Raw genomic sequence first — 114,173 nt, forward strand, 5'->3', positions numbered from 1 at the left:
CTTGAACCTTCGACACCCTGATTAAAAGTCAGGTGCTCTACCAACTGAGCTAATGGCTCATGTTCACCATCATGCGAAGCGTCTTTCAGTTCGTCGTTCGCGTGTCTCTCGCGGCGACAGGTATTAATATATCATGCTCCAGAGACTCTCTCAATCACGAAAACCACCCAAATTAACTCATTCCCCTAAACCAACTCTCTCAATCTACAACTCTCTCTCGATTTCTAGAAATTCCAACTCGCCACTCTCCCGCAAAAACGCAACAAAAAAGGACCCCCGCACGGGGAGTCCTCACAGATTAGCGGTTGTTACGGCGCAGGAACGCCGGGATATCGAGGTTGTCGGAGGACGCAGAGTTGCCCCCGAACGGCTTGATATCCATCTTATTGAGCGGTTTCTGTTGCGGCGGGCGTTCCTTGTGCTCAAAGCCCGTCGCGATGACAGTTACAATGATCTCGTCCTTGAGATCCGGGTTGATAACCGCACCAAAGATCATGTTCACTTCCGGATCGGCCGCCGAAGAGACGATATCCGCCGCTTCGTTGACTTCAAACAGCGACAGGTTGTTGCCGCCCGCGATGTGCATCAGCACGCCGCGTGCGCCGTCGATCGAAGTCTCCAGCAACGGCGAGCAGATCGCTTTCTTCGCCGCTTCTGCAGCTCGGTTCTCGCCGGAGTGTACACCGATCCCCATCAAAGCCGAACCGCGTTCGGTCATAATCGTCTTGACGTCTGCAAAGTCGACGTTGATCAGACCCGGTACCGCGATCAGGTCGGAAATGCCTTGGACACCTTGGCGAAGCACGTTGTCCGCTTCACGGAACGCTTCGAGCATCGGGGTGTTTTTATCGACGATTTCCAAGAGTCGGTCATTCGGGATGACGATCAGGGTATCGACTTTCTCCTTGAGGGAAGCGATGCCTTGCTCCGCTTGGTTCATGCGACGGCGTCCTTCGAACGTGAACGGCTTGGTCACAACGCCAACCGTCAGCGCACCGAGTTCCTTCGCAATTTCCGCAACGACCGGAGCCGCACCGGTGCCGGTGCCGCCTCCCATGCCTGCGGTAACAAATACCATGTCCGCGCCGCGCAGCGCGTTCATGATCTGCTCTTTGCTCTCTTCCGCCGCTTTCTTGCCGATTTCCGGGTTTGCACCGGCACCGAGACCGCGGGTCAGCTTCTCCCCGATTTGGAGGCGGTGTTCCGCCTTGGAGAGGTGAAGCGCTTGTGCGTCGGTGTTGACGGTGATGAATTCTACACCCTTGATGCCCGCTTCAATCATTCGGTTTACCGCGTTGCAACCGCCGCCGCCGCATCCGATGACCTTAATCTGAGCAAAGGCCTCTATATCAAAATCAAACTCCAACATAAACCTTGATCCTCCTTAAACATACCCTGTCTCTTAGACGAATTCGCTGAACCAGCTCTTGATGCGGTCGACGAGGCCACCGCCGCCCGAATTGTTGCTGCTCCCGCTGGATTGCTTGCGCCGCGGTGCAGATTGGGCGTCCGGCTTCCGGGTGAAGTTGCGGCCTACGTATTTGATAATGCCCACCCCGTTGACGAAGGACGTGTCCTTCACGCCGAGGTAGTCGGGAATGGCAACTCGAACATTTGCATCCAACTCGAATTCAGCCAACTTGTCCACACTGGGCATCGAGGCGACACCGCCGGTCAGGACATAGCCGCCCGGCATGTCTTTAAAGCCCATGCGCTCCACTTCTTGACGCACCATCTGGAAAATTTCCTGCATGCGCGGCTCGACAATGTTCGAAAGGTCAACTTGATTGAATTCTTTGTCGACATTGCTGCCAACGCGGGAGACTTTGAACGTATCGTCTTGCTGAGCCGCCGCAACCAACGCGCAACCGTGACGCACTTTCACGCGCTCCGCCACGTCCGTCTGCGTGCGCAAACCGATGGCGATGTCGTTGGTGACATGGTCGCCGCCGACAGGAAGCACGCCGGTCGCTTCCATGATTCCGTTCTTGAAGACCGACACGGTCGTCTGACCGGCGCCGATGTCGACGAGTCCGACGCCGAGCTTGCGCTCGTCGCTGGTAAGGGCGATGGTGCTGGCCGCCAGCGGCGACAACACGAGCCCCGCAATCTGCACACCCGCTCGCTCCACACAGCGCATCAGATTGTGAATCACTGTGCGGGAACCGGTGATGATGTATGTTTCCACTTCCAAACGAACCCCGATCATGCCGCGCGGGTCCGCGATCTCATCCAAACCGTCAACGATGTACATCTTCGGCACAACGTCGATAATCTCACGCTCCGGCGGCAATGCGATCACGCGCGAAGCTTGCAGAACGCGATCTATATCCTCCTCGCCGATCTCTCGATTCGGCGAATTGACAGCTACGACGCCTCGGCTGGACTGAAGCGTGATATGGTTGCCAGAGATGCCAACGTACGCAGACCCGATCTCGATGCCGACCATGCGCTCCGCATGGTCGATCGCAGAGCGAATCGATTGCACAGTCTTATCAATGTCAACGATAGCACCTTTGCGGATTCCATCGCCTTCAGCAGAACCGACGCCTATAATTTGGATGCCCGTGCCACTCATTTCACCAATGATGGCTCGCACTTTGGATGTTCCTATGTCTAAGCTGACGATGATGTCGCCGTTTGTCAAGCCGTGGCACCTCCCTGTTTCATTGCAAAAGCCAGATGTTGATCAGTTCTTAAATTCAACATGGTGCGCGAATTCCCTCTTTTTCAAGACAAGTTTTTCAACTATTTTTCTCATGAGGGCGGGATCGGTTGACAATCAGACGGCGGATCGATGCGAGGTTGTTGAAGAGGCGCACGCCAAACGCAAACACTGCCGCCAAGTACAGATCCACCCCGAGCTGCACCCCGATAAACGCCAGCAACGCCGCCAACAGCGTGTTAAAGAAGAAACCGCTGATAAAAACCGACGAGTCAAAATGTTTCTCCAAGCTCGCCCGAATCCCGCCAAACACGGTATCCAGCGCGGCCAAGATCGCGATCGAGAGGTAGCTTGAGTATTGAAGCGGAATGTAGAGATTGAACGAGAACCCGAGCAACACGCCGAGCACAAGTCCGATAACCGGAATCCAGATCATAGTTTATTATCTCCTTCAGGTTGGGCATACTTGAATTCGACGGGTGTATCGTACGCCGGGATGGTCAGGTTGCCGTTGGTGACATCGGTGATTTTGAAGTCCTTGCCCATCTCGCGGAAGAACTGTGGAAACAAGTTCATCCCGATCTTCATCTGCTCAATGTTCCCGACCGCTTTGATCGTGATCGATTTCGGATCGATCATCACCGCATTGACCTGCAAGTTGTTCTGCGAAATCATGCGAATCGACGACAGCGAGACGATTCGGTGGTTGTCCACCGCCACGGCCTGTGCTTCGTTGCCGTTGAGGTAGTTGATCAGTTGATACAGGTAGTAATCCAGAGAAGCCGCTTTGCTCGGGTCGCCCCCGGCGGCAATCGCGTCAAACGAATCCTCGATCGTGATGACGATCCCGTTGCCCTTGACCGGTTTGACGCCGGCGAGGGTTTTGACTTTGTCGAGGTCGTCGGCCATCGCTTTGACCAGTTCATCGCGGTTGCCTTGCTTGTTCTCATACGACTTCACTTGATCTTCCAAGCGGTTGATCTCGCTGTAGTAAAACTTCTGACGGTCCTTCTCCGTCGCCAGTTCGGCGTTGAGCTGCACGTTGTCCACGACATTGGTGTCCGTGCGCGGACGATGCACGGTGGAAAACTGGACGGTCAGCATGCTGCCAAGCAGTAAACTGACCATGAACAAACTGACCTTGTGCTTGGTTTCCATGTGTCCCCTCCTATTTCTTCAGACCGTTGAAGTCGCCCGCGTAGCCCGGAATCGTGATCGAAGGACTTTGCTTGGGCGGCGTGATCGTCAAGTAGCGGCCGTTCTCCGGACGGGTCAGCACTTCAATGACGCCGCCGCGGGTTTCCAGCGCGTTGATCATGTTCTTCGGATCGCCGATGGCGTTGAACACAAACGGTGTGGTGATGCGTTGGTTGTTGACTTTGACCATCGTCCCGATGCAGACGATGCCGGTCGTCGTCGTGATCCGTTGTCCGTTGATCGAGACCGCCTCCGCTCCGGCGATGAGCAGTTCGTTGACGATCATGCGCAGGTCGGAGTCGTGCGTGATGTAGAGCAAGACGTCCTTGTCAGCGGGGATGTCTTTTTTGTTGTCATCGACGGTGAACGTGATCCCCGGCCCCTTGACGGCGAGCAGACCCGCCATGATCTTGTACTTGGTCAGATCGTCGCGAATCTCCGGCGCGAGGTTTTTGTCGACGTCGCCCGCCTGCTTCTCCAAACCGTGGAGCTGCTTGTTCAGCTTCTCGATGTCCTCTTCCAAACCTTTGTTCTCGTCCTTGATCCGGTCAAGTTGTTCGGCTGTGTACTGTGCCTTGGGGTCGGTTTGCGGCAATTTGGCTTGGGCGTCGGCGGTGACGCGCATGTTTTTGTACTGCATGGAAAGCATCAGCCCGAGAATGACGGAGATCATCGTCAGAGACACGGTCAAGCGCATCCGTTTGTCGGTTTTGAACGGCATCTCTACTCCCCTTCCTTCTTCGCGGTGTTTTTGTACTCTTGCATATAGTTCGATTCCAGCAGGTTGAGTATGCCCGGCGGCGTGTCGGCCGGGAGCGAGTTGCGGAACTTCTGGTATTCGTTCATCTTATCGGCGAACACCTTCTCCGGCACCCGCACTTCGAACTTGTCCCTCATGAAGACTTGCCACGGCCCCTTCGCGGGAATCCGCACTTCGGAGATCTGATCGAGCGTGCTCCGCTCCACCTCCGGAATCTGCTTGGCCAGCGCTTGCAAGTTGGCGTCCTGCACCACAACGCCCGGCTTGAGAGCCGGCAGGGTCTCCATGGTGATCAGCGGCATCGAGTCGTCCGGCTTGGCAGCCTTCTCCAAAACGGTGCCGTCCTGCAAGATGCTGTAAAACCCGTCCTTGGCAACCAGCGTGCCGGAAACGGCCTTCTCTGCAACCGCGATCACGACGTTGCCCGTCCACGACACCTGGATATCGGCGGTCTTGATCACCGGGTAGGCTTTGAGGATCGCGTCGGCCGACTTCTTGGAAGAAATCCGCCAGAAGCTCATGCCCTTTGTGATGCCGGACGCACGGACGATCTCGTCATAGCGGATCTCATGGTTGCCCTTGACGTCAATCGTATTGACGGCGGACAACGGAGATTGCAGGAATCCCGCCACTACTATCAGCAGGAAAAAAACGACAATAAAAAGCAACGCCTTCCAATTCGGGCGGCGCTTCTGGGTCGGCTTTGGGGTCTTGGACGTGTAGGTCTCTGCGATGGTGGAGGGCGTTTCGTGCATGAGTAAGACCTGCTCCTTTGCGTAAAAAAAATCGAACGGCATATACTTGTCATATATGCCGCCGTTGTAAGTCTAGGGGTTTGCCCCCATTATAACATGTTCAAATGTCTTTTCAAGAGATGCCGCCCGGCCTTTCGCGCCAGATTTTGGCACCTAAACTTCCAAATACTTCCTCTACCTTCTCATACCCCCGGTCGATGTGGTGCACGTTGCCAATCGACGTTCGACCGTTCGCGGCCAGTCCCGCCAATATCAACGCGGCTCCCGCACGCAAATCGGTCGCCTCCACGTGCGCTCCCGTCAATTCCGGCACCCCTTCAATAAAAGCGGTCCTCATATCGACTTTGATCTTCGCCCCCATGCGCGCCAATTCACTCACATGTTGGAATCGTCCTTCAAAAATCGATTCGGTGACCACCGAAGTGCCGTTTGCCAAACTCAAGTACGCCATAAACGGCGACTGCAAGTCGGTCGGGAATCCCGGATAGTACGCCGTGTTGATGCGCTCGATGCGCTGCGGCCGGCCGTCCGCACGAAGATAGATCGTGTTTTGTCCTGCCCGCACATCGACGCCGCTCTCTTGCAATTTCGAAATCACGGCACCCAAGTGATCCGGTTGCACGTTGGTCAACTCCACTTCGCCGCGCGTCGCCGCCGCGGCCAACAACAGCGTCCCGGTCACGATGCGGTCGGGAATGACGGTGTAGTTCGTGCCGCGCAACCGGTGCACGCCTTCGATGACGACTTTCGCTTCTCCCGCTCCGTGGACTTTCGCCCCCATCGCGTTCAAGTAGTTCGCCAAATCGACAATCTCCGGTTCGCGCGCCGCGTTGTGCAGCGTCGTCACGCCGTCGGCAAACACCGCCGCCATGATTAAGTTCTCCGTCGCGCCGACACTCGGCAAGTCGAGATAGATGTTGGTGCCTCGCAAACGGTTGGCGGTGCAGAGAATGTAGCCGTGCTTCTCCTCGATGCGGGCGCCGAGCGCCTGCAAGCCTCTTAAGTGCAGGTCGATCGGACGCGAGCCGATCGTGCAGCCGCCCGGAAGCGAGATGCGCACTTGGCCGCTGCGCGCCAGAATCGGCCCCATCAAAAAAATCGAAGAACGCATCTGGCGCATCAAGTATTCCGGCACTTCGGTGCCGCTCAAGCCGGACGCATCCACGCGAAGCCGGGAGCCGTCGTGGTGCACGTTGCAACCCAAGTGGCGAAGAATCGCCACCATCACGCGAATGTCTTGCAAATCCGGCACGTCTTCGATGATGCTTTCTCCATGCGCCATGACGCTGGCCGCCAAGATCGGCAGGGCGGCATTCTTCGCCCCGTGCACGCGCACGGAACCTTGAAGTCTGTGCCCACCTTCAATGGCTATGCGTTCCACGCATGTCACCCCCCGATAGAATCGTCTCCTACGATCCGAACTTCCGGGTGGAGTTCATGTCCGGTTCTCTCAAAAATAGTCCGTTGCACGAGGTCGATCAATGCCAGTACATCTGCTGCGGTTGCTCCCCCGATGTTCACGATAAAGTTGCCGTGGAGTTCCGAGATCTGCGCCCCGCCAATCCGCGTGCCCTTGAGCCCCGCTTCTTGGATCAAAAATCCCGCATGCGTGCCTTCCGGGTTGCGAAACACACTGCCGCAGCTCGGAAGGGACAGCGGCTGCGTGCTCTGACGGCGCTTCGCCCAGTTGCGAACTTTCTCGCTCATCTCTTCGGCGTCGCCCGTACCTAATTGAAAGGAAGCGTCCAACACGATCATCGGACGGTCCTTGAGCACACTGTAGCGGTAGTCGAATTTCAGGTCGGCATGCGTCAGGCGGAGGACGTCGCCCTCAGGGCTTAGCACGTGACACTCGATCAACACGTCTTTCACCTCACCGCCGTGCGCCCCGGCGTTCATCATCACCGCGCCGCCGACAGTTCCCGGAATTCCCGTGGCAAACTCCAATCCGCTGTATCCTTGTCGAATCGCATGGTGGGCGGCAGAAACAAAAGAGCGACCTCCCTGTGCAGTCAGCGTGTTGCCTTGAATGCTCAGATCAGAGAAATTGTCAGCCAGTTTGATGACGACCCCCCGCCATCCGCCGTCGCGCACCAGCAAGTTCGAGCCTTTGCCGATCACGTACCAGGGAATGTCGTGCTGATGCGTCAGCTGCATGATTCGCACGAGGTGCTCCTGTTCTGTAGGGAGGAGGAACACGTCGGCCGGGCCGCCGATGCGCCACGATGTATGTTTAGACATCGGTTCGTCAAACAGCACCTCGCCGACTGCTTCGCCTGTGAACAGTTTCTGAATCTCTTCTCGTTTCATCGTCGTACCTCCAACTTCACTGACAATTTGATATCGCTCCTCGATGTTCCGCGCCTCGTACCCCCATGATATGGAGGAGGGGAGAAAGTGGTGACACCAGCCCAGAGAAGCGAAAAAATCCGAGCGATTCCGCGTTTTTTCGCGGCGTCGCTCGGTATTTTCCCTCCAGACAGACGTTGGGCGTCACCTCGTATGCCTGGAGATGTTTAGCAAGATTCCAATCCCGGTCAACATCAGCGTCAAGGACGATCCCCCGTAGGAGATCAGCGGGAGCGTAATCCCCGTGACCGGCATGGAGCCGGTGACGACGCCAATGTTGATGATCACTTGCACCGCGATCATCCCGGTGATGCCGACCGCAAGCAGCGAGCCGAACGTATCCGGCGCTGTAATCGCGGTGCGCAGTCCCCGCCAGATCATCAGCAGGAACAAAAGCAGCACCGTGGCCCCGCCGATGAAGCCCAGCTCCTCGGCGAGAATGGAGAAGACAAAGTCGGTCTGCGGCTCCGGCAAGTAGAGGAACTTTTGACGGCTCCGTCCCAAGCCCAAGCCCATCAGTCCGCCCGGCCCCAGCGCATAGAGCGATTGGATGATGTGATACCCTGCATCCAGTTCGTACGCCCAAGGGTCCATAAAAGCAAAGATCCGTTTCAAGCGGTAAGGCGCCACCACGACCAACCCGACAAACGCCGGAATCGCCAAGCTCGCGAGACCGAGGAGATGCGCGATCCGTGCGCCGGCGGCAAAGATGATGATGATCGCCGTGCCCATCAGGACAACAGATTGTCCAAGGTCAGGCTCCAACATGATCAATCCGACGGCCGAGACGACGATGGCGAGCGGCGGGAGCAGCCCCCGCTTGAATTCGGCGATGCGGTCTTGCGTCCGCTCCAACATGTACGCGAAGAAGATGATGATCCCGAGCTTGGCGAATTCGGACGGCTGGATGCCGAACGATCCGATCCCAAGCCAAGCCCGCGATCCCCCGCGCACCGACCCGATGCCCGGAATGGCGACGGCGATCAGAAAGAGGAAGCAGATCAGAAGCAGGGGTTTGGCGACCTTTCTAAGCTTGTGGTACTCATAGTTCATCATCACGAACATCGAGATGATCCCAAGCACCGCCCACATCAATTGACGTTTGGCGTAGAAAAACTGATCGTCAAACTTTTGCGCAGAGAGCACCGCACTGGCACTATACACGATGACGACGCCGATCCCCAGAAGCAAAAGCGTGGATAAAATGATCAGCGTATCGGGATACGATTTGATCTTGCCGTTCATGCGGCAACAGTCACCCCCGGATACTCGGTCTCGTCCAATCGCTATAATGTATGCACAGCTTTTTTAAACATGCTCCCTCTCTCTTCGAATGACCCGAACATGTCCCAAGACGCGCACGCGGGGCTCAGCAAGACGGTGTCGCCTACTTCGGCCCGCTCGGCTGCCAGCCGCACAGCCGCTTCGAGCGAGTCGGTTTTTTCCGCCGTTTTGCCCGCGAGGTTCGCCACATGGAGGAAGCGGTCTGCCGCTTGCCCGATGGCGACGACGTGCTTGACATGCTTCTCAAACACCGGAACCAGCTCGTGGAAGTCCATCCCGCGGTCGAGTCCGCCCGCGATCAGCACGACGCTTGGAAACGCGGTGATCGCCTGCGTTGCCGCCGCTGCGTTCGTGGCTTTGGAGTCGTTGTAGAAGTCCACTCCGCTCTTGGTCGCCACGTACTCGGTGCGGTGTTCAACGCCGCGAAACGTCCGCGCCACTTCGACGACCGCTTCGGCAGGTGCTCCTGCCGCCAAACAGATCGCCGCCGCCGCGAGGACGTTTTGCAAGTTGTGAACACCTGCGAGCCCGACTTCGGACACCGGGAGAAGAGGAAGATTTTTGCCGTTCAAGATAGCGTGGATATGACCATCTTGGACAAAAACGCCCTCTTCTAAAACTTCGGACGTCGAGAACCACACAAGGCGCGCTTGGGTGGTCTGTGCCGCCAAGCGCACTTCTTCCTGATCCCAGTTCAAAACCGCCGTGTCGCCCTCCGTCTGGTTGGCAAACAAGCGGAACTTGGCGTCGCGGTACTCCTCCATCGTGCCGTGGTAATCGAGATGCGCCGAATAGAGGTTGAGCAGCGCCCCGATCTTCGGGCGAAACGCCTGGGTGCCCATCAGTTGGAACGAGGACAGCTCCGCGACCAGCCATTGATCGGCCGTCACCGTCTCCGCCACTTCGGAGAGCGCGAGGCCGATGTTGCCGGCGACGACCGGGTGCAGGTCCGCCGCTTCCAGCATCTTGCCGACCAGCGTGGTCGTCGTGGTCTTGCCGTTGCTGCCGGTGATGCCGATCACCGGCGCTTTGGCCACTTCATACGCCAGTTCCACTTCCGTCACGACCGGGATGCCGAGCGTAAGCGCTTGGCGCACCGGAGCGGCTTTGTACGGAATGCCGGGGTTTTTCACGACGAGGGCGAGCCCCGGATGCACGATGCCCTCCGGATGCCCGCCGCCGATCACGTTGATGCCCAATGCTTGCAACTCCGCTGCCAGCGGATCTTCGCGGAGGTCTTTTTGGTCGTTGACGGTGACCTCCGCGCCGAGTTTTTGCAAAAGTCGTGCGGCCGCCGCGCCGGAGCGGGCAAGGCCGAGCACGAGAACTTTTTTTCCTGTGTACTCCACGTTGTGCATCTCCCTACGGTTTCAAATACAGTGCCAAAGACCCGACGGCGAGCAGCAGCCCGACGGTCCAGAACGTGCCGACGACGCGCCACTCCGACCATCCGATCAACTCAAAGTGATGGTGTAACGGCGACATCTTGAAGATGCGGCGTCCAAAGGTCTGGAACGAGATGACTTGCAGGATGACGGACAGCACTTCCGCCACGAACACGCCGCCGATCAAGAACACGTAGATTTCCGTCTTGGTCAAGATCGCGACCGTGGCGAGCGCGCCGCCGAGTGCGAGCGATCCGGTGTCGCCCATGAAGACTTTCGCCGGGTTGACGTTGAACACGAGGAAGCCGAGCAACGCCCCGACCATCGCCGCGCAGAAGATCGCCACTTCCATGTTCGACGTCCACCACGCGAGAATCGCGTAGGAACCGAACGCGATGGCGGTCGTGCCCGCTGCGAGGCCGTCCAGACCGTCGGTCAAGTTAACCGCGTTGGACATGCCGATGACCATCAACACGAGGAACGGCAGATAGAAAAATCCGAGGTTCAGCGGCGTGTCGATCAACGGGATGTTGATCTTCATATCGATGAGTCCGGCGTAGTTCATCACGATGTAGAGCGCAACGCCCAAGATGATCTGCCCGAGCAATTTCTGACGGGCTTTCAGACCCAGATTGCGCTTGAGCGCGACTTTGATGTAGTCGTCGAGGAAGCCGACGAGACCGTATCCCAGCGTCACGAACAACAGCAAGTACGTCGAAAACGAAAGATCGGAGAATTTCAGCGTCGTAATCGTCAGCGCGGCGAGAAAAATCATGCCGCCCATCGTCGGGGTCCCGGATTTCTTCTGATGGCTTTGCGGGCCCTCTTGGCGGATCGCCTGCCCGAATTTCAGGCGGCGCAAAAACGGAATGAACAGCGGACCCAGGATCACCGCGATAAGAAACGCGACCCCGGTCGTCCACAACATGACCTTGATATCCATGACTTCTGGTCCTCCCCTTGTGTCTTCGCAACTCAGGTCAGCGCCCGCACAACATCGGCGAGACCGATTCCCAGCGAAGATTTGACGAGGACGATCGCCCCGCCCGTTTCGTCTTGTGCATGGCGTTGCAGTTGTGTTCCAAGATACTCGATGGCTTGCGGTTTGTCTCCCGCCTCATACAAAACTCCGGAAAAACCGCCCTGACGCGCCCCTTCCGCGATGTCGCGCGCCAGGTCGCCGATGCAGACCAGTTCGTCGACGGCAAGACCCGCGAGGAACGCGCCCGTCGCCCGGTGCATCTCCACAGAATCCGGCCCGAGCTCCAGCATGCCGCCGAGCGCCGCGATCTTGTAGCCCCCCGGCATGTCGGAGAGCATCTGGAGCGCGGCTTTCATCGAAGTCGGCGAAGCGTTGTACGCGTCGTCGATGACAGTGCCGTTCACGCCCTTGGCTTGGTGCACTTCAAACCGGCGGGCGGTCAGTTTGGCTTGCGAAAGCCCCTTGCGAATCTCGTCGCGGGTCATGCCGAGCTCTTCGCCGACGGCGACGGCAGCCAGCGCGTTGCCGAGTTGGTGGAGGCCCGGTACGGAGAGCGAGTACGTTCCCTCTTCCCCTTCAAGCGAGAAGCGGGATCCTGCAATGCCGAGATTCTCCACGTTGACGGCACGTACGTCGTTGCCCTCCCCAAATCCAAACCATACGACGGGAGCTTGTGTTTTCGACGCGCGCTCGCGAAGGAGCGGTTCGTCGCCAAACAGAATCGCTTTGCCGCTTGCCGGAAGCGCTTCGATCAACTCGCACTTCGCGTCGGCGATGCCGCTTTGCGACCCGAGGTACTCGATGTGCGCTTCCCCGATGTTCGTGATCACACCGATTTGCGGCGACGCCAAGCGCGCCAACAACTCGATCTCGTGGAAATGGTTCATCCCCATCTCGAGCACCGCCACTTCGGTGCTCTCTTCCAACTGCAACAGCATCAGCGGCACGCCGATGTGGTTGTTGAGGTTGCCGAGCGTCTTCTGCACGCGGAAACGCTCGGAAAGCACGGACGCCAGCAAGTCTTTGGTCGACGTTTTGCCGTTGGAGCCCGTCACGCCGACGACGCGCAGGTTTTTCAACTCGTTGCGGTAGCCTGCCGCCAAGCGTTGCAGGCCGAGCAGCGTGTCTTCCACTTCGATCAGCGCGAGACGTTGCGCTTTTTCCGGAATCGGTTTGCCCGCTTGCCAGAGCGCGGCGACGGCGCCTTGCTCCACCGCCGCTTCGATGAAGTCGTGCGCGTCAAACCTCTCCCCGACGATCGGGACGAACAGGCGTCCCGTCATTTCCTTGCGCGTGTCGGTCGCGACACCGCGAACGGAAAGCGACGCAACGCCTGCAATCAGTCGACCGCCCGCGAGGACGGCAATCTCTCCTGCTGTGCGCTCCATCATGACTGTTCACCTCGAATCGCAGCCGCCGCCACTTCACGGTCGTCAAAGTGGTGTTTGGTCTTGCCGATGATCTGGTACGTTTCATGGCCTTTGCCCGCGATCAAGATCACGTCGTCATCCTCTGCTTGCGCCACCGCAAACCGAATCGCTTCGGCGCGGTCGGTGATGCGGACATAACGGCCCTGCTCCACGTCGCGCACGCCCGCTTCCATGTCGTCGAGGATGAGCTCCGGGTCTTCCGTGCGCGGGTTGTCGGACGTCAACACCGCCAAGTCCGCGTAGTCGGTTGCGATCTTCGCCATGATCGGGCGCTTCGTGCGGTCGCGGTCTCCACCGCAACCGACGAGGCACATCACGCGGCCTTTCGCAAATTCGCGCACCGTCTTCAGCGCGTTTTCCAGCGAGTCCGGCGTGTGCGAATAATCGACGATCACCGCAAATTTCTGACCGGCGTTGACACGCTCAAACCGACCGTCCACACCCGGCACCGCTTCAAGCGACGCCTTGATCTGATCCAGACTCAAACCTTCCAATAAGCAAGCAGCCGCGGCCGCCAACGTGTTGTACACGTTGAACTTGCCTGTGAGCTGAAGTTTCAGCTCCGTCTCGCCCGCAAAAGTAACCAACTTGTAAGAGACGCCGTGCGACTGAATCTTCACGTCGAGCGCCCGCACATCCGCTTCGTTGTCGATCCCGTACGTGATCACTTGCGCCGTTGTCGCCCCTCGGAAGAAACCCGCTTCCGGGTCGTCGGCGTTGATCACAGCAAAGCTTCCCTCTGCCGGGTCGTCGCTGTACGTGTTGCCAAGCCGCGAGAAAAACTTCGCCTTCGCGTGGCGGTACTCTTCCATCGAGCCGTGATAGTCCAGATGGTCTTGCGTCAAGTTGGTAAAAACAGCGGTGCGGTACTGCGTGCCCGCGACGCGTCCCAACTCCAGCGCATGCGACGAAACTTCCATCACCGGATACTCCACGCCCGCGTCGAGCATTTCCCGGAAAATACGCTGGAGCACCAAAGCTTCCGGCGTGGTGTTCGACGTCTCATACTCCACGTCGGCATACTTGACTTTCAGCGTCCCGATCAGGCCGGTCGCATGCCCGTTGTCGCGCAGAATGCGCTCGATCAGCGACGTGGTCGTGGTTTTGCCGTTGGTGCCCGTGACGCCGATGACTTTCATCTGTTTCGACGGATGACGATAAAAAACGGACGCAAGCACCGCAGCCATCGTCCCCGTGTTCGGGACGATGACCTGCGGTGCTGCAAGTCCTTCGAATTCTTGTTCGACGACGACAGCCGACGCTCCGGCCGCCACCGCTTTTTGAACATAGTCATGCCCATCCACCGTATAGCCGCGCAGGGCCACAAAGAGGCTCCCCGGCTTCACGTCTCGCGAATCCGGGGTGATGCTCGTAATCTCAACGTCGTCAGAGCCGACGACGCGTTTGAGGATGATGGGGGCAATCAACTCGCGCAACCGCAACTGCGTTTCCTCCTCGCTGCTTCCGAATCCTTCATCTACCCACCAGTATGGACCATTCCACCCGTTCCAGACAATACGCTATTGCTTCTTCTGCTCCGCCGGAGCCTGTTGGTCGGACAGATACAGACGGACGGTGGAACCGGGCGGAACTTTCGTACCGGCGGCAGGTGATTGATCGACGATATACTTGCCCGTGCCTGTGGTCTCGGTTTTCAACTGCAGACCGGCACCGAGCATTTCCTTTTGCGCATCTTGAACCGACATGCCGGCAATCAGCGGCACTTCGACCGGTTTGACGTCGAAGTAGCTATACTCCTTGGCCAAGCCTTGCTTGGAAGTCGGAACGTTCAAGTAATGCAGGCTGTCTCCGAGAATGTTCCCGACGACCGGCGCCGCGATAACGCCCCCGAAGATGAGCGGCGCTTTCGGGTTGTCAATCGCGATGTACGCGACCAGACGCGGGTTGTCGACAGGAGCCATGCCAATAAAAGATACGATGTAGTGGCCGCTTTTATAAGCGCCGTTTTCGGCAACTTGCGCCGTACCGGTTTTACCGCCGACGCGATAGCCGTCGAGAAACGCGTTTTTACCGGAACCGCGCGCCACGACCGATTCCAGCGTTTCGCGCACTTGGCGGGCGGTATTCTCCGACACGACGCGGCGGACCGCTTCCGGCTTGACCTCTTCGATCACCTGGTTGGTGTCGGGGTCGCGCCACTCCTTGGCAAGATGCGGTTTCATCAGCGTCCCGCCGTTGGCGATGGCGGAGACGGCCATCACCTGTTGGATCGGCGTGACGGAGACCCCTTGGCCGAACGACGTGGTCGCCAGGTCGACCGGGGTGACTTTGTTCACGTTAAAGAGAATCCCCTTGCCCTCGCCCGGCAGGTCGATGCCGGTCTTCTGACCGAAACCGAACTTGTTGATGTAGTCGAACAGTTTTTCCTTGCCGAGCTTCTGACCCATCAGCATAAAACCGGGGTTGCACGAGTTTTCGACGACGTCGAGCATCGTCTCTTGCCCGTGCCCGCCCGCTTTCCAGCAGCGGATGTTGCGCCCGCCGACCGTGTAGTAGCCGGGGTCGTAGAACGGGTCTTGAAGCGTGATTTTCTTCTCTTCCAGCGCCGCCGCCAGCGTGACGATCTTGAACGTCGAACCCGGTTCGAAGTTTTTCCAGATCGCGAGGTCCCGGTTGTACGTTTCTTGCGGGTAGCTGCGGTAGGAGCCGTTTTTGAACGTGGGGTAGTTGGCGAGCGCCAGAATCTCGCCGGTTTTCGGGTCGGCGACGATCGACATGACCCCGTCGGGGTTGTACTGCGCGACGACGTTCTCGATTTCGCGCTCGACAAACGTCTGAATCTCTTTGTCGATCGTCAAGCTCAAATTCTGCCCGTTTTGCGGCGCGACGTACTCGTCGTCTTCCTTGGGCATCTCTTCCCCGCGCGCGTTTGCAAAAAACGAAATGCGCCCGGGCTTGCCCTGCAAGCGGTCATTGTACCACGATTCCACGCCGGTCAACCCTTGGTTGTCGACCCCGGCGAACCCGAGGATGTGCGCCGCCAGCCCGTCGTCCGGGTAGTAGCGCTTGCCCTCTTCGGTGACGTAGATGCCGGTGAGGTTCAGATCGCGGACCTGCTTGGCTTTTTCGTCGGTGACTTTGCGCCCGCCGGGGGCCAGATAGACCATCAGCGCGCGCTTGGAGATTTGTTGCTGGACTTTTTCCTTGGGCATTTCGAGCACGGGGGCGAGCTTGGCCGCTGTGCCCTCTTTGTCCTTGACTTGCGCCGGAATGACCACCACCGTCGGGGCGCTGCCGTTGTAAGCGAGCACCTCGCCATTGCGGTCGGTGATCTGCCCGCGTTTGGGCTCGACCGGGATGTTGCGCCGCCACAGGTCTTCAGCCTGTTCGGTCAGCCAGGGCGCTTGAACCATCTGTATGTATCCCAGTCGCAAGATCAGGCAGAGGAACACGGCGGCCAGCAAGGCAAGGACGATCATCAGACGTTTGCGCAGCGTGACACTAGACAGCATTTGCACAGCCAGACCTCCTTTTCCATACTACGCTAAAATTATGCAGGAAAAAGAGGTACAAGAACCCGGCTTGACCATGCCCGTCCGCCGTCCATTAAACACAAGAAAACCCGCAGCGTCAAGACTGCGGGGCAAAATCCAACTTGACCGAGCTGCCAAACGGGACCATCGTGCCAGGCGCAACTCCCTGTTTGATCACGTAGCCGGAGCCGTTCGGCTCCATCTGCAACTGCAAGAGCGAGAGAGTTTCCATCGCTTCCCGCATCGAGAGTCCGCGCAGATCGGGCATTTTTACTTTTCCGTCCTTCGTGCCTTCGGGGCCGAAATACACTTTGACCTCCGTACCGGCCGGCACTTGACCGTACGTGACGTCCGGCCATTGACCCGTCGCTTTGGGGCCGTCGCCGACCTCTTGAATCTTCAAACCGTTTTGCTTGGTCAACTCCACGGCTTGGTCTTTCGTCGTGCCGATGAGGTCCGGCACGTTGACGAACGTCTTCGGTTCCGCCGGTTTGGCGACTTTCGGCGACTCGCCCGTTTTGCTGTCCGTTTGCGGGACGGTGTTGTCATTCGGGTCGATCGGCACCTGCAAGTAGTGCAGGGCTTCTTCGAGCACGACTTTCCCGGACGGGGCCGCTTCGATGGAGCCGAATTGCAGCGGCGCGTTGCGCGACGGTTGGTCGACGTCAACATAGATCAGCAAACGCGGGTTGTTCGCCGGGGCAAACCCGGTGAACGAGAGGCGGTAATGGTCGTCGTCATAGCCGACGCCGTTTTCCTTCGGAACTTGCGCCGTGCCGGTCTTGCCCGCCACGTGGTAGCCTCGGATGTAGTCGGTTTTGTTCGCGTCTGCGAGCACCGTTTCTTCCAACACTTGGCGCACGGTTTGGAACACTTCCGGGTTGGCGACTTCGTGCGTGACTTTCGGTTTGATCTCTTCGACGGTCGCGCCGGTCTTCTGATCGCGCAGTTCCTTGACGACGTGCGGCTGGTAGACTTTCCCTCCGTTGCAGACGGCCATCATCGCGGCGATCTGCTGCATCGGCGTGACGGAGACCCCTTGTCCAAACGAAGTGGAAGCCAAGTCGATGTCGCTCATCTTTTTCGGATCAAAAAGCGACGCGTTCTCTTCGCCCGGCAAGTCGATGCCGGTCGGTTTGTTAAACCCGAAATCGTAGAGGTACTTGAAGAGATCGTCCTTGCCGAGCTTCTGCCCGATCTTGACAAACCCTACGTTTGAGGAGTTGTACACCGCCTCGCGGTAGGAAATGTCCCCGAAGCCGACGCCGTTCCAGTCCCGCACGGTCATGCCGTCGACGGTGATGGAGCCGGATTGGAACTTTTCGGAGAGATCGAGTTTGTTTTCGGCAAGCGCCCCCGTCAACACGAACGTCTTGAACGTGGAGCCCGGCTCAAACGATCGCAGCGCGAAGTCGTTCCAAAGCGCTTCTTTGTCCGCGGAGGCGTACTCCGCCGGTTTGAACGTCGGCCGGTTGCCCAGCGCCAAAATTTCGCCGTTGTTCGGATCGGCGACGATGATCGTCGCGTGCTTGGGCGCGTACTTGTTGACGATGTTGTCCAACTCGTCCTCGACGAAGTGCTGGATCGTCTCGTCGATCGTCAGCACGACGTCCTTGCCGTCGGTCGGCTGTTTGGTGACTTTCGGTTCGTAGTTCGGCAGCGGATAACCGTCCCGGTCGGTGAAATACTCCATATGACCTGGATCGCCCGTCAGCTCTTTGTCATAGACCGACTCCACGCCTGCGAGACCGGTATCTTTGCCGTCAGCAGGGTTCATCCCGTAAAACCCGAGCACGTGCGCCGCAAGCGACCCGCTCGGATAACGGCGGATGTCGGTGCGGTTGGCGGTAATGCCGAGGAATTTTTTGTCCTTGTGCGCGGCTTCGATCTTATCGGCGATGGAGGAGTCGACTTTCTTGCCCTTGGGGCCAAGACCTACGCCTTGGATTTTCGGATCGGTGAGGTTGATGTAGCCCAGCACGTCGCTTTCCGTCATGCCAAGCAGCGGCGCGAGGAATTTCGCGTACTCCTCGGGCGTATCGCCTTTCTCCTTGGCTTTGTCTTTGCGGAAAAAACTCACATCGACGTTGATGTCGTACGCCACGCCGGTGAACGCGAGCTTCTGCCCGTTGCGGTCGAAGATGGCACCGCGCGTGCCGACGATGTCCTTCTCGGTCTTGATCCAATCTTGGGCTTTCTCCGAGAGGGAGTTCGCTTCGGCGACTTGCACGTAAAACAGACGCAGAACCAGGGACGACATGCCGACCAGAAGACCGAAGCGCAACAGCTTCGAGCGTTTGCGGAAGGTCCGTTCCTGTTCTTTCATTATTGTTTGCTCCCTTGCTGCTGTTGCACGATAACCATCTTGTTGTCTTGGACCGGCTTCATGCCCAGTTGGTTCGCAGCGACGCTTTTGATGCGGTCAGCCGATTCCATCTGCAACACTTGCTGTTCCAATTTGAGCTGCTGGTCTTTCATCGCTTGCAATTGACTGCGCTGTTGCTCCAGTTGATAGTTCAATCCGACCATGTGCGCGTAGCGTCCGGCGAGCGAGATGATGATGCCCAGACAGAAGACCACGGTGAACAGCCATTTCAATTTGTCCTTCGCTTCCGCTTTCTGCTGCGGCGAGCGAACAGGTTGTTTGGAAGGTTGGTATGAAGGCGCGGGCTCTGCTTGCGGCAGGGGACGCGCGAGGTTATCCCGGTATGTCGACATCGATTTCTTGCTCCCTTCTCCCAAGAAAAAAGGTACAGGTTCCGTTTTGGTTAGAGCTTCTCGGCGATGCGCAGTTTGGCGGAACGTGCCCTTGGGTTGTGCGCCAATTCTTCCTCAGAGGGAACGATTGGTTTACGCGTGATCACTTTCACGCGCGGCGTGTTGGTGCACTGGCAAATCGGCAACTCCGGCGGGCAGATGCACCCGCGGGCCGCTTCTTGCAGCGCAAGTTTTGCCATACGGTCCTCTAAGGAATGGAAGGTGATGATCGCCACCCGACCCCCCGGGTTCAGGACGTCGATCGCTTGTTGAATCGCTTCGGCGAAGACGTTCAACTCGTCGTTAACCGCGATGCGGATCCCTTGGAAAGTCCGCTTGGCGGGATGGCCTCCCTCTCGGCGTGCAGCGGCGGGAATGGCCGCTTTGATGATGTCAACCAGTTGTCCTGTCGTCTCGATCGGCGCTTTGGCGCGCTCGCGGACGATAAATTCGGCGATGCGCTTCGACCATTTCTCTTCGGCGTAGTCGTAGAGGATCTTGGTGATCTCCTCCGCACTCCACTCGTTGACGAGGTCTCTTGCGGTGAAACTTTGCGTTTTGTCCATGCGCATGTCAAGAGGCGCATCGTGTTGGTAGCTGAACCCGCGCTCTCCCTCGTCGAGTTGCGGCGAGGAAACGCCTAAGTCAAACAACACTCCGTCCACCCCGGAAAGTCCCTGTTCGGCTACGATGTCCGCTAATCGGCGAAAATTGGAATGGACGATCGTGAACCGCCCTTCGTAGGGGGCGAGCACTTGTTTGGCATTGGCGATGGCGATGAGGTCTTGGTCGATGGCAATCAGGCGGCCGGTCGGCGAACTGGCCTTCAAGATGCGTCCCGAGTGACCTGCACCTCCAAGCGTGCAATCCACATAGATATGGTCAGGCTCCGGTTTCAGAGCCTCCACAGCTTCTTCTGCAAAAACGGAAATGTGATGAAAGGTCGATGTATCCGACATTGGTAAACACTCCTACAAATCGAAATCGATTAGTTTTTCCGCAATCTCAGCAAACGAGTCTTGAGATTGGGCACAATATTCGTCCCAAGCTTCCTTGCCCCAGATCTCGACGCGGCTGGAAACGCCGATCACAACACAGTCCCGGAGTAACTTGGCATATTCTCGTAGATGGTTCGGGATGTTGACGCGGCCTTGCTTGTCGAGTTCGCACTCGGTCGCTCCCGAGAAGAAGAAGCGGCTGAATGCTCGTGCATCGGCTCTCGTGAATGGAAGACTTTTCAACTTCGATTCTAAGGTCTCCCACTCGCTGCGCGGGTATACGAACAGGCAAGAATCAAGTCCACGGGTCACAACAAAGTTCACGCCCAGCGCATCCCTGAATTTCGCTGGAATGATCAGGCGACCTTTGTCGTCGATGTTATGCTGATATTCCCCCATGAACACGGCCTCTTCACCCACCTTGCGGAAAAGTGCACCACTTTCCCCCACTTTCCACCACTGTTTTTTGGTATTCGGTTCTACCCACAGAAATCCTTCTGAAAACAAGGTTGGATTGGCATGTTTTTCACCTGTTAGATTAAAATGGTTCCAAAGACTCAGGACATACGTTCGCCTCCGTGACCCTAGAAATCGTACATACGTTCCTATTGCATTGCGGATGGCACAGCCCCCGTAAAGTAACACATCTTACGGAAAGTCTGTGTTATACTAAAACTAAAGAACTTGATAAAGGGAGCGAGCGAGATGTCCGAATCGAATCCGTGCTGTCCGATCGAAGTGACGCTCGGCGTCATCGGCAAAAAGTGGACCGTTCTGATCATTCGCGAGCTGTTCGATGGCAAGAAGCGCTTTTCCGAGATTGCCGCGTCGTTGCCGATCTCCTCAAAGTTGTTGACCGACCGCTTGAAGGAACTTGAGGAGCACGGGATTATCAACCGCACGATCTACCCGGAGATCCCGCCGCGCGTGGAATACACGCTGACGGAGAGCGGATTGACGTTGACCAGTGTCTTAGATGCGTTGCGCAAGTGGGGCGCGCAGCATTATGCGAACCACCTGTGCCCTTCTAAAAATCAACCAACCGAATAGCGAGAAACCCTGACCTGAAGCGTCTAGCGTGAAGGTCAGGGTTTTTTTGTGTCCCAAGAGTACGTCTGATTTCCATCGTGTATCACGTGTTAATTTTGGATTCTTAATTTTAGGCAAACGTCGTTGTCAACATCATTCAATCCACAATATACTACAGCAGAACTGAAAACAAAACACAACGCATTCTCAGACGTGTCAACACAGGTTCCCAGAGACTCCAGTCTCGATGAGCCTTTGAAAGGAGGTGAATTCGCATGGCTGCTAGCTTGATCAACCCGAACTTTAAAAGCAAAAAGTACTACGTTCTTGCATCTGCCGGCACGATCACAGGTTCCGACCTGGACCTCGCTGCCAACCTTTTTGTAGACGATAACGGCGCTCCCATCACCGCATTCCCGAACCACGCCTACTTCACGCTGTATATCAACGGCATGATTCAGGAAAACGGCGTTGCTACTCTGACCAGTTCGCAACTTACCATCCTCGGCGGTGCATCGCTCGACGGCTCGGACCCGATCGTTCTGGAGTTGGGCATCAACTTCTAACACGACGTGGAATCTCCCAAAAGGCCTCGTTTCACTAGAAACGGGGCCTTTTGGGCATTGTCAAACGATTCAAGGCTTACTGCGCTGTCTGTCGGTTCCGTGCCGATAGCATCCAACGAATCTTCAAACTTCTCGCTCATCGCATTTGAAGACCCCCCCAGAGGCTGAATCGGCGTTCCGATTTGTGCTGATAAAATCAGGCTGACATCTATGTCAATCAAAATGAACAAGTAATATTATGTATAAGAAAATGGAGAAATCGATCCAAATATTTTCTTCAATCGCTAAAATAGGGGGCCTTCGAATGCTGGCTCATACGCAGTGTGAGTTGGAGTTGATTCCCTTTCACGTTGTTTCCGACGGCCAAAAGAGAATCTACCAAAGCAAGGATCGTTCACTTGCGTTTTCCAATTCCCATATTCCTGATCCACGAAAGATTTTCGGAATCCTGTTGTATATTGAAGGTACGTTGCAACCGCCAAATGCTTATGAAATCTTTGAAGGTAAATTGGTGCTGTTGAGAAAAGCACCTCCCCGAGGGGCTTCCATAACTGCCTTTTTTATTACATTCAAGGATGCCCAAGACGAAATAACAGAAAACAAAACCAAACGTGCGAAGCACACAAAAAACGAAAAGGATCGTACCCCAAAAGCACCTGAACCACATGAAAAGAATGCACGAAAAGAGGTGACAGAAAAAATAGCAAACCGTGACAAAGACACTGTTTCTTCAGGAAAGGATGTGCATCTCAAACACGACAGCGAACCTCATCTCGCTCATCATCAAGATCCTCATCGAAAGCACCACGATGACCACCATCATATGCACCATCATATGCACTATCATATGCACCATCATGACCACCATCATGACCACCATCATGACCACCATCATGACCACCATCATGACCACCATCATGGCCACCATCACCATTGCTGTCATTGTTGCTGTTGTAAACCCAATGACCCATCGCTCTCTTCAAAAAAATTTTTTACGACCGCCTTCCTTGGCTCCATCACCGGGGATGATTTAACGATTCCTGCCAACTGCTTTGTTGACAACTTTGACCAAAGTGTAACGTCCTTTCCCGAGAAGTTTCTCTTTTTCAACTTGTACATCAACGGAATAATTCAAAAAGACGGATCTGTTGATATTCAGCCTTCCTACGTTGTCATCTGGGGTGGTGCTTCATTGGATTCTGACAATCCAATCGCAATCGAATTTGTTTGCAATCAACACTAAGATCTTTGAGAAGCAAACACCTACAAAAGGCCCTGTTTCAATTCGTGAAACAGGGTCTTTTGTAGGGAATCCTGCCCCCATTTACTGATTGAGAATTTCTTGGAAACGCTGCCGGACTTCTTCCTTGTCAAACGAGTAGAAGATGCGGTAGTTTTTCGGGTCAAGAATTCGGTAATGTCCGGTGACGCGGTTATGTTGCATCCGGTAGCCTTCGTGCTCGATGAACAGCGTCCAGAACACGTGGCCGCCAAGCGTCTTCAGCCACGGTTTGACAGCGCTTTGCCGGGCGCAGAGGTCGATGATCTCCAGCACCGCATCGCCGAACAAGTTTTGCACGATCTCGCCGTCCCGAAACAGCACGGCGACGGTGACGGACGTGGTGAACCCGAACGTCTTGCGCCCCTTCTCCACGTCGACGAGCGTTTTTTTCGAGATGCCGATCATCTCGGCGAAGCGGTCTTGCGTGACGTTTGCTTCCGCGCGGATCAAGCGGGTTCGCTCCGAAATCAGTTGGTCGAATTCAAGCTGTTCCATGCCGTTTCCATCTCCCGTTTCGGTTCTAATAGTGTAATTTTACACGATTTGATCCATTCAGCAAGATGAATTCCGAAAAAAAGAGACCGAAAAGAGTCCTCGACTCTCTCGGTCTGCGCAATGGGGTCATTTCAGAACGAACAAAAAGTATGGAAGAATCTGCGGATGCGATTATCAGGGGAGGCATCGACAACCGTTTGCACGGCTCCGCAGAGTTCGGATAATCCCGAATTCCATAGTTTATATTGTAATCCCGAGGCACCCCTTTGTAAATAGTAACAATTATGAGGTTGTGAAAAATTCTTGAACGAATCGAGGAATCGCACTCTTCTCCTGAGGGTCCGACATTGAAAAAAAGCCCCGCTGCCTGTCTTCTAGCAGGAGCGGGGCTTTACCAGAGAGCGCGAACGAGTTCAGGCAACGTGACAATAAGCCCCGTCCCCCGTCTGATCAGAAGCGGGTTTTTTCAGAGTGCGCGAACGAGCTCAAGCATTGCGGTGTTGTAAGGGGTTTCGGTGCCTTGGTTGCGTCCGAACGTTTCGATCACGCCGCAGAGCGATTCGATTTCCGTGCGCCGTCCGGCGAGCACGTCTTGGAGCATGGACGAAGTGTTCGCCGCCGTTTGGCGGCAGACTTCAAGGACGCGCGCAAAGCTGTTCGTAAGCACGACGCCCTCACCCGCCGCGATTCTTTCCGCTTCCTCGACGGTGAGGCGCATGAGGCGCAACAGCGAAGGGCTGTCGAGGAGCTCGCCGTTTTGCTTGCGGTAAAGCGCGGTGAACGGGTTGATGCCGATGTTCACCATCGCTTTCTTCCACACTTCGGTGCGAATGTCGTCCGTGAGCGTGACAGGGTGTCCTGACGACGTGAGCAGCTCAGCCCAGATGCGGGCAGGGCTGTTTTTTCCGAGATTTTGGGGGTACCAATCGCCGAGGACGGTCAAGCCCGCTCCCTTGTAGTGGACGTTGGTGTCGCCCTCTGCCGTCGCACCGTGCGTGGTCAAGCCCAGTGCAAGACAGGCGGGGTCGAGTTGCTTCGCGAGGGTCTCGCCGTTGCCGAGGCCGTTTTGCAGAGAGAGAATCGGGATGCCCTGCGGCAGTTTCGCGGCGGCCGAGGCGGTGTCGTAGCTTTTGACGGTGAACAGGACGGCGTCCGTGTCAGCCGGCACATCGCCCGTCACCGCCTCCACGCGCAACCGCTTCTCCTCCCCCGCCAAATCCACAAAACCAAGCCCGTCACGAAAAAACGCCTGCGCTTGCTCTTCGCGGCGGCATACGAACAGGGGCCGGTGTCCGCCGTTCACGAGCACGCCCGCAAACAACCGGCCGATTGCGCCAGGGCCGACGATCGCAATTCTCATAAGCTGACCGCCTGCTTGTAAAACAGCAAGATGTCCCGTGCCAACCGCTCTTCCAGCGCCGGGTCCATCGCGGTATGCCCTCGCACATAGCGGCGCACGAGCTCCGGCGATTCGGTGCTCGCCACGAGGACGTTGCAGAGGTAGAGCAGCGCGATGCCGACGCTCATCATGTCGACGGGACGCGGCTGTGCTTTGTAGACGCCCTTGGCGATTTCCACGATCAAATACTTATGCTGGCTGAGTTGCTCGTCGATGTCGGAGATCGTGTTCAGCCCGCAGAAGTGCAGTTTTTCCACCATCGCTCCGATAAAGTGCTCGTTGTGGTGGAGCAAGGCGCCGGAGTACGAGATGATCTGCTCGTCCAATTCCTGCACAAGCGGCGAAGCGTTGATGTACGACTTCAGCGACGCTTGGTCGATCAACACGGTGGTCGGCTGGTCTTGGATCTGCTCTTGCACTTCGTTTTCGTACTCTTGAAGTGAATTGCGAATCTTCGTGAATTCAAGGTCGGCGATTTCCAGCAACCCCGCCAGCCGCGAGAAGCTGCGGCGAATCTCCTTGGGGATCGCCTGTTTGGTTTTGTACCCCAAGTCATGCTCGATCTCCGCCCAGGTATGCTGGAGGATCGAACGGATCTGAATCTCCGCTTTGCACCCCGCAAACCGCGCGTACTCCGGCAGCGCCAGCCGTTTCTCCGGCAGCTTCACCACGTAGTGCAGCGAGAGGTAGCCGAAGCGGTCCGGGTCGAGCAGTTCGCGCTTGTCCACGGAGTTTTGCGCGTCGAGTTCGAATTCCTGCTCGACCAGTTTGGCGATGGCGTCCACTTCGTCGTTGTAATAGGAGATGATCCGCAACCCGACGATGTCGGTGATTTGGTTCAGCGAGGCGTATTTGCCGTCCGTGCGGGCGATCTTGCCTTGCAGGCTGCGGCGGTCTTTGCAGCGGGCGGTGATCGAGTGCACATGGATGTTGTGCTGCTTGAGCAGTTCTTGGATCAGCACTTCCAGCTTGCTTTTCAAGTCTGCGTAGAGGCCGATCTCGCGGTCGTATTCCTCAAGAATCGGCGATGCATTGTCTTTGTCCACAGCGGGTCTCCCCTCCACTCCGATTGCGTCTGTTTATCTTCCATGATAGCGCATTATTTCGTGTCAAGCCATTGCCATCTGCAGGTGCAACGGGTAGCATGAAAGTGTTAACGGAATTACATAACAATTCGCGCCCATTTGAGAATGGAGGAACTTCGTTTATGCAAAAACATGCACTGATCATCCCGGCTCAAGGCTGGTTGCAAGCGGCCCATCCGGCGGACTGGTACCGCCAGATGCGCTCAGAGGCTCCGGTTCACTATGACGAAGAACGCGACTGCTACGATGTCTTCCGCTTTGACGACGTGCAACGCGTCCTCGCCGACTATTCCGTATTCTCCTCCCAACGCGCAGGCGAAGAATTGACCTCGCAGAGCATCATCAACATGGACCCGCCAAAGCATATGAAGTACCGCCAACTCGTCGCTCAAGCGTTCACGCCCAAAGCGATCGACGCGCTGGCTCCGCGCATCGAAGAAATCGCGCGCGAGTTGCTCGAGGAGGCGGCCGACCGTCCGGATTTCGATCTCATCCGCGACTTCTCCTATCCGCTCCCGGTGATCGTCATCGCCGAAATGCTCGGCGTGCCGAACGAAGACCGCGAGAAGTTCAAGCATTGGTCGGACGTGGTCGTCAAGGGCGTGGACATTGAAGCAGGCGAAACGATTGAGGAGAACTTGAAGGCGCGTCAAACCGCCAACCAAGAGCTCGCGATGTATTTCGCCGACATCATTCAGCGACGCGCCATCAACCCGTCCAACGACATGATCTCCACGCTGCTCTCGTCGGAAGTGGACGGCGAGAAGTTGACGATTCCGGAGTTGCTCGGGTTCGCGTTCCTGCTCTTGGTGGCAGGCAACGAGACGACGACGAACTTGATCGGCAACACGATGCTCTCGCTGTTGGAGACGCCGGCGAACTGGGAGCGCCTCGTTCGCGAGCCGGAGCTCTTGAACGCGGCGATTGAGGAAGGGTTGCGCTTCCGTTCTCCGGCGCAGTCGATGAACCGCTACACCAAGGAAGAAGTGGAACTCGGCGGCGTGAAGATCCCCGCAGGCAAGGAAGTGATCGCATGGATCGGGTCGGCGAACCTCGACGACGCGAAGTTTGACCGCGCCGATCAGTTTGTGATCGACCGCAACCCGAACCCGCACATCGCGTTTGGCATGGGCCCGCACTTCTGCCTCGGCGCGCCGCTGGCACGTCTGGAAGGCCGCATCGCGATCCAAGCGCTGATCGACCGCATGCCGACTCTGAGGCTGGCGGAGGGCGCGGACCTGAAAACGGTGACGAGCCCGATCATCCACGGGCTGAAGAGCCTGCCGGTCGTTCGTTAGGGAACGGCTTCCGAAAAAACAACCTGTCACTTCATCAGCAACACATGAAAAAGAACCTGCTCCATGATGGAGACAGGTTCTTTTTGCTTGACAACCTGCCCGCTCGGGAGGCAGGTTTTTTCTTACAACTTGCCCGCTCGGGAAACAGGTTTTTTTCTTAGAGCCCGCCCCGCTCGGGAGACAGGTTCTTTTTTGGCTTACACCGGATACACCGGGTGTTTGCGATCCGTGAACGGCGCGTACTTGCTGGAGTACACGTCGTAGCGGCGGACGAGTTCGGAGCGGAGGTCGTTCGGGTCGATGATGCCGTCGATGATCATCTCCGACGCCAGTTTGTAGATGTCGATGTCCTCGCGGTACTCTTCGCGCTTCGCTTCGATGAACGCCGCGCGCTCACTCTCCGGCAGTTCGGCGATTTTATTCGCGTACACCGCGTTGACCGCTGCTTCCGGTCCCATGACCGCAATCGACGCGGACGGCAACGCCAAGCACGCGTCCGGTTCGAACGCCGGACCCGCCATCGCGTACAGACCCGCCCCGTACGCTTTGCGCACGACGACGGAAATCTTCGGCACGGACGCTTCCGACATCGCGGAGATCAGCTTCGCGCCGTGGCGGATGATGCCCGCGCGCTCCACTTTGGTCCCGATCATGAAGCCCGGCACGTCGGCGAGGAACAGGATCGGAATGTTGAACGCGTCGCAGAGGGTGATAAACTTCGCGGCTTTGTCGGCCGAATCGACGAACAGCACGCCGCCTTTGACTTTCGGTTGGTTCGCGATAATCCCGACGACGCGGCCGTCGATGCGCGCAAGGCCGGTGAGGATCTCCTGCGCGAACAGCTTTTTGATTTCAAACCAAGAGCCTTCGTCGATCAAGCGGTTGATCAGATCGAGCATGTTGAACGGCGCGTTTTGGTTCTCCGGGATGATTTCCGCAATCGACTTCTCGAAGTGCGCCGGGTTCAGCGGTTCTGCCGCCGGCGGCATTTCGCTGTAGTTTTGCGGGAAGTAGCTCAAGTATTGACGCGCTTGCTTGATCGCGTCCTCCTCGGTTTTCGCCAGCACGTCGCCGCAGCCGGAGACTTGGCAGTGCATGCGGGCGCCGCCCATCTCTTCGAGGGTGACTTTTTCGCCGATGACCATCTCCGCCATGCGCGGGGAGCCGAGGTACATGGAGGCGTTTTTGTCGACCATGATCACGATGTCGCAGAACGCCGGGATGTACGCGCCGCCTGCTGCCGACGGGCCGAACAGCACGCAGACTTGCGGCATGCGGCCGGAGAATTTCACTTGGTTGTAGAAGATGCGACCCGCGCCGCGGCGGCCCGGGAACATCTGAATCTGGTCGGTGATGCGCGCGCCCGCCGAGTCGACGAGGTAGATCATCGGGACGTTGAGCTTCTCCGCCGTCTCTTGGATGCGAATGATCTTCTCCACGGTGCGCGAACCCCAGGAACCCGCTTTGATCGTGGAGTCGTTCGCCATGACCGCGACGGTGCGTCCGCCGACTTTGCCAAGGCAGGTGACGACGCCGTCCGCCGGGAGATCGCCCGCCATGAAGTTGGCGAACATGGAATCTTCCACGATGAAATCGTCGTCAAACAGCAGACGGAGACGGTCACGGACGAACAGCTTGCCGGACTCGGCGTTTTTTTCATGGTATTTCGGCGCGCCGCCTTGCTTGATGCGGGCTACGCGCTCTGCGAGCGTTTGGTCAAAAGACATCTCGTATTTCTCCTCTCAAACCTGCGATGATGACGCCCCTGTACAGCAGGCAAAGACCTTACTCGCCCCGGTACACCGGCGGGCGTTTTTCCTTGAAGGCGCGCAGACCTTCGAGGCGGTCTTGGGACGGCAGAATCACTTCGTAGGCGTTTTGCTCGATGGAAAGCCCGGTCGCGAGGTCGACTTCGACCCCTTTGTTGATCGCGAGTTTCGCTTGACGCACCGCCATCGGGCCGTTCTTGGTGATCTCGCGGGCGAGCTCGTACGCTTTGTTCAGCAGCTCTTCATGCGACACGACGTAGTTGACGAGGCCGATGCGCTCCGCTTCCTGTGCGTCGATGCGGCGGGCAGTCAAGATCAGTTCCTTCGCTTTGGCAAGCCCGATCAGACGCGGCAGGCGTTGCGTGCCGCCCGCGCCCGGAATGATCGCGAGCGCGACTTCGGTCAAGCCGAACTTCGCGTTCGGCGTGGCGATGCGGATGTCGGCGGGCAGCGCCAACTCCATGCCGCCGCCAAACGCCACGCCGTTGACCGCTGCGATGACCGGCTGCGGCATCAGGTCGAGTTCGTTGACCGCCGTGCGGATCAAGTTGATGTGCTGGCGGGTTTGCGGCATGTCCATCTGACCGCGTTGGATCAGGTCGGCACCGGCGCAGAACGATTTCTCGCCCGCTCCGGTCACGACGATCACACGGACGTTCGGATCAAATTTCAGCGCGTAGAGCGTGTCGATAAACTGCTCCAGCATCTCGACGGACAGCGCGTTGTGCGCTTGTACGCGGTTGAGGGTGACGGTGGCGATGCCGTCCTCGATCGCAGTCAGCACGAGGCCTTGGCGGTCTTCGGGAAGCGGCGTGTCGCGGAAGTTTTGAATCTTGGGATCAAACGGCATAACGAAAGCTCCTCTCCCTACAGGAAATGCCTTGGAAAAAACGGCTCCGACACGCAAGGGTTGCGCGTCGGGCCCGTTGGTTTTTGGATGCAGACAACGACAACTAGCAAGCGTTCACAGTTTGCAGCGTGTGCGACGGCAGCGGACGGCCGATTTTGTCCTGCATGAATTGCGCGGACGCCACGAGCGCCGCTTCGTCGATGCCGGTCGCAACTCCCATGCCGTGCAGCATGTGCACGAGGTCGTCGGTCGCGACGTTGCCGGAAGCGCCGGGCGCGTACGGGCAACCGCCCAAGCCGCCGAGAGCTCCGTCGAACGTGGTCAGCCCCATCTGCAGCGACGCAAGGACGTTGGCGAGCGCCATGCCGCGCGTGTCGTGGAAGTGCATCGCGAGTCTGTCAGCCGGAATCTCGCGGAGGAAGACTTCCAACACCTGTTGCACTTGCACGGGGTTGGCGACGCCGATCGTGTCGCCAAGCGACAGTTCGTGAATGCCGAGGTCGAGCAGTTTTTGCGAAACGTACAGCGCTTGCTTGACGTCGGTTCGCCCTTCGTACGGGCAGCCGAACACGGTCGAAACATAGCCGCGCACGCGCTTGCCGTTTTGCAGCGCCGCGTCGATGACTTCCTTCAAGACTGGGAAGGTTTCGTCAATTGATTTGTTGATGTTCTTCTGGTTGTGCGTCTCGGTCGCCGACATGAAGACGGCCACTTCGTCGAGGTTCGCTTTCAGGAACCCCTCCATGCCGCGCATGTTCGGCACCAGCGCGGAGTACGTCACGCCCTCGACGCGCGCAATGCCCGTCGCCACCTCAAGGGAATCCGCCAGCGGCGGAATCCACTTCGGGTTGACGAACGAGGTGATCTCGATATGCCGGACCCCTGTGCGGGACAGGCGGTTGATCCATTCGATCTTGTCGGGAGTCGCGATGACGGTCTTCTCGTTTTGCAGACCGTCGCGCGGGCCGACTTCCTTGATCGTGACGTTGTTCGGCAGTTGCATGATTAGTCCTCGATGATGACCAAGACGTCGCCTTCGTTGACGAAGCCGCCCTCTTCGGCTTTGACTTCCACGACTTTGCCGCCGAAGTCTGCCGCGATCGGGATTTCCATCTTCATCGACTCAAGGATCACAACGTCTTGGCCGTCTTCTACGGTGTCTCCAGCCTTGACGAGTACTTTCCAAACGTTGCCTGCCATGCTTGCGGTGATTTCGGTCATGTGTAACATCCTCCTGTTAGTTCCGGTCTGTTGCGAACCCTGTTATTTTTTCTGAATGTGTTTTGCCACAAAATCGGTGGTCGTATCCCCGGCGCGGAACGCTTCGTGCGCCATCACTTCACGCAGCATCGGGATGTTCGTCTTAATACCTTCGACATGGTAGTGGTCCAATGCCTCCTGCATGCGTGAAATCGCTTCCAAACGGTCGGTCGCTCGAACGACCAATTTGGCGATCATCGGGTCGTAGAACGGGGTGACTTTTGCGCCCTCGCCCGCCGTGCCGATTTCGTTGCGCACGTAGTCGAAGGTCGGCGGTTCAAAACGGGTGATCGTGCCCGGCGACGGGAAGAACGTCTTGGGGTCTTCCGCGTAGATGCGAACTTCGATGGCGTGCCCCTGCAGTTTCACGTCGTCTTGCGTGTAGCCAAGTGCTTCGCCCGCTGCGATGCGCAGCTGCTCGGCGACGAGGTCGAGGCCGGTGATCTCCTCGGTGATCGGATGCTCGACTTGCAGACGGGTGTTCATTTCAAGGAAGTAGAAGTTGCGGTGCTTGTCGACGAGGAATTCGATCGTGCCCGCGTTGCTGTAGCCGATCGACTTCGCCGCGCGCACCGCCGCTTCGCCCATCCGCTTGCGCAACTCGGCGTCGAGGAACGGCGACGGCGCTTCTTCGACGACTTTCTGGTGACGGCGCTGAATCGAGCACTCGCGCTCCCAGAGATAGACGGTGTTGCCTTGCTTGTCGGCAAGGATCTGCACTTCGACGTGGCGCGGTTCTTCGACGAACTTCTCGATGTACATCGCGTCATCGCCGAAAAACTGCTTGGCGCGGTTTTGGTTGCCCGCGTATGCCTTGCGCAGCTCTTCGTCGGAGTGGCAGACTTGCATGCCGATGCCGCCGCCGCCGCCGGACGCTTTGAGCATGACCGGGTAGCCTATTTCGTTGGCGACTGTCACGCCTTCTTCCGCGTCGACGAGCGGACGGGTGATGCCGGGGACGACCGGAACGCCGGCTGCTTCCATCGCTTTGCGGGATTCGATTTTCGAGCCCATCGCGGCGATCGCTTCGATGGAAGGACCGATAAACGTGATACCGGCAGCCGTAATGCGGCGGGCGAAATCGGTGTTCTCGGAGAGCAGGCCGTAGCCCGGGTGCACCGCTTCGGCGCCGGTTTCTTTGGCGATTTCGAGGATGCGCTCGACGTTCAGGTAGCTTTGCGCGACCGGCGGCGCTCCGACGAGGAACGCTTCGTCCGCCATCTTCACATGCGGTGCTTCTGCATCCGCTTCGGAATAAATACCGACCGTTTGGACGCCTAACGCTTGGCAAGTGCGAATGATGCGGCAGGCGATCTCGCCGCGGTTGGCGATCAAGATTTTGCGGAACATATGAATTCCTCCTAAGCTAAAACAGTATCGCATAGCAGGTTCCTGCAAACTCTATAAGTGGAAGGAGTGGATCAGGAAACCATGAAAAATGAACGAATCATCACTCATTTTCAATCGTATACAACAGCCAAAGGGTGCGTCAAGGACTTAACACCTTATTTTAAGGAAAGAATTTCGATTCTCGCCCCGCAAACGAGCCAAAACCACGCCGCAACGGGCTCGGTCGACGATCGTTCGGAAATCGAAAAACTGGCGGACGGCGGCATGGGCGCGGCGGAGACATTGATGTATGAAATGGCGGAGATCGGCGGCATCGCGCTGGGCACGCTCGCCTACCTCTACCCCGGCCTGAGCCCGGTCATGACGGGCGGGCCGATCGCCGGAGACCAGATCGGACAAAGCGTCGGCAGCTACATGTTGGCGCAGATGGGCGGGTTTGAAAAGGACTACGGTCTCGAAGACGGCCCCGGCGGAACGAGACTGCGCGGTGAAAGCGAGCAAGGGCAACATCAAGCCCACACGCAAACTCAAGGTTTGCGCAGCGTCAGCGTGGACGAATTGAACTCGAAACACACAGATTCATACACAGTCTCCCGTACAGGCTCGAATTCTAGCTCAGACGCTGGCTCAGACGCTGGCTCAGACGCTGGCTCAGACGCTGGCTCGAACGCTGACTCGAACGCTGGCTCGAACGCTGACTCGAACGCTGACTCGAACGCTGGCTCGAACGCTGGCTCGAATCGCTCGTCTCAACCGAGACACAGCGTGAGCGTATTCGTCGCCGTCGACGTCTACTCCGAGCACGAAGCGATGACCGCCGAGCGCATCATGATGCAGTACGGCGGCAAACCGCATCGGGCGGCGGCGGACGACCGACAGGGCGGCGAGTTTCCGTCGTTTGAAACGCTGCCGGCGAATCACGGCGTGGACAGCCCCTATTCGTTTGGCAACGTCGAACCGAGCTCGCTCCCCGACGACTACCGCAACCCGGCGACGGAAGGCTACGCGCTCGACCCGATCGCTCCGCTGTCCCCGCAGGGCTGGATCGACCCGAACATCGGGCTTGGCGATATCAACCTGCGCGACCCGCAAGCCTACCCCGGTTTGCCGCCGCGGGAGTAAGCCTCATGCCGCGGTTTGAGCACGACGGAATTTCGCATTACTACACGGTGTCCGGCATGGGCTTCCCGCTGATCCTCATCCACGGCATGGGCCTCTCCCACCAGATGTGGATCGGGCAGACACCCGTGTTCGCCCGGCACTACACCGTGATCGCGTACGACAAGCGCGGTCACGGCGGCTCAGGCGTCTCGAAAGGAACGGTGACGATCCAACGCTACAGCGAAGATCTGAACGCCCTGTTCGAGACGCTCGGGCTTGAAAAAGCCGTCCTCGTCGCCTACTCCTCCGGCACGCTGATCGCCGAGCAGTTCACCCTCGACCATCCGGACAAAGTCGCGGGCCTCTGCCTGATCTCGTCATTCGCCAAAGTCAAAGGCGCATACCTGTCGCTCAAAACGATGTTCGCCCGCTGGCTGATGCTGACGAACTTCCATAAATTTGCGGCGTATGATGTCGCCGCTTCCAACGCGGAGAACATCGTGCAGCGGGGATTTTTTTACCGGGTGGCGAAACGGGCGAACATCGACGAGAACCTCAAATTGCTCGACGCCAGCGAGCAGTATCTCGACACACGGGACATCGCCCAAAAAATCACCTGTCCCGTCCTGCTCGTGCACGGCTCCAAAGACCGCTCCACCGAACTGTACGCCCGCGAATTCACCGAACGGCTCCCGCACGCCCGCATCGCCGTGATCGAAGGCGTCAATCATGCTTGCGCGACCCGTGCACCGCGCACGTTCAATCATTTGTTGCAGGAGTGGCTGGAAGAACTCCCGCTTTCTTGATACAGTAGGGAGGAACGAAAGGAAGTGAATTCCCGTGACCTCCCGCACGCCTTCTCTCAATCCCTGCACGCGTCCCTTGGCCGGGCAGACGGCGATCGTCACCGGAGCGTCGCGCGGCATCGGAGCCGCGGTTGCGGTCGGTCTCGCCCGCGCCGGAGCGGACGTGGTCGTCAACTACCGCCGGAATGCCGAGATGGCGGAATCGGTGGCGGCGATCTGCCGCCAGCACGACGTGCGCGCGCTCGCCGTGCAAGCGGACGTCTCCCAAGCCGCAGACGCAGAGGCGCTCGTGCAAACGGCAAGCGTCAACTTCGGCACGCCTTCCATCCTCGTCAACAACGCCGGAATCGCCCACACGGGCTTGCTCCTGGACATGACGGAAGAGGAATGGGACGCTGTGATGACGTCGAATCTCAAAGCGCCGTTTCTCTGCACGAAAGCCGTTCTCCCGCATATGATCCGGGCGCAGTACGGACGCATCATCAACCTCTCTTCGATGTGGGGGTTGGCGGGCGGTTCGTGCGAAGCGGCGTACAGCGCGTCCAAGGGCGGCGTGATCGCGCTGACCAAAGCGCTCGCCAAAGAGATGGGCCCCTCCGGCATCACGGTGAACGCGGTCGCGCCCGGCGCGATCCAAACGGACATGCTCGAAAACTTGAGCGACGAAGACTTGGCGCTGCTCGCTGACGAAACGCCCGTGGGAAGGCTTGGCACCGCCGAGGACGTCGCCCATGCGGTGACGTTTCTCGCGCTGCCGGCTTCTTCATTTGTCACAGGACAAGTTCTTTCGCCAAATGGGGGCTACATCACATAACGGCTTGCCAATTTCGGGTAAGATAGAACTTGTACGTCAAAGTACATACCCTTTAACCAATCAGGAGGTAACACTCATGACCACTGTAGCAGAACGTCAAGGCATCACTTTCAAGGGCGGCGCTGTCACCCTGCAAGGCAATGTCGTCAACGTCGGCGACACCGCTCCGGACTTCACCGTCCTCGCCAACAACCTCACCCCGGTTACCCTGGCTGATTCCAAAGGCACCGTTCGCATCATCTCCGTTGTTCCGTCCGTGGACACCGGCGTTTGCGACGCGCAAACCCGCCGCTTCAACGAAGAAGCTGCAAACCTCGGCGACGTGACCATCCTCACCGTCTCCGTTGACCTTCCGTTCGCACAAGGTCGTTGGTGCGCGGCTGCAGGCATCGACAAAGTGCAAACCGTATCCGACCACCGCGACCTCTCCTTCGGTCTGAACTACGGCGTCGTGATCAAAGAACTGCGCCTGCTCGCTCGTTCCGTTTTCGTCATCGACAAAAACGACAAAGTCACCTACGTGGAGTACGTTTCGGAAGTCACCAACCACCCGAACTACGAAGCGGCAATCGAAGCTGCAAAAGCAGCTCTGTAAGCCCTTTTCCTTTGCAGACACCAACAGCGCGGGACTCCTCGGAGACCCGCGCTGTTTTCGTTTTGTACGAAGCAACGCATGAAAAAAACCACCAAGTCCCGAGGGCATGGTGGTTTTCGGTGTGCAAAAATTAGCAGCAAGCGCCCGGTTTGCCGGCGCCGTCCGCGGTTTTGAAGGACGAACCGCAGCCGCAGGTGGACGTTGCGTTCGGGTTTTCAATCTTGAAACCTGCGCCCATCATCGAATCGACGTAGTCAACCGTTGCACCGCTCAGGTACTGGCCGGACATTTCGTCGATGACGACTTTCACGCCGTCGATGTCGAACGCTTGGTCGTTGTCTTTCTTCTCGTCGAGGGCCATGCCGTACGAGAAACCGGAGCAACCACCGGATTTAATGAAAATGCGAAGAGCCAACTGGTCATTGTCTTTGGCTTTGATCAGAGAAGAAACCTTCTCGACCGCTGCCGGAGTCAACGTTACCATTGCGCTCACCTCCTTAGATACAGAATGCACTTACAGGATACCATGTTATGCAGGTCCATGTACAGAGATGCACTCCGGCGCTCAGGCTTCTGTCAGCGCGCTTACGTTTGGCTGTCAAGGTCAGCGGCGGATCATATAGAAAAACGCTTCCCGGTTGTCCCACGCAATCTCTGCCATGTCCATCGAGATGTCACCGCGGGAGACAAAGCCGTACAGCGACGCAAGGCTGTCGATCGGGACGATCTTGCGGTTCATTTTGTTGAGAATCCACTCGCCCGCCTCGTTTTGCTCCACCTTGCCTGCATAGGCGAGGTTCAGGCGGTCGGAGAGGTCGTCGCCGATAAACGTTTCGATGACGGAAGCGTACTTGTACGCCGAGTCGATAAACAGCATGCGGCGGGTTTCTTGACCCATCGCTTTGACTTCAGACAATTTCTCCAAGGCGGCTACCATCTTGTCGGCTGCCTCCGACTGTTTGTACTCTTGGTACAGATCGGTGACATCTTTCCCGGCGGCGTCAAACACTTTCCCATTCTTCATCGTGAGCGGATAGGAAAACGGCTTCTCCATCCTGCGTCCCTCCTTCGAGCTCGAAGCTTCGTGCTGTTGTTCCTTATGTAAAAGCTGCCCTACCGGCGCAGGGCCGCGAAGACCTCTTGGTCGTACTTCCCAGCCAGCGCTTTGTCGTAGGTGTGGTCATACGCGGGTTCGACGGTGAGTTTGCCTCCGTAAAACATGATGTCGATCACCGATTGCAACTTGATTTCAACGCCCGCCATGTTCAGCGCGACGTTCTCCAAGCGCTCGGTGTATTTGCGGGCTTGGCCTACCAGCGCGTAGGCGGAGCCCAACCCCAGCACCGTGACGGTCACGCGCGGGTCTTGTTCGATGTTGGTCAGCAACTTGGAACGGCCGTCAATCGCCAGTCGCAACGTCGAGTTGTCGATGGCGGAAAGCCAGGAGATGCAGAGAATGTTCGGCGACCCGTTCTCGGCGTCAATCGACGCGAGCGTCACCATGCGGCCCCCTTGGAGGTGGTTCACCAGTTCATCGGAGAGCTTGTCCTGAACTTTGTCTGCCATAGTGGGTGCCCCCTTTCTACTACCAGTGTGCCTTGTTTTGCCAGCAGATTATACCTGCCATTATAGCACCTTTTCCAACAGCCTATACGCATAGGGGAAGCCGCTTTTCTGCATCCTAACGTTGGGGTTCAACAGACCTGAAGGGAGGTATCACAGTGACGACTAACTCTCCACTGGACGACCATCTGTCGACTTGGAACGAGGACTCCATTGCGGCGAACCATCTCGCGGAAGAGGATTGGCTTGAGGCGGGTCGCCAACTGGCTCGGGAGACGATACCTCTTGTGAGCATGGATGAGCAAATGGGTTGAGAGCCTCCTCGCACAACGAAAAGACCCAACCTCTCGCGGGGTTGGGTCTTTTTGCTTGTTTACGATCTAGAGCTGCTCGATCCTCTCCAACAGTTTCGTCCGCAGTTCTTCCGGGGTCTCGGCTGCGACGATGTCGTCGTTCAGGATGGCAAACGGACGCACCGCGCACTCGCCGCAATTGGTCAAGCAACCGTACTTGGAGATGTTCCACTCCGGATGCTCTTCACGCAGGGAGAGAAACAACTCCTGCGTGAAGCTCATCAGGTTGCCGTTGCAAAAGTCGAGGGTTACGCGTTTACTTTCGCCCATTTTTTCTCCTTGTCGAGACGGTCGCGGTCGTTCTTCTTGAGGAATTTCTTGCGCAGACGGACCGATTGCGGAGTGACTTCGCAGTACTCGTCGTCGTTCAAGTATTCAAGCGCCTGCTCCAGCGACATGAGACGCGGAGTTTTCAGGCGGGTGGTTTCATCCTTGGTTGCGGAACGAACGTTGGTTGCCGCTTTGGTTTTGCACGGGTTGATCGTCAGGTCGTTGTCGCGGTTGTGCTCGCCGACGATCATGCCTTCGTAGACTTCGGTGCCCGGCGCGATGAACATCGTGCCGCGGTCTTCCAGACCTTCGATGCCGTAGGTGGACGCCGTGCCGGTTTCCGCTGCGACGAGAACGCCTGCATGACGGCCTTCGATGTCGCCCTTGGTCGGCATGTACTCGTGGAAGGAGTGGTTCATGATGCCAAAACCGCGGGTGATCGTCAAGAACTCGGTGCGGAAGCCGATCAAGCCGCGCGCCGGGATCAGGAATTCGAGGCGGACGTTGCCGTTGCCGTTGTTGATCATGTTCGTCATGTCCGCTTTGCGCAGACCGAGGCGTTCCATGACCGGGCCGGTATATTCTTCCGGCACGTCGACGACGAGGTTTTCGTACGGTTCATGCTTGACGCCGTCCACGTCGCGGAAGATAACTTGCGGCTTGGACACTTGCAGTTCATACCCTTCGCGGCGCATGTTCTCGATCAAGATGCCGAGGTGAAGTTCGCCGCGGCCGGAGACGATGAACGCGTCCGGAGAATCGGTTTCGTCGACGCGCAGGGAAACGTCCGTTTCCAGCTCCGCCATCAGACGGTCGCGCAGTTTGCGGGAGGTGACGTGCTTGCCTTCGTTGCCCGCAAACGGCGAGTCGTTGACGAGGAACGTCATCTGGAGCGTCGGCTCGTCGATGTGCAGAAGCGGGAGCGCTTCTTGGTTGTTGATGTCCGAGACGGTTTCACCGACGTTCAGTTCGCCGACGCCCGCGATCGCGATCAGGTCGCCCGCTTGAGCGGTTTCGATCTCGACGCGTTGCAGACCTTGGAAGCCGAACAGTTTGACGACGCGTTGGCGTTCCACTTTGCCGTCGCGCTTCATGACCGCGACTTGCTCGTTCAGGTTTACGACACCGCGGTGCACGCGGCCGATGCCGATGCGGCCGAGGTAGTCGTTGTAGTCGAGCATGTTGATTTGGATTTGCAGCGGGAGGTCCGGATCGACCGTCGGGGACGGGATGTTCTCGATGATCGATTCGAACAGCGGCTTCATGTCGGTGCCCGGTTTGGTGTGGTCGAGCATCGCAAAACCGTTGAGCGCCGAAGCGTAGACAACCGGGAAGTCGAGTTGGTCGTCGTTGGCGTCGAGTTCGATGAAGAGGTTGAGCACTTCGTCGATGACTTCATCCGGGCGTGCGGCCGGACGGTCGATTTTGTTGACGACGACGATCGGGGTGAGGTTTTGTTCGAGCGCTTTGCGCAGCACGAACTTGGTTTGCGGCATGACGCCTTCGTACGCGTCGACGACGAGCAGAACGCCGTCAACCATCTTCAAGATCCGTTCCACTTCGCCGCCGAAGTCGGCGTGTCCCGGGGTGTCGACGATGTTGATCAGGTATTCGCCGTAGCGAACGGCGGTGTTTTTGGCGAGGATGGTGATCCCGCGCTCGCGTTCGAGGTCGTTGGAGTCCATCGCGCGCTCCGCCACTTGTTCGTTGGCACGGAAGACGCCGGACTGTTGAAGCAGTTTGTCGACGAGGGTGGTCTTCCCGTGGTCAACGTGCGCGATGATCGCGATATTGCGAAGCGATTCTTGGTACTTCATAATATTTAAAATTCCTCCTAGTATGGAACACGGATTTCGATAGATTGAAACACACATTCTCCATTGTGCCACAGAACCAAATTTAATGCCACTACAAAAACGCAACATTTGCCCGGACGGCTCATGTTGCGTTTTTTCGTTGAAGCCGTTGGATGAAGGCCATCATGAGGAACGAGAGCGTGAACAGGCAGAGCACCAAGCCCCAAGCGCGGTTGTTTTGCCCGCTTTCCACAAAATTGTAGATGGCAAGCGGCACCGTTTGCGTGCGGCCTGGAATGTTGCCCGCCACCATCAGCGTCGCGCCGAATTCGCCGAGACCGCGCGCGAAACTGAGCAGCACGCCTGCCAGCAACCCGCGTCTCGCCAGCGGCAGCGAGACGTAGAGAAACGTCTGCCACGCGTTTGCCCCGAGCGTGCGGGCGACCTGTTCCAACTCGGGGTCGATGCTCTCGAAGCCGACTTTGGCGGCTTGGTACATCAGCGGGAACGAGACGACGCTTGACGCGATGACCGCAGCGGTCTGTGTAAATAAGATGCCCTCTCCCGGCGGAAAGAATCGCCCGAGACCCTCGTTCCCAAGAATCACCAGCAGGCCGAATCCTGCCACGGTGGGCGGCATGACCATCGGGAGCAGGAACAGGGTTTCCAGCAGCGTCTTGCCGGGGAAGGTTCGGCGGGCGAGAAATTTGCCGAGCAGCGAGCCCAAGATCACGACGATCAGCGTGGCGTACGCCGCGACTTGGAGCGAAAGTCCGATGGGAGACCAGATATTAGCGGGCATCGTACGTCACGCTTGCCCTTCTCATCCAATGCGATTGCGTTGTGAAAGGTGCAACTTGGATTCGCCCATTCATGGTGTTAGTGCGCGGCAAGGGTGAAACCAGCTTTCTGGAGCACCTCTTGCGCATGGGCGCTGTGGAGGTACTCTTCCAGCGCTTTGGCTTCGGAGAGGTGCTGAGAGTTTTTGAGCACGGCGAGCGGATAGACGATTGGCGAATGCGTGGAAGCATCGAGCGTCGTGACGATGTCCACTTTGCCCGACCCCAGCGCGTCCGTTTTGTAGACGAGTCCGGCGTCCACATCTGCGCGTTCCACATACGTCAGCACCGAGGTGACGTCCTTGCCGTAGACCGCTTTCGGCTCGACTTGCGACATGAGATTCAGCTTGGTCAGCGATTCTTTGGCATATGTACCGGCGGGCACGGTTTCCGGAGTGCCGAGGGCGATTTTTTTCACTTGCGGGTTCGCGAGGTCTTGAACGGTTTGCACGGTGTTGCTGTTTTGCGGGCGGATGAGGACGAGGTCGTTTTGCATCAGGTCTTGGCGGGTACCGTCGGCGAGCAGTCCTTTCTGCTCCAGCGCGTCCATCTGCGTCTTGCCCGCCGACCAGAAGAGGTCCGCCGGAGCGCCCTGCTCGATCTGTTTTTGCAAGGTGCCCGACGCGCCTAGGTTGACGGTGACGGTGACTTCCGGGTGCTCCTTTTTATAATCGGCCGTCAAGGTGTCAAGCGGCTTGGCAAGGCTTGCGGCCGCGGAGAGCGTCAAGGTGACGGACGGTTTGGCATCCGGCTTGGCGGTCGTGGAATCCGGTTGGTTTGCGGTGTTGCCGTTCGAGCAACCGGTGAGCAAAAGCAGGCTCACAGCCAGCAGACTGAGTTGTTTTTTCATCGCGGTTTCATGCCTCCCTCATCGTGTTGGTGTATTCTTGATTCTACCAAAGCCCTGCACCTCCTGCCCAGCGCCTTCATACGGTATAGGCGAGGTGACGCAAAACATGGACCACAAAAAAATCATCGAACAGTTCCCGAAGCGCGTGCCGCCGCAAACGCAAGACCGACAGCCGGGCTTTGAAACTGTGATGGAGCCCCGCCCGGTGTTTGAATACCCGGATGCCGTCGGCTCCGGCAAATTGCAGGGAAAAGTCGCGCTGATCACCGGCGGCGACAGCGGCATCGGGCGCGCGGTGGCGTTGGCGTTTGCCCGCGAAGGCGCGGACGTGGCGATCGCGTATCTGGACGAACATGAAGACGCGGCGGAGACCGTCGCGCGGGTGGAAGCGAAAGGTCGGAGATGCTTGGCGATCTCCGGCGACATCGGCTTGGAAGAGACGTGCAGAAGCATCGTGGATGCGGTGATCGAGACGTTTGGGCGGCTCGACATCCTCGTGAACAACGCGGGCGAGCAACATGTGCAGGAGCGTCTCGAAGACATCTCCGCCGCGCAGTTGATCCGCACGTATGCGACGAATATCTTCGCGATGTTTTTCCTGACGAAAGCCGCGTTGCCGCATCTGAAGCGCGGCGCTTCGATCATCAATACGGCGTCGATCACCGCGTATTGCGGGAACGAAAAACTGATCGATTACTCCTCGACCAAGGGCGCGGTGGTTGCGTTTACCCGTTCGCTGTCCATCAACCTCGAACCTCGCGGGATTCGCGTCAACGCCGTCGCCCCCGGCCCGATCTGGACGCCGCTGATTCCGGCGTCGTTCTCCGCCGAAGACGTCGGCAACTTCGGCGATGACGTCCCGATGAACCGCCCCGGCCAACCGGTGGAAGTCGCGCCGAGCTACTTGTTTCTCGCGAGCGACGACGCTTCGTATATGAGCGGCCAAGTGTTGCACCCGAACGGCGGGTATATCGTGAACGGATAGAAAAAAGGTGGGTTTCCCTCAGCGAGGACCCACCTTTATTATACGTTGGGTTCGCTCAGTACGGAGACCCACCTTATTTCAAGGTGAGCTTCCTCAGTGGAGTCCACCAATTTCTATGCGTTGGCGTATTCGATTAGCCTTCCAGCTCCATCCATTTATCCAAAAGCTCGTCAAGGCGTTGTTGCACGGATTCTCGTTCGATAAAAAGGTCTTGCAGCTTCGCGGCGTCCGAGCTGTTCGCCGGGTCGGAGAGCTCGGCGTCAATGGCGGCGAGACGCGCTTCGTCTTCGGCGATGCCGGCTTCCAGTTTGGCTTTGACGTAGGGATCGATTCGTTTTTTCGAAGCCGGTGCAGGAGTTGACGCAGGAGTTGATGCGAGAGTCGAGGCCGGAGTTGCAGTCGCCGGCGGCTCTGGCGTTTTTTGCTCCCGAACGGCAGGTTCGGGTTGCGCGGCGGAAGCGAGCAACGCGAGGCGCTCGGCTCTTTTTTCCTTATAAAACTCGAAGTTGCCGAGGTAGTTGGTCAATTTCCCCTGCTCCAGCGCCCAGATGCGGTTCGCGAGGCGGTTAATCAGATAGCGGTCGTGCGAGATCACCAGCAGCGTGCCTGGGAATTCATCGAGCGCTTCCTCCAACGCCTCCCGCGAGTCGATGTCCAAGTGGTTCGTCGGCTCGTCAAGCAGCAGCAAGTTCGGTTTCAGATACGTCAGCAACGCCAAACGCAAGCGCGTCCACTCGCCCCCGGAGAGGCTCTTCACCGATTTGAACACATCCGGCCCGTAAAAAAGGAAACGGCTCAACTGCCCGCGCGCTTGCCCCTCTTCCATCGGAACCGCCGCTTCATCGCGGAAGTATTGCAACACCGTCTTGCTCTCGTCCTTGGGCGCGGCTTCTTGCGCGAGATACCCGACTTCAACACGAGAGCCGAGCTGCACGCGTCCCGCATCCGGTTCCAAATCGCCAAGCAACATCTTGAAGATCGTGCTCTTGCCCGCCCCGTTGTCGCCGATCAGGAACACCCGCTCCCCGTAGACGAGCAGTTCGGAAATCTCCGTGAACAGGCGGCGTTCGCCAAACGACTTGGTCACGCGCTCCAACTCCGCGACTTGCTTGCCGGAGCGGTCGTTTTGCTCCAGCTGCAAATCCATCGCTTTGCGCTCCAAGATCGGGCGCTTCAGTTTCTCCATGCGGTCGAGCGCTTTTTGCATCGAGGCCGCTTTGCGGTGGAAGCTGACGTTCTGCGGGTTCAACTTCGCCCATTCCCGCAAGCGTTTGATCGCTTCTTGCATCTTCTTGATCTTCTTCTGCTGCTCTTGGTAGGCGTTGAACTGGTTGAGCAGGTTCTCTTCCTTCTGCTTTTGATACTCCGAGTAGTTCGTGTGGTACGTGAACGCTTCGCCGTCTTCGATCTCGATGATTTTGTTCGCCACTTTGTCGAGGAAGTAGCGGTCGTGCGAGATCACGACGACCGTCCCTTCGTAACTCTCCAAGTATTGCTCCAACCACTCGATCGCGTGCATGTCGAGATGGTTGGTCGGCTCGTCAAGCAAGAGCAGGTCGGGGCGTTCGATCAAGAGAGCGGAGAGGCCGATTTTGGTTTTTTCCCCGCCGGAAAGCGAGCGGAACGGGCGGTGGAACTGCGCTTCCGGGATGCCAAGCCCGCGCGCGACGCGCTCGATGTGCGCTTCCATCTCGTAGCCGCCGCCCTGCTCAAACACGTTGCGCAGGCGGTCATAATCCCGCAGGACTTTTTCCAACGTCGTTTCCGATTCGTAGACGTCCGGGCGCGTCATCTGTTCTTCGAGCACGCGCATCTTCGCCTGCGCCTCGCGAACACTCCCATACCCGCGGGCGAGCACGTCGTACACGGATGTCTCGTCTTGGTAATCGGGAATTTGGTCGAGGCAGCCGACTTTGGTGCCTTTGCGGATCGTGAACTGTCCGCCGTCCGGCTTGTGTTCTCCGGTCAGCATCTTGGCGATCGTCGTCTTGCCTTGACCGTTGCGGCCGATCAATCCGACGCGCTCGCCCGGCTTGATTTCAAACGTGATATCGGAAAGCACCAAGTTGGCGCCATAATACTTTTGAACGTTCTGCATGCTGATGATCATTGTGAAGAGCCTCCTGTTTGGATGCTCCTGCCGATGGAAAAAAACGAAAAGGGCTGCGGGAAAAGTCCCACAGCCCTCATCTGAAACGTCCGATGTGGTCCGAGCAGGAGTCATTTCGCGTGTTTGTCAACAACCGTATGGGGTAAAAAGGGCAGACGGGTCCCGTTAAAGGACAAATCATGTGAAAATCCAAGGACCAAAGTTTCCCATCCTTGGAAACGGCTGTTGATCGCCACGTCGAAATGCATCCTGCTCACCACCTTTCACGATACCTAGAATTAGTTACGGTTAAGATACCACATTCTGGCTTTCTTTGGCAAGACGTTTGCCGGAAAACCACAGCCCGAGCACGGCGAGGTACAAGCCCCAGCGAATGCCTTTGTCCGCCAAATTATAGATGTAGTTCGCGCCAACCGGGTCGATGAAGTCGATCACGTATTGGTAGAACAAGCGGTCGTAGAGGTTGCCGAGCGCCCCGCCAAACATCAGTCCAAGCCCCAAGAGGAGCCAGATGTTGCGGTCGTGCGGGCCGCGGTAGATGAACCAGAGGATGGCGAGCCCCGCCAAGATCGAGATCAGCGCCAGCCAATCGGCGTGGCCGCTCCAGAGGCCGCCCGCCGCTCCGGGGTTGTGGTAGAGGGTCCAGTGGTACCAGCCGTCGAGTCCGACGACGCTGTTGCCAAGCGTCAAGGTGCTCTCTGCCCAGATCTTGGTGAGCCGGTCGAGGCCGAAGACGAGACTTGCGGTCAACCAGAAGAACAGGTAGCTTCCCTTCACGTGGAGACTCCCCCTCTCGGTTTTTGGGTGCGTGAAGATGCGTGTTGGTTATTTTTTGGGCAAAGGGTTAGAGGTGTTTGACCATCTTTACGTGCCAGATGCCCGCTTCGAGGAACGGTTCCGGCGAGAGAGTTTGGTAGCCGAGCTTTTCGTAAAATCCTTCCGCGTGCGTTTGCGCTTCCAGCACAAATTCGGTGTAGCCGAGTTCGCGGCCGATCTCTTCCAACTTGTTCATGACCGCGCGGCCGTAGCCGCCGGTGCGGGCTTGCTTGAGGACGGCGATGCGCTGCATCTTGCCGACGCCGTCTCCGTACGGGAGAATGCGTCCGGCTGCGACCGCTTCCCCACTTTCACTATATGCGACGACGTGCGTGGCGACCTGTTCATATTCGTCAACTTCGAGTTCCGGCGGCACCTGCTGTTCTTCGATGAACACTTCGGTGCGGATCGCCAGAGCTTGTTGGTATTGTTCGTCGGTGGTGACTTTCTCGACGGTGATCATTGATGCATTCCTCCTCGGTGGTTCTCTGTACTTTCTTCGGAAGTCGAAGGGCAAAGTCCTGCTTTCCCGTGTTGCATAAAAAGGACTCCGGCAGACCATCCTTCCCTATGAAACAACTCTGGATGGAACCGCTCTGGTTCGCCTACGATGAGGAGGTTTTTTCGATGCCGTTTGGAGCTCACGAAGCCCTCGAAGTGCATGAGGTGTTGAACGAGAAAGTGTGCATGATCGATCATTTTGCGCAATACGAACAACAAGCCGGCGACCCGGCGCTCAAAGACATGATCCGCCGCCACCGTCAAGCAGCCCTGCGCCACTACAACGATCTGGTGTCTTACTCCCACGATTACGCGGGAGTCGTGCCCAACGAAGTGCAATTCTCGCAAGTGGCGTCTCCGAATTCGATCCACTACGGCCTGCGCAACCCGAACCCGGTCGCGCCGGTCGCCGCGCCGACCGCACAGTTGTACGACGAGCAAATCTGCCGCGCCGTGCTGCTCTCTCACAAAAACTCCGCCAAAAACAACGTCGCCGCGTCTCTGGAATGCGCCGACCCGTACATCCGCCAAATGCTGATGAACGCGGCGAATTCGGCGAACTACCATGCGTATGAAGTGTTTGAGTACATGAACCGGCTGGGGATGTACCAAGTGCCGACGATGCAGGGTCATACGGCGAAGACGATGCTGCACAGCTATCAGCAGTATTAAGATCGGTACGAACATGCAGACCGAGAAAAAGTCGAACCCCTTCGCGGGGAGTCGGCTTTTTTTCGCGACTGCTTTTTCTGATCATCATACAGGTTCGTTTCTTGCGATCGGTTTCTAGGCGTCAGAAAGTCGGCAGCCTGGCGGGGCTTCCGACTTTCTTGTTTACGGGTATAATGGGAATAACAGTTCTAGTTCTACGACAGGAGGGTGGTACGAAATGTCTTCGCCTGAACTTCGTTTTCAACCGCCGGTGAGTTACGCGGACCTGTTAAGATTGCCGGAGGAAGAGCGCTGGGAGATTGTGAACGGCGTGCCGTATAACATGACGCCGGCTCCGACCCCGAGACACCAAGAAATTGTGCAAAACTTGTCCTTGGAATTTGGCAGTTATCTCCGGGGGAAGTCTTGCCGAGTGTACCCGGCTCCGTTTGATGTGCGGTTACTCGCGGACGGGAAGAAGGACAGCGATGTCAGCACGGTCGTCCAACCCGACCTCTCCATCATCTGCGACCCCGAAAAAATCGACGACCGCGGCTGTCTTGGCGCTCCTGATCTCGTTGTGGAGGTCAGCTCCCCGAGCACGAGAAGACGCGATAAAGTGGAAAAGCTCCGCCTCTATCGAAAAGCGGGCGTCCGTGAGTACTGGATCGTGGACCTCGACCTGCAAATCATCGAGCAGTACCTCTTCCACGGAGACCCCGACCGCTTGCCAGAAATCAACGTCTATAGCTTGAAGGACAACGACACCATCCAGGTCAGCATTTTTGATGCCCTCGAAATCTCCCTCCAAGCCATCTTCCAATAAAAACAAAAAAGCGTCCCCGCCGCGCAAGGCAGGGACGCTCCTTTCTTTCACTCACTCGATCAACCGAACTTATACGTAATCCCGTACCCGCCCTTCGGATACACCCACTCGATGTTGTACGTCGGGCAACCGATGCGGCAGGTGCCGCACTCGATGCAGTTCTCAAACGCCACATGCGTCTCTAAGTCCCGCCACGAGTACACATCGGCCGGGCAGAAATCGTTGCACTCCTTGGTCTCGCAGTTGGCGCAGACCTGCTGGTCTTTGATGATCAGGTGCGAGATGTCGTCTACCTTGTAGCGGATCATGAACAGCTTTTCCTCGATCGTGCTCATCCGTTGATCGCCCTCCATCCTTTCCAACCCAGCTTCACGAGATCCCACGTGCCGCCGGCTGTTTTCTTCATGTGGTCGATGGCAAACCGCTGCTTCTCCGCTTTGGTCTTCCCGTCGACGCTGAGCATCTCGAACGCCGCCGTGTTGATCGCTTGCGGCAGAGCGCTGAACAACAGCTTCGGATCGATTTCGTTCAGCAACCCGTGCAGGCCTTGGTACTTTTTCAAATCTTTGCGAATGAACGATTCGGCTACCTTTCGATCATATGCAGAGAGCATCGAGCGGTTGAACACTCCCGCCGCTTTCGCTCCCACCGCCGCTTCTCCGGCGAACTTGCCGGACGTCATCGCGAGGTTCGTCCCTTCACGGTGCACGAAGTTGACCAACTGCGCCGCGTCGCCGCAGATCATCCAGCCGTCGCCGGAGAGCGGAGGAACGGCTTTCAGCCCGCCTTCCGGAATCAAGTGCCCCGCGTACTCCTTGGTCTCGCCGCCCTGGATCAGCTTGCGAATCGCCGGGTGCTGCTTGACTTCTTCCAGCAGATGATACGGCTTCACGCGCGATTTTTTCAAGTCGGACACCATCACGCCGATGCCAAGCGAAATCGATTCTTTGTTTGTGTACAAAAACCCAAGCCCCGTCATCCCGCCTGACGTTTCGCCCACAAACTCGATCGTCGCCCCTTCGTTGTCCTCCAGCCCGAAGCGGTCGAGAATCTTCTCCTTCGGCAAGAAGATCTGCTCCTTGACCGCCAGCGACACCTGATCCGGCTGCCACTCGCGGTGCACGCCGAGCTGCTTGCCGAGCAGCGAGTTCACGCCGTCCGCGATGATCGTCACATCGGCGTAGAGATCGCCCGCTTCGCGGTCTGTGCGCACGCCGACCACGCGGTCGCCCTCGCGGATCAATTCCACCGCTACCGTCTCGTAGACGGGAATCGCGCCCGCTTCCACCGCTTTGTTCGCAAACCACTGGTCAAAGTTGACGCGCATCCCCGTCCAGCAATTGTGCGGTTCCTTGAATCCTTCGTTGCGGTGCCCCAGTTTGGTCACCGATTCCTTGCCCATGATCCAGAGGTTTTGCTCGACGATCTGCCGCTCCAGCGGTGCCTCTTTCCAAAACTCCGGGATGATGTCTTCCAACTGCTTGCGGTACAGCACGCCGCCGAATAAGTTTTTGGCACCCGGAAACTCGCCGCGCTCCAACATCACGACCGAAAGTCCGGCTTTGGCCATCGTCAGCGCCGCCGCCGCTCCCGCAGGACCGGCTCCGACGACGATCGCATCGAATTTCTGCATCTCTACTTCCTCCCCTCGACAGCCTCGACCGCCACTACAGGCTCGACAGCCGCCGCGCTTCCTTGCACCCGTTTCTGCCGCACCGCTTCCGTGATCGCCGGAATGATCTGGAACAGGTCGCCCGCGATCCCGTAGTTGGCGACTTTAAAAATCGGCGCGTTCGCGTCGCGGTTGATCGCCACGATCACGTCGGAGTTCTGCATGCCGACCAGATGCTGCACCGCACCGGAAATGCCGACGGCGAAGTACAATTTCGGGCGCACCGTGTACCCCGTCTGCCCCACTTGGTGTTCATGCCCGATCCAGCCTGCATCGACCGCCGCGCGGGACGCCCCGACGACACCGCCCAGCGCATCGGCGAGCTCTTGGAGCAATTTGAACGGCTCCGGCCCGCCAAGCCCTCGACCGCCCGCCACGATGATCTCCGCTTCTTCCAGATTCAACGTCTCCGTCGCTTCGATGAAGTTCAAAACCTGCGCCGCAATTTCGTCCTCGCTCATCTGGTTGGGCACCGCGATGATCTTGCCTTGGCGCGCCGTGTCGCGCGGCAGGGCTTCAAAAACGCCGCTTCTTGCCGTCGCCATCTGCGGGCGGTACTGTTTGCAGAGGATGGTCGCGAGCATTTTTTCCGAAAACGCCGGGCGGGACGCCAGCAAGAGGCGGCTCGGATGCGGTTCCACGTCGAGAATCGTGCAATCGGCCGTCAAGCCCGTCGGCAAGTGTGTGGCGATCGCTCCGGCGAGGTCGCGCCCCGTCGCCGTCGCGCCGAACAGCACGATCTCCGGCTTCACGTCTTCAATCGTTTGCAAGCACACACGGCTGTACGGACGCGTGCGGTAGTCTTGGAGCTCCGGCGCGTCGCAGTAGTAGACGCGGTCCGCTCCGTAGTAGACCGCTTCTTCCGCCAGCCCGTAGATGTCGTGCCCGAGCACCAACGCGATCAAGTCGGTATCGAGTTTGTCGGCGAGTTTGCGCCCTTCGCCCAGCAGCTGCCAAGAGACGTTTTTGGCAACGCCGGCGCGCTGCTCCACCACGATCATCACGCCGCGATAGGCGGACCAGTCCGGCATGTCGGCCGCTTGCGGCCCTTTCGCTTTTTCCTCCGCCATGAGTTACGCCTCCTCTTGCGCCGTCCAGCCAAAACGCTGGGGCAATTCGGTTTGCCACAGTTTTTCCAAGAGCGCCGTCGCAGCGCCCGTTGCACTTTCGTTCGGGAGCATCTCGGTGTTGACTTGCTTTTGCTCCGGAACCCACGTCTTCGAGACGATCGTCGGCGAGCCTTTCAGCCCGATCTTGGCGCGCTCAAGGCCCGGGAAGTCGGCTGTCGTCCAGATGATCGGCTTGTATGTAGCCGCTCGCAGCATCCCCGGCATCGGAGCCCGGCGGACTTTGTTCATCTCTTTGAGCGCCGTGATCAAGACCGGCATCGACGTTTGCACCACTTCCACCCCGTCTTCCAAGAGGCGGTGCACGGTGATGCGGCGGGTTTCCAGATCGATGCCTTCGACTTTGTAAACATAGGTCAATTGCTCCAAGTCCAGTCGGCAGGCGATGCCCGGCCCTACTTGCCCGGTGTCGCCGTCCAGCGTCTGCTTGCCGCAGAACACGATGTCGACCGGCCCGATCTCCGCCGCCACTTTGGCGATGGTCAAGCCCAGCACATAGGAAGTCGCCAGCGTGTCCGCTCCGGCAAACCCGCGGTCGGTGACAAGCACCGCTTCATCCGCGCCAAGCGAGATGCACTGTTTCAGCGATTTCTCCGCCGGCGGCGGGCCCATGCAGACGACGGTGATGCGCGCGCCGTACTGCTCTTTGATGCGCAGGGCTTCTTCCAGCCCGTGCATGTCGTAAAAATTGGCGATCGCCGGCACCCCTTGACGGATCAGCGTGTTCGTCTTAGGGTCGATGCGAATCTCCCGGGAATCGGGTACTTGTTTGACACAAACCACGATGTGCAACATGGGATTCCCCCTCACTCTACATGTCCTACTCGATTTTTATGAAGGAAGTCTCCTAAACATTCGCACACAAAACCTGACACAAACCATTTACAGAAACGAAATAGATATAACCGATCTACACTCTAACATCATTTCGTTACTATAGATAAATTTATTAAATTTCCATCTTCCCCCTTGACAACTTGTGACTATATAATGAGGAGCAGATGAGTTCGAGTATTGGAGGACATGCCATGCTTTCTCTTGGCCAGAAGATCCGCCAACGGCGCTTGGAGAAAAAAATTACCCAAGCCCAACTGGCAGAAGGGTTGGTCAGCGCCAGTGCAATCTCCCAGATTGAATCTGACAAAATCAATCCTTCCTACAAACTGCTGTGTCAGATTGCCGATCGTCTGGACGTGCAACTTGACTATTTTTTAGACACCCAAGAGCGGGAGTCGTACTTGGAACAAACGACCTCTCACAAGTTGGCGAAAACCTTTCTCATGGCAGATGAGCCGCAAAACGCCGTTCCGATTTTGGAGCAGCTCCTCCAATCGCAAGCGGACAATCTCGATGTGATGATGGACCTTGCCACTTGTTACAGCAAATTAAACCGTTCCCGGGAAGGCATTGAACTGCTGGAGATCATCACCCACCAAGCGTTGCGCCTGGAGGACAAGATCACGTATGTCAAAGCGATGAAGATGTTGGGGAGTCTTTTTTTCACCCGCAATAACATCACGCTGGCGAAGCACTACTGGGAGAAATCGTACGAGACGATACTGGACCTTGAAGATGTGGATAAGTTCTTAAAAGCGGAAGTGATGACCAACTTGGCCCTCGCTTGCAACCACATCGGGGACTTTGACCGCTCGCTTGAGTTGTACGAGACGTCCCAAAAACTGCTCGAAGGCAGTACCAACCTCCATCACTTGGCGACCAACTACTTAGGGCTTGGCAGCTCCTACTACGGCAAAAAGGAATACCGCTTGGCGGAAGAATACTGCCAACAAGCGATCACTATCTTTAAGAATTTGAATCAAATCTACAGATCGATTCAAATCAAAGAAAACTTTGCGATTCTGCTTTGCGAGCGCGGTGATATCGAGGGAGCCCTCCATACGTTACGCGAGTGTTTGCAGGAATACAAAGACCACGGTTTTGACAGCCAGACCTCGAACACACACGCTGAGATTGCCAAGTTGCTGCTCCAGCAAAACAGATTGGAAGACGCGAAGTCGCACCTCACCCAAGCGTTCGCCATCTGCGAACCCAGCACCGTGTATGAAGCGCAATGTTTCTACGTGCGCTCTCTCTACGAAGCGGCGCGCGGCGATGCGCAAGCCGCTATCTCAGATGCGAGGCGTTCTCTGGCCATCTACCTCGCTGTGGAAGCGCTTCACGAATACAACAAAGTCAGCCTTCATCTTAGCGATTTGTACAAAAAGTTGAACGACTACAAGTCGTCGACCGAGGTTTTGGAAGAAACACAAATCGCTATGCAAAATTATCTACGTAAAAAGGGGATGTTCTAATCATGAAGAAACTGTTGGCTCTCACCATCTTGGCTGCTGTCGCACTGGGGGTAACCTTTGCGGCGGCTCCGGCACAATCCGAAGCGATCTGGAACAACGGTGAACCGCTGTTCGTGGCCCCGTCTCTCTAAGTCGCTCTCCAATTCTCCACTTGCACCAAAAAAGCATGCACAACTCACTTTGCGAGCAGTGCATGCTTTTTTGTTTTTTCCCCAAAAATTTAAGAAGCCGAGCGCAATTCCTCTTCGCGCACTTCGCCTTCCAACCGGGCGATTGTCGTCTGCTCCCGGTGGTGCGCTTCCTGTTGCTCCATCTGAATGCGCATGCCGTAATCCGTCCAGACGTAATGCGGCACATACGGGCCCATCGAATAGCCGAGATTGGCAGATCCCAGCGCTTCCAAGCACGCCAAGAAAAACGCCGCAATCCCCGTGACGATCTTGCGCAACCATCCCCGAAACATCTGCCTCACCTCCCGCTGACATTCTACGCGACTCAGTCCCTTCGTAGAAGCCGCAAGACCCTTCCCTCACAGTTTCCACCTGTCCTGCCAGTCGTCGCTGAGCCTCCACGACCACAGCGCGTCCTCGCGCTCCAGATCCGCGACCCAGGCGCGGTTTCGCGCAAAGTCCGGCAGGCTCAATCCGTCCTCGACCAGCAGAAAGGGGTTCGGAATCCCGTACACAGCGAGCGCACGCCGCGCGCGCGCCAAGCAGGTCTCCCGCCCCTCTTGCCGGCGAAACGCCCGGAAGTGGACGGAGAGCTCGCCAAACGCAATTCGCAACAGGCGCGCCGTCTCTCGTTGCCACTCCGTAAAGCGGGCGTCCTCCGGCGGGACGGCTTGTGCTCCCAGCTTGATTTGGTAGGTCAGTGCCTCTTGCAACAACTCCAGCAGCTGCGATTCGATCTGCTTTCGTACCGGCATGCAATTCCCCCGCCCCGTTCAGTGTCCGACATCCCAACATATGCGCGTCCTCTTGCAAAAAAGAAGCCGTCCTCCGCAGAGGACGGCTGCACGTTTTAGTTCTTGATGACGGCGGCTTCCGCGAACAGGCCGCGAAGTTCCTCCGTCACCGCAAGTGGTTGCTCCACTTGCGGGACGTGGGCGGCCTCTTCGAGAATCAAGAGCTTTGCGCCCGCGATGTGTTCGGCGATATACTCGCCGATGTGGACTTTGGTCACACCGTCATGGCGTCCCCAGATCACGCGCGTCGGCACGTCAATCTCCGACAGCCGGTCGCGGAAGTTCATCACGTCCGTGCGCTCGGCGAGGTCTTCGTAGCGGCGGCGTCCTTCCAAGTTCTGGCGCTTGCTCTCGTCCGTCTGCACGCCGGCAAAGCGCTCCGGGAGGTAGAACACCGCTTGGTCGAACTGCTCCTTGGAGATGTCGGTCGGGATGCGCTCACGCTCGGCGCCGAGGAACACGCCCGCCGAGCAAAGCAAACCCAGACCCGCCACCCGCTCCGGGACGGTCAACGCAGTTTCAATCGAGATGCGCCCGCCCAGCGAATTGCCGACCCAGACGGCCTTGTCCACTTCGCGGGCGTCCAGCACGCCGGTCATGATTCCGACATACTGGCTGAGCGACACAATCTCTGTCGGCCACTTGTCCCCGACAAATCCGGGGATGTCGACCGAGATCATCCGACCGCACGCTTTCAGGGCGCGCATCTGTGCCGCCCACATCTTGGCCGTGCCGCCGACCCCGTGCAGGAAGAGGCCCGTTTGCGGCCCCTCTCCTGCCACTTCGTAGATCGAGACGGGAATTCCCCGCACATTCACTTTCATCCGTTTCACTTTCTTCAACGCTTCCTCTCTCGCAACATTCGAACTATTTCAGATCCCGGAAATACGCGGCGGCCGCCTCTTGCGTATAGCTGCGGCGCGCCGAGTCGATGCGCTCAAGCAGATACGGCTCCTCTTCCGACGACGCCATCGACACCACCGTCAAATCGACCGAAACCTGGCCGACAGACGAAAGCGCTGTCTTGGCAAATGCGTCGTGAATCCGCTTCGAGATGATCCCGATATCGCTTTCGGGAATGCCTTTGACCACGACGAGAAATTCATCGTCCATGTACCGGCAGATCAGATCATCTCCGCGCATCGTGTTTTTCAACAGATAAGACACGTCGATCAGCACGCGGTTCCCGACTTCAAACCCGTATTGATCGTTGATCGTCCGCATGCCCAGGATGTCGACCAAGAGGAAATGCATGGGAAAGTGGGTCTGGTTTTCACACAGCGAGCGCAGTTTGCGGCGCAGATAGTGGATCGTGTGCAACCCGGTCAACGCGTCGACGAACAGACGCTGATCGAACTCCGAGCTGTACACCGCCACCCGGTTGCGCCCCATATCCTTGGCTCCCCAGTACAACGACTGGTCGGCCTTCTCCAACAGATCGTTCGGCGACAGCGCGTCATGCTCGTGCAAATGCGCGATGCCGACCGAAATCGTGATGTTCTTGACGGTGTGTTCTTGGTACACGAACTGGTGGTCTTGGATCTTGCGGCGGACTTCTTCCGCCAACTCTTGCGCATGCGCCACCGTGATGCGGCCGATGGCCACAAACTCCTCGCCGCCGTAGCGGGCGAGCATGACGCCGTGCTGCACACAGACCGACTTGGCGATCATCGCGACTTGGCGCAACACCTCATCGCCGACAATGTGCCCATAGATATCATTATACTTCTTAAAATAGTCGATATCAAAGATGATCAAACACAAGTCTTCCCGTTTACACTTGGCTTGTTGAAATTGCAAATCCAACTGGTCGTAAAAATACTGGTAGTTGTACAACCCCGTCAGTTGGTTCGTAATCGCCGCCCGCTCCAACTCTTCATAGATATGATTGCGGTCCATGATGATCGAAACTTGGTTGGCGAGAAACCCGAGTTGCTTCTGATGGTCGCTTTTGTACCCGAACGAATTCGGCTTCCCCATGCAGATGATGCCGAACACTTCCGATTTGCCCACCAGCGGCACGAGGATGTACGAGCGCATCTCAAGCTCCGGGAACAAACGAAACTCCGCGCGCGCTTTGGCGACGGAAACCACCGTACGCTCGCGAACCGCTTGGTCCAACAGCGCGTGCCGGATGTTTTCCGCCACGATGCGTCCTTCGCGGTCCAGCCCTTGGTACGAACCGTCCGGTTGCATTTTCAACAGCAGCGCTTGCGGAGAATCGGTGAGGTCTTGCGCGATCTGGAACGTTTTCTGGTAGATCGTCGAAAGGTCTTTGGCGGTGCTCAGATGAATGCAGGCGTAATTGACGCGGTTCGACCACTGCAGATGGTTAAACGTGCGCAGGACGCTGGTGACCACCGCGACCGGAACCGCCAACAGCAACAGCGTATACGCGCCCAGATTCCGCTCCAGCAGATCGCCAAGCATCGCCAACGGGAACACCGCCAGATAGATGAACGACTCCCACATCACCGCGACAAGCCCCGTCTTCAGCGAGAAATGGCGCGACCGCAAAAACAGATTAACGTGAATGATCAGATGATTAAAGACAAAAAAGACCACACCGACCGTGAACAACTTCACCACGTCGGCACCATACTGCATGCCGTGTGCCAACAACGCCGGTTCCATCCAAGAAAAAACCGCATAACCCGCCATCAAGCAGATCACTTTCAACATCGGATTAGTCAAGATCGCCATCTTGCGCGACTTGTGCGCCAACAACAACGTTCCGATCAATTCGCCGAAGAAATTCACCCACAACGCCGTCGCAGTGTCATACGTCATGACGAAGTAAAACGTGAACACCAATTCCAACGAAATCAACATGGAAGGCAACGTGACCGGAAACACGACCGACAACGCCATCAACGCTGCGCCCAACAGCATGATGAACCAACTGCCTGCAAACAAGTGCAGCGGATGCTGCAACAACACCCAGAGTCCGCCTGCGATCAGCACCGCCTCAAACACATACCCCATGCGGTACCACGTTTTGGCTTTTACCATCGCCACTCACCCCGTCCTCTTCGAGCGAACGTTTTCCCTACCTTTATGTATGTGATCTGAAGGGTAGAACATGTCTCGAAGATTCATTCTCAGGTGATAGTTCTACATTTCGAGTCCCGAAACCTGTTAAAAATAGGCAATGTTTGAAACAATTTTGCTCAACCGAAATATTTAAGTTACAAAAAGGCACCCTTGATTCAGGGTGCCTTTTGCTCATACTCTTCGGCGAGCTCCCAGCCTTCGTAGGCTTCCGCAACGCCGGGACGCATCTCTTTCATAAACGCCAGCGCTTCTTCCACCGAATCGCAATCGGTGACGCGGGCTTTTTGAACGGAACCGTCTTTCATCTTGAGGGATACTTTGACGACCACTTGTCTCACCTCCGCTTTCTATTATAAACGAAAAAAGAAACCTCCGCCGTGTGCGGAGGTTTCCTGTCGAGTTTTGCTTCTTATTTCTTGCCTTCGATATAAACGCCCTTGAGGTCGGAGGACGGAGCGGAGACGTGGGTGACCCAGCCCTTGACGTACGGTTTGGTGAGGACTGCGGAGGCACGGAAGAACACCGGGCCGACCGGCATGTCGTCCATGAGGATCTTCTCTGCGTCGTACATCGCTTGCATACGCTTCTTGCCATCCGGCTCTTTCTGAGCAGCGTGGATGAGGTCGTCGTATTTCGGGTTGGAGTAGCCGTTTTCGTTGAAGTCGCCGCCGGTGACCCACATGTCGAGGAAGGTCATCGGGTCGTTGTAGTCAGCGCCCCACAGCGAGAGGACGATGTCGTAATCGCGTGCGGTGGTGCGTTGCAGGCGGAGTTTGAACGGTACGTTCTCGATCTCGACGTCGATGCCGAGGTTTTGACGCCATTGTTCCTTCACGAACTCCGATGCTTTCTTGGAGACGTCGCCGTCGTCGGAGAGCAGCTTGACGTGCGGAACTTCGGTCAGACCGAGTTCTTGCAGACCTTTTTGGAGGAACTCTTTCGCTTTCGGCGCGTTCGCTTTGCGGTTGATCAGGTCGCCGTTGTCAGCGCGGAAGTCGCCGCCGTTGCCGTTCGAGGTGCCGGACGGAACGAAGCCGGTCGCACCCTTGGTGCCGTTGTGGTAGACGATGTCCGCGTATTGGTCGCCGTCAACTGCGTAGGTGAACGCTTTGCGGATGTTCGCGTTGGTGAAGAGTTTGTTTTTCTCGTTGTATTGGAAGTAGCCGTTGGTCAATTCCGGAACGGTTCCGAATTCCTTGGAGTCTTTGTAACGGTCGATTTGGTCACGCACGAGACCGATACGGTCGAGCTGGCCGGATTCGTAGAGGTTCTCCAGCGCCCCGGAGTCCTTGACGACTTGGTAGTTCGCTTTGTCGAGCTTCACATTGGCTTTGTCCCAGTAGTTGTCGTTCTTCACGAGGGTTGCCGATTGCTCGTGCACCCAAGCGGTCATCTTGAACGGCCCGTTGAACAGAACTTTGTCTGCGTCGCCGCCGTACTTGTCGCCTTGCTTCTGCACGAATTCCTGCTTCTGCGGGTAGAAGAGCGGGAAGGACATTTGCTCTGCGAAGAACGGAACCGGATGGTCGAGGGTGACTTCGAGGGTTTTGTCGTCCTTCGCTTTCACGCCGACTTCGTCCGCCGTGCCTTTGCCTTGGTTGTACGCTTCGCCGCCTTTGACCCACGCGAGCATGAACGCGTATTGGGAAGCGGTTTTCGGGTCGAGGGTGCGTTTCCACGCATATTCGAAGTCTTTCGCGGTCACGTTGGTGCCGTCAGACCATTTAGCGTCGTCGCGCAGGTTGAACGTATAGGTCAGGCCGTCGCTGGAAACTTTCCAGTCCTTTGCAACGCCCGGAATGGCTTTGCCTTTGGCGTCGAGACGGGTCAGACCTTCCATGACTTGGCCGAGCATATTAAACGCGATGTTGTCCGTTGCTTTCGAAGAGTCCAGGGACGGAATCTCGTCACCAAGTGACAAGTTGATTTCTTGAGCTTCCGCCGGCTTAGCCGCATCGCCGCTGTTCGTGTCGCTTGCAGTGTCTTTCGAGCCGCAACCTACCAGCGCCACGCTGGACAGCAAGGTTACCGCCATACCGATACCAAACCACTTCTTTGCTTTCATCTTTTCGAACCCCCTAAAAATTGTATCTCTTTTCTGTTTTTTGAGACTATTTTGTCTACAACGACAATATAGCATGGACTATCGAGTAAATCAAGTACTTAAAAATTCCATGAGAATCTGTAAAAAACCAATAAAATATCATCTAAAAACATTCATCTACAACATTTTACGTCACGAAGTTGTAAAAAAGAACCTCACGAGACAAACTAACGTGGCAAAGGAGGTTGTTGCGGATGGATTGGATGCAAGAGTTGGAGAATCGGTTGCAGGCCCGGGAGTTGTTTCAGCTCTCGATCGACGGGCAGATCTACACCGTCGATGCCCGGACAGAACCGATTACGTTCACCAACGAACACGGGCGCACCGAGCGATTTTCAAGCCCCGATCAGTTGGAAACCGCGTTGCAATCTTGGTACGAAAATCCCGTGATCGTGCTGATCTAGACCGAAAAAAACCGGCAGAAAGCAGAAAAAGCCGCCCGCATGCCTGCGGGCGACTTTTTGTGTGAACAAAGGAATTACTTGCCTTGAATGTAGGTGGTTTTGAGCTCGTAGTCCGGGCCGTATACACGCCATTGGAAGTCTTTGACGTACGGCTTGGTTACGTATGCGCGCGCACGGAAGTACAGCGGGCCGATCGGCATCTCTTTCATGAGAAGCTTCTCTGCGTCGTACAGGTAGCCCATGCGTTTCTTCGGATCGACTTCCGTCTTGCCCTTCTTGATCAGGTCGTCGTACGCCGGGTTGGACCATTGCGGGTCGTTGAAGGAACCGCCGGTGACGAACATGTCGAGGAAGGTCATCGGGTCGTTGTAGTCAGCGCCCCACAGGGAAACGACCATGTCAAAGTCGTGCGAGTGGGAACGTTGCAGGCGCAGTTTGTACGGAACGGTCTCGATGTCGATATCGATGCCGAGGTTTTGACGCCATTGTTCCTTGAGGAACTCGGTGGATTTCTTGCCGACGTCGCCGTCGTCCGACATCAGCTTGATTTTCGGGAATTCGGTAATGCCGGCTTCCTTCATACCTTCTTGGAGCAGTTGTTTTGCTTTTGCTTTGTTATCTTTGCGGTTGATAAGATCGCCGACGTCCTTGGAGAAGTCGCCGCCTTGACCGTTGGAGATGCCTTTCGGGGTGTAGCCGGTCGCACCGACGGTGCCGTTGTGGTACACAACGTCTGCGTATTGGTCGCCGTCAATCGCGTAGGTCAGAGCCTGACGGATCTTCGCGTTTTGCAGAGCCGGGACTTTTTGGTTGTATTGGATATAGCCGGTGGTCAACTCCGGTTGGGTGGAGTAATCCGGTTTGTCTTTGTAGTTGTCAACTTGGTCGCGAACGATACCGGTGCGGTCGAGCTGGCCGGATTCGTACAGGTTGAGCGCCGCGTTGGAGTCTTTGACGACTTGGTAGCTGACTTTGGTCAACTTGACTTTGGAAGCGTCCCAGTAGGTGTCGTTCTTCTCAAGGGTCGCCGATTGCTCATGCACCCAAGAGGTGAACTTGAACGGACCGCTGGAGAGGAATTTGTCTGCGTCCGCGCCGTACTTGTCGCCGGCAGCTTTTACGAACTTCTCGTTTTGCGGGAAGAAGATCGGGAACGCCATCTGTTCTGCGAAGAACGGAATCGGGTTCTCAAGAGTTACGACGAGGGTCTTGTCGTCTTGAGCTTTCACGCCGACTTCATCAACAGAGCCTTTGCCTTGGTTGTACGCGTCGCCGCCCTTGATCCAAGCCACCATGAACGCGTACTCAGCCGCGGTGTCCGGGTTGAGGGTGCGCTTCCAGGAGTATTCGAAGTCTTTCGCGGTGATCGGGTCGCCGTTCACCCATTTGATGCCGTCGCGCAGATGGAAGGTATAGGTCTTGCCGTCCGGAGAAACATCCCATTTCTCTGCGAGCGCCGGTTGAGCTTTGCCGTCTTTGTCCAGACGGGTCAGGCCTTCGCTGACGTTTGCAAACAGGGTGAAGGAGATCGAGTTGGTCGCCTTCGAAATGTCCATGGTCGGGATTTCGTCGGACAGTGCAAGGTTCAGTTCTTGCGTTGCGTCCGGCTTGTCGGCGGATTTGGAGCCGCCGTTGTCGGAGTCTTTGCTGCCGCAACCGACGAGAGCTACGGAAGCCAGCATGGTCATTGCCAAGCCAATGTTCAGCCAAGATTTTGCTTTCATGGTATAGTTCCCCCTTATCTAGATAGAACGTAACAGATGCGTAATCTCTCTGTAATTTTTCTGCAATATTTGACTACGATCAAACTATACCAGTCACAGAGTCTTTTGACAATACTCTTTTTTAGAAAAATTTCAACAAGCAGAGAAAAAGCCCGGAACGCGTCCGGGCTTGCAGCATCAGGCATTTTTGAGGCGGGTAAAGCGCGGCAGCACTTTGCGTTCGCCGATTTTGGCGTGGAACATGATCGTGAGTTCGAGCGTCTCTTCCGCCCCGCGCTTGTCGAGGATGATCCCCTGTCCAAACTGCGGGTGGATGACCATGTTGCCGACTTTCCACTCCGAATCCGGCACGTCGTTGGTGCCGAGCAGCGTCTCTTTGAACTCTTCGGGAATCTCGTCCAAGAAGCGCGACGGGTCGTTGCGCTGCGTGTTGCCAAACAGCGTCCGCTCGGCGCAGTGCGACATGTGCAGCTTCTCCTTGGCGCGGGTGATGCCTACATACGCCAAGTTGCGCTCTTCCTCGATCCCCTGCGGCGTGTCCATCGAGCGCATGTGCGGGAAGATCGTCTCTTCGCAGCCGATGATGAACACGACGGGAAACTCCAGCCCTTTCGAAGCGTGCAGCGACATCATCGTCACCGAATCCTCATCTTCGTCCTTCTCTTTGTCGTTGTCGGAGAGCAGCGACACTTCCGCCAAGAAGTCGGCGACCGAACCGCCGCGGCGGCGGTCAAACGACTTGGTGATCGAGAACATCTCTTCGATGTTCTCCAAGCGCATCTGGTCTTCTTCTTTGTTGGAGATGGAGTAGATTTGGCGGTATTGCGTCTTCTCCAACACTTCTTCGAGATATTCCGAGACCGACAAACCCTCTTGGCAGAGATGCAGGTATTTCATCATGTCGTGGAATTCCTTGCAGGTCTGCGCCGTTTTGTCCGGCAATCCGTTGTCTTCCGGCCGTCCCATCGCTTCCAGCAGGGTCAGGTCTTCGTCATGCGCAAAATTCAAGAGCTTTTGGATCGTGCCGCTGCCGATGGAGCGCTTCGGTGTATTAATGATGCGAAGCAACGAAATTTCGTCTTCCATATTCGTCAAGCATTTCAAATACGCCATGATGTCTTTGATTTCCCGGCGGTCGTAGAACGTGTAGCCGCCGAGTAACTTATAAGGAATCGGCACTTGCAAAAACGCTTCCTCGATCACGCGGGACATGGCGTTGGCGCGGTAGAGCACCGTGCAATCGCTGTACTTGCCCCGGTTGGCGACATGATTTTGAATTTGCTGGACGAGATATTGCGCTTCGTCTTCCGAATCGAGGGCTTGGTAGATCGAAATCTTCTCGCCCTGCCCTTTTGCCGACCAGAGGGCTTTGTCTTTGCGGTTTTGGTTGTGGCGGATGACGGCGTTCGCCGCATCCAAAATCGTGGAGGTGGAGCGGTAATTTTGCTCCAGTTTGATCACGGTGGCTTCCGGGTAGTCTTTTTCAAAATTCAAGATGTTCGAGATGTCCGCCCCGCGCCACGCGTAGATCGCTTGGTCCCCGTCGCCGACGACGCAGAGGTTGCGGTACTTGGAGGCGAGCAGCTTGACCATTTTGTATTGCGCTCGGTTCGTATCTTGGTATTCGTCGACGTGAATGTACTGAAACTTGTCCTGGTACGTCTCCAAAACGTCCGGCTGCGTTTCAAACAGATCGACCGTCTTCATGATCAGATCGTCAAAGTCCATCGCGTTGCACTCTTGCAGTTTGCGCTGGTAGACGCGGTACACTTGCGCCGCCGCGATGTCCTGCAGGCGCTTGCCCGCGGTTTTGGCGAAATCGTCCGGCGTTTGCAGTTCGTTTTTGGCGGCGGAGATGCGCCATTGAATTTGGTTGGGATCAAATTTCTTGATGTCGAGGTTCAAATCGAGCATCGATTGTTTGATCGTCGACACTTGATCGTCCGGGTCGAGGATCGTGAAGCTGTTTTTGAAACCGATCCGCTCCGCCTCGCGCCGCAAGATGCGCACGCACATGGAATGGAATGTGGACATCCACAAATCTTCCGCTTTATCCCCCACCAATTTCTGAATCCGTTCGTTCATCTCTTTGGCGGCTTTGTTCGTAAACGTGATCGCCAAGATGTTGAACGGCGCCACTTGGCGTTCGTGCATGAGGTACGCAATGCGGCGGGTCATGACACTGGTCTTACCGGAACCGGCCCCGGCCAAGATCAAGAGCGGGCCTTCGGTCGTTTCGACGGCAAGTTTCTGTTCAGGGTTCAACCCCTTGACGATAGAAGCAGCCGAAGTAAGTTGGCTCATGAGTGTACAACCTCCGTCACTTGTTGAAAATCGTCTCTTTATTGTAACGGAAGCGTCGTAAGAGTCAACTTGGGAAGAGCGTGCTCTGATGACCTGAGGGGGATAAGGAAAGAGCCTCCCCGTGCAGGGAGGCTCTGATTTTAGTCTATGAAGTTTTTAGCGTTGGCCGGAGAGAGCTTGCTCTGCGTATGCGACCAGGCGCTTGGTGATTTCGCCGCCGACGGAGCCGTTCAGACGGGATGCGGTTTCGCCGCCGAGGTTCACACCGAATTCGGAAGCGATTTCGTATTTCATTTGATCCAAAGCGCGTGCTGCACCGTTGACCAGGATTTGGTTCGAGTTGTTGTTGTTTGCCATTGTGTTCTACCTCCTATATGGGATGTGATTGTAGTATGATGCGAAGAAGCTTTCGTGATGCGTTGTAAGATGTACCACTTCGATTAGCGGCGGCCGCTCAGCGCTTGTTCTGCGTATGCCACCAAGCGCTTGGTGATTTCACCGCCGACCGACCCGTTCAGTCGGGAAGGAGTTTCACCACCCAGGTTGACGCCGAACTCGGAAGCAATTTCATACTTCATTTGGTCCAATGCTTGAGAAGCGCCGTTGACCAAGATTTGATTCGAGTTGTTGTTTGCCACTGTGTGTCACCTCCTCTGTGGTTGTGAGGTTAGTATGGTCGGGAACGTCCATTTCATACACTGTTTTTGGGCTGGAAAGTACAGGTAGACAGGAAAGCAACCCAAAACCTGCAGGCGGGAAAAAAAGACCCGGACCGCCCAGGCCCGGGTCTTTCTGAAACAATTAGCGTTGGCCGCCGGACAGAGCTTGCTCTGCGTACGCCACCAGACGCTTGGTGATCTCGCCGCCGACGGAACCGTTCAGACGGGACGGGGTTTCGCCACCCAGGTTCACACCGAACTCAGAAGCGATCTCGTATTTCATTTGGTCCAGAGCTTGTGCTGCACCGTTGACGAGGACTTGATTCGAGTTGTTGTTTGCCATGATTGGCCACCTCCAGTGAGATTTTGAGGCGAGGGAGGTTCGTTTTATAAGGAAACCCCCTCGCGAAAGTTCGTGCTATTTAATTAGAGGAAGATGATTAGCGACGGCCGCCGGACAGAGCTTGCTCTGCGTACGCAACCAGACGTTTGGTGATCTCGCCTCCGACAGAACCGTTCAGACGGGACGGGGTTTCACCGCCCAGGTTCACGCCGAACTCGGAAGCAATCTCGTATTTCATTTGATCCAGCGCTTGTGCGGCACCGTTGACGAGGACTTGGTTCGAGTTGTTGTTCGCCATGTGTGTCACCTCCTCTCTGTGATTGTGTCTATAGAATGCCACCGAGGAGGGTTTGCATGCGTTCCATGTTTTGGTAATCTAGAAGCACTCTCGGAAATCCCAAGAAGTAGGATGGCTTCCTGCGCGTTTTTTATTCGAAGCGCCGGGATCTTTGAAAAAAAACACCTGCCGACACAGCTGCGGCAGGTGCGATTCCTTACTTGTTGCGCGATTTGTTTTTGCTTTTCGCGAGGTTTTCGGGACGCTGCGGGTGCGGCGTGTTCGGGTTGTACGTGTTCTCGTTGCGGTTTGCGTCTGCTTTCAGTGCCATTGGACATCCCTCCCCGCCGTTAGAATGCCCGGCGGGGGTGCGGATCATGCATGTGTAAGTCGACGTCTCCTCCGACAAAATTCTATTGAATTCGACAATAGGATGTGTCACAGTTAGTAAGGAATAGCTAGCAGGGGTGGGAAAGAAGATGACAACTACTGAGAGAAGCAACGCCGTGATCGAACGGATTCCCATCGGGAGGCGAATTCAAGAAATTTTAGATGAGAAAGGTGCGGCGTATCTGGTCGGTTTTTTCGCGAATCGGATTCACTTCCCGCCGCAGCGACTGCTCGCCATCTTGCATGGCAACCTCGAGCCGAGTCAGGAAGATCTGCAGCAAATCGCCAAGGGATTGGGAATTTCCGTGGCGCGGTTGCTGCAAGAGGATCTGGTTGACGAAATCGAACACTTGCACGAGTTACTTACAACCAAGGGAGATTCTGAAGCGTCCATCGCGCTGGCTGAGAGAATCGCCGAACGCTCTTTGGGGGCGACCGAGCGTGCGGATGCATACAATTGGGTCGGGCGCGCCTACTACGCGGCCGGAAAGCTGCAGGAAGCGCACGATGCGTTGTTGCGTTCGTACCGGGTTTATGAAACGATTCCCACGGCCTACCAAGATTCCGAGCGGATGTTCCGCTTTACGAGAAACCTCTCCATCACCTTTGGGATGTTACTTGACTTCAACGGAATGGCGGAGATCGTGAAGCGTGCAGAAAGCTTCACATGGAATGATCCGCTCAAAGAGGGCGCGACCTATCTCACCAGCGCCGTGGTGCAGTCGGAGCTCGGTCACCACGAGGAAGCGAAACGCCTGTTTTTGCTCGCCTTGACCGCGTACCGGGAAGCCGGCAACCAAGAGTATATCGCCCGGGTGCAGTTCAACATCGGACAAGTCGAATACTTGACAGAGAACTATCAAAACGCTGCCGACTACTTGGAATCCTCCTTGCAAGACCTCTCCCCGGAAACTTCCTATCACTTGGACGCCGTGGAAGCGTTGGTGAAGACCCGAATCCAACTTCGTGACTTGGATGCCGCCCTCCAACTGATCCAGACGTACGAACCGAGCTTGCGGCAACGTCCGAAAGAGTTGGCGTATCTCTATTTGTTCCATGCCTACACCGCGAACGATCTGAAGCGTCTAGAGGACGTGCTGGCGATGGACATCGTGGAGCGAGACTGGAAGACCCGCGGGTACCTGTATCTAATGAAACATTATTCTGAACTTGGAGATTCGCTTGCCGTCATGCGTTATTTTCAGTTATATTTACAAACGGACACTACATCTTCATCTTTTGAGGATTTGTTTCAGAGGAGGGACTGAACACCTATGAAAAAACTGCTGGCATCCCTGAGTGTTGTGGCGTTGTTGTTTGCGTTTGCCCCGCATCCGCACGTGGAAAACGTGGCGCGTTGGGCTTATCCTGACCTGGAGTTCGCTGCATTCAATCCGAGTTTGGCCGAAATGACGGCTGAACAGACGACCGAACAAACAGGAACCACAATTGATTCCGACACGACCTCGTCCACAACTGATTCGGTTGACGCGACTTTCTAGGAGTCGTCAAAAACACCCGCTCCTCATCTGAGGAAGCGGGTGTTTTCGGTTTTCTGCAGGGACGGCGCGTCAAACCGGTTGCTCAAGCGGGCTTGTCCTTGTCTTCATCCCGCTTGTCCCCTTCGCGCAACGCTTCCATGACGTTCAGCAGTTGGCGGTATTCTGCGTCGCTGAGCGTTTCGATGCGGTAGAGCCATTGCATCGCGGCGTTTTTCATCTGGGCGCGTACGCGGTTGTCGTCCGGCTCCGCTTCGCGAACCTGTTGCGAATGGTTGAAGCCGACCCAATGGTTCGCCAAGTTCGCGGTGAACGTACCGATCAATCCGATCCCCGTGAACATCAAAAACACCGCGATGATCCGCCCGCCCTCCGTCGCCGGAGACACGTCGCCGTAGCCGACCGTCGTCATCGTGACGATCGCCCACCAGACTGCGTCGCCGTAATCTTGGATGCCTTTGTTGTGACCGGACTCCAGCAAGAGGATGCCGACGGAGCTCCACGCGACGATCACCAGCATGAAGACCATGATCATGCGCATCTGTTTCGACGACACGACACCCCACAGCATCGGAGACGCGCGCAAGATCCGCACCAAGCGAATCAAGCGCATCAACCGCGCCAACTGGAAATGCACGTCAAAGGGAATCATCGCGAGCAAATCAAACCAGTTCGTCAGGATAAACTTCTTGGGGTTCTCCGCCCGCCACAGCCGCACGAGGTACTCGACGCCGAAGAACGCGATCATGCAATAGTCCACATCCTGCACGAACGACTTGGTCAAAAACGGATGGTCTTGCGGATCCGCAAAAATGATAATGGCGTAGGTCAGCACCACGAACAGAATCATAAACTCGTAAAACAAGCGCGCAACTCTCACGGCCCTCTCCCTTTCTCCACTTCCCACTCCAATCTCTTCCTCCTATTGTATCATCCCCTCGGCAAAAAAAGAGCCCACCCTTACCGGGCAGGCTTCACTCCGATCATCAACGCTTTGAACAACTGGAACGACCACTCGCCTTCAGGCGATTGCTTGATTTCAAACAGGTCGCGGATCTCCGGGTCTTGCGCCGCCGCGATGAGATCTTGCTCGATTTGCGCGGTGATCTCGGGAGGCGTATGCGATTTGCGGGTCCACGCGCCCAGCGGATGCAGCGTGCGGTACTCAAAATCGACGGTGAAAGACAGGCCCGCTTTTTCAAAAAACGACTTCCACTCGCTTTGCTTCCATTCCCGCACGTGCGAGTGATCGCGCAGAATTTCGATCCGGTTGATAAATGCATCGGCCCGGTCGTGCTCCGGCGCGTAGTTGTCGATCAACAGCAAGCGGCCGCCCGGCTTCAACACGCGGGCGATCTCCGCGAGGGCGCGCCCCGGCTCCGGGAAGTGATGCGCGCAGATGCGGGCGGAAACCAGATCGAAGCTGTCGTCGGCAAACGGAATGTTCTCCGCATCGCCCTCCTGCCACGTCAAGTTGGTCAATCCTGCCGCTTTCGATTCGCGGTCGGCGATTTCCAACATCGCCGGCGTTAAGTCAAGTCCCGCACCTTCGCCGATGTGCGGGGCAAACGCCATCAACGTGCGCCCCGTCGCCGTGCCGATGTCGAGCATCCGTTCCCGACCGGTCAGGGGCAGAGTTTTTAACAGATGGAGCAAGTCCGGCTCTTTGATCTCGCCTTTGACGAGGTAGTTCTCGGCGGTTTTGCTGAAGTAGTCGCGCACTTGGTCTTTGATCTCTTGGTCCTTGCTTCCTTCGTTTCTCATGGAAGACACCCGCTTTCTTTCCGAGATGAGGTTCTAGCTGTAGTATACGGCGCAGAGGTGTTATGATGGAAATAGAAGTTCCCCATAGCAGAATTTAGAAAAACCGATAGCCGATACACAGTTGTGTATCGGCTGAATCGTCAGGCGGCTCCCGTTACCAATACAAGCCCCGTCGTCGGTATCCTGCACCGTACCCAGGACCGTATCCGTAGCCGCCGTATCCGCCGTAGCCGTAACCGCGGCCATATCCATAGCCCGGATACGCGCCCCACGCCCAGAGACCTGCGATCAACGCATACAAAATCAAAAACCACGCGGCAAAAAACACCTGTTCCGTCTCCGGTGCGTCCTTTTCATTCGCAACGGCTTGGGTGATCGCACCATTCGCTTTTTGTTTCATCACAGAAGCAAATCGCGCGCCGCCCATCGGTTGGACATGCAACCCGCGGTCATCCACTTTGCGCAGAATTCCTTGGGTGACTTGCCCGTCCTGTTGCCGCACGACGATCGGTTGCCCCATCATCTGTCTTGCTTGACTTCTCCATTGATTCGACATGAGTTCCCCCCCTTTCATCTCGATTCTCCTCATGGTATGCAAGAGGAGGACACGCCGAAAGGGACAAAGGCGCAGGCGGAGGTGCACATTTTTTTGGAGATCAAAGAACTGGAAACGTTTCTCGCCGTCGTCGCCGAGCAAAGTTTGAACAAAGCGGCGGAGGCGCTGTTTCTCTCGCAGTCCACCGTGACGATGCGAATCAAGTCCTTGGAGGAAAAAGTCGGCTGTCCGCTTTTCACCCGCACTTCCCGCGGCGTCCAACTCACCGAGCAAGGCCGTCTGTTGGTGCCGTATGCCGAGCGGATACGCCGCAACGTGGAAGAGAGCTACCACTTGCTCGCCACCGTCAACGCCGGCAGCAAGCGGCTGGCGATCGGCGCCGCGTCCGCCATCGGGTCGTACCAACTGCCGTACATCCTCGGACGGTATGTCGAAGCACAGCCGGACGTGGAAATTCTCTGCCGCAACGGGAAGTCCAACGACATCTTTCAGATGTTGCTCGACGAGGAAGTGCAGATCGGGATGACCGGCGCTCCCATCCACCATGCGGCGCTGGAGTGCCACGCGCTGAAGTCCGATCCGGTGCATCTGTTGACCGCTCCGGAGCATCGGCTGGCGGTGCAGGGGCGAGCGGAACTGTTCGACCTCGAAGCGGAGCCGTTCATCTCGTTTGCGGGCAACTCGCCGTTTTGGAAACGGATCGACGGGGAGTTGGTGCAATACGGCGTGCGGGTGCGGCGGCAAATTGAGATGGATTCCATCGAAGGGATCAAGCGGATCGTCATGCAGGGCATCGGCGTGACGCTGCTCCCCGCTTCCACCGTCCGCGAAGAAGTCGCCAAGCAACAACTCGTGCAGATCCCCATGCCGATCTTCCTCGAACGGCCGACCTATCTGCTCCACCGCAAGCAGGTGTTGGAGGAGTATGAAGAGCGGTTCCTCCGCACGTGCGTTGACTTTTTCGCCAGCTTATAGAGCTTCCACGCAAAAAAGGAACAGTCAGCCGTCGTGGTCGCGTCGGCTGACTGTTCCTTTTCGCGGTGTTTTTTCCGTTACGCTTGCAGGGTTTGTTGCAGCGCTTGCAACGTTTTCTTCACGCCCACACCCTCGCGCCCGCTGTGCACAAACTCCATGATCTTGGCGGCGCATTCGGCGATGGTCTCGGTGTGCGTGTTGACTTCCAGATCGTACACCGCATGTTGGTGCACGATGTCCATTTGATACTTCGCAAGCCCGATGATGCGGTCGCCGCGCTCGCGTTCGCGGCGTTCCAACTCTTCGACCGGGCAATGCACGCCGACAAACACCACCGGATAGTCCGCCAAGCGGTGCACGGCGTCGACCAGCCACGATTTGCCTTCAAACACATGATCGACGATCACCGGACGGCCCATGTCGCTGACCGCGGCGACGCACTGGTGGAAATTCTCGTGCAGCGCCAGAATCAGCGGGCGTCGCTCGTCCAACGGAATGTCTTGGTCACAGGCGCGTTCCGGCGCCATGTCCCAAAACTGATCCGCCTGCATGTGGTAGTACGGTTCTTCGTTCAGATTTTGCAGATGCTTTGCCAGCGAGCTCTTTCCTGCGCTCGATGTGCCGTTTAAGAGGAGGATCGTACCGCGTGCCATGCTCGTGTCTCATCCCTTTTTTTCCAAAATTTCATTCAGTATACCACAGGATTTGCTCAAGCGTCGCGCGGTTCGGTAAGATAAAACCCAAAGGGAGGAATTCCGTGTGAGATTGCAAACCAAACTGATCCTCCTCATCACCTCGCTGCTCCTGCTGATCCTCGGCGTGTTCGCATGGCGCACCCAGCGCTTGCACGCCGAAACGGAACAGGAGCAGATCGGTGTGCGCGCCGTAACGCTGGCAAACACCATCGCCCAGATTCCCGACATTCGCAACGCGTTGGCGACACCGCGCCCGCAGGAGATCATTCAGCCGCTCGTCGAACGCATCCGCACCCAGGCGGGGGCTGAATTTATCGTCGTCGCCAACTCGGACGGCATTCGTTTTTCCCATCCCAACCCCGCGATGATCGGGCAGAAGATGGGGGGCGAGGACGAGACGCAAGTGCTGCGCGACCGCCAGACAACGATCACCGTCGCCACCGCGTCGCTCGGACCCTCCCTGCGCGGCAAAGTGCCGATTCTGGACGAGCACAACAACGTGCTGGGGCTGGTCTCCGTCGGCTATTCGCTGCAAGACATCGACAAGCTCAACGCAATCGACCGCAACCGCATCATCTGGCTCAGCGCTCTGGCGCTGCTCGTCGGGTTGGCGGGTGCTGTGATGATCGCCAATGGAGTGAAGAAATCGATCTTGGGATTGGAGCCCCGCGAGATCGGACGTCTGTACCAAGAGAAACAGTCGATCCTCGAATCGATTCGCGAAGGCATCCTCGCGATCAACCAAGACGGCGTGATCACGACCGCCAACCCCGCCGCCCTGCCGCTGTTGCATCTGCCGCAGCATCAATCGATCATCGGCCGCCGCTTGCTCGACGTCTTGCCCGACACGCGCTTGCTGGAAGTCGCCCGCTCCGGCCATGCCCTGCATGACGAGGAGCTGATCGCGGGCGAGGACATCTTGCTCGTCAACCGCATTCCTGTGTACAACCCGCGCGGGCAGGTGATCGGGGCGGTCGCGTCGTTTCGCGACAAATCGGAGCTCTCCAAACTCACCGAAGAACTGTCGCAGGTCTTGCGCTACGCCGACTCGCTGCGGGCGCAGACGCACGAGTATTCCAACAAACTGCACACGATCTCCGGGTTAATTCAATTGGAATCGTACCAAGAAGCGATCGACTTGATCACGCATGAGTCGAACATTCACCTGCACCTCGTGCAGTTTTTAATGAAGGAAGTGCCCGATCCGATTCTCGGCGGCCTGTTGATCGGCAAATACAACCGCGCCAACGAGATGAAAGTCCAGTTGAACGTCGACCCGGACAGCACGTTCACCGAACTGCCGGAGCACATCGACCGCAACGTGTTGGTCACGATCTTGGGCAATTTGATCGACAACGCGCTTGAAGCGGTGTTGATGTCGGAGCACGAGCCCAAGCTCGTCAACGTGTTTCTCACCGACATCGGCGACGATTTGATTCTCGAAGTCGAAGATACCGGACCCGGCGTGTCGGAAGCGGATGTGGAGCGCATCTTCGAGATCGGGTACTCGACCAAGCCCGGCGGCGAACATCGCGGGTTCGGTCTCCCCCTCGTCAAAAAATCAGCCGCCGACCTGGGCGGCTATGTCACCTGCACCGCCAACCATCCCGTCGGCAGCGTGTTCACGGTGGCGATTCCCAAATGGAGGTGATCTCACCTTGATGGATTTGCAAGTGTTGATCGTGGAAGACGACCCCAAAGTCGCCGAAGTCAACCGCCGCTTCGTAGAAAAAATCCCCGGCTACCGCGTGGTCGGCGTCGCCACCGACCGCGTGCAAGCGCAAGAACAGCTGGAAATTCTGCAACCGGACTTGGTGTTGCTCGACATCTACTTCCCGGACATGAACGGACTCGACCTGTTGCGCTGGATGCAGGAGGAACACCCGGAAACGGATGTGATCGCGATCACCGCCGCCAAGGAAGTGGACACCGTGCGCGAAGCGATGCGCGGCGGCGCGTTTGATTATCTGGTCAAGCCGCTGGTGTTCGACCGCTTTCAACGCTCTCTCCAGCATTACAAAGATTACCGCCGCCGCTTGCAGCAGTTGCAAGCGGAGCGGCCGCGCATCGAGCAAGAGGAAATCGACCGCCTGCTCCACGGGGCCGCTGCAAACCCTGTCGCCAAAGACACGCAGCTTCCCAAGGGCATCGACAAACTGACGCTGGAAAAAGTCCTCGCCGCGCTCGACGATACCGGTTGGTCCGCCGACGAGATCGGCCGCAAGATCGGAGCGTCCCGCTCCACCGCCCGCCGCTATCTGGAATACCTCGTCGCCCAAGGCGAAGCGCGGGCGGAACTTTCCTACGGCGTCGTCGGCCGTCCCGAACGCGTCTACCGCCCGGTGAAGTAAAAAACGCAATCTATGCCAAAAGCCGCCTGCCCTGCGAGTGAGGGCAAGCGGTTTTTTTGGCTTTCGTTTTTGCGTGCGGTTTCAATTAGTGGAAGTAGCTGAGCAACGCAACCGCCGTCGTGACGGTGATCGCCCCGAAGATTCGCGTGGACACTTGCGCAAACGGCATCAACATCAGACGATCGGACGCGGTGAGGATCGCCACGTCGCCCGTTCCGCCTTGACCGCTGTGACAAGCGGTGACGATGGCGGATTCGATCGGGAACATCTTCATCCATTTGCCGACGAAGAAACCGGTGGTGATCATCGCGAGCACCGTGCAGAAGATCGTGATCAAGTACGCCGGGTTGAGCACGGCGATCAGCGAGCTCCACGGAGTCATCGCGACGCCGACGCCCATCAACAGCGGGAACGTGACTGCGGTGACGAAGAAACGATAGCTCATGAACGCGCCGTCTTCATAGTCTTTCGGCAATTTGCCGGTCAGTTTGATCAGCACGGCCAGGAACAGCATGACAATCGGTGCGGGCAAACCGGTCATCTTGTTGATCCACCCGCCGAACAGATACATGGCGATCGCCATCGCCGCGCCCGCCGCCATATGCGGAAGCGAGATCGAGCGTTTCTCACCGGCTGCGGCTTCCAGCAGTTCTTTGTCGTTGCCCGATTTGACGAGCACGCCGTTGCCGCTCCACTCCGGTTTGCGCTCGCCGAGTTTTTTCAGCAGTCCGGCGAGGATGATCGCCGAGAGCGAGCCGAGCATGACGGCCGGCAGAACGGTCGGAAGTTGCGCGTCTTGCGTGGATTTGAGAATGGCCGCGTAAGAAATCGAAAGCGGAACGGCGCCTTCCCCGACGCCGCCTGCCATGATCGGCACCACGACGTAGAAGAAACTTTTATAAACACCCAGTCCAAGCAGCGAACCGACGCCGACTCCGACGCCCATCGCGACGAGAGTCCCCGCCAGCAGCGGCACCAGCATGCGCAGGAACGCTTTGATCAGAATCTGACGGTTCATCCCCAAGATACTGCCGACGACGAGAATCGAGATGTACACATAGAGAAAGTTGGTCGACTTCATAAACGTCGTGACCGTGTCGGTGGCGATCTGCGGCAACAGATGGTGTGCCACCATGTACGACGGGAAGAACGTCGCGAGAATCGACGAGCCGCCGATGTTTTTGAAATACGGAATCCGGTTGCCGATCTCCGCGAGCACGAAGCCGAACATCACCATGATCAAGATCGCGCCCAGCATGTCCTTGGGCAGCGTGCCCCCGAGCATGAGAATGTACGTCAAGATCAGCATCGGCACGTACATGAACAGCGGGACGATTCCGACTTTGAACTGAAGAATTTTCTGCAGCGTGCTATGCGGTTGCAGCGACAACGGCACGCCGGAGGATTGTTGAGCTTGCATTTCGAATGTACCCCCTTGTGAGAACGCTTTCATCTGTTGAGGCGAGTATAGCATCCCGAACGTTCGGACGAATACATTCTCGAAATAACGCGCATTGTGTGCATTGTGCTCACGACCGGTATGCAAAAAAGCCCTGATCGGCGCGGGCCGGCAGGGCTTTGGGGGCGGATTCTCACCCGAGTTTTTTCGAATAGGAAGCGCGGTCGAGCACGCTTTGTTCCAGTTCGGTTTTGACTTTGGGGTACTCGCTGATGTAGCGGGCGATGTCCGGTTTGTCGTTGTTTTGCTTGGTCTGGTCGTACAGCCGAATCAAGTAGTACAAAAAGACCGTTTCCGAAAAAGTGTTGCCCGGCGCCAACTGGCGGGCTTTGCGAGGGCGGAATGTGTTCGCCATAGTGTTTTTCTCCCTTCCTTCACCAAGAGAGGACGCGGCGTATGCTGAGATGTCGCACTTCTGTGAGGTTGAGGTACACGTCGCCAGTCCGGATCAGTGGCTTGGTCACTTGATACGGCGATACATACACCACCTGTCCGGTGGTGCCGTCGCTCAGTTCGAGGGTGTTGCCGATAAAGTACGTTTTCAGATGCTCCGTCAGTTGCCAAACCACGCGCGGGTCGAGTTTGCCGTACGACAGGCTCGTCAACTCTTCGATCGCGTGGTACACGTTCACGCTCCACGTGTGCGGGGTGAGCGACGTCAAGTTGATAAATTCGTTGGCGACCGCGACGATGCGCGAGTAGAGGTCGATCTCGTCGCAGTCAAGCCCGTACGGATCGCCGAGTCCGTCGAGTGTTTCGTGATGGTTTTGAGCAACGAGCGCGATGCGTTCCGGCAAGCGCGAGTTTTGCAAAATCTCATAGCCGAGCGTCGGATGCGTCAGATAGAGCATCTCATCTTCCTCGCTGAAACGTTCTTGTTTGCGCACGAGGTCGCGCGGCAGTTGTGTTTTTCCAATGTCGTGCAAGGCGCCTGCCAATTGCAGTTCGGCGGTTGCGTCCGGGTCAAGCCCGAGCCATGCTCCCAGTTGTTTGGCGAGCATCGCCACGCGCAGAGAATGATGAGCGAGCGAATCGTCCTCGTTGAGCAAGGAAACGAAGATGCACAGCGGGTTGCTTTCGACCTCGCACGATTCTTCAAAGCGCTGGAGGGTGGCGATCACGTCGATGAGTTGAACTTGCTTGGTGGAAACGACCTGGTCGAAGATCTCGCCCAACTCGCGGGCGGCGAGGTCGTAGCCGAACGTCAATTCCGGATGGAGGTAGTGGTGGCCGGGGTTTAACGTTTTGCAGTTCTCGCGCTCGATCCAGACGTCGACGATGCCGAGGTCCTGCAAGCGCTGTATGCGGGTTTCATTGAGTACGGTACCCGCTCCAAGGATGAGCACGCCATCCGGGGTATAGAGATCCGTCGCGACAATTTGCTTCTCGGTCAAATCCGAGACGCGGACTTTGATCTGCATCACCCAGAACTCCCATCTGTAGGTTCTCTAGTTTATAATTTTAGTTTAACCAAGGAATCAGAACTGTTGAATAGTCAGATTTGCCCGTTTGTGGGGGTTCTCCTGTTGCAAACTTGTTACGTTTGTACTACGATTCTGTTTCGACACGGGCAGGAAGTCATAGTTCTGTAGATCACCTTCTTCTAAAAGTACAAGAAAAAGGCACCCCGGCAGAGATGCCTGTTCGTGCGTCGTAAGCGGTTGTTGCATAGGCTGAGGAAGATAGGGGAATCATTTGACCGCAACTCAAGTTCTCCCCTATTCTCGCTTACAAGAAGATGTTATTCTTGGGAATAGAGGTGATCGCATGGAAATGCTCGCGAAGAATTTTCGAAAGATCCAAGGCCGCAAAGACCTGACACAACGCCTGTTTCAGTTTTTTCCGAACGACATGACGAACCGCGACATCTTGTTCCTCTGCATCGGCACAGACAAAGCCACCGGCGATTGCTTGGGGCCGCTGCTCGGCACGTACTTGCAAGAAGCCGGCTACGACAACGTCATCGGCACCCTGGACGCGCCCTGCCACGGCGTGAATTTGCACACGATTGTCAACAGCCTGCCTGTCAACAAGCAAGTGATCGCCATCGATGCTTGTCTGGGCCCTGAAGCCAACATCGGCACATTCGAGCTGCGCAACGGGCCGCTGCGAGCGGGCGAAGGCACGGGCAACGACCAGCGTCCGATCGGCGATTACAGCATCCTCGGCTTTGTGAACGTGCATACCCACAACATGAAAATCAACCGCGAGAACCTCCAATCGACGTCGTTCGGGTTTGTCCGCAAGATGACCCAAGACTTGAAGATTGCGCTGATGGCGAGGTTTCCTTTGGAATAAGACGACAGAGTCCCTTACACTTGGAAGGGACTTTTTTTCGTTTCTCGAAAGGTTTTTGGCGATGGAGATGGAAGTAGGGAGAGAGCTTATTTTTTTGCAAAGAACGGAGAATGTGCATGTGGGATCATATTTCGTTGGGAATGCTGCTGTTTGTGATGGCGGCAGGATTTGTCGCGTCGTTCGTGGACTCGGTGGTCGGCGGAGGCGGTTTGATTTCCGTTCCGGCGCTGCTGTTGACCGGATTGCCGACGCAGGTGGTGCTGGGCACGAATAAGCTGGCGGGCACGCTGTCGTCGTTCACGTCCACCGTGTCGTTCATCCGCTCGGGCAAAGTGAACTTCGGGTTGGTGAAGTACCTGTTCCCGCTGTCGTTGCTCGGATCGGCGGCCGGGGTGTTGGTGGTGAAGATCACTCCGTCCGACTTCTTGCAGCCGATCGTGATCGTGATGCTGGTGGCGGTCACGATCTACACGCTGTTTCGCAAGAACTGGGGCGACCAATCGACATACAAAGGCCTGACGAAAAAAGTCGCCGTGCTCGGTGCGCTCGCCGCGCTGGGCATGGGGTTCTACGACGGTTTCTTCGGGCCGGGGACGGGGTCGTTCCTGCTGTTCATCTTCCTCACGCTCGGGTTTGACTTCGTGGGAGCGGCAGGCAACTCCAAAGTGCTGAATTTCGGCAGCAACTTGGCGGGCATGGTCACGTTCATGTCGCTCGGTCTGGTCAATTACGCGTACGGCATCCCGATGGCGGTCGCCATGATTCTCGGCGCGCTGGTCGGCTCCCGCGTCGCCATCCGCAAGGGCGCGTCGTATGTCAAACCGCTGTTCATCTGTGTGAGCGTGTTGATGATCGGGAAGCAGTTGTATGATTTGGTGTTGAAGTAAAAAAGGAAGGCTGCCGGAGATGATACCAGAATGGCAGCCTTCCTTTTTCTTATGCTTCTGCGGAACAGGGTTCGAGTCCCAGGAGTTGTTTCAAAAAATACTGAAGTTTCGCGGCGCTTGAAAGGCTCATGGTGTCAGGGCAGAACCAGTCGTCCTTGGCGATAGAAACGGTGTTGGAGGTTCCAGGGCGGAGCAAGTTGTTCATACAACCGACGATTGCCTTGTCCCGTTTGGAATCTGACCAACTGGAAAAACGATCTACATACTTCTCTGCCTCGGCTTGTATTTCTTGAGAAGTTGCCGCGGCGCATTCCAACAAGACCGTTTCGAGCGTCCCTGTCTTTTCATTGTCAGGTAAGACATAGACGCCGATGCGTTGCCTGCGTTCTATGACAAGTCCCGGCGACGGGAAGTTCGCGAAATGTGCCATGACGCTCGATGGCGACGGAAGCTCCTGAAGTTTTTCCTGATAGTACGCCATCGCTTCGCTCGGTGTTCTCCCGTCTGCGTCTCCCATGATCGACAACGAAGTGAACCGATCCCCGTTGTCATCGAGATTGGACAAGGTGGCGGCCATCGTCTTCACCAGCGCGGACTCGCCGCCCACAGCATGAACGGCGATCAGGTCGAGGTCTTCCAAATCGCCATAGCGGAAAAAAAGCGGAACCGGTATCCGTTCGGTCATATCGTCGTTGTACGGAAAATCAAGCTTGGTCAGATGTTCGAGATATCGCTCTACATCCAACTTGGTCAGGGTCATAAGTTTTTTGATCTGACGTGCTCCCAAAAGTTCGAGGATCTTGCCGACTGCGGCAGCATCATGCGGTCCTTCCACCACGAGATAGTGGTATCTCATGTCATCTCACATCCTGACCGTATTCATGTCGAAGCGAGTAGAGGTCGCGGCCTGCAAAGCGTTTGGCGGTGGTGTTGTTTTCTTGTTGCACCAGTCGATAGCCGACCACTCCGCCCAAGCGATCAAGCGAAACGTCCTCTGTGTCGAGATCAATGTCTACATAAGTTTCGAGCACCGCGTCAATGGCTTCAAGGCTGTGCGTGGTAGCAAAGACCTGCACGTCATATTGGGCGCAGGCATCGACCAGCCAAGAGAAAACTTTGGCAAGCATGCGCGGGTGGAGTGCTGTTTCCATTTCGTCGATAAGTAATACGCCTCGTTTGGCGCGAATGACCGCCGAAGCCAACGTGAGCACGCGGCGCATGCCATCGCCGTAGACGGAGACGGGAATGTATGATTTCGTACGATGTTGCACGTGCGGAATAGCGGATTCACCGTCAGGGGAGAGAATTTCAACACCTATGATATCTTTATCAAATATCTGCAAAAGTTGAACCAGCCCTGCTTTGTCAGACTGAAAGGACTCAGTAAGGGATTTTGAAGCAATAGGAAGCATACGGTGATCGACCGGAGTGACCATTTTGGTATCTAAGATAGGTTTGGAGTACTCCTCTTCCATCAACATTTTTGTAAGAAATACGCATTTATAGAGTTGATCACTTCGCAAATGTTCAATATTAACCTTGAGTGATTTTTCAAAATTTCCGTTTCTACTCCACCCTAGTCGAAATGGTCCTAAGCAGGATGCAGTATAGCTATGCTCCTCTCCTTGAATCACAGCAGTTAAACGAATGAAGTCTCTATCAATTGGTCCTTCTCCCTCTTGATTGCTTTTTATCAAAAGCGGAAAAAGCCACTCCACAGAGCTATCCACATCCACTGGTGAATCTAACATCCGATCCCGACCCATAGAGGTCTCAATAAACTGCTCCACACTTAACGGATTACACAGCAACTCCAAGGCCTCCAACACGCTGGTCTTCCCCGTGTTGTTCCCGCCGACAATCAAATTGACGGCTCCGAGACCCTCTAGATGCAGATCACGTATCCCGCGAAAGCTCTCGATCTTCACTTCGAGGATCTGATTCACGCAAGCCCGACCTCCTTAGCAAAAACTGCTACCTGGCAGTTTGCTGATTCTGCATACTATTTATTCAAACCTAATGGAAAATCCTGCTCCCCGGCGCAAACAAAAAAGCACTCCCGGCCCGCGCCGAGAGTGCTTTTTTTCATTACAGAGTCAACAACACCGGAATCAACCCCAAACTCACCACCGCCGTCAAGATCATCGACAGCGAGGAAACCGTGCCTTCCAGCGGGCCGACGGTGAACGCGAGGGCGGTGCCGCCGCCGTGGGCGCTGACGCCAAGCATCACACCGCGCGAGATCGAGGATCGCAGCGCCCGTTGACGGAGCAACCACGGCCCGATCACCGTGCCCGTAATCCCCGTCACCATCACAAACACGGCCGTCAACGATGACTGCCCGCCCACCCGCGACGAGATGTCCATCGCAAACGGCGTCGTCACCGAACGCGGCGCAAGACTTGTGATCAGCATCGGACTCAAGTGCGCCGCCCAAGCAAACAAACACGTCGAACCGACCGCAATCAGAATCCCCGCCAAGCACGACGTCACAATCTCCACGGCGTGCTTCTTCATGATCTCCCAGTTTTTGTACAGCGGTACGGCAAACGCCACCGTCGCGGGACCGAGCAAATCGGAAATCCATTGCGACCCGCTCCAATATGTCTCATAGCGGATCCCTGAACCCTTGACGAACAAAATCAACACGATCGGCGCCACCACAAGCGGCGAGAACCACACGTACGTCCAGCGGCGGTGCATTTTTTTCGCGCCGATGTACACGAACACCGTGAGGATTAAACTGAGGACTGCGTACCCTGTTTCCACTTGCGTCCCCCCTTTTTCCAGCGCACAATTTTTTCCGTGACAAGTCCCACAACCGCCATCACCGTCGCCGTGCTGAACACGATCACCAGCAACAGTTGCACGCCGCTTTTCTGCACCACTGCACCAAAGTCCACGATCTGCACAGAGGACGGAATGAAGAACAACAACATCTCCGCCAGCAGAAACGTCGCGCCCGCCTCCACCCATTCCACGCGGATCACTTTGGATTTCAGCAGCGCAAACAACAGGAACAGCCCGATCAAACTGCCCGGGATCGGAATCTGCAAGGCTTGCACGACCCATCCTCCCGCTTCATTCAATACGGTCAACAACAACACTTGCCAAACCACTCGCAAAACCTTCATCCGTTCTCACCTCTCAGCGCCAGTATACACGGAGGATTCGCATAGGTATAATACATATATTGAATTTCTTTCATTCCATCTGTCTATAGATCCCGCCCGGATCGAGGAGGAACTCCATTGGACATCCGCCAACTGACTTACTTCGTCGAAGTGGCGCGCCAAGGGTCGTTTACCCAAGCCAGCCTCACCCTGCACGTCACACAACCGACGATCTCCAAGATGGTGCGCAACTTGGAAGAGGAACTTGGCGTCACCCTCTTCGACCGCTCTCAGAAAAAAATCCACCTCACCGATGTCGGAGAGGTGGTCTACGCCCGATCGCTCGACATCTTGCAATCTCTGCACAACTTGCACTCCGCGCTGGACGACGTGCGCCAGATCCAAACCGGGACGCTGCGCATCGGACTGCCGCCGATGGTGGGGGCGCCGTTCTTTGCCAGTTTGTTGGCCGATTTTCATCAGAGGTATCCCCATGTCCGCATTCAACTGGAAGAGCATGGCGGCAAGCGGGTCGAACAGCTCGTGGAAGAAGGATCGCTTGACTTCGGCGCGACGGTGTTGCCGGTGGACACGGACGTTTTTGACATCCATCCCTTCTATAATGAAGAGTTGAAGTTGCTGGTTCCCGCCGGACATCGGCTGGCGGGTCGCGAACGGGTGCAGTTTGGCGAGTTGCGGGACGATTCGTTTCTGATGTTCAGCGAGGAGTTCTCCCTGCACGACCGCATCCACGACGCCTGCCGCATCGCCGGGTTTCAGCCGCAAGTCGTCTGCCAAAGCTCGCAATGGGATTTGCTCCGCCAGATGGTCGCCGCCGGTCTGGGCGTCGCGCTGCTGCCGGAAATTCTCTACCGCGACGCGCCGACCGACTCGATTCGCGTGCTCGGCGTGGAACACCCGCGCCTGCATTGGAACCTCGCCGTGATCTGGCGCAAAGAGCGCTATCTCTCGTTTGCCGCCCGCGCGTGGCTTTCGTTTCTCCAAGAGCGGTTGACAAAAGTTTGATGGTAGGTGGTAGAATAGTGCAAAACCTCCAATGTTAGGAGCACGACATGATGTTTTCTACCCAGACACGCAATCTTCGCAACGGCAACGTCCTCACTCTCCGCTGCGCTCTCGTGGAGGACGCCGCGATGACATTGGATTACTTGCGCCTCGTCTCCGGCGAAACCGACAATTTGACGTTCCGTCCGGAGGAGTTCAACACGACGCTGGAGCGACAATCCCAAGTGATCGAGGAATGGGGCGGCCGCGGCGGCCTCTACCTGCTCGGGCTGGTCGACGGCGAATTGGCGAGCGTCCTCACATTTGAGCCGCGCAGCAAATCCCGCACCGCCCACGCCGGCGAATTCGGTCTCACCGTCCGCCAAAGCTTCTGGGGACTTGGCATCGCCACCGAGATGGTGCAAGCGCTGATCGACTGGGCGCACGGCACCGGGCGCATCCGCAAGATCGACCTCCACGTCCGCACCGACAACGACGCGGCGATCGCTGTCTACAAGAAACTCGGCTTCCAAAACGAAGGCCTGATCACGCGCGGCATGCTGATCGACGGCGTGTTCTACGATTTCTACCACATGGGTTTGCATATCGAGTAATACTTGGACAAAAGGGGTAAAAACAAACTGCCGCACAACGGATTCGCTGTGCGGCAGTTTGTTTTTTTCGGACTGGTTATTTGGCAGGTGCTTCAAGCACCACTTGGTTGGCGGCTTCGTTCCACTTCACGACCAGCCCCATCGTCTCGGCGAGGAAGCGCAGCGGGACGAACGTGCGGTCGTCGCGGATCACCGCCGATGTGTCGAACGTCACGCGTTCGCCGTTGACGGTGGCTTCGCTTGCCCCGATCGCGAGGTGAATGCGCAGACCCGCGTTGTCAATGTCCACCGATTGCGTGTCTTCGTGCCACTCCAAGTGCGCGCCCAACTGTTCCGCAACGAAGCGCAGCGGCACCAGCGTGCGTTGGTCAACGTTTACGAACGGTTGCGCGTCCGGGAACGAAACCGGCTTCCCGTTGACCACGACCGTCAGCGGACGAACGTCTTGCAAGAAGATCAGCAATTGCCCTCCCGAGATGGCAAGCGCCCCGTGCGAGCCTGCCCCCGGATACGAGGTGCCGTTCGGATAAAACCACTTTTCCTTGCCGTCCGCTCCGATCGCATGCACGCCGCGAATGGCCGACTTCGCATTGTTAAACGGGAGATAGAGCGTGCCGTCCTCCGGTGAGAACCCGAAGTTGGTGTCCAGCACCACGCCGATTGTGCTGAAGCTGCTCGTGATCCTACCCGTTTTCGCCTCCAGATACGTGGCAAGCACACCCCCTTGGTACATGCTGCCGCTCACGACCACAACATGCCCCGCTTGGTCGAACTTCGGAGCCCGCACAGTCCCCGCCGCGCCGTCGATTTTCGTGCTCCAGACCGTCGATCCGTCCGGGTTGAGCAGGTCCACCCAGACCTCCTGCCCTTGGTAGTGCGGGTTGAGAATCAACCCGTTCGGGTCGAGCACCGGGGAGGAATTTTCCGGCATCGGCACGGTCGCTTGGCTCAGCACGTTGCCGTCGCGCCCCACGTGCGCGTAAGAGGTCTCGCCCGTCGGATTCGTCCCGGAAAACAGCAGCGACACCGAACCGTCATCCTGCACGCTCCAAGAAGTCGGCTCCCCGTGAAAGGGCGCGTACGAGAGCGATCCGGAGACCGTTCCGTCGGCCTTGAGGATTTGCAAGCCGGAGTACGTGGAGACGTAGACCGTCCCGTCTGCCCCCTCCATGAGATTCCGCACTTGACTCGGAGACTCGTTGACCGTCCAGACGACCTGCCCTTTTTCATTGAGTTCGAGCACTTGATCGTCAACGCCTGCCAAGACCAGACCGGAAGACACTTTCGAAGGCACGAGCAGGGGATGCTTCGCCGTCGTCGGGTACGTCCATTCCAGGCTGCCGTCCTTGATCGCGGAAATTTCCGTCACATCCGGCCCGTTTTGCGACGTGCCGAGATAGACCGTGCCGTCCGCCCCGACGACCGGTTCGGTCACGGGATGCGCTGCGTCTGTAAATTCCATCTTCCAGTTCACGACCGGTTCCGTCGAATCGGCAAGCGCTGTCTGCGGCACCACAGCCGTCAGCAAAGCCGCCGTCAGCAACGGTGCAAAGGTATGTAAGCGTCTGTTCATAAGGTTACCCCTCTCTACATTTTACAGGATTTAGTATATCAGCACACCGCTCGTAAAAAAAGAACCCTTCCCGACTGCGCGGCGGCGGGAAGAGGTCGTTTTTTCAGGCGTATCGATTTAGTACGTTTGCAAGTCGAAAGAGGTCTCCATCTTCCCGACCGCTTTGCCGCTCATGTTGAGGATGTCGGGGTTGGTGTACTCTGCGAGCGCTTCCAGCGGTCCGTCGGTGCCGACTCCGAGTTGGCGCAACACTTCGTTCATCACGGCGTAGACCGCGCGCGGGCCGCCGTCTTCGATCTTGATGGCAAATCCGTACCCGGTTGTGCGGTCGCCGACGCAATACACCGCTTCCGCCCCTGCCTTGCCAAACAGTCGTCCCTGGAACGCGTTCATGAGATCGGTGCAATAGCGGTTTTTGCCGCCGACCATCTCCGGTGCGGCGATCATCGCGTCGGTGATGCGGCGGACGGCGTCTTCGCGCACGGGATTTTGGAGCACTTCCGGACGCGCCATCCGCGCAAACGTCAACCGCTTGGGATCGCCAAACGACGCGATCAACTTGCCCTCTGCATCCACGACCGCCACATGACCGGTGTGTGAACTCTCGATCACGCCGCCTCGAAACACATCTGCCACAGGCGGCGTTTTTTAGATGGGCATATGAGCTTGTCCTACTTCCAAACGTCGTAGATCGGAAGCGCCGACCCGGTGTTGCCCGCGTGCGGGAGGTTGTACAGATCCTCGATCGTGCGCAGGACGTTCAAGTGGTTGATGGTTTCGCTGTAGGTGCCGGGTTTGACGTTCGCACCGACGAAGACCGTCGGGATCTGGTTGGTCGGGGAGAAATCGTCTTCATCCCACGTGAGGATGAGGAGCGAGTTGTGCGCGTTCGCCCACTGCACATAGGAATCCAAGTGCTGTTTCAGCCACGCGTCGCCCTGTGCGATCGTGCCGTCGTGCATGTCGTTGTCCATGTTTGGAATGACAAACGAGACGGTCGGAAGCCGGCTGTAGTCGGTCGGGAATGCGGTCAGCGGCTGGTTCGCGCTGCTCGGCACGTTGGTGAAGTCCGCCCACGGGTTGTGCTTGCGTCCGTACTTCCCGTACCAATTTCCGGTGAAGCCGACGGAGGGCAGGTCTTCGGAATACCCGGCAAACGTGAGGCGTTGGTTGAACAAACTGTTCGCAAGGTTCGGACCGGTGAACGTGTGCGGAACAGAATCGTCGTTCACGCCTTGGTTGGAGCCGGAAAACAGCGCCAAGTAATTCGGTTGGCTTGGATGTTGCACGCCGTAGGAACGGCTGAAATACGCGCCGGAGTTCGCCAGCGAGTTGATGTAAGGTGCGTCGGCGTTGCCGATGATCTGCGTGTTGCGGCGGTTTTCTTCGACGACGATGACGATGTGATCGGGACGGAGAGCGGCTTGGCGTTGGTTGATTTTTTTCAACGCCAAGTCGATCAGGGCCGCTGCGTCGCCGCGGTGCATGTCGGCTTGCGGGTTGTAACGATTCGGGTCGGTGATGCCTTGCGCGCTGAGGCCGAGCGCTGCGACGTTGCGAACGCCGGATTGTGCCCACGAGTCGGCGTTGGCGATCGGGCCGGGTTGCGCGTTCGCAGGCTCGGCGATGCCGAGGCGGCTCATGTAGTTCCACACCATCTGCGCCGCTTCTTCGCGCTTGATCGTCTGCGTCGGCGAGTATCTGTTGGCGCTGGTGCCGTTGACGATGCGGTATTCAAACGCAGTCTGGATGTACGGAGCGGACCAACCGCCCGTGCTGTCGGCAAACGGCATCGAGCCCGTGCCCGTCGGCAACCCGAGAGCGCGCACAAACAGCGTGGCAAACTGCTCCCGCGTGATCGGGTCTTCCGGTCCGAGCCGCCCGTCGCCGTAGCCCGTGAGGATGCCTTGGGCTTGCAGTTCAGCGATGTAGGGTGCGTTCGGGTCGCTTGGAGAGACGTCGCGGAACGTGGAGTTTTGCGCGTTGGCCGGATGGGCGGCGGTGCTTCCCCACATCACGGACAACAGAGTTCCGGAGAGCGCGGCCAAAGTGAGCCAGCGTGATTTTTTCATAGGCGAACGGGGCCTCCTGACAGCTGTTTTTTCATATTGCCGGACAAGTAAAAGTATACGCGAGCCTCGCTTCTACTTACACGGTCCCTGCTCCTATTTTCTATGAAAAAAGCGAACTCTCCTCAGCTCTTGAGAAGGTTCGCTTTTTGTCTGTCAGGCGGTGCCTTGCACGGGCTTACTCCCGCACAATCGCGACGTAGATGTCCATCTGCTTGTCGGTGTCCGACTCGGAACGTTCGTCGTACCACTCAAACTCGGGCGTGCAGGCTTGATAACCGGAAGTGGGGAACCACTCTTGGAACGCTTTCGCCCACGTTTGTTGGATGCTCGCCGGGAAGTCCGCGTTGTCTGCTTTCGGGGTGGTGAAGACCGCATACGTGGCTTCGGGAACTTCGATGCACACCATCCCCTCCGGCACCTCGTCAAACGACTCCGTTTCAAACCCGATCACATACGTAAAATCGCCCGTCTCCGGCTGGAAGTTCGTGCACAGTCCGATTTCCACGCTCGGGCGGAGTTTATTCGGAATGTTCGCGCGGAGGTTTTCTTGGAGATAGCGTTGCCAGAACTGCGGGATGTCGCGGTGGTTTTGACCTTCGTTGCTGTTGGTGTCCAGCCCGTAGCCGATCAGTTTGAATGCAGGTTTTGTCACAATCTTCGGTGTCATCGTGATTCCTCCTCTACGTGGACGGGGAACGTGCGTGAGAGTTGCGAGCGGTTGCAGCCCCAACGAGATTCCGCTCTTGCGATACTCGACCGGCGTCAGTCGAAACTCCCGTTTAAACGCCCGGGCAAACGTCTCGTGCGATTGAAAGCCGGACGCCAACGCGATGTCGAGCACGCGCTGCTCTGTGGTGCGCAACAGGTCGGCTGCTTTGGCGAGTCGGCGCTTGCGCAGATAATCGGCGGCTGTGTCTCCCAGCATGAACACAAACAAACGATGGAAATGAAACACCGAGAAACACGCCTCCCGCGCCAAATCCTCCATCAAAATCGGTCGATCCAAGTTCTCTTCGATGTAGTCCAAGGCGGCTTGGATGCGCTCGATGTACTCCATGTATAGCTCCCCGTCCTTTCTATCTACAGCGTATCAGAAGCGGCAAGAGTTTCCTTGACGATTTCTGCTGGATTTTGCTCGTATAGAGAAAAGTTCCCGTTCGACAGACAGAACTCCTTTGCTAGACTGCCGACAGAACATGCCCACGGCAAAAACGGGAGGGGAGCTATGGACAACCGCGACTGGCTGATCTTGCAAACTCTCTAGGAGAAAAAAACATCACCCAAACCGCACAAGCCCTCTACATCGCGCAGCACGGAAAGTCAATCGTGCGCGATACGTGGTGGTGTTTTTGGCAAGGACTCTTTAGGAAAAAAGAAACCTTCGCGTGAGGTCGCAAAGGTTTCGTTTCGTTACTTCCATACGGCAAGCAGAATGCCGCCGATCAGATACGGAATCGTGTGGAATCCGATCGTCAACAAATACAGCTTGAACCCTCTTCCTTCAAAAAAGTAATTGACCGCGATCTTCGCCGCGAGGATGATGCAGAGAAGCAAGGCCACCCAAAACCCTTGCAGCGCCGTCGCCGCGCCGGTCAATTGGATGAACACAGCCAGCGCGAGCGTCGCGATGATCGTCATGATGACCGTCCCGATCATCGGACCGGCGGCCGATGGGTTTTGACCCGGTTTCAGCCCCACCAACTTCGCCCACACGTTGCCGAACATCACAGGAGAATACCACAGCGCCCCGAACACCATCGAGATGACGATCGTCACCAGAATCGCCCATACGTTCAATTGAGAAAAATCAATGCTCATGTCCAATACCCTCTCCCCATCGTCTGCTCTCTGCCAGCTCTGTTTTCCAGTTCTGTTTTTCCGTTCTGCTGCTTAATTTGACTTACGGCTCCAGATACTTGCGAAGACTTTCGCCCAAGATGCGCTCCCAGGCAAACTTGTGCCCCGTCGCCGCCGCCTCGCTTGCAAAGTGTTGATGGGTTATGACGATCTCCGTAGACTCGCCCCGCTCATGGAATTCCAGAGTGACCAGCGTGTCTTCCGTCTCTTGCGTCCAGTCCTCCCATCGCCACGTGTAGACCAACTTCTCGCCGGGCTGAATCTCCACATACCGACCGGTCAGATAGGCGACCCCGCCGTCCGGATTTTGCATCTCAAACCGGTAGATGCCGCCCACGCGGACATCCAGTTCCCGCACGGTTGTCGTATAGCCCGGCGGTCCAAACCACGATTCCAATTCCGCTCGCGTGGTCCAAGCCCGAAACACCAGTTCACGAGAACCGGGAAACACCTGTGTCATCTGCACAGGCGGATGCTGACTGCTGTTCGACAAAGCCTTCGCTCCTTCACTTGGTCGTGGGATCGTCTCCCCTAAGAAAACGATCCAGATTGGCAAATTGCGATTTCCAGAAATGGCTCCAGCGGTTCAACCACTCCGAAGCCTGTTTCATCGCAACTGGATTCACGGAATAATACCGATTGCGTCCGAGCTTCCGTTGCGTCACCACGCCGGCGTTCTCCAACACGCGCAAATGCTTGGAAATCGCCGGCATCGACATGTCGAACGGTTCTGCCAAGGTGGAGACGGTCATCTCCCCGTGAAACAACCGTTCGAGGATCGCGCGACGCGTCGGGTCGGACAGTGCCGAGAACACATCGTCGAGATTGCTTGTCGAATTGTTAACCATATGGTTAATTATATCGATCCTTTTTCTGGTGTCAACAAAAACACTCCACCTTGACGAGGGAGATCAGGAGGAGTGTTTTTTTCAAAACCAGGGTATTTCGGTATGCGTGACACGAACGCAGTTTGTCACACAGTGGCTGCTTGCACCGGAATCTGGACTTCCTTGACGTGTTCCGCCGCGTTGGACGACGCAAGCCATTTGCCGGGCAGGTTCCAAGGCTTGATAATGGATTTTTGACAAAACCCAATGAATCCACACGATTCATCGGGTTTGCAGATTTTCAAACGCCTGTGTGACAAAAAAATGATGTTTCGCGCGCATCTCCGCTTCCACTGCCGCGTCGAGTCCCCGGTCGCTTAGTTTCCCCGCTGGTTTCAATCATGTCGCGAATACGTCCTTCTTTCAGTTCCCACGTGTGCAGCAATCGGCTGTCGGGTCGATCTTGCGGACCAGTTTTGCAAACGGGTTGTCATCTTGCATGCGTTCACGTCCGACCTATACGCGGCACGTCCTTTTTTAAAAAACTGCTCCGACCGCACAAGCCTACTGCTTGGACTTCGCACGACGCGCTTTGGTTTTCTCGATGTAGGCAATCGCATCCGGGGTTTTGCAATCGGTCTCCCCGTGATCAACGACCACTTTGCCGAGACTTTTCGCAATCCGAACCGCTTCCGCTTCCAGCGCCTCGCTGCGCAACCCGACGGCGATCAACGCGTTGTTCATGCCGTGCTTGGTGCGGTTTTTACTGGTCTGGAGGGTGGTTTCGATGTTGGAAAGAAACGGGGCGAAGTAGTCGTCCGGGTATTTTTTGTCGTGCGTGGCGACTTGGGCCAGCAGATGCCATCCGGCATAGCCAATCCACTCGTCGTCCGAACTTGTCCACTCGTCGATCCAGACTGTCGGATCGGGCAACTTGGCCGCCAGCGCCGCCAACGCATCCAACACCGGATACGACCGGTCCTCTTGGACCCATTTCTCCAACAATTCCGGTTGCATCTGCTTGGGATCGGCGATCATCGTCGCCAAGATACGCGCATCGTAGTTGCCCGTGCCCCAGAGCTGTTCCGCCAGCGCTTGGTCTTGCTTGATCTCCTTCTTCAACTGCTTTAAATTGGCAGTACTCACGCCATACAGGTTCTCGCCCGCTCCATGTCTGCGGTAGATTTTGCGGTTTTGCTCGGTGCCGTATGATTCCAGGCGGTTGATGAGTTCTGGGAATTCCATTAGGACCTCCTCCGATGGCTAAGAATCTACAATATCATTGATTATCAAACTTATTGGTGCAAAGTTGATAGCCGGTTTGTTTTTTTATTGTATCTGTGGTGCGCTGAGGATGCAATGCGAGTTGGTCAATCCCTTACAAAGAAACCCAATGAACACAAAAGGTTCACCGAGTGAGCGAGAAGATGTTTTTTGTTCTAACCATTGTCAAGAGAACGGAATACCCTGTTTTGGACGAAAGTGATTTCAGGACCAGAGGAGGCACGTGCATGATCCATTCCTCTATGAGTCAAGGTGCAGACGTGCGTTTGCTTGAAGAGCGGGACGTGATGGAGTTGTATGCGCTGATTGACCGCAACCGCGATCATCTGCGAGAATGGTTGGCGATCGGGGAAAGTGTCAAGTCGTGGATGGACGTAATGAGACTGGTCCAACTCAGTCGTCAACAGATGTCCGCCAACCAGGGCGGACAGTATGTGATCCTCTCGGAAGGGAAACTGGCCGGCATGATCAGCTACCACTTCATGGGATGGGAAAATCGTTCGACAACCATCGGTTATTGGCTGGGACGTGAATGTACAGGGCGCGGCCTGATGACGGACGCGACGCGCAAATTGTGTGATCTAGCGTTCGACCGTTACAAACTCAACCGCGTGGAAATCCGCGTGGCGACGGGGAACGAGAAAAGTCAAGCCGTGCCCGAACGTCTCGGCTTCACCCGCGAAGGCGTCATGCGTCAAGGTGAATGGCTGCACGACCATTACAACGACCTGATCATCTATTCCATGCTTGCTTCGGAGTGGAAAAAAAGTTAAGCCCGCACGCGCGGGCTTCAACTTTTTTGATTCTTCCGCCACTTGTTTTTGGTCATTCCTTTCAATCGCATATCTACTGCTTTTTCATCAGCTCAACGGGAATAAGGAGGTGTTGTTCACACCGCCTTACTTTGCTGAGTGAATTTGGCGAAGTATAAGCAGAAGAAGTCCATGAACGTTTATCCGTTTCCGGCAGGTCTTTTTCTACATAAAGTAAAGTGAGCTTCCACTTTCATCAGGAAGGAGTGAAACAGAGATGGACAAGTGCCCGCCTATTGTATGCCCGCCGATCTATGAATACTACGACTGCTACATCCCCCGCGAAGTTCCGATCATCCAGCCGATCGTCCGAGTCCAACGCCGCATCATTGTCAATGTTCCGCGCTATTATGTGCAGCCGGAAAACCGTGAAGAAGTGATCGACCCCGGCTGCCCGACGACCCCGCGCCGCAGGTAGTACCAAAAAGACCTCCTTTGCGCTTGCCGTGCAAAGGAGGTCTTTTTCGATTTACCGAATGGGCATGACGCCCCCACAAACAAATCCGAATTGATGATGTCCCTTCCCTGCACGTACTCCAAATCCCCGTTCTGCCGGATGGCAAAGACATTGCTTGACACCACCACAGCACCAAAGGCACCGCCCGTCAGGTACATGGGCTTCACTCGCTTCAACCTTCTCCAACTGCGGTCGCGGACGACAGCCAGAATCAAGAAGCTGGATATATGTCCTCAAATCGTATCAAACCTTGCATCAATCCAAGGGCACAAAGGGCACACCAAGACGAGAGGAGGAGGGTTCCATGAAAAACAAACTTTGGATCGCCGCCGGGATCGCGGGCAGCGTGTTGTTCGCCGGTGCCGGGGTTGTGCCCGCCTACGCAACAGGTTCTGTCACCGTCAACTCTCAACCTTCCGCTTCCGTCGTACACGTCACAGCCCAAGAGGTCAAGGAAGCCACGCCGGAGTATGAGTTGAATCTGCAAATCCCCGTGATTTCCGGTCTTTTGGACAGGAGGTATGAGAAGAAGCTCAATGATAAAATCCGAGCTCAAGCGGAGCAAGACAAAGCAGACTTCATTCGCCAAGCGAAGGAACAAGCGGAGTCGATGCGCAAGGCGGGATATGAAGTCCGGCCGGTGTCGCTGACGATCACGTACGAGGTTAAGTCGAGCCCGGACTCTCCTATTTTCTCCATGGAAGTGATCACGTCCGCACAGATGGGCGGCACCGGCAAGCCCCGGGCTGACTTTTACAACCTCTACAACGAGGCGACCACCCGAGAACTTCGCTTGCAAGACTTCTTTGGCGCTTCCTACAAAGCGAGACTCAACCAAGAGATCTCCAAACAGATCGACCAGCGCCTGCAAGAAGGCATTCCTTATTTCAAAGATCAATTCCAAGGCATCTCCGACAACCAAGGCTTCTACGTCCAAAACGGCACGGTCGTCATCGTGTTCGACAAGTATTCCATCGCGGCAGGGTATGTCGGCCTGCCGGAATTCAAGATTGCCTGGGACGGGCGTTTGCACGTGCCGTTGGTGCTGAACGGGAAAGAGTTGGAGAGTGCGGGGGTTTTGGTCGCGGCTGACGGATCAGAAAGCCTGTTCGTTCCGCTGCGCTCCGCCGCAGAAGCGATGGGCTTCACCGTCACGTGGAATCCAGGCGCGGGAAGCGTGGAACTGAGCCGCCAAGCGGTCTGGACACAACTGACGCTGGGACGCGATTCCTATTTCAAGAACAAGATGGCTCCGCAACAACTGGGAGCAACCCCCGTCCTGATCGACGACAAAACCTACGTCCCCCTTGCCTTTTTTGAGACAATTCTGGGAGGTCAGGTGGAACGCGGCGCGGACGGAGCTGTGAAAATCACACTCCCGTAATGACAAAAAACAACCCTTGGCTGCGAGGCCGGGTTGTTTTTTTATGGAAAAAAGACATTCTCAATTATTACTGTACAATTGTTTTCTGCTCCAGCCTCAATCAGCAACCATGGTGACAAACTCACTGCTGGTCGGTTTCGCCTTGCACACGTTCCCCAACGAGCAATGTTAAATAGAGGAAGAAGATACAATACGGAATTGTCCATTCTTCCTCTCAAAGCAAAAAATGTGTTACGCTGTTAGATCGTACCCTCTGCTCACTTTGTCGAAAAATTAGAAATGAACCTATTATAACGTTTATTGAAATTGTTCACAGAGAATACATAGGAAAACGGATTATCTCGAATCGCCTTCTCACGTTCACTCTTTACGCGAGCATATACAGTGGCCGCAGCTATCACCGCAGTTCCTGCAAGCATTGCGACTTTAAATCTATTGCTTGCATTGCTAAATGCCCATGCACCACCACTTAATAACATTGTGGGAGCTTCCAAAGTTCTTAGTTCTGTCAGACTTTTTAACGACGAAAATACAAAATCGATCTTTTTTTCTCCAAGTAACCTAACCAAGTAATAATTTCACATTAATCACACAACGAGGGATGCGCAGTATCCAGTTTATGGCTGAAGACCGATCCAGGTACGATGTGCTTCCATGAACAATCGGTGAGGTCGAAAAATCAATTCTTTCGGTAATCGTATTCTCTTTCCAGCCCATTTTCGAATCACATCATACGCAGGCTCTGGAGGTAGATCTTTTCCGATCATGATCTCATAATTGTTTGATATGGAGAACAACCCTGCGTCAAAAGCCCAATGATGATTCCGACACAAACAAATTCCGTTTCGTACATCATCGCTGCCGTGCATGCTTTTCGGATAAAAATGCGCACTTTCGACTTCTGGATTTCCTGAATGGTCTCGTAAAGCCGAACCACAAACGGCGCAGGCAAAACCGTAGATATACTTGACAAACTCCCTGAATTTATTACTTCTCCGACGACCTAATTTGGGGTCTGTGAGTTGAGGTTCAGGATTGACAAACAAGCGCTCTTTTTCCTTCTCTACCATCAAATCCATTCGATTGCGAACGACCGGTTTTCTACGCGCCCTTGGCTTAACTTCTCGACTAACCTCCTCCGAGACAGAAACTTTACATGTAGCTACCTCCTTTTTTTGCCGCCACATAAAAACTGACAACAAGAAACTTTTGTCTTGTAGAAGGTGTCTGGGCAAACAAGTTTCGAAGGAAGCATATAGTCTTAGTAATTTCGAGAGAATCGTCTCTTCCTCTTTAGGTTGGTGTACTGAAAGAAAATATTCAATTGATACCTCCAACTTAGTTGCTATAGCCTCAAGTACTTTATAGGAGGAATTTGCCTTATCATGTTCAATTTGCGATACCATCGAGGGTGTAATAAGCCCCGCTGCCAAATCGGATTGCGTCAATCCCAATCGCATTCTCAATTCTCTGATTTTTTGTCCGAGCGTACTCATTTTTTTTGCTATACCTCCAACTAACTTAATGTAATAACTAAATTAGTATAACATAAAATCAAACGGGAAAACTCGTCCAAGTTCGTACCGGCTCCTTGCAACCACTCTTCAAACTGCTTGATCGCGTGTTCATAAGTACGAATCGAGGTAGCTGACATTCCTCTCAGGACCTTTATCCGATATTGTAGTAAAGAAATATTATTCCACGAAATTTTCTACGCAAAAATGAAATAAGAAAAAGGACAACCTCTCAACGGTTGCCCACAATGTCTAATATGATCTCTATGCTTCCATTTCTCTGAACACCGTTGCAATCTTAACCTGCAACAACTTGCATTCGGTTTCTGTTCGGGTCGAGAGCATTTCTAGAAGTTCGTCGATCTGTTCCACAAGACCGTTTTTCTGAAAGATCTCCGTTGCCCGCTTAATCAACTCACAGGCAGCTTTGGTCTTATTTCGTACCAACAGGAGATACGCAAAGTTTTTGTACGCTCTCCCTCTCTCCGGATGCCCTTGTGGTGCGATTCTCAACGCATCTGCAACGTACCGCCTTGCGTCGGCCAGAAAAACTGACCCCTCTTCCGATGACCAGTAATTAATCAAGCTCTCTTCTGTATGAGTGTTGAGATTTGCAACCACACGAACAAGCGAGAGTTGGTCTAGCAACTGCTCTAAGTCCAATTCCACAGTCGAATCCATGCCATATTCCTGTGCCAACTGCGTGCGGTCTACAGACTTGATCATATTGAGAGACCGCCCTAGCGTATGTTCCAACATCAACAAGAGAAGATGAGCGCCGGACTCCTTCTGGATAAATTCGCTGACGTTTTTCGGCAACACCATCTGGCTCACAGTACGATCCCCCTGTTTTCTCTCACTTGTCGAGTGAATGACCACATCTCATGCATCACTCGCAATGCGCTCTGACAATCGTTGTTAGACTCGTACAGGCGGGAGAGTTCTCGCATCGTCTCTTCGTACTCTGTCTGACAGTTGGTGAGTTTGAAGCAATCCGCCGCCTGTTTCATGTATTTCACCGCGACCGCTTGTTGATTTCTTGCCTTTGCGATCATCGCCTGAGTTCTGGATACCCATGCTTGATAAGGATGAACGTTCGGCAAAAGGGTTCGAGCCGTTTGGCAGGATTTCTCAGCTTGGTCGAGCGTCCCTCTTTTAAGGTAGAGTTTCGCCAGTTCTGTGACAGCGATCCCCGCTTCTTCCTCCTGTTGCAAGTGTCTGTAACCCTCCACTATCTGTTCAAGGGTAGCAATCGCCTTGTCCGTTTCCCCCATTTCCCCTTGCAGAATGGCAAGATGTACATGGAGTGACCGTTTTTCCTTTTGGTTGTTCAACGTTTCAAAACACCATTGAGCACGTTGGGCAAAGTCCGATGCTTGCAGATAGTCCTCTGTCATCCGAGACGACATAGCCAGATTCAGATATAGATTCCCAAGCCCTTGTAGATCTTCTCTTTTTTCGAATATTGGAACTGCTGATTGTAGCGTAATAACTGCTTCTTGTACTTGGCCGGATTGTTTTTGAACCTCTCCCAACGTCAACAAGAGCGAGGCTTGGAGATGGGCGTCTGTTTTTTCTAACGAGTGAATCTTGTCAAGCGCGAGAGATAAATAATGCTCCGCGATCTGGTAGCGTTTCCGTTTCAATTCGACATTCCCCAATTGATGCAAGACGCGAACCTTTAAAAAGAGACTCCCATTCTGGGTGACTGTGTGTTCCAACAGTTGTTGAAAAGAAGCCCCTGCTTCGCGTACTTGATGAACTTGTAGAAGACAGAAAGCATAGTCAAACCGAATTTCAAACGGGTCTAGCTTCCCATCGTTGTTGTTGATGATCCTCTTCAAGATTGGAAGCGCACCCGAATATTCACCGGCAGAGAGCATTCCTTTCGCCAAACGATATTCACTAATCACAGCCATGTCCAATTTCGAATTGCCGATCAGTTCGTCTACGGAAATCTCTAATTTCTTTGCGATCTGCTCCAGGACTTGCCATGATGGTCTTGCTTTGATCGCTTCTACCTGTGACAGCATGGACGGTGTTACAATGCCTTGCGCCAACTGTGATTGGGTTAAACCCTTTTTCATTCGAATCAGACGAAGACGTTGACCGAAGGATTCCAAGTAAATCACCCCTGTATTTGTTTACCTTATACAAACACAATAAATCATTCTGTCGTGTTTGAGGTGATTTTTCGTTAAACAGGCTGACAGAACTTCCAAAACAAATTATTTTGTCATTAATAAAAGTGACAAAATAATGCCCCTCGACGCAATCACCGAGGGGCAAATACAATATGGCTATTTATAAAAAATCAATCCTCTAGGTTCGATGGGAACGATCTCCGCATTCTTTTTGAAAAATGAGGTACTTCCAAGAAAACATGTAGCAATTGCTACTAGGGAGAGTCCTAGCAGAAAACGCCGCTTCATCTAAAACGCCTCCTTTGCCAGAAATTTATAGGTCATGTCAGTGGATGCGTGACACTTTTTATAATAACTTATCGCTTTCTCCGAGTCACCCTTCGAGTCATAATATTCAAACAAACAGTAATACGAGAAGTCTCGCACAACTTTACTAACTCTCAAATCATCGCTTACATTCTGCGCGTATGCAGGGTCATCTTTTACAACGGTCTTGAGAATCTGTAATTTCCCCCAATAGTCAGGATACTCCCATGACATGGTTTCGTATTCACAGAGCACCCGTTCTGCTTTGTGAAGATCTCCGAGCGCTATCAGTGTTTTCACATAATCTTTGACCGCAATCATTAAAGTTTCTTCTCTCGATTGAACCAATTCTATCGCTTTGCTTAGCAGTTCCGCGGAAATGGAATAGTTCTCTGTCCTATACTCGAAATGAGCTGCGTTTATCATGGAGAGAGCAATTTGACGTGAGTTCCCTGTACGTTGAAAAAATTCGAGTGAGCGATACGCATATTCTTTTGCTAAATGAACGTGACCGCGTTCATTGGCCATATTCATTCGAGTATAGGATGTCATGCCAAGTGTTTCAGCATCCTCAGGGAATGCCTGATCTAGGGTGGCAAGCAGTTCTTCAACGTTACTATATTCTTTTCTCATGATATAGGTCAGCATAAGGTTCGAACTGACAATGTGGAGCAATTTGTTATCTTCAAATCTTTCATGGATGACATGGGCGCACTTCATTGATTCTAACCAAGTTCTATGCGCTTCGTCGTATTGCCTTTGAAGATACTGAATTCTACCAAGATTATTGAGAGCGTAGCCCTTCTCGGTATATCCTAAAGCAACCTCAACTAACTCATTGGCGATCCTAAGGGCCTGAGCTAACGTTTCTTTCGTTCTATCTTTCGAATCCAGAAGAGCAAGAAGTTCCTCCTCTTTCATATATGTATCCATTCTTCTTAATCGCTCTTCGCGAATATGCAGCCCGTTGGTGATTCTCTCCAACTCAGAAAGCATGATGGAACGCTCTCCCGTTAGAATTGTTCTAAAAGTTTCTCTGTTCATTCCAATTCTCTCTGCAAATGCACGAATCGAATACGAATCCCCGCGTTCTTGCATAATCTCTGCTATTCTTCTGCCGATTGGAATTGCTCCGAACGTAGAAGTTGCTGTATGATCAATTTTCCCCACAAAAATCCCTCCGTGAAATACTGCCTTCACATATAAACCATAAATCAACATCACTCATCATTCAATTATATATTTTGTTTCGTTAGATGTATACAATTTGTCTCTACAACGTCACAGTAAAAGAAACCAGAGCGGCTTTATCTTCTCCAGAGACACCCTGTACGAAGAAGGAAAGGACCCCTGCCGATCCGGCACGGGTCCTTTTTCATATAAAAAATACCCAATGCATCTGTTGAAAGATTCATCGGGTCTTTGGTTGTGCGTTTCGTATTAGTTCAGAGAGGCTGTAAAGCTGCCGTTTACCGAGCAGTTGCCCGTGTTTTTCACGTTGACGTAGTAACTTTTCCCGGGGGTAACGCTAAATGAAATCGTTCTGGAACCCGTGCCAGTGACAGTTTGCGAACTCATCAACACACCGCCGCTGTACAGTTTAAACTGGACGGACGGAGTATTCAGTGCGAGCGTCGATTGCGTCACATCGAGTTGCAAGAGAGTGCTTACCCCTGCATTAAAGGTGAGCGGAGTTGCAGACTCTTGCCCGATGGCCGGGCTGTAATAGAAAGTCCCCAGATTGGTAAGGGACTGAGTAGCGGTCACGGTGGACGGCGCCAGTGCATGCAATTCAGTCGGGGCAGCGTTCGCTGCGACCGGGATCATCCCGATCCCCACGGTTAAAGCAAGAGCCAAGAACTGTTTCTTCATTATCATCTTCCCCCTATTCATTTTGATACTAATATCCTACAACAAACAGTTTGCATAAACAATTTATTTATATTAAAATAATTATATACGCAAACAAAATAACCCAATGCATTCAAAAGATTCATTGGGTTGATTCTTTGTCTTTGCCCCTTCTCCCAATCCTGAAAACACTTTTAAGAGCAAGGAAAACCGAATACATCTAAAATAAGATTGAACGGAACGACAATCGTGAGAAATATCCAATTGACTCCGCTATAGATGCGCAAACGACCCCCGTTTGCATCTACTTTCAACAAATAGCCGTAAATGACCCTGCAAGCGTGCGAGCTACAACGACGCTCCCTGCTAAGCGTCGGGCCAATCTCCTTACTTTTTTCTGCGTTGCGGCAGATACTCCTTTTAAAGATGTAACTTCGATGATTTTCCCAGCTCCAGACTCACAGATTTCGCGAAGAAGCGAATGTTTGAAAAAACACGCAAAAACTCCTCGCTGAAAAGGTTCCTCCTGCTAGTAATGTCAGGTCCAAGCAACTTGCAAGAAATACATGCTGATATACCTGATAATTGAGGAGACAACCCAACACAAAAACCCGACGAATATAAAAATTCATCGGGTGAGATGGATAAAATATATTGGTTCCAAAAATGAGTGCATCGGCTTTCACGAGTAGGAATTGATGAGTGCGATCTGCCTAAACCCTCGACGAGCCAACAACTACGAAATCTTCGCCTCAATCCGCAGCTTATCCGCGACCATCGCGATAAACTCCGAATTGGTCGGCTTCGACTTGCCCACGTTCACCGTGTTGCCAAACAGCGCGCGGATCGAGTCGACGTTGCCGCGGCTTGGTGTAGAAGGGTTTTTGGGATTTGGTAACTTTTTACTACTGATACTATTGCCCGACATTTATCGGTTTCCGATCTGAAAGTTTATTGGCTCCATTCAATTACCCTAATTCTACCACATCCTCTTTCATCCGAAAATAAAAACCTGATATCAAATATTTTTATCAGATACAAAAGACATCATATCCATTTTGAAGTTCGCAAAAGACCTCCAGTTAAGCAAATTTATTACTTCAAATGCTTTGTTTGTCTTTTGATAATCAGAAAACTGTTTACCAAATTCCTGTGTTAGCTTATCGAAACAATCATTTAGCCACTGGGTCATGCTATTGTCTTCGTCATAGTGCATTGATTGATTTCTTGCCTGTCTGAGTACTATTTTCAACGGCTGTGTTCCTACCAGTCTTCCGTTTGGACATCTTTCGAATGACTGTTGTGCTTTTGGAGCTGGAAAAGTAGTCGTTATTCCTTGCTTCGCAATCTGTAACAACGTTGAAGACAAGCAGTTTATAGAGAACTTTTTAGCATCGAAGGATTTCTTCAATGATTCTACATCTCTATTTTTATAGTAATGATCTTTTTCTTCTCCAAAATAACTATCCCACTGACCTTGAATTGCTAGTAAATAGTCATCATCGTCATCTGAGAGTGCCAAGTTTTGAACTCGATTCAAATTAAATTGAATTATCCTTTCGAGTTTTCGAATTTCTCGCTCTAATTGTTCTATCTGAGTATATTCGGTCCAAACAATAGCAATTATTGATTCAACCGCAAATTTAACATCTTCCAAATATTGAATCATTTCTTCTTTCCCTTTTCGATAGTTATCTTTGCTTCGATCCGTCACCTTTTATCACACTCCCAGTCAACTTCAACCCATGCCATCTACTCAATACCAATAGAATCCATTCTATTATAGTCATTAATCGAAGGATTTTCCATTGCTATCGACCCATCCAGCTATAACCCGAACGGACATAGTGTGCCTAGGGGCTATTGCCGATTTGACTTGTCCTAAAAGTCTTTAACCACCCCCGCCCCCTGCCTTTTCCATGCGATGAAATCTCAGTTTTATCCAAAAGAAAAAGCCCCCTCTATTGGTGGCTTACTCATTCATTGTAAATAATCATTAACACTTCATTTCTATTGATCAGTATCTCCGATCCCCTAAACTCAGGATTATTTCTTGTCTTCACTATGTAGTCACCTCGTTTAGTAATTGATATTAGTTCAACATCAATTACATCGCCACCAACCAACTTCATCATCATTTTAATATCCCTAAATTTGTTTTTCAAGACATCCGCGACTACCTGACTAACCATCATAACTACAAGTGCTGTGTTAAAAATCTCAAAAAGGATCATCACTCCAAAGGCGAAGATATTTTGAAGATTTTTTAGTTCCCAAAATTGCTCCCAACTATAAAAAAATAGACTATTCGAAAATATATCCATCAAAAACAGTAATACATAAATTATTTCCCGCGACCAATAATCCCTGCCTTTTCTCGATAAAATGTTAATTATCACACTAATTAAAATCAACGTAAGAAGCACGATACTAGTAGTTATACCAATCCCGATTGCTTTATATAGAGAATATGCCATCCACATACAAAGCATGATAAACAAAGGAGCAATTGTGATTGTGCTTATTTTCCTTTTTATTAAATATAGGTTCTCGAACTTTTCTATTTTGCTGATATTCCTATCAAATAGTGGTTCAATCTTATTTGCAATACCTTCCAGATTTATCACCAATAACCCCCCCAACATATGTAGTATAATCTTACTACAAATCAAAATAAGAATCATCTTTCTTTAGCTTACTATTATCGCTTCGTGTTCTCCCTTCGTCATTACTTCTCCGTGCTTGTACATTCCCTTATAGAAGCCCTCCCGTTCGATCATGTCTTTGACATGCACCTTCGACCACTTGCCACCACGCTTTGTCTTCACGCCACTCTCATTGAGCCAGTCTGCGATCTTCTGCAACGACTGCTCCTCTTCGTTTCTTCTGCGGAAGACCTCTCTGACGATGGTTGCCTGTTCTTCGTTCACGATCAACTTACCGGCAATCAAGTCATACCCAAACGGAGCAGAACCACCAGCAAACTTCCCCTTCTGGGCTTTTTCGATTCTCCCTCCCATCAATCGCTCGCTGATCACATTGCGTTCGAATTCAGCGAACCCCCCGATCATATGGAAGAACAATCTTCCTGTCGCAGTAGAGGTGTCGAATTGTTCTTTCACGCTAATGATCGAAGACCCGCATTTCTCTGAGATGTCATCATGAAGAATCAAGATGTCTTTCAGATTTCGGCTTATCCTATCCAACTTGTAGACGATCACACCAGCATATTCGCAACTAGTGAGTACCTGAATGACCTCTTGTACACCTGCACGCTCCAATGTCTTGCCAGAGATTCCCTCATCTGCAATTACCCGTTCCAGCTTGTACCCCATTGCATTGCAGTAGTTGACGATACTGTTCCGCTGTACGTCCAAGCCAAAACCGTCAGAGCCACGCTGACGGTGTACTTGCCCCGCTCCCGAAGGTACTTGATGTAATGACGAACATGGGCTGTTTGTACGCGCTCCACCTCCACTATGTCAAACTCCTTCTGCGCGTAGAAGGCAAACAGCTTCAACGCTTGCTCGTAGCTGGCAAGCGTCTTCTTGGACAGGTTCTTACTCGAACAGTACAGCATGAAATTGTCAATCTGGAACTCAAAATTGGTCATAAAAAACACCCCTCATCATGGTTTCGTGAAAACCGATGAATCGGAGCGTTAGTTGGTCAGTCTATAAGAAGTTTATCGGTCTAGTCAGGAAGTTAGTTGGTATTCTTGATATGACTAGAATGATTCCAAATAATCCATACACCCTTGCCCCACAAGGCATAAAGCCCGACTACGAAATCTTCGCCTCAATCCGCAGCTTATCCGCGACCATCGCGATAAACTCCGAATTGGTCGGCTTGCTCTTGCCCACGTTCACGGTGTTGCCGAACAGCGCGCGGATCGAGTCGACGTTGCCGCGGCCCCAGGCGACTTCGATGGCATGGCGGATGGCGCGCTCCACGCGGGACGGGGTGGTGTTGTACTTGTCGGCGATCTTCGGGTAGAGGATCTTCGTGATCGAACCGAGGATCTCCACGTCCTTATACACCATGCCGATCGCTTCCCGCAGGTAGTGATACCCCTTGATGTGCGCCGGCACCCCAATCTCGTGGATGATGTTCGTGATCGACGCATCGACGTTCTTGCCGCGCGTCATCATCGTCTGCTGCTTCGGTGCTCCGGTGCCCGGCACGCGCACCACTTGGCGGATGCGGTTCGCGAGGACGTCCATGTCAAACGGCTTCAAGATGTAGTACGCAGCGCCAAACTCCACAGCACGCTTCGTGATGTTCTCTTGACCAAATGCCGTCAACATGATGACTTTCGGGTCGAAGGACAAGTTCATCCCTTGAATCTTCTCCAAGACCCCGATGCCGTCCAAAACCGGCATGATGATGTCGAGGATGATGACATCCGGTTGCTGTTGCTCCAGCAATTCCAGAACTTCGTTGCCGTTGTACGCCACACCGACCACTTCCATGTCGCGTTGCTCGGTGACAAACTCTTTCAGCAGCTCGGCAAATTCACGGTTATCATCCGCAATCATCACTTTGATTTGTTTCACTTTATGGGAACCCCCTTAGGTAAGTGCGTTCAAGGTTTCTGACAGGAAGATATTTCGACAAAGCCAATTTTATTCCTCCATTTTGGAAGGATAAAGATTTTGACTAGTTTCAACAAATTTCCCCACTCCAACGACCTAAAAACTGCCTAACTTCCTCCAATTCCTGTCGAAACCCAGTTTTCCGCCCTCCTTTTGTCGAAAACTTTTTCAAAAAAAGACGGCCCTCCCGAAGGAGACCGTCTCTTTTCTCAATTAAAGCGCTACTTTCGCCACCGTATCGCGGCGTTGTGCACGCGCTTTGCGGAAGTTGAGCAGTTCGTACATGACCGGAACGACCACGAGCGTCAAGAGCGTCGACGTGACCAGACCGCCGATGACGACCGCTCCCAAGCCGCGGGAGATGATCGAGCCGCTGCCGATGCCAAGTGCCAGCGGCAACAGTGCAAAGATCGTCGCAATCGCCGTCATCAGGATCGGACGCAGACGCGTGCCGCCGGATTCAAGCAGTGCTTCGCGGATCGTGAGGCCGTTTTTGATCTGATGCTGAACGCGGTCGATGAGCACGATCGCGTTTGTGACGACGATCCCGATCAGCATCAGGAAGCCGATCAGCGACGAGATCGAGATCGGTTCGTGAATCACGATCGTGCCAAGCAAACCGCCCACCAACGCGAACGGCAGCGAGAACAGAATCGCAAACGGCGCACGGCCTTCGCCAAACGAGATGACCATGACGATGTAGACCATCCCCAGCGCCACCGACATCGCCAGCATCATGTCGGACATCATGTTTTGGATGTCTTCGCTCGCCCCGCCCAGCGAGTATTTGACACCGTTCGGAAGCGTCATCGCTTTCAGCGCGTCGTCAACCGCAACGTTGACGCCATTGGTGTCTTGGGACGTGATCGTGCCGGTGACGGAGGAGTACTCGTCGCCGTTTTTGTTTTGAATCTTGCCCGGCAGTTGGACTTCGTTCACATCGGCGATGTCCTTGACGAGAATCTGCTTGCCGGTCGGCAGGTCGAGCGTCATCTTGCCGATCGCGTCGAGAGTGGTAAGGTCGGTGCCTTTGAGCGTCAAGAACAAGTCGGCCGCCGATTTGCCGTCGCCGACTTTGCCGATTTGGCTCTCGGTGAGGTACGGTCGCAGCATCGAAGACGCTTGGATGACGGTCATGCCGTTTTTGAGCGCGTCTTCGGCGCGGACTTGCAGCTCGATGCCCTTGGTGCCTTCTTGCAGGTTGTTGGTGACGTTGGACGTGCCGTCGATTTTCTTAACAGCGGCGGTGATGTCTTCCGTCGCTTTCTTCCGATCGGCTGCGGAGCCGCCCGTGACGGTGATGTCGATGCCGGCGCTTGCGCCTCCGCCGTTGCCGTCCATGATTTCAAACTTGGTGCCCGCGTCGACTTTGATCTTGGCTTTCATGTCTTCCATGAACTGCTTGGTGTCGGTGTCCGACTTCAACTTCAAGAACCAGTTCACATAGTTCGGTTCCACCGCGGTCCCGTTCGCTTGGCCGACGCTCACATGGGTTGTCTCCACCGCCGGGTTGTTGCGGAACTCGGTGTCGATCTTGCGGGAAAGTTCGTCTGCGCTGGAGAGCGCCGTGCCTTTGGGCATCTCCACCGACGCAAACAGGAATTTATTCTCCGTCTCCGGCAAGAACGTGACGCCGACGAGCTGCGTCAGCGGCAAAGTGCCGACGAACAGCAGCACGGAGAGGATCAAGACGGTCGCTTTGTGGTTCAACGACCAATTCAGCACGCGCTTGTACGTGCGGGACATGCCGGATTCTCCGACATGGTCTTTCGGAACGCGCTTGCGCATCAAGCCCCACGCCAGCAGAGGAACGACGGTCAGCGCCACAACCAGCGACGCGAGCAGCGAGCAAGCGACCGTCAACGCAAACGGAGCAAAAAACTCACCGGAGATGCCTTGCAACAGCCCAAGCGGTGCAAACACGGCAACGGTCGTGATCGTCGACGCCGTGATCGCGCCCCCGACTTCGCGGGTGGCGGAAAGCAGCAGGTCTTTGGAGATCTTCTCTTGCTGCAACCGGCGGACGATGTTCTCGATGACGACGATGGAGTCGTCGACGACGCGCCCGGTCGCCACCGCCATCCCGCCGAGCGTCATGATGTTGAGCGTGACGTTGGAGAAATACTTCAAGGTGATCAGCGAGATCATGATCGAGAGCGGAATGGAGACGATCGCGATCAACGTCGCGCGGAAGTTGCGCAGGAACAAGAGGATCAAGATCGAAGCAAACAGCGCCCCGAGTCCGCCCTCGCGCGCCATCGAGAACACCGATTCCTTGACGTCGGACGAACGGTCGTACTCGACGAGCGTTTTGACTTTGCCTTCGTCGTCGAACGCTTTGTACGCGTCCAGAACTTTTTCCGAAACGGCGACGGTGTTGGCGGTCGATGCTTTGTAGACATCGAGGCCGATCGACGGAGCGCCGTTGGTGCGGGAGATGATGTTGACATCCTTGCCTTGCTTGATATCGGCAACGTCCCCGAGCGTGACTTTGTTCGGTGCCGGCATGAGGACGATGTTTTTCAAGTTGTCGACCGAATCGACTTTGCCGGAGATGATGACCGGCTCCTTGGTTTGGTTCAGCGTCGCTTCCCCGAGCGGGATGCTCAAGTTGTTGGCTTGCAACGCCTGCTGGATCATGTTGAACGACAGGTGCTTTTCTTGTAGTTTATCCGTGTTCAGTTGGATGTACACGCCGTTGTCGACGAGGCCGCTCGCTTTGACATCGGCGACGCCGTCAATCGACTTTAACTGCGGGAGGATGCGGTTTTTGACGATGTCGTTCAGCTCTTCCTGCGAAGTGCTGCCGGTGGTCTGCACCGCCGAGTAGAGGATCGCTTGGTTCGAGGTGCCGAACGTCGAGACTTTCGGGTTCTCGACAACGCTCGGCAACTTGACGTTGGCGATGGCGTCCTCAACTTTTTTCTTCATCTCGTCCATGTTGTCTTTGAAGCTGAATTCAAGCGCGATCATCGCAAAGTTGTTTTGCGATTGCGAGGTGACGTTCTTCACCCCCGGAACGTTGCGCAGGACGGTTTCCAGCGGAACGGTCACTTCGTTTAACACGTCGTTGGGCGATGCGCCCGGGTAGACCGCCTGCACGGTGACAGACGGGAAATTCACGTCCGGCAATTGTTCCTGCCGGAATTTCGTGACCGAGAATCCGGCGCCGATCACGATCAAGATGCACAAAATCACGATCGCCACCGGATTCTTCAACGAAAACTTAGTAAATAACGACACAGTTTCTTCCCCACTTTCTCTCATTTGTAGCCCATGTTAACACCGCAATTTGGAAATATCAACCTTATAGACGATGGATTCGTAAGAAACCCTTCAAAACCCCGTAAAATATTTGTGAACAAAAAAACACCTACCCGAAAGGTCGGATAGGTGTACGCTTTATGATTTAACCTTGCTTTTGGTGTCGATTCCCGCTTCGTTAAGCATCCATTCCAAGAACACGCCGTACCCTTGCGTGGGGTCGTTGACGAACACGTGGGTCACGGCGCCGACGACTTTGCCGTCTTGCAAAATCGGCGAGCCGGACATGCCCTGGATGATGCCGCCTGTCTTCTCTAACAGACGCTTGTCTGTCACTTTGATGACCATCGATTTGGTCGCCGGGTATTTCTGTTTCATCACGTTGACGATCTGAATGTCGAACTCCTCGACTTTCTGACTGTCCACGACGGTGAGGATCGACGCTTTTCCTTCATGCACTTGTTCGGCGAGCGCGACCGGCATGGCTTTGGTGACTTTGGCGTTGTCGGGAAGCGAACTCATGTTTCCGAAGACGCCAAAGTCGGAGTTGCGGGTGATCGACCCAAGAACTTTGTCTTCGTCGATAAATATCCCGCGCTTCTCCCCTGGGGAACCGCTTTCGCCTTTGTCAATCGAAGTGACGGAGCTGTGGACGATCTGACCTTCGCCGACGCCGATCGGTTGACCGGTGTCCACGTCGGTGATGATGTGACCGAGGGCACCGAATTTTTGCTGATCCGGCGCATAGAACGTGAGGGTGCCGACACCGGCTGCGGAATCGCGGATGTAGAGGCCGATGCGGTAGATGTCGCTGTCCTTGTCGTAGAGGGGCTTGACTTTGAGCTTCACTTGTTCCTTCTGACGCTTGATGGTGAATTCCATCGCCTTGCCGGATTTGCCTGCTTTGTTGATCAACTCAGCGGCTTGTTCCACCGATTTGACGGTGTTGCCGTCAATCGCGGTGATGATGTCGCCGACTTTGACTTGCGCCTGCTCCGCGGGCGAGATCGAATCTTTGCCCGCTTTGACCAAGTTGTAGCCGACGACCATGATGCCGGAAGACTTCAATTTCACGCCGATCGATTGGCCGCCGGGAATCACTTTCAGGTCCGGGACCACGTTCACATGGACCGACTTGACCGGGATCAAACCGAACAATTTCACTTGCACGTCCGCTTGTCCCGTCTTGCCGGATTCGAGCTGTAGAGGTTGATGGAGGTGGGATACCGCCGACTTCGGGGCTCCGGAGACGGAGATGACGTCCGGTTGCGACGTGGTCACCGTGGCAAACGACTTCATCCCGAGGTCGAGCGCGGCGTGCGCGCCTTGCAAGATGCGCAGTTCCTGGGGAATGCTTGCGAGCTGATGAATGGGTGTAAACCAACACATGGCAACGAATAGGATTGCGACCAAGAGACCTGTTAGTTTCCTGCGAGTGTGTCTAGTCAACCATCTCACGCTCCCCTTTCTTCCCGTGTCAACACCTCTTTGAAGTGATGGTTCTACTATGCCTCCCTGACAGATGTCATATCCTGCGTAACATCTGCCATCCGGCCCGCTGTCAACGCTTGAATTGTCGGGCACGTTCCAACATTTCCGAGGCGTGGCGAAGCGTGGTGGGCGTCAGTTCCGTGCCGGAGATCATGCGGGCCACCTCTTGCACGCGCTGCTCGTCATCGAGCGGATACACGCGCGTGCGCGTACGGCCGTCCTCCAGGCTTTTCTCGATCAAGTAGTGCGTGTCCGCCATCGAAGACACTTGCGCCAAGTGCGTCACGCAGATCACTTGGCGTTTCGCCGAGACGACCGACAGCTTCTCCGCCACGGCTTGCGCGGCGCGTCCGCTGATCCCCGTATCCACTTCGTCAAAGATCAAGGTGCCGACGTCGTCCGCGTCGGCAAGCAGAGTCTTCAGCGCAAGCATCGTGCGCGACAGTTCGCCGCCGGACGCAATCTTGGCGAGCGGACGCAGAGATTCACCCACATTCGGGGAGAAAAGGAACTCAACCCGGTCGATGCCCGCCTCGCTCACATGAACGCGGCGCTCGCCGATTGGCAATCCGTCTTCTTCCTGAATCTGCGTGAAGCTGATCGCAAACTGCGTGTTCGGCATCATCAGCTCGCTCAGTTCCCCCATCACCGCTTTGGCGAGCCGCTCCGACGCGCCCCGGCGCGCTTTGGACAGAGCGACGGCGTTTTTGGCAAGGACTTTCCCCGCCCGGTCGAGCTCGCGGGACAGCCGTTCCAAGTTCTCTTCGTGGTTTTCCAGCGCTTCGAGATCGGCGGCGAGCTTGTCCCGGTAGGCGAGGATCTCCTCGACCGTGTCTCCATATTTTTTCCGCAGTCGGCGCAAGACATTCAGTCGGTCGTCGAGTTGGGATAATTTGTCCGGATTGAACTCCACCTCGTCGCGGTAGTCCCGCAGATTATGCGCCGCTTCTTCGACGTGGACGAGCGCCGTTTTGATCAACTCAAGCGTCGCGACCAAGCTTTCGTCGTAGCGGGCCGCCCCTTCCAAGTCGACGATCGTCTGGTTCAACTGATCGAGCGCCGACGTGTTGCGCCCGGCTCCCGTGTACAACCGCTCATAGGAAGCGTTCGCGGCGGCAAACAGCTTCTCGGCGTGCGCGAGCTTTTTGCGCTCTTCTTCGAGATCGGCGTCTTCGCCCGGTCGCAGCTTCGCTTCTTGGATTTCCGACAGCTGAAACTGCGCGATGTCGAGGCGCTGGATGCGCTCTTGCTCGCCGACTTGCGCCTCGCGCAACTTCCGCCGCGCGTCGTGGTACTTCTGAAAACTCTCCGCCACCGCCGCCCGCAACTCGAGCAGTTTGTCTCCGCCGAATGCGTCGATCAGCGCGAGTTGTTCGTGCGGGTCGGTCAACGTCTGGTGTTCGTGCTGCCCGTGCATGCTCATCAAGTATTGCCCAAAACGCCGGAGCATCTGCACCGTGACCATGCGGCCGTTGACGCGGCAGACGTTTTTGCCGGCGGCGGACAGTTCGCGGGAGATCAGCACGCTCTCGTTCTCTTCGTCGAGGTCGATGCCGTACTCCTCGCACAATTCGAGAAACTCCTTCGACGCCGGAACGGCAAAAAGAGCCTCGATGGTGGCTTTCGCAGCGCCTTGCCGAACGGAGTCGGACGAGGCCCTGCCCCCCAAGATGAGGCTCATGGCGTCCAGCAGAATGGATTTCCCGGCACCTGTTTCCCCCGTCAAGATGTTCAATCCTGATTCGAGGGACAGGTGGACTTCTTCAATCAGCGCAAAATTGCGCACGGTCAATTCCATCAACATGGTGAAAAAACCCCCTAGACGTAGGAAAGGAACCGGTTGACGATGCTGGGGGCGATTTCCGTGGAGCGGGTGATGATCAAAAGCGTGTCATCACCGCAAATCGTGCCGAGCACTTCGCTCCAATCCAGCGCGTCGATGATCGCACCGACGGCGTGGGCGTTCCCCGGAAGCGTCTTCATGACGACGAGATTCTCCGCACGGTCGATCGACACGAACGAGTCGAGCAACATCCGGCGCAGCTTCTGCTCCGGGTTGTACGTCGGCTCTGCCGGCAACGCGTACTTGTACGTGCCGTTTGGCGTCGGCGTCTTCACGAGGTGCAGTTCCTTGATATCGCGCGAGACGGTGGCTTGCGTCACTTGAAACCCGGCAGCGCGCAGTTTCTCCACCAGTTCCTCTTGCGTCTCGATCTCTTGGCCGGTAATGATCTCACGAATTTTCAACAGGCGTTGGCCTTTCATTCTCTATCGAACCCTTTCTTCTCACGTCGCGACGTGCAATTTGCGGCGTAGTACATCGAAAAATTCCCGGTCGCGCCATTTGATCAACGTGGTCTTGTATCCGGCTTCCCGGACATGGATCACATCGTGATTCTCCAATTCGTAAAAAAGTTGTCCATCCACAGACAGCACCAACTCGTCGTGCGTCGCTTCCACTTCCACGCGCACCTCTTGGTTGGCGGCGATGACCATCGGCCGCGCATGCAAGGTGTGCGGGCAGATCGGCGTGAGCACGATCACGTCGATGTGCGGCGAGACGACAGGACCTCCGCAAGACAGCGAATACGCCGTCGAGCCGGTCGGTGTGGACAGCAGCAGACCGTCGCCCGTGTACTGGTCGACGTACATGTCGTCCACATACACACGGTTCGTCACCATCCGGCCAAACGAACCCTTGGCGATCGCCACGTCGTTCAATCCCACCGCTTCATGCACGACTCGTCCGCCGCGAACCACTTGCGCTTGCAGCATCAGACGCTCCTCAAGACAATAGTCTCCCGCCAAGACGCGCTGCACGGCATTCTCCATGTCCTCCGGTTCGGCTTCGGAGAGGAAGCCGAGGTGACCCAAGTTGATGCCGAGCATCGGCAATCCGGGCTTGGCGAACTGGCGGGCAAATCCCAGGATCGTGCCGTCCCCGCCCAGTACGAAGAGGATTTCAACAGAAGTCGGGAATTGATCTTGGGAAATCCCCAGCTCCGGACGCCCGATCTTCGCCGCCGATTCTTCATCGACAAATGCGTGTGCCCCGTGGCGTTCGATGAGCTCCACCAACGTCTTGGTCACCGGGATCGCATTCGGTTTGGTGGGGTTTACCGCCAACCCGATTCTCTTCATAGGGATGCCCTCCGTTCTGTAGACAGGCTTTCACTCTAAATTGGAATTCTTGCTTAACATGCATTCGATACCGTGTATAAAAATCCCTTTTTATCGCTCCAACGAAGCGTGCGCTTCTGCGATCACCGCGTCGATTTTGGCGGTCATCTCTTCCGGTTTCAGCCCTTCGCCCTGCTTCGTCAAGTGCGCGAGAAACTCGATGTTCCCGTCCCCGCCCGTGATCGGCGAGAAGGTGATGTCGAGCACCTGAAACCCTTGCGCCACAGCGCTGCCCAGCGTATGTAAGAGAACGTCGCGGTGCACGTCCGGGTCGCGGACGATGCCGTTTTTGCCGACGCGGTCGCGGCCGGCTTCAAACTGCGGCTTGATCAACGTGAGCAAACGCCCGTCCTCGGTCAAGATGTTTGAAATCACCGGCAGGAGCAAGCGAATCGAGATGAACGAGACGTCCATCACCGCCACCTGCGGCGTTTCTCCCTTGAGGTCTTCCGGCTTCAGATGGCGGAAGTTCGTCCGCTCCATGACGAGGACGCGCGGGTCGTTGCGGACTTTCCACGCCAACTGCCCGTAGCCGACGTCGATGGCATACACTTGCTTCGCGCCGTTTTGCAGCGCGCAGTCGGTAAATCCGCCGGTGGAAGCGCCGATGTCGACGACGACTTGATCATCGAGCGAAACGCCGAAGTACGCCAGCGCTTTTTCCAATTTCAAGCCGCCGCGCGAGACGTAGGGATGCAGTTCGCCCTTGACCGTGATCTTCGCTTCGACTTTGATCTTCGTTCCGGCTTTGTCCACCCGCTCGCCGTCGACCGAAACCAGCCCGGCCATCACCGCCGCTTTGGCGCGCTCGCGGGAATCGAAATGCCCTTGTTCCACTAACAGTACATCCAACCGTTCCTTTGCACTCATCGCATACCTCTGTCGTAAATGATTGTCTGTTGTTACCGTTCACTAAAAACGGGCAAGACATGCGTCCCGCCCGCTGTGCACTCGTATGAAGCTCTCGATAAAAAGCGATCGGTCAAGCGCGCTTTTGCTTCAGCGGCGCCATGCTTTTCACAAGTTCGACCACCGAGTCTGCGTTCAGCCCCACATGGTCGAGCAACTGCTGCGGATCGCCGTGTTCGATGAACAGGTCCGGCAGACCCATCGGGTAGATCTCCATGCCGTAGATGCGCTGGAGCGCGTAGAATTCCATCACGGCGCTGCCCATGCCGCCGATCGTCGAGCCTTCCTCGATCGTCACGATGCGCATCCCCTGCTTGGCGAGGTCGAGCAGCAGTTCCTCATCGAGCGGTTTGACGAAGCGCATGTTGACGACTTTCGCGTCGATGCCGCTCTCGTGCAGCACATCGGCGGCCTTCTCCGCCACTTGCACCATCGAACCGAGCGCGAGGATGGCGATGTCCTTGCCTTCGCGAACCGTTTCCGACTTGCCGATCGGCAGCATCTTGAAGTCAGCGTCCATCGCAACGCCGACACCGCCGCCGCGCGGGTACCGCATCGCAATCGGGCCGTTGTGGTTGACCCCGGTGTAGAGCATGTGGCGGAATTCGTTCTCGTCCTTCGGCGCCATGATCGTGAAGTTCGGAACGCAGCGAAGGAACGCGATGTCAAACGCCCCTTGGTGCGTTTCACCGTCGTTGCCGACCAGACCGGCGCGGTCGATGGCGATCGTCACCGGCAAGTTCTGAATCGCGATGTCGTGAATCGCTTGGTCGTACGCGCGTTGCAAGAACGTCGAGTAGATCGCGAGCACCGGTTTCTTGCCGCCGCACGCAAGCCCTGCGGCAAACGTCGCCGAGTGCTGTTCGGCGATCCCCACGTCAAAGCAGCGCTCCGGGAACGCCTCTTGGAACTTGATCAGACCGGAACCCGGCAGCATCGCCGGCGTGATCGCGACGAGATCCGGGTCGCGCTTCGCCAACTCGATCATCGTCTCGGCAAACAGGTTCGGGTACTGCGGCGGTGCCGGTTTGACCACTTTCGGCGTATCGCCTTTGACGACGTTAAAGCCCTTGGAGACGGAGTGCATCTTATCCGGGGCGTCGGCTGCGACCGCGTAGCCTTTGCCCTTTTGCGTGACGACATGCAACAGTACCGGACCTTTGGTTTTTTTCGCGCGTTGCATGTAGGTCAAGAGCGTCGGCAGGTCGTGACCGTTGATCGGACCGAGGTACGTAAAACCGAATTCCTCAAACAGCATGCCCGGCACGATGAAGGACTTAAACGAGTCCTTGAAACGGTCGATCAAGCGGGTGGTTTTATCCCCCAAGTCGCCGAACTTGTGCAGAAAGTTCACGACGTCCTTCTTAAACGACGAGTACGTCGGATCGACGCGCAGTTTGGTCAGGTAGTTGGAAATCGCCCCGACGTTCGGCGCGATCGACATCTCGTTGTCGTTGAGCACGACGAGCATGTCGGTTCCCACGTGCCCGGCGTGATTAAGCGCTTCAAACGCCATGCCGCCGGTCATCGAGCCGTCGCCGATCACGGCGATGACTTTGTGGTCTTCGCCCGCGATGTCTCGCGCCGTCGCGTAGCCCATCGCAGCCGAAATCGACGTGGAAGCATGCCCGACGTCGAACATGTCGTGCTCCGATTCGGAGCGCTTCGGGAAGCCGGCCATCCCCTTGAACTTGCGCAGGGACGGGAAGAGATGCTTGCGTCCGGTCAAGATCTTATGCACGTACGCTTGGTGCCCGACGTCCCAGATGATCTTATCCTTGGGAGAGTCAAAAACCTGATGCAGCGCCAGCGTCAATTCGACCGCGCCCAAGTTCGAGCCAAAGTGTCCCCCGGTCGTCGCCAAGTTCTCAATCAAAAACTGGCGAATCTCCTCGGCGAGCTGATTGAGTTGTTCCACCGACAAATTTTTTATATCAGAGGGGGTATTGATTTTGTCAAGAAGCATGTGTACCGCCTCACTTCGTGATTGTTCAAAACTTGAAGTCAAAAAAAGTCACTCGTAGTAACCATTGTATCACAGCAAGGCTTTACCTTACCATCCTTTTGTCTTAGAGAGAGTGTACCGCTCCCTCCCTGTTCTTGCAACTTCCATCCTATTGCCGCCCCTGTAAAAAAGTGCCGTTTCCTATAGTCTGCACCAAAAAGGAGGAAAGCCATCGGCCTTCCTCCTCTTTCTGCTGCTTGTTCGGTTGTTTGTCTAGTCGCGCAGAGTAACGGACAGCGAGCCGTCCCAATCGAGCGCGACCCCGGTGCGGCGGTATTCGTCGCTTTGGTAGAAATACAACCGGGCGATCAAGTCTTGCGGGTTGCGGCGCATCACTTCCACGAACCGCTCTCGGGCGTCGTAGAAGCGGCCGTGTGTGAAGAACATCACGCCTTCTTCAAACAGCGGTTTCGTTTCCGATTTCAACAGGCGCGCGGCTTTGTCGTCCGCATCAAACAGATCGTACAACTCCAACACCCGGCCCTCGACGGCGATCTTGCCGATGTAGCGGGCGTTCGGTTTCTGCTCCGAAACGTCGCTTTCGTACGTCGATTTCGTCGTCAAGAGCGTCACTTGGAAGTGATCGGTCAACAGCTCCAGCGTCCCGGTCAAGATCACTTGCTCGGAGATCAGCGCCGAATCCAAGCGGTCGTCCGCTCCGATCACGCCCAACGTGATGTCCCCTCGGTGGATGCCGATGCCGACCGGCACTTCGAAGCGGTTGCACATCTTGACCGCCGCGGCGTATGCGTTTGCAGCGTTTTCCGGGAACAGGGCGATCAC

117 protein-coding genes and 1 pseudogene (1 of these 118 running past the window's edge) are annotated in these 114,173 nt (G+C 55.6%); 27 read left to right on the top strand and 91 right to left on the bottom strand.

What is annotated here, in order from left to right; genetic code table 11:
* Positions 1–298: 298 nt before the first annotated feature.
* The 18 genes from ftsZ to mraZ all read right to left on the bottom strand — a co-directional run bounded on the left by ftsZ (position 299) and on the right by mraZ (position 20,461).
* Positions 299–1,369, bottom strand: a complete 1,071-nt coding sequence (ftsZ, locus tag EL26_RS10205; protein WP_038087826.1) for a cell division protein FtsZ — start codon at positions 1,367–1,369, stop codon at positions 299–301.
* 33 nt (positions 1,370–1,402) lie between these two features.
* Entirely contained in the window at positions 1,403–2,647 is a 1,245-nt protein-coding gene (gene ftsA / locus EL26_RS10210) for a cell division protein FtsA (protein ID WP_038087829.1), read from the bottom strand.
* Between the two features lie 97 nt (positions 2,648–2,744).
* A complete protein-coding gene (locus EL26_RS10215; protein WP_038087832.1) occupies positions 2,745–3,101 on the bottom strand; it encodes a small basic family protein in 357 nt (118 codons plus the stop codon).
* Complete coding sequence (locus EL26_RS10220; RefSeq protein ID WP_038087835.1) at positions 3,098–3,823, bottom strand: DUF881 domain-containing protein; 726 nt, start codon at positions 3,821–3,823, stop codon at positions 3,098–3,100. Before EL26_RS10220 ends, EL26_RS10215 begins: the two co-directional genes overlap by 4 nt.
* Positions 3,824–3,833: 10 nt before the next feature.
* Positions 3,834–4,583, bottom strand: coding sequence for a DUF881 domain-containing protein (locus EL26_RS10225; RefSeq protein ID WP_038087837.1), 750 nt, complete (start codon positions 4,581–4,583; stop codon positions 3,834–3,836).
* 2 nt (positions 4,584–4,585) lie between these two features.
* Positions 4,586–5,377 (bottom strand): cell division protein FtsQ/DivIB, encoded by a 792-nt coding sequence (locus EL26_RS10230; RefSeq protein WP_038087840.1) that lies wholly within the window; start codon positions 5,375–5,377, stop codon positions 4,586–4,588.
* Between the two features lie 112 nt (positions 5,378–5,489).
* Complete coding sequence (gene murA / locus EL26_RS10235; protein ID WP_038087844.1) at positions 5,490–6,758, bottom strand: UDP-N-acetylglucosamine 1-carboxyvinyltransferase; 1,269 nt, start codon at positions 6,756–6,758, stop codon at positions 5,490–5,492.
* A gap of 5 nt (positions 6,759–6,763) precedes the next feature.
* On the bottom strand, positions 6,764–7,687 hold the full coding sequence (gene murB, locus EL26_RS10240) for a UDP-N-acetylmuramate dehydrogenase (RefSeq protein ID WP_038087846.1): 924 nt from the start codon (positions 7,685–7,687) through the stop codon (positions 6,764–6,766).
* A 183-nt stretch (positions 7,688–7,870) separates the two neighbouring features.
* On the bottom strand, positions 7,871–8,971 hold the full coding sequence (gene spoVE, locus EL26_RS10245; protein WP_038087849.1) for a stage V sporulation protein E: 1,101 nt from the start codon (positions 8,969–8,971) through the stop codon (positions 7,871–7,873).
* A gap of 41 nt (positions 8,972–9,012) precedes the next feature.
* The gene (murD, locus tag EL26_RS10250; RefSeq protein ID WP_038087853.1) at positions 9,013–10,368 is read right to left on the bottom strand and encodes a UDP-N-acetylmuramoyl-L-alanine--D-glutamate ligase; all 1,356 of its coding nucleotides are present in this window, start codon (positions 10,366–10,368) and stop codon (positions 9,013–9,015) included.
* Between the two features lie 4 nt (positions 10,369–10,372).
* Complete coding sequence (gene mraY, locus EL26_RS10255; RefSeq protein WP_038087856.1) at positions 10,373–11,338, bottom strand: phospho-N-acetylmuramoyl-pentapeptide-transferase; 966 nt, start codon at positions 11,336–11,338, stop codon at positions 10,373–10,375.
* A gap of 32 nt (positions 11,339–11,370) precedes the next feature.
* On the bottom strand, positions 11,371–12,768 hold the full coding sequence (locus EL26_RS10260; RefSeq protein ID WP_038087859.1) for a UDP-N-acetylmuramoyl-tripeptide--D-alanyl-D-alanine ligase: 1,398 nt from the start codon (positions 12,766–12,768) through the stop codon (positions 11,371–11,373).
* Positions 12,765–14,249, bottom strand: coding sequence for a UDP-N-acetylmuramoyl-L-alanyl-D-glutamate--2,6-diaminopimelate ligase (locus EL26_RS10265; protein ID WP_038087863.1), 1,485 nt, complete (start codon positions 14,247–14,249; stop codon positions 12,765–12,767). The genes EL26_RS10260 and EL26_RS10265 overlap by 4 nt, the downstream gene beginning before the upstream one ends.
* 78 nt (positions 14,250–14,327) lie before the next feature.
* Positions 14,328–16,280: a stage V sporulation protein D gene (locus EL26_RS10270; RefSeq protein ID WP_238546093.1), complete on the bottom strand. Its 1,953-nt coding sequence runs from the start codon at positions 16,278–16,280 to the stop codon at positions 14,328–14,330.
* Positions 16,281–16,398: 118 nt separating this feature from the next.
* On the bottom strand, positions 16,399–18,627 hold the full coding sequence (locus EL26_RS10275) for a PASTA domain-containing penicillin-binding protein (RefSeq protein WP_052036227.1): 2,229 nt from the start codon (positions 18,625–18,627) through the stop codon (positions 16,399–16,401).
* On the bottom strand, positions 18,627–19,019 hold the full coding sequence (locus EL26_RS10280; RefSeq protein ID WP_038087865.1) for a cell division protein FtsL: 393 nt from the start codon (positions 19,017–19,019) through the stop codon (positions 18,627–18,629). Before EL26_RS10280 ends, EL26_RS10275 begins: the two co-directional genes overlap by 1 nt.
* 50 nt (positions 19,020–19,069) lie before the next feature.
* Positions 19,070–20,017 carry a 16S rRNA (cytosine(1402)-N(4))-methyltransferase RsmH gene (gene rsmH, locus EL26_RS10285; RefSeq protein ID WP_038087868.1) on the bottom strand — a complete coding sequence of 316 codons (948 nt, stop codon included), beginning with the start codon at positions 20,015–20,017 and terminating at the stop codon, positions 19,070–19,072.
* A 12-nt stretch (positions 20,018–20,029) separates the two neighbouring features.
* Entirely contained in the window at positions 20,030–20,461 is a 432-nt protein-coding gene (gene mraZ, locus EL26_RS10290; protein ID WP_038088099.1) for a division/cell wall cluster transcriptional repressor MraZ, read from the bottom strand.
* A 300-nt stretch (positions 20,462–20,761) separates the two neighbouring features.
* Between mraZ and EL26_RS10295 the strand changes: the two genes are divergently transcribed.
* From EL26_RS10295 to EL26_RS24960, 3 genes are all read left to right on the top strand, one after another.
* Positions 20,762–21,106, top strand: coding sequence for a winged helix-turn-helix transcriptional regulator (locus tag EL26_RS10295; protein ID WP_052036228.1), 345 nt, complete (start codon positions 20,762–20,764; stop codon positions 21,104–21,106).
* Positions 21,107–21,360: 254 nt separating this feature from the next.
* Positions 21,361–21,651 carry a DUF4183 domain-containing protein gene (locus EL26_RS10300; RefSeq protein ID WP_052036229.1) on the top strand — a complete coding sequence of 97 codons (291 nt, stop codon included), beginning with the start codon at positions 21,361–21,363 and terminating at the stop codon, positions 21,649–21,651.
* A 304-nt stretch (positions 21,652–21,955) separates the two neighbouring features.
* Positions 21,956–22,894 (top strand): DUF4183 domain-containing protein, encoded by a 939-nt coding sequence (locus tag EL26_RS24960; RefSeq protein WP_152559231.1) that lies wholly within the window; start codon positions 21,956–21,958, stop codon positions 22,892–22,894.
* A gap of 81 nt (positions 22,895–22,975) precedes the next feature.
* Here the strand turns inward: EL26_RS24960 and EL26_RS10310 are convergent, their stop codons facing one another.
* From EL26_RS10310 to EL26_RS10320, 3 genes are all read right to left on the bottom strand, one after another.
* On the bottom strand, positions 22,976–23,428 hold the full coding sequence (locus EL26_RS10310) for a helix-turn-helix transcriptional regulator (RefSeq protein ID WP_038087873.1): 453 nt from the start codon (positions 23,426–23,428) through the stop codon (positions 22,976–22,978).
* Between the two features lie 466 nt (positions 23,429–23,894).
* Positions 23,895–24,788, bottom strand: a complete 894-nt coding sequence (locus EL26_RS23685; RefSeq protein WP_052036230.1) for a ketopantoate reductase family protein — start codon at positions 24,786–24,788, stop codon at positions 23,895–23,897.
* Positions 24,785–25,873 (bottom strand): GTP pyrophosphokinase, encoded by a 1,089-nt coding sequence (locus tag EL26_RS10320; protein WP_052036231.1) that lies wholly within the window; start codon positions 25,871–25,873, stop codon positions 24,785–24,787. The genes EL26_RS23685 and EL26_RS10320 overlap by 4 nt, the downstream gene beginning before the upstream one ends.
* A 161-nt stretch (positions 25,874–26,034) precedes the next feature.
* Between EL26_RS10320 and EL26_RS10325 the strand changes: the two genes are divergently transcribed.
* On the top strand, positions 26,035–27,210 hold the full coding sequence (locus EL26_RS10325) for a cytochrome P450 (protein WP_052036232.1): 1,176 nt from the start codon (positions 26,035–26,037) through the stop codon (positions 27,208–27,210).
* Positions 27,211–27,407: 197 nt separating this feature from the next.
* Here the strand turns inward: EL26_RS10325 and EL26_RS10330 are convergent, their stop codons facing one another.
* From EL26_RS10330 to EL26_RS10350, 5 genes are all read right to left on the bottom strand, one after another.
* Complete coding sequence (locus EL26_RS10330; RefSeq protein ID WP_038087876.1) at positions 27,408–28,937, bottom strand: acyl-CoA carboxylase subunit beta; 1,530 nt, start codon at positions 28,935–28,937, stop codon at positions 27,408–27,410.
* A gap of 58 nt (positions 28,938–28,995) precedes the next feature.
* Positions 28,996–29,829 (bottom strand): enoyl-CoA hydratase, encoded by an 834-nt coding sequence (locus tag EL26_RS10335; RefSeq protein ID WP_052036233.1) that lies wholly within the window; start codon positions 29,827–29,829, stop codon positions 28,996–28,998.
* A 103-nt stretch (positions 29,830–29,932) separates the two neighbouring features.
* Entirely contained in the window at positions 29,933–30,835 is a 903-nt protein-coding gene (locus EL26_RS10340; RefSeq protein WP_038087879.1) for a hydroxymethylglutaryl-CoA lyase, read from the bottom strand.
* Positions 30,835–31,050, bottom strand: coding sequence for an acetyl-CoA carboxylase biotin carboxyl carrier protein subunit (locus EL26_RS26185; protein WP_038087881.1), 216 nt, complete (start codon positions 31,048–31,050; stop codon positions 30,835–30,837). Before EL26_RS26185 ends, EL26_RS10340 begins: the two co-directional genes overlap by 1 nt.
* 42 nt (positions 31,051–31,092) lie before the next feature.
* Positions 31,093–32,439, bottom strand: coding sequence for an acetyl-CoA carboxylase biotin carboxylase subunit (locus tag EL26_RS10350; RefSeq protein WP_038087884.1), 1,347 nt, complete (start codon positions 32,437–32,439; stop codon positions 31,093–31,095).
* Between the two features lie 81 nt (positions 32,440–32,520).
* Here EL26_RS10350 and EL26_RS10355 point away from each other — a divergent pair, with 81 nt between their 5' ends.
* The 4 genes from EL26_RS10355 (at position 32,521) to tpx (ending at position 35,755) form a co-directional block, all read left to right on the top strand.
* Positions 32,521–33,561 carry a hypothetical protein gene (locus EL26_RS10355; protein WP_038087887.1) on the top strand — a complete coding sequence of 347 codons (1,041 nt, stop codon included), beginning with the start codon at positions 32,521–32,523 and terminating at the stop codon, positions 33,559–33,561.
* A 5-nt stretch (positions 33,562–33,566) separates the two neighbouring features.
* The gene (locus EL26_RS23690) at positions 33,567–34,346 is read left to right on the top strand and encodes an alpha/beta fold hydrolase (RefSeq protein WP_052036234.1); all 780 of its coding nucleotides are present in this window, start codon (positions 33,567–33,569) and stop codon (positions 34,344–34,346) included.
* 34 nt (positions 34,347–34,380) lie between these two features.
* Positions 34,381–35,160: an elongation factor P 5-aminopentanone reductase gene (ymfI, locus tag EL26_RS10365; protein WP_052036235.1), complete on the top strand. Its 780-nt coding sequence runs from the start codon at positions 34,381–34,383 to the stop codon at positions 35,158–35,160.
* Between the two features lie 76 nt (positions 35,161–35,236).
* Positions 35,237–35,755: a thiol peroxidase gene (tpx, locus tag EL26_RS10370; RefSeq protein WP_038087890.1), complete on the top strand. Its 519-nt coding sequence runs from the start codon at positions 35,237–35,239 to the stop codon at positions 35,753–35,755.
* Between the two features lie 130 nt (positions 35,756–35,885).
* Here the strand turns inward: tpx and erpA are convergent, their stop codons facing one another.
* The 3 genes from erpA to EL26_RS10385 all read right to left on the bottom strand — a co-directional run bounded on the left by erpA (position 35,886) and on the right by EL26_RS10385 (position 37,321).
* A complete protein-coding gene (erpA, locus tag EL26_RS10375; protein WP_274518877.1) occupies positions 35,886–36,269 on the bottom strand; it encodes an iron-sulfur cluster insertion protein ErpA in 384 nt (127 codons plus the stop codon).
* A gap of 90 nt (positions 36,270–36,359) precedes the next feature.
* Positions 36,360–36,809: a hypothetical protein gene (locus EL26_RS10380; RefSeq protein WP_038087894.1), complete on the bottom strand. Its 450-nt coding sequence runs from the start codon at positions 36,807–36,809 to the stop codon at positions 36,360–36,362.
* Positions 36,810–36,868: 59 nt separating this feature from the next.
* On the bottom strand, positions 36,869–37,321 hold the full coding sequence (locus EL26_RS10385) for a pyridoxamine 5'-phosphate oxidase family protein (RefSeq protein ID WP_038087897.1): 453 nt from the start codon (positions 37,319–37,321) through the stop codon (positions 36,869–36,871).
* Positions 37,322–37,476: 155 nt separating this feature from the next.
* Here EL26_RS10385 and EL26_RS25485 point away from each other — a divergent pair, with 155 nt between their 5' ends.
* Positions 37,477–37,632 (top strand): hypothetical protein, encoded by a 156-nt coding sequence (locus tag EL26_RS25485; protein WP_161780707.1) that lies wholly within the window; start codon positions 37,477–37,479, stop codon positions 37,630–37,632.
* Positions 37,633–37,698: 66 nt separating this feature from the next.
* Here the strand turns inward: EL26_RS25485 and EL26_RS10390 are convergent, their stop codons facing one another.
* From EL26_RS10390 to modA, 4 genes are all read right to left on the bottom strand, one after another.
* Positions 37,699–37,941, bottom strand: coding sequence for a YuzB family protein (locus EL26_RS10390; protein ID WP_038087900.1), 243 nt, complete (start codon positions 37,939–37,941; stop codon positions 37,699–37,701).
* Positions 37,920–39,758 (bottom strand): translational GTPase TypA, encoded by a 1,839-nt coding sequence (typA, locus tag EL26_RS10395; protein ID WP_038087902.1) that lies wholly within the window; start codon positions 39,756–39,758, stop codon positions 37,920–37,922. The genes EL26_RS10390 and typA overlap by 22 nt, the downstream gene beginning before the upstream one ends.
* 121 nt (positions 39,759–39,879) lie before the next feature.
* A complete protein-coding gene (gene modB / locus EL26_RS10400) occupies positions 39,880–40,539 on the bottom strand; it encodes a molybdate ABC transporter permease subunit (RefSeq protein WP_038087906.1) in 660 nt (219 codons plus the stop codon).
* Between the two features lie 77 nt (positions 40,540–40,616).
* On the bottom strand, positions 40,617–41,426 hold the full coding sequence (gene modA, locus EL26_RS10405) for a molybdate ABC transporter substrate-binding protein (RefSeq protein ID WP_038087908.1): 810 nt from the start codon (positions 41,424–41,426) through the stop codon (positions 40,617–40,619).
* A 121-nt stretch (positions 41,427–41,547) separates the two neighbouring features.
* On the opposite strand from modA, the gene EL26_RS10410 reads away from it, so the two are divergent.
* Positions 41,548–42,411, top strand: a complete 864-nt coding sequence (locus EL26_RS10410; RefSeq protein ID WP_038088120.1) for an SDR family oxidoreductase — start codon at positions 41,548–41,550, stop codon at positions 42,409–42,411.
* Between the two features lie 133 nt (positions 42,412–42,544).
* On the opposite strand, the gene abc-f is transcribed toward EL26_RS10410, so the two are convergent.
* The 3 genes from abc-f to EL26_RS10425 all read right to left on the bottom strand — a co-directional run bounded on the left by abc-f (position 42,545) and on the right by EL26_RS10425 (position 45,800).
* Positions 42,545–44,521, bottom strand: a complete 1,977-nt coding sequence (abc-f, locus tag EL26_RS10415) for a ribosomal protection-like ABC-F family protein (RefSeq protein ID WP_038087910.1) — start codon at positions 44,519–44,521, stop codon at positions 42,545–42,547.
* Between the two features lie 288 nt (positions 44,522–44,809).
* On the bottom strand, positions 44,810–45,298 hold the full coding sequence (lspA, locus tag EL26_RS10420) for a signal peptidase II (RefSeq protein WP_052036236.1): 489 nt from the start codon (positions 45,296–45,298) through the stop codon (positions 44,810–44,812).
* Between the two features lie 67 nt (positions 45,299–45,365).
* Positions 45,366–45,800 carry a GNAT family N-acetyltransferase gene (locus EL26_RS10425; RefSeq protein WP_038087912.1) on the bottom strand — a complete coding sequence of 145 codons (435 nt, stop codon included), beginning with the start codon at positions 45,798–45,800 and terminating at the stop codon, positions 45,366–45,368.
* A 164-nt stretch (positions 45,801–45,964) separates the two neighbouring features.
* Between EL26_RS10425 and EL26_RS10430 the strand changes: the two genes are divergently transcribed.
* Both EL26_RS10430 and EL26_RS10435 read left to right on the top strand, forming a co-directional pair.
* Positions 45,965–46,510, top strand: a complete 546-nt coding sequence (locus tag EL26_RS10430) for a spore coat protein (protein WP_038088126.1) — start codon at positions 45,965–45,967, stop codon at positions 46,508–46,510.
* Between the two features lie 217 nt (positions 46,511–46,727).
* Positions 46,728–47,315 (top strand): Uma2 family endonuclease, encoded by a 588-nt coding sequence (locus EL26_RS10435; protein WP_052036237.1) that lies wholly within the window; start codon positions 46,728–46,730, stop codon positions 47,313–47,315.
* A gap of 59 nt (positions 47,316–47,374) precedes the next feature.
* On the opposite strand, the gene EL26_RS10440 is transcribed toward EL26_RS10435, so the two are convergent.
* From EL26_RS10440 to EL26_RS10455, 4 genes are read right to left on the bottom strand one after another with little or no spacing between them, the layout of a single operon-like run.
* Entirely contained in the window at positions 47,375–47,668 is a 294-nt protein-coding gene (locus tag EL26_RS10440; protein WP_038087915.1) for a ferredoxin family protein, read from the bottom strand.
* Positions 47,647–48,948: an FAD-dependent oxidoreductase gene (locus EL26_RS10445; protein ID WP_038087918.1), complete on the bottom strand. Its 1,302-nt coding sequence runs from the start codon at positions 48,946–48,948 to the stop codon at positions 47,647–47,649. Before EL26_RS10445 ends, EL26_RS10440 begins: the two co-directional genes overlap by 22 nt.
* A 2-nt stretch (positions 48,949–48,950) precedes the next feature.
* On the bottom strand, positions 48,951–50,057 hold the full coding sequence (locus EL26_RS10450) for an electron transfer flavoprotein subunit alpha/FixB family protein (protein ID WP_052036238.1): 1,107 nt from the start codon (positions 50,055–50,057) through the stop codon (positions 48,951–48,953).
* A 3-nt stretch (positions 50,058–50,060) separates the two neighbouring features.
* The gene (locus tag EL26_RS10455; protein ID WP_173424621.1) at positions 50,061–50,909 is read right to left on the bottom strand and encodes an electron transfer flavoprotein subunit beta/FixA family protein; all 849 of its coding nucleotides are present in this window, start codon (positions 50,907–50,909) and stop codon (positions 50,061–50,063) included.
* Positions 50,910–51,142: 233 nt separating this feature from the next.
* On the opposite strand from EL26_RS10455, the gene EL26_RS10460 reads away from it, so the two are divergent.
* Together EL26_RS10460 and EL26_RS26445 are read left to right on the top strand one after the other, a co-directional pair.
* Complete coding sequence (locus EL26_RS10460) at positions 51,143–52,426, top strand: helix-turn-helix domain-containing protein (protein WP_038087921.1); 1,284 nt, start codon at positions 51,143–51,145, stop codon at positions 52,424–52,426.
* 2 nt (positions 52,427–52,428) lie between these two features.
* The gene (locus EL26_RS26445; protein ID WP_274518878.1) at positions 52,429–52,557 is read left to right on the top strand and encodes a DUF2147 domain-containing protein; all 129 of its coding nucleotides are present in this window, start codon (positions 52,429–52,431) and stop codon (positions 52,555–52,557) included.
* A gap of 89 nt (positions 52,558–52,646) precedes the next feature.
* On the opposite strand, the gene EL26_RS10465 is transcribed toward EL26_RS26445, so the two are convergent.
* From EL26_RS10465 to EL26_RS10485, 6 genes are all read right to left on the bottom strand, one after another.
* Positions 52,647–52,889: a hypothetical protein gene (locus EL26_RS10465; RefSeq protein ID WP_038087924.1), complete on the bottom strand. Its 243-nt coding sequence runs from the start codon at positions 52,887–52,889 to the stop codon at positions 52,647–52,649.
* A gap of 66 nt (positions 52,890–52,955) precedes the next feature.
* Positions 52,956–53,351 (bottom strand): hypothetical protein, encoded by a 396-nt coding sequence (locus EL26_RS10470; protein WP_038087927.1) that lies wholly within the window; start codon positions 53,349–53,351, stop codon positions 52,956–52,958.
* Between the two features lie 95 nt (positions 53,352–53,446).
* Positions 53,447–54,223 (bottom strand): alpha/beta fold hydrolase, encoded by a 777-nt coding sequence (locus tag EL26_RS10475; protein ID WP_238546094.1) that lies wholly within the window; start codon positions 54,221–54,223, stop codon positions 53,447–53,449.
* A gap of 34 nt (positions 54,224–54,257) precedes the next feature.
* The gene (locus tag EL26_RS10480) at positions 54,258–56,402 is read right to left on the bottom strand and encodes a sensor domain-containing diguanylate cyclase (protein WP_152559233.1); all 2,145 of its coding nucleotides are present in this window, start codon (positions 56,400–56,402) and stop codon (positions 54,258–54,260) included.
* Positions 56,403–56,599: 197 nt separating this feature from the next.
* A complete protein-coding gene (locus tag EL26_RS25490; RefSeq protein WP_161780708.1) occupies positions 56,600–56,773 on the bottom strand; it encodes a hypothetical protein in 174 nt (57 codons plus the stop codon).
* An 80-nt stretch (positions 56,774–56,853) separates the two neighbouring features.
* Positions 56,854–58,509: a peptide ABC transporter substrate-binding protein gene (locus EL26_RS10485; protein WP_038087936.1), complete on the bottom strand. Its 1,656-nt coding sequence runs from the start codon at positions 58,507–58,509 to the stop codon at positions 56,854–56,856.
* Between the two features lie 233 nt (positions 58,510–58,742).
* Between EL26_RS10485 and EL26_RS10490 the strand changes: the two genes are divergently transcribed.
* Positions 58,743–58,952: a hypothetical protein gene (locus tag EL26_RS10490; RefSeq protein WP_038087939.1), complete on the top strand. Its 210-nt coding sequence runs from the start codon at positions 58,743–58,745 to the stop codon at positions 58,950–58,952.
* Positions 58,953–59,026: 74 nt separating this feature from the next.
* On the opposite strand, the gene EL26_RS10495 is transcribed toward EL26_RS10490, so the two are convergent.
* The 6 genes from EL26_RS10495 to EL26_RS10520 form a co-directional block, all read right to left on the bottom strand.
* Complete coding sequence (locus tag EL26_RS10495) at positions 59,027–60,676, bottom strand: peptide ABC transporter substrate-binding protein (RefSeq protein ID WP_038087943.1); 1,650 nt, start codon at positions 60,674–60,676, stop codon at positions 59,027–59,029.
* A gap of 177 nt (positions 60,677–60,853) precedes the next feature.
* Positions 60,854–62,980, bottom strand: a complete 2,127-nt coding sequence (pcrA, locus tag EL26_RS10500) for a DNA helicase PcrA (RefSeq protein WP_038087946.1) — start codon at positions 62,978–62,980, stop codon at positions 60,854–60,856.
* Positions 62,981–63,136: 156 nt separating this feature from the next.
* On the bottom strand, positions 63,137–63,337 hold the full coding sequence (locus EL26_RS10505; RefSeq protein ID WP_038087949.1) for an alpha/beta-type small acid-soluble spore protein: 201 nt from the start codon (positions 63,335–63,337) through the stop codon (positions 63,137–63,139).
* Between the two features lie 83 nt (positions 63,338–63,420).
* Entirely contained in the window at positions 63,421–63,618 is a 198-nt protein-coding gene (locus EL26_RS10510; RefSeq protein ID WP_038087952.1) for an alpha/beta-type small acid-soluble spore protein, read from the bottom strand.
* 163 nt (positions 63,619–63,781) lie between these two features.
* Positions 63,782–63,982, bottom strand: a complete 201-nt coding sequence (locus EL26_RS10515) for an alpha/beta-type small acid-soluble spore protein (protein ID WP_038087957.1) — start codon at positions 63,980–63,982, stop codon at positions 63,782–63,784.
* 97 nt (positions 63,983–64,079) lie between these two features.
* Positions 64,080–64,280, bottom strand: coding sequence for an alpha/beta-type small acid-soluble spore protein (locus EL26_RS10520; RefSeq protein ID WP_038087959.1), 201 nt, complete (start codon positions 64,278–64,280; stop codon positions 64,080–64,082).
* 458 nt (positions 64,281–64,738) lie between these two features.
* Between EL26_RS10520 and EL26_RS10525 the strand changes: the two genes are divergently transcribed.
* Positions 64,739–65,917, top strand: coding sequence for a tetratricopeptide repeat protein (locus EL26_RS10525; protein WP_152559235.1), 1,179 nt, complete (start codon positions 64,739–64,741; stop codon positions 65,915–65,917).
* Between the two features lie 6 nt (positions 65,918–65,923).
* Complete coding sequence (locus EL26_RS10530) at positions 65,924–66,151, top strand: hypothetical protein (RefSeq protein WP_038087965.1); 228 nt, start codon at positions 65,924–65,926, stop codon at positions 66,149–66,151.
* Between the two features lie 82 nt (positions 66,152–66,233).
* On the opposite strand, the gene EL26_RS10535 is transcribed toward EL26_RS10530, so the two are convergent.
* The 3 genes from EL26_RS10535 to EL26_RS25755 form a co-directional block, all read right to left on the bottom strand.
* A complete protein-coding gene (locus tag EL26_RS10535) occupies positions 66,234–67,028 on the bottom strand; it encodes an ion transporter (RefSeq protein ID WP_052036239.1) in 795 nt (264 codons plus the stop codon).
* Positions 67,029–67,108: 80 nt separating this feature from the next.
* On the bottom strand, positions 67,109–67,912 hold the full coding sequence (locus tag EL26_RS10540) for a class I SAM-dependent methyltransferase (RefSeq protein ID WP_052036240.1): 804 nt from the start codon (positions 67,910–67,912) through the stop codon (positions 67,109–67,111).
* Between the two features lie 154 nt (positions 67,913–68,066).
* Positions 68,067–68,468, bottom strand: coding sequence for a hypothetical protein (locus EL26_RS25755; RefSeq protein WP_162531433.1), 402 nt, complete (start codon positions 68,466–68,468; stop codon positions 68,067–68,069).
* A 93-nt stretch (positions 68,469–68,561) separates the two neighbouring features.
* Here EL26_RS25755 and EL26_RS10550 point away from each other — a divergent pair, with 93 nt between their 5' ends.
* Entirely contained in the window at positions 68,562–69,443 is an 882-nt protein-coding gene (locus EL26_RS10550) for a LysR family transcriptional regulator (RefSeq protein ID WP_161780709.1), read from the top strand.
* Between the two features lie 77 nt (positions 69,444–69,520).
* On the opposite strand, the gene EL26_RS10555 is transcribed toward EL26_RS10550, so the two are convergent.
* The gene (locus EL26_RS10555) at positions 69,521–70,096 is read right to left on the bottom strand and encodes a chloramphenicol phosphotransferase CPT family protein (protein ID WP_052036241.1); all 576 of its coding nucleotides are present in this window, start codon (positions 70,094–70,096) and stop codon (positions 69,521–69,523) included.
* Positions 70,097–70,202: 106 nt separating this feature from the next.
* Between EL26_RS10555 and EL26_RS10560 the strand changes: the two genes are divergently transcribed.
* Entirely contained in the window at positions 70,203–71,789 is a 1,587-nt protein-coding gene (locus EL26_RS10560) for an ATP-binding protein (RefSeq protein WP_038087972.1), read from the top strand.
* Between the two features lie 10 nt (positions 71,790–71,799).
* Positions 71,800–72,489: a response regulator gene (locus tag EL26_RS10565; RefSeq protein ID WP_038087975.1), complete on the top strand. Its 690-nt coding sequence runs from the start codon at positions 71,800–71,802 to the stop codon at positions 72,487–72,489.
* Between the two features lie 85 nt (positions 72,490–72,574).
* Here the strand turns inward: EL26_RS10565 and EL26_RS10570 are convergent, their stop codons facing one another.
* The 3 genes from EL26_RS10570 to EL26_RS10580 all read right to left on the bottom strand — a co-directional run bounded on the left by EL26_RS10570 (position 72,575) and on the right by EL26_RS10580 (position 75,369).
* Complete coding sequence (locus EL26_RS10570; RefSeq protein ID WP_038087978.1) at positions 72,575–73,909, bottom strand: 2-hydroxycarboxylate transporter family protein; 1,335 nt, start codon at positions 73,907–73,909, stop codon at positions 72,575–72,577.
* 172 nt (positions 73,910–74,081) lie between these two features.
* Positions 74,082–74,303, bottom strand: a complete 222-nt coding sequence (locus tag EL26_RS10575) for a hypothetical protein (protein WP_038087981.1) — start codon at positions 74,301–74,303, stop codon at positions 74,082–74,084.
* Positions 74,304–74,322: 19 nt separating this feature from the next.
* Complete coding sequence (locus tag EL26_RS10580) at positions 74,323–75,369, bottom strand: HD-GYP domain-containing protein (RefSeq protein WP_038087983.1); 1,047 nt, start codon at positions 75,367–75,369, stop codon at positions 74,323–74,325.
* A gap of 346 nt (positions 75,370–75,715) precedes the next feature.
* Between EL26_RS10580 and yyaC the strand changes: the two genes are divergently transcribed.
* Together yyaC and EL26_RS10590 are read left to right on the top strand one after the other, a co-directional pair.
* Positions 75,716–76,246 (top strand): spore protease YyaC, encoded by a 531-nt coding sequence (gene yyaC, locus EL26_RS10585; protein WP_052036242.1) that lies wholly within the window; start codon positions 75,716–75,718, stop codon positions 76,244–76,246.
* A 116-nt stretch (positions 76,247–76,362) separates the two neighbouring features.
* Entirely contained in the window at positions 76,363–77,133 is a 771-nt protein-coding gene (locus EL26_RS10590; protein ID WP_038087987.1) for a TSUP family transporter, read from the top strand.
* A 49-nt stretch (positions 77,134–77,182) separates the two neighbouring features.
* Here the strand turns inward: EL26_RS10590 and EL26_RS10595 are convergent, their stop codons facing one another.
* The 4 genes from EL26_RS10595 to EL26_RS10610 form a co-directional block, all read right to left on the bottom strand.
* Positions 77,183–77,989 carry a DUF3226 domain-containing protein gene (locus EL26_RS10595; protein ID WP_038087990.1) on the bottom strand — a complete coding sequence of 269 codons (807 nt, stop codon included), beginning with the start codon at positions 77,987–77,989 and terminating at the stop codon, positions 77,183–77,185.
* Position 77,990: 1 nt separating this feature from the next.
* A complete protein-coding gene (locus EL26_RS10600; RefSeq protein ID WP_038087993.1) occupies positions 77,991–79,079 on the bottom strand; it encodes an AAA family ATPase in 1,089 nt (362 codons plus the stop codon).
* A 142-nt stretch (positions 79,080–79,221) separates the two neighbouring features.
* Positions 79,222–79,902, bottom strand: a complete 681-nt coding sequence (locus EL26_RS10605; protein WP_038087995.1) for an LrgB family protein — start codon at positions 79,900–79,902, stop codon at positions 79,222–79,224.
* On the bottom strand, positions 79,872–80,267 hold the full coding sequence (locus EL26_RS10610; protein ID WP_038088001.1) for a CidA/LrgA family protein: 396 nt from the start codon (positions 80,265–80,267) through the stop codon (positions 79,872–79,874). Before EL26_RS10610 ends, EL26_RS10605 begins: the two co-directional genes overlap by 31 nt.
* Before the next feature lie 117 nt (positions 80,268–80,384).
* Between EL26_RS10610 and EL26_RS10615 the strand changes: the two genes are divergently transcribed.
* Positions 80,385–81,272, top strand: coding sequence for a LysR family transcriptional regulator (locus EL26_RS10615; RefSeq protein ID WP_038088004.1), 888 nt, complete (start codon positions 80,385–80,387; stop codon positions 81,270–81,272).
* A gap of 47 nt (positions 81,273–81,319) precedes the next feature.
* Positions 81,320–81,865, top strand: a complete 546-nt coding sequence (locus EL26_RS10620) for a GNAT family N-acetyltransferase (RefSeq protein ID WP_081857116.1) — start codon at positions 81,320–81,322, stop codon at positions 81,863–81,865.
* A gap of 76 nt (positions 81,866–81,941) precedes the next feature.
* On the opposite strand, the gene EL26_RS23695 is transcribed toward EL26_RS10620, so the two are convergent.
* The 8 genes from EL26_RS23695 to EL26_RS10660 form a co-directional block, all read right to left on the bottom strand.
* Positions 81,942–83,438: a copper amine oxidase N-terminal domain-containing protein gene (locus tag EL26_RS23695; RefSeq protein WP_052036243.1), complete on the bottom strand. Its 1,497-nt coding sequence runs from the start codon at positions 83,436–83,438 to the stop codon at positions 81,942–81,944.
* A 117-nt stretch (positions 83,439–83,555) separates the two neighbouring features.
* A complete protein-coding gene (locus tag EL26_RS10630; protein ID WP_152559237.1) occupies positions 83,556–84,074 on the bottom strand; it encodes an asparaginase in 519 nt (172 codons plus the stop codon).
* 35 nt (positions 84,075–84,109) lie between these two features.
* Positions 84,110–85,510 carry an alkaline phosphatase family protein gene (locus tag EL26_RS24550; RefSeq protein WP_081857117.1) on the bottom strand — a complete coding sequence of 467 codons (1,401 nt, stop codon included), beginning with the start codon at positions 85,508–85,510 and terminating at the stop codon, positions 84,110–84,112.
* Positions 85,511–85,685: 175 nt separating this feature from the next.
* Positions 85,686–86,567 (bottom strand): AraC family transcriptional regulator, encoded by an 882-nt coding sequence (locus EL26_RS10640; RefSeq protein ID WP_038088009.1) that lies wholly within the window; start codon positions 86,565–86,567, stop codon positions 85,686–85,688.
* 353 nt (positions 86,568–86,920) lie between these two features.
* Complete coding sequence (locus EL26_RS23700; protein WP_052036244.1) at positions 86,921–87,328, bottom strand: DUF1761 domain-containing protein; 408 nt, start codon at positions 87,326–87,328, stop codon at positions 86,921–86,923.
* A gap of 82 nt (positions 87,329–87,410) precedes the next feature.
* On the bottom strand, positions 87,411–87,860 hold the full coding sequence (locus EL26_RS10650; protein WP_052036245.1) for an SRPBCC family protein: 450 nt from the start codon (positions 87,858–87,860) through the stop codon (positions 87,411–87,413).
* 13 nt (positions 87,861–87,873) lie between these two features.
* Positions 87,874–88,215: an ArsR/SmtB family transcription factor gene (locus EL26_RS10655; RefSeq protein WP_038088013.1), complete on the bottom strand. Its 342-nt coding sequence runs from the start codon at positions 88,213–88,215 to the stop codon at positions 87,874–87,876.
* A 543-nt stretch (positions 88,216–88,758) separates the two neighbouring features.
* A complete protein-coding gene (locus EL26_RS10660; protein WP_038088017.1) occupies positions 88,759–89,439 on the bottom strand; it encodes a DNA alkylation repair protein in 681 nt (226 codons plus the stop codon).
* 266 nt (positions 89,440–89,705) lie between these two features.
* Between EL26_RS10660 and EL26_RS10665 the strand changes: the two genes are divergently transcribed.
* Complete coding sequence (locus EL26_RS10665) at positions 89,706–90,251, top strand: GNAT family N-acetyltransferase (protein WP_038088019.1); 546 nt, start codon at positions 89,706–89,708, stop codon at positions 90,249–90,251.
* Between the two features lie 256 nt (positions 90,252–90,507).
* Positions 90,508–90,708, top strand: a complete 201-nt coding sequence (locus EL26_RS10670; protein ID WP_038088021.1) for a hypothetical protein — start codon at positions 90,508–90,510, stop codon at positions 90,706–90,708.
* Here the strand turns inward: EL26_RS10670 and EL26_RS24555 are convergent.
* Positions 90,639–90,974, bottom strand: a complete 336-nt coding sequence (locus tag EL26_RS24555; RefSeq protein WP_081857119.1) for a DMT family transporter — start codon at positions 90,972–90,974, stop codon at positions 90,639–90,641. The two genes, EL26_RS10670 and EL26_RS24555, sit on opposite strands and share 70 nt — an antisense overlap.
* A gap of 77 nt (positions 90,975–91,051) precedes the next feature.
* On the opposite strand from EL26_RS24555, the gene EL26_RS10675 reads away from it, so the two are divergent.
* Positions 91,052–92,131, top strand: coding sequence for a stalk domain-containing protein (locus tag EL26_RS10675; protein ID WP_038088024.1), 1,080 nt, complete (start codon positions 91,052–91,054; stop codon positions 92,129–92,131).
* A 617-nt stretch (positions 92,132–92,748) separates the two neighbouring features.
* Here EL26_RS10675 and EL26_RS24560 read toward each other — a convergent pair.
* The 19 genes and pseudogenes from EL26_RS24560 to EL26_RS10765 form a co-directional block, all read right to left on the bottom strand.
* Positions 92,749–93,627, bottom strand: coding sequence for an HNH endonuclease (locus tag EL26_RS24560; RefSeq protein WP_081857120.1), 879 nt, complete (start codon positions 93,625–93,627; stop codon positions 92,749–92,751).
* A 282-nt stretch (positions 93,628–93,909) separates the two neighbouring features.
* Complete coding sequence (locus EL26_RS10680; RefSeq protein WP_038088026.1) at positions 93,910–94,479, bottom strand: hypothetical protein; 570 nt, start codon at positions 94,477–94,479, stop codon at positions 93,910–93,912.
* Positions 94,476–95,768, bottom strand: a complete 1,293-nt coding sequence (locus tag EL26_RS10685) for a helix-turn-helix domain-containing protein (RefSeq protein WP_038088029.1) — start codon at positions 95,766–95,768, stop codon at positions 94,476–94,478. Before EL26_RS10685 ends, EL26_RS10680 begins: the two co-directional genes overlap by 4 nt.
* A 309-nt stretch (positions 95,769–96,077) precedes the next feature.
* On the bottom strand, positions 96,078–97,265 hold the full coding sequence (locus tag EL26_RS10690; protein WP_152559238.1) for a helix-turn-helix domain-containing protein: 1,188 nt from the start codon (positions 97,263–97,265) through the stop codon (positions 96,078–96,080).
* 270 nt (positions 97,266–97,535) lie between these two features.
* Positions 97,536–97,967 carry a hypothetical protein gene (locus EL26_RS10695; RefSeq protein ID WP_038088034.1) on the bottom strand — a complete coding sequence of 144 codons (432 nt, stop codon included), beginning with the start codon at positions 97,965–97,967 and terminating at the stop codon, positions 97,536–97,538.
* Between the two features lie 715 nt (positions 97,968–98,682).
* Positions 98,683–98,814 (bottom strand): annotated as a pseudogene (locus EL26_RS24565) (sporulation initiation factor Spo0A C-terminal domain-containing protein); the annotation flags it as partial.
* A gap of 150 nt (positions 98,815–98,964) precedes the next feature.
* The gene (locus EL26_RS10705) at positions 98,965–99,660 is read right to left on the bottom strand and encodes a hypothetical protein (protein ID WP_038088040.1); all 696 of its coding nucleotides are present in this window, start codon (positions 99,658–99,660) and stop codon (positions 98,965–98,967) included.
* 262 nt (positions 99,661–99,922) lie between these two features.
* Positions 99,923–100,573: a hypothetical protein gene (locus tag EL26_RS10710; RefSeq protein ID WP_152559239.1), complete on the bottom strand. Its 651-nt coding sequence runs from the start codon at positions 100,571–100,573 to the stop codon at positions 99,923–99,925.
* Positions 100,574–100,636: 63 nt separating this feature from the next.
* Entirely contained in the window at positions 100,637–101,323 is a 687-nt protein-coding gene (locus EL26_RS10715) for a recombinase family protein (protein ID WP_081857122.1), read from the bottom strand.
* On the bottom strand, positions 101,257–101,559 hold the full coding sequence (locus EL26_RS10720) for a site-specific integrase (protein ID WP_052036247.1): 303 nt from the start codon (positions 101,557–101,559) through the stop codon (positions 101,257–101,259). The genes EL26_RS10715 and EL26_RS10720 overlap by 67 nt, the downstream gene beginning before the upstream one ends.
* Before the next feature lie 169 nt (positions 101,560–101,728).
* Positions 101,729–102,502, bottom strand: coding sequence for a sporulation transcription factor Spo0A (spo0A, locus tag EL26_RS10725; RefSeq protein WP_038088045.1), 774 nt, complete (start codon positions 102,500–102,502; stop codon positions 101,729–101,731).
* Positions 102,503–102,754: 252 nt separating this feature from the next.
* Entirely contained in the window at positions 102,755–105,784 is a 3,030-nt protein-coding gene (locus EL26_RS10730) for an efflux RND transporter permease subunit (protein WP_038088046.1), read from the bottom strand.
* Positions 105,785–105,943: 159 nt separating this feature from the next.
* Positions 105,944–107,254 (bottom strand): SpoIVB peptidase, encoded by a 1,311-nt coding sequence (gene spoIVB, locus EL26_RS10735; protein ID WP_038088050.1) that lies wholly within the window; start codon positions 107,252–107,254, stop codon positions 105,944–105,946.
* Between the two features lie 112 nt (positions 107,255–107,366).
* Positions 107,367–109,100: a DNA repair protein RecN gene (recN, locus tag EL26_RS10740; protein WP_038088053.1), complete on the bottom strand. Its 1,734-nt coding sequence runs from the start codon at positions 109,098–109,100 to the stop codon at positions 107,367–107,369.
* A 14-nt stretch (positions 109,101–109,114) separates the two neighbouring features.
* Complete coding sequence (gene ahrC, locus EL26_RS10745; protein ID WP_038088056.1) at positions 109,115–109,561, bottom strand: transcriptional regulator AhrC/ArgR; 447 nt, start codon at positions 109,559–109,561, stop codon at positions 109,115–109,117.
* Positions 109,562–109,582: 21 nt separating this feature from the next.
* Complete coding sequence (locus EL26_RS10750; protein WP_038088058.1) at positions 109,583–110,437, bottom strand: NAD(+)/NADH kinase; 855 nt, start codon at positions 110,435–110,437, stop codon at positions 109,583–109,585.
* A 90-nt stretch (positions 110,438–110,527) separates the two neighbouring features.
* On the bottom strand, positions 110,528–111,346 hold the full coding sequence (locus tag EL26_RS10755; RefSeq protein WP_038088061.1) for a TlyA family RNA methyltransferase: 819 nt from the start codon (positions 111,344–111,346) through the stop codon (positions 110,528–110,530).
* Positions 111,347–111,458: 112 nt separating this feature from the next.
* Entirely contained in the window at positions 111,459–113,351 is a 1,893-nt protein-coding gene (gene dxs / locus EL26_RS10760; RefSeq protein ID WP_038088065.1) for a 1-deoxy-D-xylulose-5-phosphate synthase, read from the bottom strand.
* 252 nt (positions 113,352–113,603) lie between these two features.
* Positions 113,604–114,173: the final stretch of an adenylate/guanylate cyclase domain-containing protein gene (locus EL26_RS10765; RefSeq protein ID WP_038088067.1), read on the bottom strand. 2,292 nt of this gene lie beyond the right edge of the window; only the last 570 of its 2,862 coding nucleotides appear in the window; its start codon lies beyond the right edge, outside the window; its stop codon occupies positions 113,604–113,606.

The sequence above is a fragment of the Tumebacillus flagellatus genome (genome assembly GCF_000714935.1).
Classification (GTDB): Bacteria; Bacillota; Bacilli; order Tumebacillales; family Tumebacillaceae; genus Tumebacillus; species Tumebacillus flagellatus.

What these genes read in the sequence shown, in the direction of transcription:
- EL26_RS23690 (WP_052036234.1), top strand. Translation starts at nt 33,567, where the DNA reads ATGCCGCGGTTTGAGCACGACGGAATTTCGCATTACTACACGGTGTCC.
- modA (WP_038087908.1), bottom strand. Translation starts at nt 41,426, where the DNA reads ATGAAAAAACAACTCAGTCTGCTGGCTGTGAGCCTGCTTTTGCTCACC.
- EL26_RS10515 (WP_038087957.1), bottom strand. Translation starts at nt 63,982, where the DNA reads ATGGCAAACAACAACTCGAATCAAGTCCTCGTCAACGGTGCAGCACAA.
- dxs (WP_038088065.1), bottom strand. Translation starts at nt 113,351, where the DNA reads ATGCTTCTTGACAAAATCAATACCCCCTCTGATATAAAAAATTTGTCG.
- EL26_RS10485 (WP_038087936.1), bottom strand. Translation starts at nt 58,509, where the DNA reads ATGAAAGCAAAGAAGTGGTTTGGTATCGGTATGGCGGTAACCTTGCTG.
- recN (WP_038088053.1), bottom strand. Translation starts at nt 109,100, where the DNA reads ATGTTGATGGAATTGACCGTGCGCAATTTTGCGCTGATTGAAGAAGTC.
- EL26_RS10335 (WP_052036233.1), bottom strand. Translation starts at nt 29,829, where the DNA reads ATGCCGTTTGATCCCAAGATTCAAAACTTCCGCGACACGCCGCTTCCC.
- EL26_RS10450 (WP_052036238.1), bottom strand. Translation starts at nt 50,057, where the DNA reads ATGGCGGAGGAAAAAGCGAAAGGGCCGCAAGCGGCCGACATGCCGGAC.
- EL26_RS10480 (WP_152559233.1), bottom strand. Translation starts at nt 56,402, where the DNA reads ATGGTAAAAGCCAAAACGTGGTACCGCATGGGGTATGTGTTTGAGGCG.
- EL26_RS10665 (WP_038088019.1), top strand. Translation starts at nt 89,706, where the DNA reads ATGATCCATTCCTCTATGAGTCAAGGTGCAGACGTGCGTTTGCTTGAA.
- EL26_RS10570 (WP_038087978.1), bottom strand. Translation starts at nt 73,909, where the DNA reads ATGCAAGCTCAACAATCCTCCGGCGTGCCGTTGTCGCTGCAACCGCAT.
- EL26_RS26185 (WP_038087881.1), bottom strand. Translation starts at nt 31,050, where the DNA reads ATGACCGAAATCACCGCAAGCATGGCAGGCAACGTTTGGAAAGTACTC.
- EL26_RS23685 (WP_052036230.1), bottom strand. Translation starts at nt 24,788, where the DNA reads ATGAGAATTGCGATCGTCGGCCCTGGCGCAATCGGCCGGTTGTTTGCG.
- EL26_RS10490 (WP_038087939.1), top strand. Translation starts at nt 58,743, where the DNA reads ATGGATTGGATGCAAGAGTTGGAGAATCGGTTGCAGGCCCGGGAGTTG.
- EL26_RS10230 (WP_038087840.1), bottom strand. Translation starts at nt 5,377, where the DNA reads ATGCACGAAACGCCCTCCACCATCGCAGAGACCTACACGTCCAAGACC.
- EL26_RS10720 (WP_052036247.1), bottom strand. Translation starts at nt 101,559, where the DNA reads ATGACCAATTTTGAGTTCCAGATTGACAATTTCATGCTGTACTGTTCG.
- EL26_RS10430 (WP_038088126.1), top strand. Translation starts at nt 45,965, where the DNA reads ATGCCGTTTGGAGCTCACGAAGCCCTCGAAGTGCATGAGGTGTTGAAC.
- EL26_RS10390 (WP_038087900.1), bottom strand. Translation starts at nt 37,941, where the DNA reads ATGGGCGAAAGTAAACGCGTAACCCTCGACTTTTGCAACGGCAACCTG.
- EL26_RS10620 (WP_081857116.1), top strand. Translation starts at nt 81,320, where the DNA reads ATGATGTTTTCTACCCAGACACGCAATCTTCGCAACGGCAACGTCCTC.
- yyaC (WP_052036242.1), top strand. Translation starts at nt 75,716, where the DNA reads ATGGAAATGCTCGCGAAGAATTTTCGAAAGATCCAAGGCCGCAAAGAC.
- EL26_RS10425 (WP_038087912.1), bottom strand. Translation starts at nt 45,800, where the DNA reads ATGATCACCGTCGAGAAAGTCACCACCGACGAACAATACCAACAAGCT.
- spoVE (WP_038087849.1), bottom strand. Translation starts at nt 8,971, where the DNA reads ATGAACGGCAAGATCAAATCGTATCCCGATACGCTGATCATTTTATCC.
- EL26_RS10445 (WP_038087918.1), bottom strand. Translation starts at nt 48,948, where the DNA reads ATGCAGAAATTCGATGCGATCGTCGTCGGAGCCGGTCCTGCGGGAGCG.
- EL26_RS10755 (WP_038088061.1), bottom strand. Translation starts at nt 111,346, where the DNA reads ATGAGTGCAAAGGAACGGTTGGATGTACTGTTAGTGGAACAAGGGCAT.
- EL26_RS10330 (WP_038087876.1), bottom strand. Translation starts at nt 28,937, where the DNA reads ATGTCTTTTGACCAAACGCTCGCAGAGCGCGTAGCCCGCATCAAGCAA.
- EL26_RS10670 (WP_038088021.1), top strand. Translation starts at nt 90,508, where the DNA reads ATGGACAAGTGCCCGCCTATTGTATGCCCGCCGATCTATGAATACTAC.
- murB (WP_038087846.1), bottom strand. Translation starts at nt 7,687, where the DNA reads ATGAAACGAGAAGAGATTCAGAAACTGTTCACAGGCGAAGCAGTCGGC.
- EL26_RS10225 (WP_038087837.1), bottom strand. Translation starts at nt 4,583, where the DNA reads ATGCCGTTCAAAACCGACAAACGGATGCGCTTGACCGTGTCTCTGACG.
- EL26_RS10460 (WP_038087921.1), top strand. Translation starts at nt 51,143, where the DNA reads ATGCTTTCTCTTGGCCAGAAGATCCGCCAACGGCGCTTGGAGAAAAAA.
- EL26_RS10220 (WP_038087835.1), bottom strand. Translation starts at nt 3,823, where the DNA reads ATGGAAACCAAGCACAAGGTCAGTTTGTTCATGGTCAGTTTACTGCTT.
- ahrC (WP_038088056.1), bottom strand. Translation starts at nt 109,561, where the DNA reads ATGAAAGGCCAACGCCTGTTGAAAATTCGTGAGATCATTACCGGCCAA.
- typA (WP_038087902.1), bottom strand. Translation starts at nt 39,758, where the DNA reads ATGAAGTACCAAGAATCGCTTCGCAATATCGCGATCATCGCGCACGTT.
- EL26_RS10495 (WP_038087943.1), bottom strand. Translation starts at nt 60,676, where the DNA reads ATGAAAGCAAAATCTTGGCTGAACATTGGCTTGGCAATGACCATGCTG.
- tpx (WP_038087890.1), top strand. Translation starts at nt 35,237, where the DNA reads ATGACCACTGTAGCAGAACGTCAAGGCATCACTTTCAAGGGCGGCGCT.
- EL26_RS10750 (WP_038088058.1), bottom strand. Translation starts at nt 110,437, where the DNA reads ATGAAGAGAATCGGGTTGGCGGTAAACCCCACCAAACCGAATGCGATC.
- EL26_RS10555 (WP_052036241.1), bottom strand. Translation starts at nt 70,096, where the DNA reads ATGGCACGCGGTACGATCCTCCTCTTAAACGGCACATCGAGCGCAGGA.
- EL26_RS10215 (WP_038087832.1), bottom strand. Translation starts at nt 3,101, where the DNA reads ATGATCTGGATTCCGGTTATCGGACTTGTGCTCGGCGTGTTGCTCGGG.
- EL26_RS23700 (WP_052036244.1), bottom strand. Translation starts at nt 87,328, where the DNA reads ATGAGCATTGATTTTTCTCAATTGAACGTATGGGCGATTCTGGTGACG.
- EL26_RS10565 (WP_038087975.1), top strand. Translation starts at nt 71,800, where the DNA reads ATGGATTTGCAAGTGTTGATCGTGGAAGACGACCCCAAAGTCGCCGAA.
- EL26_RS10465 (WP_038087924.1), bottom strand. Translation starts at nt 52,889, where the DNA reads ATGTTTCGGGGATGGTTGCGCAAGATCGTCACGGGGATTGCGGCGTTT.
- EL26_RS10530 (WP_038087965.1), top strand. Translation starts at nt 65,924, where the DNA reads ATGAAAAAACTGCTGGCATCCCTGAGTGTTGTGGCGTTGTTGTTTGCG.
- EL26_RS23695 (WP_052036243.1), bottom strand. Translation starts at nt 83,438, where the DNA reads ATGAACAGACGCTTACATACCTTTGCACCGTTGCTGACGGCGGCTTTG.
- EL26_RS10435 (WP_052036237.1), top strand. Translation starts at nt 46,728, where the DNA reads ATGTCTTCGCCTGAACTTCGTTTTCAACCGCCGGTGAGTTACGCGGAC.
- EL26_RS24960 (WP_152559231.1), top strand. Translation starts at nt 21,956, where the DNA reads ATGCTGGCTCATACGCAGTGTGAGTTGGAGTTGATTCCCTTTCACGTT.
- EL26_RS10695 (WP_038088034.1), bottom strand. Translation starts at nt 97,967, where the DNA reads ATGAAGAAACAGTTCTTGGCTCTTGCTTTAACCGTGGGGATCGGGATG.
- EL26_RS10385 (WP_038087897.1), bottom strand. Translation starts at nt 37,321, where the DNA reads ATGGCAGACAAAGTTCAGGACAAGCTCTCCGATGAACTGGTGAACCAC.
- EL26_RS10655 (WP_038088013.1), bottom strand. Translation starts at nt 88,215, where the DNA reads ATGGTTAACAATTCGACAAGCAATCTCGACGATGTGTTCTCGGCACTG.
- abc-f (WP_038087910.1), bottom strand. Translation starts at nt 44,521, where the DNA reads ATGATCATCAGCATGCAGAACGTTCAAAAGTATTATGGCGCCAACTTG.
- rsmH (WP_038087868.1), bottom strand. Translation starts at nt 20,017, where the DNA reads ATGTCGGATACATCGACCTTTCATCACATTTCCGTTTTTGCAGAAGAA.
- EL26_RS25755 (WP_162531433.1), bottom strand. Translation starts at nt 68,468, where the DNA reads ATGTCGAATCAATGGAGAAGTCAAGCAAGACAGATGATGGGGCAACCG.
- pcrA (WP_038087946.1), bottom strand. Translation starts at nt 62,980, where the DNA reads ATGAGCCAACTTACTTCGGCTGCTTCTATCGTCAAGGGGTTGAACCCT.
- EL26_RS10590 (WP_038087987.1), top strand. Translation starts at nt 76,363, where the DNA reads ATGTGGGATCATATTTCGTTGGGAATGCTGCTGTTTGTGATGGCGGCA.
- EL26_RS10455 (WP_173424621.1), bottom strand. Translation starts at nt 50,909, where the DNA reads ATGTTGCACATCGTGGTTTGTGTCAAACAAGTACCCGATTCCCGGGAG.
- EL26_RS10280 (WP_038087865.1), bottom strand. Translation starts at nt 19,019, where the DNA reads ATGTCGACATACCGGGATAACCTCGCGCGTCCCCTGCCGCAAGCAGAG.
- EL26_RS10505 (WP_038087949.1), bottom strand. Translation starts at nt 63,337, where the DNA reads ATGGCAAACAACAACAACTCGAACCAAATCCTGGTCAACGGTGCAGCA.
- EL26_RS10675 (WP_038088024.1), top strand. Translation starts at nt 91,052, where the DNA reads ATGAAAAACAAACTTTGGATCGCCGCCGGGATCGCGGGCAGCGTGTTG.
- EL26_RS10325 (WP_052036232.1), top strand. Translation starts at nt 26,035, where the DNA reads ATGCAAAAACATGCACTGATCATCCCGGCTCAAGGCTGGTTGCAAGCG.
- EL26_RS10640 (WP_038088009.1), bottom strand. Translation starts at nt 86,567, where the DNA reads ATGGAGTACATCGAGCGCATCCAAGCCGCCTTGGACTACATCGAAGAG.
- EL26_RS10270 (WP_238546093.1), bottom strand. Translation starts at nt 16,280, where the DNA reads ATGCTGTCTAGTGTCACGCTGCGCAAACGTCTGATGATCGTCCTTGCC.
- EL26_RS10540 (WP_052036240.1), bottom strand. Translation starts at nt 67,912, where the DNA reads ATGAGAAACGAAGGAAGCAAGGACCAAGAGATCAAAGACCAAGTGCGC.
- EL26_RS10580 (WP_038087983.1), bottom strand. Translation starts at nt 75,369, where the DNA reads ATGCAGATCAAAGTCCGCGTCTCGGATTTGACCGAGAAGCAAATTGTC.
- EL26_RS10300 (WP_052036229.1), top strand. Translation starts at nt 21,361, where the DNA reads ATGGCTGCTAGCTTGATCAACCCGAACTTTAAAAGCAAAAAGTACTAC.
- EL26_RS24550 (WP_081857117.1), bottom strand. Translation starts at nt 85,510, where the DNA reads ATGAAAAAATCACGCTGGCTCACTTTGGCCGCGCTCTCCGGAACTCTG.
- EL26_RS10380 (WP_038087894.1), bottom strand. Translation starts at nt 36,809, where the DNA reads ATGGAGAAGCCGTTTTCCTATCCGCTCACGATGAAGAATGGGAAAGTG.
- EL26_RS24560 (WP_081857120.1), bottom strand. Translation starts at nt 93,627, where the DNA reads ATGAGTACGCTCGGACAAAAAATCAGAGAATTGAGAATGCGATTGGGA.
- EL26_RS10260 (WP_038087859.1), bottom strand. Translation starts at nt 12,768, where the DNA reads ATGATGGAGCGCACAGCAGGAGAGATTGCCGTCCTCGCGGGCGGTCGA.
- EL26_RS10595 (WP_038087990.1), bottom strand. Translation starts at nt 77,989, where the DNA reads ATGAGATACCACTATCTCGTGGTGGAAGGACCGCATGATGCTGCCGCA.
- mraY (WP_038087856.1), bottom strand. Translation starts at nt 11,338, where the DNA reads ATGGATATCAAGGTCATGTTGTGGACGACCGGGGTCGCGTTTCTTATC.
- EL26_RS26445 (WP_274518878.1), top strand. Translation starts at nt 52,429, where the DNA reads ATGAAGAAACTGTTGGCTCTCACCATCTTGGCTGCTGTCGCACTGGGG.
- EL26_RS10520 (WP_038087959.1), bottom strand. Translation starts at nt 64,280, where the DNA reads ATGGCGAACAACAACTCGAACCAAGTCCTCGTCAACGGTGCCGCACAA.
- EL26_RS10660 (WP_038088017.1), bottom strand. Translation starts at nt 89,439, where the DNA reads ATGGAATTCCCAGAACTCATCAACCGCCTGGAATCATACGGCACCGAG.
- EL26_RS10610 (WP_038088001.1), bottom strand. Translation starts at nt 80,267, where the DNA reads ATGAAGGTTTTGCGAGTGGTTTGGCAAGTGTTGTTGTTGACCGTATTG.
- EL26_RS10275 (WP_052036227.1), bottom strand. Translation starts at nt 18,627, where the DNA reads ATGAAAGAACAGGAACGGACCTTCCGCAAACGCTCGAAGCTGTTGCGC.
- EL26_RS10310 (WP_038087873.1), bottom strand. Translation starts at nt 23,428, where the DNA reads ATGGAACAGCTTGAATTCGACCAACTGATTTCGGAGCGAACCCGCTTG.
- EL26_RS10575 (WP_038087981.1), bottom strand. Translation starts at nt 74,303, where the DNA reads ATGGCGAACACATTCCGCCCTCGCAAAGCCCGCCAGTTGGCGCCGGGC.
- EL26_RS10470 (WP_038087927.1), bottom strand. Translation starts at nt 53,351, where the DNA reads ATGCCGGTACGAAAGCAGATCGAATCGCAGCTGCTGGAGTTGTTGCAA.
- murD (WP_038087853.1), bottom strand. Translation starts at nt 10,368, where the DNA reads ATGCACAACGTGGAGTACACAGGAAAAAAAGTTCTCGTGCTCGGCCTT.
- EL26_RS10355 (WP_038087887.1), top strand. Translation starts at nt 32,521, where the DNA reads ATGAAAAATGAACGAATCATCACTCATTTTCAATCGTATACAACAGCC.
- EL26_RS10525 (WP_152559235.1), top strand. Translation starts at nt 64,739, where the DNA reads ATGACAACTACTGAGAGAAGCAACGCCGTGATCGAACGGATTCCCATC.
- modB (WP_038087906.1), bottom strand. Translation starts at nt 40,539, where the DNA reads ATGCCCGCTAATATCTGGTCTCCCATCGGACTTTCGCTCCAAGTCGCG.
- EL26_RS10350 (WP_038087884.1), bottom strand. Translation starts at nt 32,439, where the DNA reads ATGTTCCGCAAAATCTTGATCGCCAACCGCGGCGAGATCGCCTGCCGC.
- EL26_RS10440 (WP_038087915.1), bottom strand. Translation starts at nt 47,668, where the DNA reads ATGGAGGGCGATCAACGGATGAGCACGATCGAGGAAAAGCTGTTCATG.
- EL26_RS10295 (WP_052036228.1), top strand. Translation starts at nt 20,762, where the DNA reads ATGTCCGAATCGAATCCGTGCTGTCCGATCGAAGTGACGCTCGGCGTC.
- ftsZ (WP_038087826.1), bottom strand. Translation starts at nt 1,369, where the DNA reads ATGTTGGAGTTTGATTTTGATATAGAGGCCTTTGCTCAGATTAAGGTC.